We start from the raw sequence: 114,196 nt of genomic DNA on the forward strand, positions 1-114,196 counted from the left end.
GGTATCGACCACGTCGGCGGCCTCCACCGAGTCGGTGGACTTCATGGTGAGTTCCTGCACGCGGCCGGAACGGATCATGCGGTAGCGCACGCGGGTGAAGGCCTGGCCCTTGCCGGGCTTCACGTAATCGGTTTCGGTGATGATGCAGGGCTCGTTGTTGACGAGGATCTTCTGCCCGGACTTGACATCGTTCATGCCGAGGGAGGCCATGGGTACTCCTTGGGGCCACCCGGCGCGGGCGGCTAAACTGTGGGTTTTACGAGGGTTCCGGCTGGGCCGGAACGGTGTGCTTGCAGCCCGACATGATACCCGCAGCCCCCATCCCAATGCAGCAGCCCCCCGCCCCGCGCTGGCAGATGCTGTGGCGCGAGGCCGTGCGCGACCCGCGCGAGCTGCTCACGCTGCTGGGCCTGGATGCGCTCGCCTCCAGCCTGTCCGAAGCGGCAGCCAGGCAGTTCCGCTGCGCGTTCCGCGCGGCTTCGTGGCCCGGATGCGCCCCGGCGACCCGCACGACCCGCTGCTGCGCCAGGTGCTGCCGGTGCTGGACGAGGAGCGCGTGGTGCCCGGCTTCCGACTGGACGCGGTGGGCGATACTGGCGCGCCGCGGCGGCGGCGTCATCCACAAATACAACGGCCGCGCCCTGCTGATCGCCACCGGCAGCTGCGCGGTGCACTGCCGCTACTGCTTCCGCCGCCACTACCCATATGCCGGGGACACCGCCGCCGCGGCCGGCTGGCGCGATGCGGTGGCGCTGGTCGCCGCCGACCCGTCGCTCCACGAGGTCATCCTCTCCGGCGGCGACCCGCTGTCGCTGGCCGACCACAAGCTGATGGCGCTGACCGACGCCCTGCGCGCGATCCCGCATATCCGCCGCCTGCGCCTGCACACCCGGCTGCCGGTGGTGCTGCCGGAGCGGGTGGATGCCGGCCTGCTGGCCTGGCTGGGCGGCCTGCCCTGGCCGGTGGTGGTGGTGCTGCACGCCAACCATGCCAACGAGTTCGACCCGGCGGTGGACGCTGCGCTGGCGCGCCTGCGCGCAGCCGGAGCCAGCCTGCTCAACCAGGCCGTACTGCTGCGCGGGGTGAACGACGACGTGGAGGCGCTGGCCGAGCTGTGCGAACGCGGCTTCGCCGCCGGCGTGCTGCCCTATTACCTGCACCAGCTGGACCGGGTGGCCGGCGCGGCCCATTTCGAGGTGGACGATGCCCACGCACTGGCCCTGCACGCGGCGCTGGCGGCGCGGCTGCCCGGCTACCTGGTGCCGCGCCTGGTGCGCGAAATCGCCGGCCAGCCCGGCAAGACGCCGCTCACCGGGCTTTGACCGGCATCACGTTCGTGGGTACGGTAGCCTGCTATCTATCCCCCGACACGATGGCACCGGAACACCCATGGCGATTGGCAAGGACACCGCACTGCGCTTGATGCTCGTGGCCGACCTGGTGAACGAGGCCGAGGCCATGGTCAGCCGCCTGCGCAACGCCGGCACCGCGGTGCGCCCGCTGCGCCCGGAGTCGCTGGACGAACTGCTGGCGATGCTGGCGCAGCAGCCGGTGGACATGGTGCTGGCCGACTACGCCTCGGCCCTGCTGCCGTTCGAGCAAGTGGCCAAGGCGGTGGCCGGCGGCGGCCGCGACGTGCCGCTGCTGGCGGTGCTGGACGGGATCAACGACGACATCCTCGAACAGGTGCAGACGCTGGGCGCACACGCAGTGGCACTGCGCGACCGCCCGCAGCAGTTCCTGAAAGCGGTGCATGCCGAATGGGAGGCGCTGGAATCTCGCCGGTCGCAGCGCCGGCTGGAAGCGCAGATGCGCGAGACCCAGCGCCGCTGCGACATGCTGATCGACTCCTCGCGCGAGCCGATCGCCTATATCCACGAAGGCATGCACATCCGCGCCAACCAGGCCTATCTGGAAATGTTCGGCTATGACTCCTTCGAGGACATCGAGGGCATGTCGCTGCTGGACCTGGTGGCGCCGCAGGACGTGCCCGAGTTCAAGGCCCTGCTCAAGCGCCTGTCCAAGGGCGAGGAAGCGCCGCCGCGCTACGAGCTGACCGCGCGCGATGCCGAGGGCCAGGACTTCCCGGCGGTGATGGAGTTCAGCCCGGCGCAGTACCAGGGCGAGGCCTGCCTGCAGGTGATCTTCCGCCACCAGGCCAGCGAGGTGGACCCGGAGCTGGCGCGCCAGGTGGAAGAGCTCAAGCAGCGCGACCCGGCCACCGGCCTGCTCAACCGCCCCACCTTCCTCGGCCTGCTGGATGCCGCGGTGGCCGAGGCCGCCGCCAGCGGCGCCGCGCACGGCCTGCTGCTGGTGGAACCCGACCATTACATGCAACTGCTCGACGTGATCGGGCTGGATGCCGCCGACGACCTGATGGCCGCATTGGGCCAGCGCCTGACCCAGGCCGCGCCGGAGGCGCTGGTGGCCCGCTTCGGCGAGCATCAGCTGGCGGTGCTGGCGCGCAACAGCGACTACCACGCCACCAGCGCGCTGGCCGAACGCCTGCGCGCGGGCATCGCGGACGCGGTGCTGGCGGTCGGCAACAATTCGCTCAACGCCACCGCCAGCTTCGGCGGGGTGCAGATCGGCGAGAAGATCGCCAGCACCAGCCAGGTGCTGGCCAAGGCCACCCACCACCTGGCCGCCGCGGTCGGCGTCGGCGGCAACCGGGTGGAACTGTACGACCCCAGCGCGTTGGACCGCGCCGAGCAGGAACGGATCGCCGCGTGGGTGGAGCGCATCCGCGGTGCGCTCGCCGGGGACGGTTTCCAGCTCGGCTTCCAGCCCGTCGTCTCGCTGCAGGGCGAGAACGAGGAGGCCTACGAGATGTTCCTGCGCCTGCTCGGCAGCGACGGCGTGCCGGTGGAGACCGACACCTTCCTGCCGATCGCCGAGGAGCACGGCCTGCTGGGCGAGATCGACCGCTGGGCGGTGGCGCGCGCGATCACCGTGATCGGCGAGCGCCTGCGCGCCGGCAAGCGCACCAGCCTGCTGCTGTCGGTCTCGCAGGAAGCGGTGCTGGACCCGGCGATGCCGGGCTTCATCCACGAGCAGCTGGCGCAGGCCGGGGTGCCGGGCGAGCTGCTGATACTGGCGGTGCCCGAGACCAAGGTGTTCGTGAACCTCAACGGGGCGCAGGCGTTCGCCAAGGCGCTGTCCGCCTCCGGCGTGTACCTGGCGCTGGAGCGTTTCGGCGCCGGCCTCAACTCGCTGCAGATCCTGCAGCACGTCAATCCGGCCCTGCTCAAGATCGACCCGCAGTTCATGGAGGACCTGGCCAGAAATGGCGCCTCCCAGGCCAAGCTGCGCGAGATCGCGCTCAAGGCGCGCGAGCACGGTATCCGCACCATCGCCCCGCAGGTGCAGGACGCCGCCAGCATGACCCTGCTGTTCTCCACCGGGATCAGCTATGTGCAGGGTGATTTCCTGGCCCCGGTCGGGCGCGAGATGAACTACGACTTCAGCGCCTGAGGCCGGGCCACACTCGCCCCGGGCCGCATCGCCCCCGCATGACGCAAACGCGAACGCCCGCCGGAAGGCGGGCGTTCTTGCGTGGGCTGTACGGCGGCGCCGACCGCGCGATCAGGCAGTCAGCCCCTCGCGCAGGGCCTCCGGCGCGGCATTGCGCAGCGCGGCGATGCGCTCCTCCAGCGGCGGGTGGCTCATCAGCAGGCGCTGCAGGCCGCTGCCGACCCCGCCGCTGATGCCGAACGCCGCGACCTGCTTGGGCAGGGTGCTGGCGCCGTGCATCTGCGCCAGCCGCTCCAGCGCGGCGATCATCTTGCCGCGCCCGGCCAGGGCGGCGCCGCCGGCATCGGCGCGGAACTCGCGGTAGCGCGAGAACCACATCGCGATCATCGAGGCGAACAGGCCGAACACCAGCTCCAGCACGAACACGATGATGTAGTAGCCAAAGCCGGGACCGTCGCTACTGCGGTTGCCGCTGATCGCGCCGTCCACCACCCGCCCGACCACGCGTGCCAGCACGATCACGAAGGTGTTCAGCACGCCCTGCAGCAGGGCCATGGTGACCATGTCGCCGTTGGCGACGTGGCGACCTCGTGGCCCAGCACCGCCTCCGCTTCGTCGCGGTTCATCGCCCGCAGCAGGCCGGTGGAGACCGCCACCAGCGCGTTGTTGCGGTTGGCGCCGGTGGCGAAGGCGTTGATCTCGGGAGCGTCGTAGATGGCGACCTCGGGCATGCCGATGCCGGCCTGCTGGGCCTGCCGGCGCACGGTGGCCAGCAGCCACTGCTCGGCCTCGTTGCGGGGTTGCTCGATCACCTGCGCGCCGGTGGCGCGCTTGGCCACCCACTTCGACATCAGCAGCGAGATGATCGAACCGCCGAAGCCGAACAGCGCGGCCATCACCACCAGCCCGCCGAACTGCTGCGGATTCACGCCGAGGATGGACATCACGATGCTGACCAGCAGCAGCACCGCAAGGTTGGTGGCCAGGAACAGGAACATGCGCTTGAACATGGGTCGACTCCTGCGCGCCCGACGCGCGCGTGTTTGCGGTAGTGTGGCCCATCGTCGCGGATTTCAATCCGGCATCCTGAACGCCATGTTCAACTTTCCCGCCCGCGCGCCCATCCGCGGCCGCTTCGCGCCCTCGCCCACCGGCCCGCTGCACGCCGGATCGCTGCTGGCGGCGCTGGGAAGCTGGCTGTTCGCGCGCCACGCCGGCGGGCAATGGCAGGTGCGGATCGAGGACCTCGATCCGCCGCGCGAGCTGCCCGGCGCGGCGCAGGCGCAGCTGGCCACCCTGGCCGCGTTCGGCCTGCATCCCGATGGCGAGGTGGCCTTCCAGAGCCGGCGCGGCGCGCTGTACCAGGCCGCGCTGGAGCGCCTGCTGGCGGCCGGGCTGGCATTCGAATGCCACTGCAGCCGCCGCGCGCTGGCCGCGGCCGGCGGCATCCACCGCCGCTGCGTGGTCGGCCGTCCGCGCCCCGATCCCGCGATCCGGCTGCGGGTGGAAGACGGCTGCACGATCGCCTTCGAGGATGCCGTGCACGGGCACATCGCGCAGCGGGTGGACCGCGACGTCGGCGATTTCGTCCTGCGCCGCAGCGACGGCCTGTGGGCCTACCAGCTGGCGGTGGTGGTGGACGATGCCGCGCAGGGCATCACCCAGGTGGTGCGCGGCGCCGACCTGCTCGACTCCACCCCGCGCCAGATCCTGCTGCAGCGGGCGCTGGGCCTGGCCACCCCGGCCTATGCGCACCTGCCGCTGGTGCTGGATGCGGACGGACGCAAGCTGTCGAAATCGGAGGGCGCCCTGGCGGCGGCCGAAGACGACCCGCTGCCGCTCCTTGCCCGGCTGTGGCGGATGCTCGGGCAGGCCCCGCTGGCGCCGGCCGGGATGCGCGGGCCGGAGGAGTTCCTGCAGGCCGCGCGGCAGGCATTCCGGCCGGAGCGGGTGCCGCGCCGGCTGCCGGCGCTGGCTCCTGCGGCGCACAACGCAAATGCCATCCAACACGCCTAGAATCGACCCCACCCTTCCATCCGCATTCGCACTCGCAAGGAGCACGGCATGACGTCCAGGGTTGCATTGGTCACCGGTGGCACCGGCGGCATCGGCACCGCCATCGTGAAGCGGCTGGCCGCGATGGGGCACCGCGTGGCCACCAACTACCGCAACGAGGAAAAGGCGCGCGCCTGGCAGCAGAAGATGCACGACGCGGGCTGCGAGGTGTTCATCGCCCGCGGCGACGTCACTTCGCCGGAGGAAGCGGCGGCGATGGTGCGCGAAGTCGAGCAGGCGCTGGGGCCGATCGACATCCTGGTCAACAACGCCGGCATCACCCGCGACGGCACCTTCCACCGGATGAAGGCCGACCAGTGGATGGAGGTGATCAACACCAACCTCAATTCCTGTTTCAACGTCACCCGCCCGGTGATCGAGGGCATGCGCGAGCGCAAGTGGGGCCGGATCATCCAGATCAGCTCGATCAACGGCCTGAAGGGCCAGTACGGCCAGGCCAACTACGCGGCGTCCAAGGCCGGCATGCACGGCTTCACCATCTCGCTGGCGCGCGAAAACGCCCGCAACGGCATCACCGTGAACACCATCTCGCCCGGCTACATCGCCACCGACATGGTGATGGCCGTGCCGGAGGAGGTGCGCGCCAAGATCATCGCCGACATCCCCACCGGCCGCCTCGGCACCCCGGAGGAAATCGCCCACGGCGTGGCCTTCCTGGTGGACGAGCAGGCCGGCTGGATCACCGGCTCCAATCTCGACATCAACGGCGGTCACCACATGGGCTGGTAAGGTTCTCGGCGCCCACCGCCCGTTTCCCCATCCTAAGAAGGAGGCTGCATGTCCACTCCCGCTCCCGAGACCCCCGCCCGCAAGTCCAACGCCGGCCGCTATCTGTTCCTGCTGGTGCTGGGTCTGGTGATCGGCGCCGTGGCCACGGTGATGATCCTGCGCGCGATCAACGCCCGCAAGAATCACTTCCCCGAGGCGCTGATGGAAGTCCAGGCCTGGCACATGGGCCAGCTGAAGGCCGCGCTGGAACAGAACCGCTGCACCGCCACCGACGTGCTGCCGCACCTGCAGGCGCTGCGCACGATGGGCACCGACCTCGAGGCCGCCTTCCCCGACCTGCGCGACGACGAGCGCTTCCGCACCGCCGCTGCCGGCATGCGCGCCGCCGCCGACAAGGCCATCTCGGCGCCGCCGCTGAGCTGCGAAAGCCTGGCCGGCACCATGAAGTCGCTGGGCGACGGCTGCCAAACCTGCCACCGCGACTTCAAGAACTGAGCGCATGCCCGGCGCACCGCGGACCGTGATCCGGCCGCCCTATCGCCCGGCCACGCGCCCGACCACGCCAGCGGCATGAGCCTGCCCGTCGCGCTCTATCTGCTGGCGGCCGTGCTGGTGCTGGCGGGCCTGGCCGGCACCCTGCTGCCGGTGCTGCCCGGCGCGCCGCTGGTGTTCGCCGGGCTGCTGCTGGCGGCCTGGGCCGACGGGTTCCGGCATGTCGGGCTGTGGCCGCTGCTGGCGCTGGGCGGACTGACCCTACTGTCATTGCTGGTGGACCTGTGGGCCACCGCGCACGGCGCGCGCCGGGTCGGGGCCAGCCGGCTGGCCATGCTGGGCGCCACCCTCGGCACCGTGGTCGGGCTGTTCTTCGGCCTGCCCGGACTGCTGCTGGGGCCATTCGCTGGGGCGCTGGGCGGCGAATTGCTGCACCGGCGCAGCCTGCACCCGCAGCATCTCGGCGCGGCCGGCAAGGTCGGCGCCGGCACCTGGCTGGGGCTGGCGCTGGGCGCCGCGCTCAAGCTGGCGCTGGCCTTCGCGATGCTGGGCGTGTTCGCGCTGGCGTGGTGGTTCTAGTGGTGGTTCTAGGCCGCCGGCGCGCGCTCAATCTCCGTACAGCAACCAGTTGCGGGCCAGCGCCACGTCGGTGAAGGTGCGTCCGTGGATGCCATGCTCGCGGCACAGGATCTCGCCGTATTCGTTGCCGGGCAGATCGTCCAGCAGCTCGACGAAGGCCAGCCGGATCCCGGCCATTCCCGCCTCCACCATCACCCGGATCACCTGCTCGATCTCGGCCATGTCCACCGACTCGTGCAGTTCTTCCTCCACCAGCAGGCGGTCGATGCCGGCCTCGCGGCAGGCCTGCCCGAGCAAGGCCCAGTAGGCGGACGAGACCTGCAGCGAATCGGTGCCGTCATACACCCGCGCGTGCAGATAGCCGGCTTCGCGGACGAGGCGGAGCTTGAAGCCCTCGCCCTGGATCAGCTGCACCGCATTCAAGCCAGCACATCCAGCGGGATCCTGCCGATCTTCTCGCGCCACTGGCGCGGCCCCGTCTCGTGCACCGAGGTGCCGCGGCTGTCCACCGCCACCGTCACCGGCATGTCCTTGACCTCGAACTCGTAGATCGCCTCCATGCCGAGATCCTCGAATGCCACCACCCGCGCGGCGCGGATGGCCTTCGAGACCAGATAGGCGGCCCCGCCCACCGCCATCAGATAGACGGATTGGTGCTTGCGGATCGCCTCGATCGCCGCCGGCCCGCGCTCGGCCTTGCCGACCATGCCCAGCAGCCCGGTTGCGCTGAGCACCTGCTCGGTGAACTTGTCCATGCGGGTGGCCGTGGTGGGGCCGGCCGGGCCGACCACCTCGTCGCGCACCGGATCGACCGGACCGACGTAGTAGATGAAACGCCCCTTGAAATCGACCGGCAGCGGCTCGCCGCGGTTGAGCATGTCCACGATGCGCTTGTGCGCGGCGTCGCGCCCGGTCAGCAGCTTGCCGCTGAGCAGCAGCACCTCGCCTGGCTGGAAGCGGGCGACTTCCTCGCGGGTGAGGGTGTCCAGGTTCACCCGGCGCGCGCTGGCCGGGCTGTAGGTCAGCGTCGGCCAGTGCTCCAGCGACGGCGAGCCGAGCGCCACCGGGCCGGAACCGTCGAGCGTGAAGTGCGCGTGGCGGGTGGCGGCGCAGTTGGGGATCATCGCCACCGGCAGGTTGGCGGCGTGGGTCGGGTAATCCTTGATCTTCACATCGAGCACCGTGGTGAGCCCGCCCAGGCCCTGGGCGCCTATCCCTAGCGCGTTGACCTTCTCGTACAGCTCGATGCGCAGCTCTTCGATGCGGTTGCTGGGGCCGCGGGCGATCAGCGCCTGGATGTCGATGGGCTCCATCAGCGACTCCTTCGCCAGCAGCATCGCCTTCTCGGCGGTGCCGCCGATGCCGATGCCGAGCATGCCCGGCGGGCACCAGCCGGCGCCCATGGTCGGCACGGTCTTGAGCACCCAGTCCACGATCGAATCGGACGGATTGAGCATCACGAACTTGCTCTTGGCCTCCGAGCCGCCGCCCTTGGCCGCGACGATCACGTCGAGGCGTGTCACCCGGCACGATCGAGACGTTGATCACCGCGGGCGTGTTGTCTTTCGTGTTCAGCCGCTTGCCCGCCGGGTCGGCCAGCACGCTGGCCCGAAGCTTGTTGTCCGGATGGTTGTAGGCGCGGCGCACGCCCTCGTTGACGGCATCCTCCAGCGAGCCGGTGAAGCCCTCCCAGCGCACGTCCATTCCCACCTTCAGGAACACCGTGACGATACCGGTGTCCTGACAGATCGGCCGATGCCCCTCCGCGCACATGCGCGAGTTGATCAGGATCTGCGCCATCGCATCCCTGGCCGCGGGGGATTCCTCGCGCTCCCAGGCGGCGGCGAGGCTCTGGATGTAATCGACCGGATGGTAGTAGCTGATGTACTGCAGCGCGTCGGCTATCGACTGGATGAGATCGTCCTGCTGGATCGTGGTCACGGCGAAGGCAATGCGAGGAAAGCGGCATTATAGCCGCCCCGCCCTTTCGCCCGCGGCGGACGGCGGCGCGCGACTGCGGGATGATGGCCACATCCCCGCCCATCTGGAGGCCGCCATGTTCCGCCGCGCCCCGCCCGCCCTCCTGTGCCTGGCTCTGGCCGCCTGCGCCAGACCGGCCGCGCCGGCTCCCCGCCCTGACCGAGGCCACGCCGGAAGGCCCGCTGCGGATCGAGACCCTGGCCTGCGGCCTCGAGCACCTGGGCGGTGGCCCTGCTGCCCGATGGCACGTTTCTCGTCAGCGAACGCCCCGGCCGTCTGCGCCGGATCGCCGCCACTGGCCAGGTGTCGCCACCGCTGGCAGGGGTACCGTCCGTGCATGCCCGCGGCCAGGGCGGCCTGCTCGACGTGGTGCTCGACCCGGAGTTCGCGCACAACCGCAGGCTCTGGCTCAGCTATGCCGAACCGGGGCCGGACGACACCGCCGGCACCGCGGTCGCAACCGCCCGGCTGGACGGCGAAAGGCTGTCCGGGCTGCGTGTGATCTACCGCCAGCAACCCAAGCTGGGGGGCGACCAGCACTTCGGCGCGCGCATCGCCTTCGACGGGCAGGGCCATGTCTTCATCAGCCAGGGCGAGCGCAACCAGAAAGCGCTGGCCCAGGATCTGTCGGTCCTGCAAGGCAAACTTGTGCGCCTGAACCTGGATGGCAGCCTCCCGCCCGACAATCCGTTCGCAGGCCGCGCCGACCGCGCCCGGAAATCTTCAGCTACGGCCACCGCAACAGCCAGGGGCTGGCGGTCGATCCGCGCACCGGGCGACTGTGGGAAAGCGAGCATGGCCCGCGCGGCGGCGATGAGCTGAACCGCCCCGAGGCCGGCAAGAACTACGGCTGGCCGCTGATCAGCGACGGCGTGGATTATTCGACCGGCCTGCCCTACCCGGAAACCCGCGGACGCAGGCGCCCGGCATGGAGCGCCCGTACCACGTCTGGGCCCAATCGCCGGCGCTTTCGGGGCTGGCGTTCTACACCGGGCACCCGCAGTCCGCCTGGAGCGACAGCCTGCTATTGGGGGCCCTGGCCGGGCAGCGCCTGATCCGGCTGCGCCTGGACGGCGAGCGCATCCTCGGCGAAGAGCGCCTGCTGACCGGCCTGCACCGGCGCATCCGCGACGTACGCGTGGGCGACGACGGCCGGGTCTATGTACTGACCGATGCCGCCGACGGCTGCCTGTTGCGGCTGACGCCGCCGGCCGCGTCAAAATAGCGCAGGCGGCGGGCCCGGGTAGCGCAGCACGCCATCGACCATCACCGCATCGGGATTGAGCAGGTGCGGCTGGACGTTGCCGGGCCCCAGCAGGTGCAGGACGGTCCAGCCGCGGGCGACGAAATCGTCGGAAATCAACCGCCGATGGCACCGCCACCACACCGCCTCGGCGCACATCACGCAGGTCGGCGCCCGCAGCGCGGTCGCCATCAGCGCGTCACGCGCGGCGATGTAATCGGGATCGGCGAGGTGGTCGGCGTAGGCGCGGAACGCCTCGACCCGCCATGCAGTGTTGGGGGAATCCCGCGCAGGTTTGCGCCGCCCGCCCAGCGCCGGCAGCGGCCAGTAACGGATGCCGGCCGCTGCCAGCGCCGGCGGCATGGCATCGCGGGAGAACCGAGGATTGCGGCGCGAGCCGGCGAACCGGCGCACATCCGCCAGCACGGCGATGCCGGCTTCGCCCAGCATGCCCACGAACACGTCCCATGGGCGGGTGGAATGGCCGATGGTCCAGAGCGTGCCGGTGGCGTCCATGCCGGCATCATGCCACCGCTCCCATCCACGCCTGGTTTGCTCCGGATCAAACACCGTGCTGCGCCGCCGCGTAAAATGGGCGGCTACTCGGAACAAACCCCACGCGCATGGCCTCGCCCTTCGGCACCGAGACGGTGCTCGATGTCCGCCACTGGACGGACGCCTACTTCAGCTTCACCACCACCCGCGACGATGGCTTCCGCTTCGACAACGGCCAGTTCGTGATGATCGGCCTGGAGGTGGACGGCAAGCCGCTGATGCGGGCCTATTCCATCGCCAGCGCAAACTGGGAAGAAGAGCTGGAGTTTTTCAGCATCAAGGTGCCCGATGGCCCGCTGACCTCCCGCCTGCAGCACATCAAGCCCGGCGATACCCTGCTGATCGGCCGCAAGCCCACCGGCACGCTGCTGATCAGCGACCTGCATCCCGGGCGCAACCTGTACCTGCTGGGCACCGGCACCGGGCTGGCGCCGTGGTGTCGGTGATCAAGGACCCAGCCACCTACGAACGCTTCGAGAAGGTGATCGTGGCGCATGGCGTGCGCACCGAGCAGGACCTGGCCTACCGCGACTACCTCAGCCGCGGCCTGCAGTGCCATGAATACCTGGGCGAGGAGATCCGCGCCAGGCTGCTGTATTACCCGGCGGTCAGCCGCGAGGACTTCTACTGGCAGGGCCGCCTGCAGCGCGGGCGCATCACCGAGCTGCTCGACAGCGGCCGGATCGCGGCCGATCTCGGCCTGCCCGCGCTCGACCCCGCCTTCGACCGCGCCATGATCTGCGGCAGCCCGCAGATGCTGGCCGACTTCCGCGCCATCCTCGACCGCCGCGGCTTCACGGCCTCGCCGCGGATCGGCAGCCCCGGCGAATACGTGTTCGAACGCGCCTTCGTGGAGAAGTGACCGCCGCGCTGGCGCATCGCCGGCTCAGGCTCCGCCGTAGCGCAGCCACAGCCGCGCCTCCGGCTCGTTGGCGAACGTGCGCACCCGATAGCCGCGCTCCTGCGCCAGCAGCTGTGCGTATTCGATCCGCGCCACCTGGTCCAGACGCGCCTCGACATAGGCGATCTGCACCGCCTCCAGCCCCAGCCCGGCCAGGCTGTCGAAGAAGCGCAGCAGCTCGGCATCGCTCATGACCTCACCCGGCAGCTCGTCCAGCACCAGCAGCTGCCCGGCGCCGACCTCACGCACGGTCCGCGCGATCTGCCGCCAGTATTCGGTCGTCACGGCCAGGTTGGCCTCGGCGATACCATGCCGCGCAGGTGCACCGTCAGCAGCGGCGGCTGGAACTCGAACTCCAGCCGGTAGCCGTTGCCGTCGGTGCGCCAGGTGCTCATCCCAGGGCCGCCTCGATCTCCGCCGCCAGCGATTCCGGCGCATCGGTCGGGGCGTAGCGGCGCAGCACGCGGCCGTCGCGCCCGACCAGGAACTTGGTGAAGTTCCACTTGATCGCATCGATCCCGAGCAGCCCGCCCTTCTCGGCCTTCAGCCATTTCCAGAGCGGGTGGGCATTGCCGCCGTTGACTTCGACCTTGGCGAACATCGGGAAGCTGACATCGTAGGTCAGCGAGCAGAAGCGGCGGATCTCCTCGGCATCGCCCGGCTCCTGGTGACCGAACTGGTCGCACGGAAAGCCCAGCACCACCAGCCCGCGCGGCCCGTACTTCCGCCACAGCGCCTCCAGCCCCTGGTACTGCGGGGTGAAGCCGCACTTGCTGGCGACATTGACGATCAGCAGCACCTTGCCGCGCCATTGCGCCAACGGCTGCGCCTGGCCGTCCAGATCGACGGCCTCGAACTCGAATGCGGTCGGCATGATCCGACTCCGTTGTGACCCCTTCCACCATTGTGCGCGCAATCGCAGGCCGATGCAGCCCCGCGTGCGATCGCTGCCCCAGGCCGGCCATTGCCGCATCGACTAGAATGCGGGTTCACCGATGCCCACGACCAGAAGCCCATGACCCGTCCGATCGCCTGCGCACTCGCGCTCGCAGTGGCCGCCGCGATGGCCACGCCCGCAAGATCCCGCCCTCGCCGCCCAGAAGACCGTCCAGCACAAGAAGAAGCCGGAGGCCCCGATGCCCGCCATCGCCTACAGCGGCCCGTTCGCCGCGCCCAGCCCGCTGCCGATGCACTACCCGCAGTTCGACAAGATCAAGGACAGCGACTTCGCGCCCGCGTTCGACGCCGGCATGGCGATCCAACTGCGCGAAGTGGCGGCGATCGCCGATAACCCGGCGCCGCCCACCTTCGAGAACACCATCGTGGCGATGGAGAAGAGCGGCCAGGTGCTGAACCGGGCCACCAGCGTGTTCTTCAACCTGGTCGCCACCGACAAGAACGATGCGCGCGAGAAGCTCGAGACCGAGTACGCGCCGAAGTTCTCCGCGCACGCCGACGCCATTGCGCTGAACCCCAAGCTGTTCGCGCGGATCAAGACCCTGTACGACGCGCGCGACAGTCTCGGCCTGGACGCGGTGGACCGTCGCCTGCTGGAGAAGCGCTACCAGGACTTCGTGCGCGCCGGCGCCGCGCTGGACGAAACCCAGAAGGCGCGCATCCGCGCGATCAACACCGATCTATCCACCCTGGACACCCGCTTCAACCAGAACGTGCTGGCCGAGGTGAACGCCTCCGCGGTGGTGGTGGACGACCGCGCCCAGCTGGCCGGGATGAGCGAGGAGCAGATCGCGGCCGCCGCCGAAGCCGCCAAGGCGCGCAACCTGCCGGGCAAGTACGTGATCGCCCTGCTCAACACCACCGGCCAGCCGGTGGAGGCGCAACTGCAGGACCGCGCGCTGCGCCAGCGCATCTTTGATGCCTCGGTGGCGCGCGGCAGCCGCGGCAACCAGTGGGACAACACCGGCGTGGTGGCGCAGGTGCTGAAACTGCGCGCCGAGCGCGCGCGCCTGCTGGGCTACGACACCTACGCCAACTACGTGCTGGCCGACGAAACCGCCGGCAACCAGGACAACGTCAACGCGATGCTGCGCCAGCTGGCGCCGAAGGCGGTGGCCAATGCCCGTCGCGAGGGCGCCGACCTGCAGGCGATGATCGACGCCGGGCAGAAGGCCGCCGGCCAGCCCGGCTTCGCCCTGCAGCCGTGGGACTGGGCCTATTACAGCGAGAAGGTGCGCAAGGCCCGCTACAGCTTCGACGAAAGCCAGCTCAAGCCCTATTTCGAAATGCGCAGCGTGCTGGAAAACGGCGTGTTCTACGCCGCCAACAAGCTGTACGGGCTGACGTTCAAGGAACGCACCGACCTGCCCAAGTACCGTGCCGACACCTGGACCTACGAGGTGTTCGACCGCGACGGCAAGCCGCTGGCGATCTTCATCTGGGACCCGTACGCGCGCGCCTCCAAGCGCGGCGGCGCATGGATGAACACCTACGTCGCGCAGTCGAAGCTGCTGGGCGAACAGCCGGTGGTCGCCAACCACCTGAACATCCCCAAGCCGTCGGAAGGCAAGCCCACCCTGCTCACCTGGGACGAGGTCACCACCGCCTTCCACGAGTTCGGCCATGCCCTGCACGGCTTCTTCCAGGATGTGCGCTACCCGTATTTCTCGATGAACGTGCCGCGCGACTTCGTGGAATACCCATCGCAGGTAAACGAGATGTGGGCCGACTGGCCGGAGGTACTGGCGCACTACGCCCGCCACTACCAGACCGGCGCGCCGATGCCGAAGGAACTGCTGGACAAGGTGATCGCCGCGTCCAAGTTCAACCAGGGCTTCGCCACCACCGAGTACCTGGAGGCCGCGATGCTCGACCAGCGCTGGCACCAGCTGCCGCTGGAGCAGATCCCAGACGCCTCCGGGGTGATGGCGTTCGAGGCCAGCGCGCTCAAGGCCGACGGCTTCGACTACGCGCCGGTGCCGCCGCGCTATCGCACGCCCTACTTCAGCCACATCATGGGCGGCTACGCAGCCGGCTACTACGCCTACATCTGGTCGGAAGTGCTGGCGGCCAACACCAGCAAGTGGATCCGCGAGCATGGCGGCCTGACCCGCGAGAACGGCGACCGCGTGCGCGAGAAGGTGCTGGCGCCGGGCGGCGAGATCGCGCCGGATCGTCTGTTCCCGAACCTGGCCGGCCATGAGCCCACGATCGAACCGCTATTGGAACAGCGCGGACTGGATAACAAGTAAGTCACCCGTCAGCACGACACCACGAACGCCGCCTGCGGGCGGCGTTCGCGTATCCGCATCGGCAAAGCACGGCGTGGCGGTGCAAACGTGGCCGCCGGCACCCGCCCGTCAGCGATGCAGGCCGAGCGGATCGGCCTGCGGGCGCGATCCCGGTGCCGGCAACGAGGTGGCGCCCGGCTCCCGCCGCAGCGCGTGGCGCGCCGCATCGAGCGCGTCCGGCGCCAGCGCCTCGCGCGCCGCGAACGCCCCGCCGATCTGGGTGGCGATCACCACGCCATCGCGCAGCAGCAGCCGCGCGCCCGGCTGGCGCGGCACCTTCTCGCCCGGCAGCAACAGCCCGGCGAGGTTCAGCGGGTCGGCCGCGGACACCACCAGCAGCCCGCCGTCGGGCGCACGCGCGCACCGCACGCAGCCCGGCCAGCGCCTCCGGCAGCGCGAACTGCGGCCCGGCCACCCCGGCGATGAAGCGCCCGCCGCGGATCTCGCCGCGCGCCTCCAGCCGCTGATACTCGCGCAGCAACGCGCGCCACGGCGGCGGCGCCACGGCGCCTCGCGCGCCAGCAGCGGCCAGCACACCACGCCCCAGCGCGCGAGCAGGACGCGCGCCAGATGCTCGCAGTCGGCCTGTGCCTGCTGCGGGTCCAGATCCTGCAGCCCGCCCAGCGCCGGCGCGACCCGCGCCCAGCGGCCGGCGTCGGCGATCCCGCGCAGCGCGGCGCGACGGCCGTGGCGGGCGAAGCGCGGCGCGCGCCGGCTGGCCGGCAGCAGCAGCGCGCGCAGGCCGGCGAAGCTGTCGCAGCCCGCCCGCCCGCGCGCTACCAGTTCGCCCAGCGCCTCCTCCAGCTCGGTCTCCAGCAGGCCGCAGGCCTGCCGCAGCTCGTCGAAGAACAGCGCCCCATGCGCCTGCAGCGCCGCCTCCACCCGCTGCGCGCGCGAGGATGGCGGCGATTCCGGCTCCGGCTGGCCCGCGGCCAGCCGGCTCCAGCGCGCCAGCTGCGGGCGCGGCAGCAGCACCAGCGGCGCCGCCCGCACCAGCGCCTCGCCGCCGGCGCGCAGCCGCGCCCAGGCGATCCGCCCGCTGCCGCACAGCGCATCCAGCCAGGCCAGGTCATAGCCCTGCACCCGCGCCGGCAGCAGTTCGGCCTCCCACGCCAACACCGGCGCCTCGAAGCCTTCCAGTTGCCCCAGCACCCGCGCCAGCGCCTCCGGCCCGCGCAGGCGGGTGGCAGGTGTCAGGCACTGCCAGTCGCACAAAAGCGCACGTAGTCGCGCACCGCGACCGGCTCGATCTCGCGCCGCAGCCGCGCCACGGTATGGCGGTGGATGCGCGCCAGCAAAGTGCGCTCGCACCACTGCTCGGCCCGTGCCTGCGGCGCGAAGCGGCCGCGCAGGGCGTAGCCCTCCTGTTCCAGCGCCAGCAGCGCCAGCTCCACCTCGGCCACCGGCACCGCCAGGCCCGCCGCCAGTTCCTGCGCGTCGGTCACCGCCAGCGCCGACAGCCGCGCGCGCACCAGCTCGCGCAGCGCGTCCGCATGCGGCCAGTCGCGCGCCAGCGCGGGCGGCAGCGCCAGCGGCGGCGTGCAGGCGGCCTCCGGATGCAGCGCGCGCAGCAGCGGCAGGCGCTCGGCGGCCACCCAGCGCACGCCGCCCGGGGTCGCCAGTGCGGCCGCCCGCCCCTGCGCGGCCAGCGCCTGCAGCAGCGACGGCCAGCCGCTGGCCTCGGCCTCGTCCGCAGTGAGCACGCCCAGATCGCCCAGCGCCGCATGCAGTTCATCCGCATGCGCGGCCTGCGGCCAGGCGTCCTCGCGCGCAGCGGCGATCGCGCCTTCGTCCAGCCGGCCCAGATCGTCCACTTGCTCGGGCAGGCCGAACCGGCGCACGGCCACCGCGCGGGTGCGGCGCTCCTCCAGCGGGGCATCGTCGAGGAAGGCGTACGGACGCGCGCCCAGCACCTCGGCGGCGAATGGCGACGGGCCGGTGAGGTCACGCGCGGTGACCTGCACCCGGCCTTCCTCCAATGCGCGCAGCAGGGCCAGCCAGCCGTCCACGTCCATCGCCTCACGCAGGCAGTCGTCCAGGGTCTGCGCCACCAGCGGATGGTCGGGCACCTGGCGCTCACCGACGATGTTCTCCAGACACGCCACCTGATCGGGAAAGACCGTGGCCATCAGGTCCTCGGCCTTCATCCGCTGCAGCTGCGGCATCACCCGGCGGCCGCCGGAAACGCGCGGCAACACCAGCGCGGTCGCGGCATTCCAGCGGAAACGCGCGGGGAACAGCGGCGCATCCAGCAGCGCCTGCACCAGCACCTCGCGCGCGCTGGAGGAATGCAGGTAGCCGATCACTTCGATCAGCGGGAAGCTGTGGCTGGTGGACAGCGACAGCAGGATGCAGTCCTCGGTCGCCGCCGCCTGCAGCTCGAAGTTGAACTTGCGGCAGAAGCGCTTGCGCAGGGCCAGGCCCCAGGCCTTGTTGATGCGGCTGCCGTAGGGCGAATGGATGATCAGCTGGGTGCCGCCGGATTCGTCGAAGAAGCGCTCCAGCGCGATATGCCCGCGGGTCGGCAGCATCCCGAACCCGGCCAGCTGCGCCGCCGCGTAATCGGCGATCTGCTGCGCCGCCTCCAATGGCAGGCCGATGTCATCGCGCAGCCAGGCCGCCGCCTCCGCCGCGCCGCCCTGCTCCAGCCGGGCCTGCAGGCCGGCGCGCAGGCGCGACAGCGCGATCGACAGCTCGTCCGTGCGCCCGGGCGCCTCGCCGACCCAAAACGGAATGCTCGGCGGCTGGCCCTGCGCATCCTCCACCCGCAGCACGCCGGCCTCGACCCGCAGCACGCGGTAGCTGGCGTTGCCGAGCTGGAACACGTCGCCGCCGAGGCTCTCGATCGCGAAATCCTCGGTGACACTGCCGATGGTGAGGCCCTGCGGCTCCAGCACCACGCTGTAGTCGCCGAGGTCGGGGATGGTGCCGCCGGACTGGGTGGCGACCAGGCGCGCGCCCTTGCGCGCACGCAGCACGCGCTGCACGGCGTCGCGGTGCAGGTAGCGCGCGCGCGGGCCGTAGCGGCTGGCGAAGCCTTCGTCCAGCATGCGCACGACCGCGTCGAAGCGTTCGCGCGCAAGCTCCGCATACGGATACGCGCTGCGCAGGCAGGCATACAGCGCGTCCTCGTCCCAGTCGCGCGCGGCCACCTCGGCCACGATCTGCTGCGCCAGCACGTCCAGCGGCACCCGCGGCATGCGCAGCGCATCCAGCTCGCCGCGCCGCACCGCGTCCAGCAGCGCCGCGCATTCCAGCAGCTCGTCGCGGCTGGTCGGGAACAGGCGGCCCTTGGGCACGCCGCCGACGTGGTGGCCGGAGCGTCCGACCCGCTGCAGGAAGGCGGCGATGCTGCGCGGCGAGCCGATCTGGCAAACCAGCTCGACCTCGCCGATGTCGATGCCCAGCTCCAGCGAGGCGGTCGCCACCAGCACCTTCAGCTCGCCGCGCTTGAGCCGCTGCTCGGCGTCCAGCCGCAGCTCTTTGCGAGCGAGCCGTGGTGCGCGGCCACCTGCTGCTCGCCCAGCAGTTCCGCCAGATGCCGGGCAGTGCGCTCGGCCATGCGCCGGGTGTTGACGAACACCAGGGTGGTGGCGTGCGCGCTAGCGAAGCGCGGCGATGCGCGCGTACACCTGCGCCCACTGCGGATGCGACATCACCGGCTCCAGCGGCGTGGGCGGCAGCTCCAGCGCCAGATCGCGCGGGCGGTCGTGGCCGATGTCGATGATGGTCGGCAGCGGCGCCGCCCCGGCCAGGAAGCGCGCCACCGCCTGCACCGGCTTCTGGGTGGCCGACAGCCCGATCCGCTGCACGCGGCGGCCGGTGAGCGCGTCCAGCCGCGCCAGCGACAGCGCCAGGTGGCTGCCGCGCTTGCTCTGTACCAGGGCGTGGATTTCGTCCACGATCAGCGTGCGCACCCCGCCCAGCATGGCCCGGCCCGAGGCCGAGTTGAGCAGGATGTACAGCGACTCCGGGGTCGTCACCAGCACGTGCGGCGGATGCCGGCGCAGCGCCGTACGCTCGCCGGCCGGGGTGTCGCCGGTGCGCACCGCGGTGCGGATCGGCACCTCCGGCAGGCCCAGCCGCGCCAGCTCCCCGGCGATCCCGGCCAGCGGCGCCTCCAGGTTGAGGTGGATGTCGTTGGACAGCGCCTTCAGCGGCGAGACGTACAGCACGCAGGTGGCGTCCGGCAGCCCGTGCGCGAGGCCCTCGCGCACCAGGCCGTCCAGCGCCGCGAGGAAGCCGGTCAGGGTCTTGCCGGCGCCGGTCGGGGCCGCCACCAGCACGTCGCCGCCGGCACGGATCGCGGGCCATGCCTGCTGCTGCGCCAGGGTCGGCGCGGGGAAGCGGCGCGCGAACCAGCCGGCCACCGCCGGGTGGAACGCCGCGAGCACGGGGTGAACGGCCATGCGCGGATTATCCGCTGCACCGGCGGCAGGCGCCTGAACGGGATGCACGTAGGCAATGCGCAACTGGGCGGGCATCGGCGCAGCCTGCACGCCGGCCGTCGCAACGCCTGCGACGGCGTGCCGCTCAGCCCGCGCGGAACAGCGGCCGGTAGGCCGGGGCCACCAGCGGCAGCACTATCTTGGCCGGCACGTCCACGGTCTGGGTACCCTCCACGTATGGGGCCACCTGGTAGGGCGGGAACACGAAGCGCAGGGCACGGATGCTGCCATCGGCATTCATCACCGGCTCGAACCGTGCGAAATGCGCGGGCTTGGGTGCGGTGCCCTCGTCGATCATGCCGCCGCGCATCTGCAGCTGCTCGGCGTACACGTCGGACTCCAGATGGTCGTCATCGAGATCGCGCTGCACCCGCGCCTTCAGCTGTGCGCGCACATAGTCGGACACCGGCACCCAGTTGGCCGCTTCCGGGATCAGCTGCTCGGCCGCGAGCATCTGCTGCAGTTGCGGCAAGCCAGACGAAGCGCTGCTCCAGCGGCACGCCGTGGGCCCCGCCGAGGTAGCTGCTGCCGGTCGCGGCCACCGCCACCACCCGCGGCGTCTCCGCGACCATGCTGAACTGCAGGCTGAGGTCGTACGGGACCGCGGGCTTGCGCCCCTTCAGTTCGCCCACCGCCTGCATCAGCTGATCCTGCACCGCCGCGGCGTAATCCTGCAGCGCGCGCGCCAGCGGCGGATAGCGCACCGCCGCCTGCGGATAGCTGATGCCGATGATGTAGGCCGGCGTGGTTTCGGTGACATCCTTCAGCGCGGGCGGCCCGGCCTCGGCAACCGGTTCTGCGGGCGCAGGCGGCACGGAAACAGGGACCTCCGCCTCGCGGCCGCGCTGGCAACCGACCGCCCCCACCAGCGCGAGGCTGGCCACGAGCGCGGTGCGGACGAGATGCAGACAACAGGGACGCATGGGCACGAGGCGATGGACAGGGCGTGGATTTGCGCAGATTCTGGCATGTCGCGCCGAAGAAAAAGCCCGGCTTGCGCCGGGCTTTTCTGCGCGATGCGCGGGCGGCTTACAGCGCCTGCACTTCGTCGGCCTGCAGGCCCTTCTGGCCCTGCACGACCTTGAAGGAGACCTTCTGGCCTTCCTGCAGGGACTTGAAGCCGGTGCCCACGATCGAGCGGAAGTGGACGAAGACGTCCGGGCCGGATTCCGGGGTGATGAAGCCGAAGCCCTTGGCGTCGTTGAACCACTTGACGGTACCGGTCTGACGATCCGACATGTTGCTACTCCTGGATAACAGTTAGAAATGGAAACACGGCAGGCAAGCCAACCGCGACTGTCGAGCAAGGGGTAACGCACACGATGTAGCGGATCGCAACGGATCTACCGCATCGGGTCACGATGTACCGTGATCCCGCTTGAAACAGTGAGCGCACATTAACCTGTTTTTGACGACAAATGTGCAACCCGGGCAAGTTTTTTTCGCGCGCGGGCGCCGCGACTGCCCGGCGCTCACCAGTCGGCATGCCCGGGCAGCAGGCCGCGCAGCTCGGCGTCGGTCAGGTTGCGCCACTGGCCCGGCTTGAGATGGCCCAGCCTGACGTTGCCGATCCGGGCCCGGTGCAGTTGCTTCACGCGGTAGCCGAAATGCGCCGCCATCAGCCGGATCTGCCGGTTCAGGCCCTGCACCAGCACGATCCGGAACCCGAACCGCCCCAGCTTGCCGGTCTTGCAGGGCAGCGTGGGCACCCCGTGCACCGGCACCCCGCCGCGCGCCATCCCGCGCAGGAACTCATCGGTCACCGGGTGGTTCACCGCCACCAGGTATTCCTTCTCCAGCTTGTTCTCGGCACGCAGGATGCGGTTGACGATGTCGCCGTTGCTGGTCAGCAGGATCAACCCTTCCGAGTCCTTGTCCAGCCGCCCGATCGGGAAGATGCGCTGCTCGTGGCCGACGAAATCGACGATGTTGCCCTTCACGTCGGTCTCGGTAGTGCAGGTGATGCCCACCGGCTTGTTCAGCGCGATATAGACGTGCCGGCGCTTGCCCGCGGCGGCGGTGCGCGCGGCCAGCAGGTTGCCGTCGATGCGCACCTCGTCGCCCGCTCCCAGCTCCGCGCCGATGCGGGCGCGCAGGCCATTGACGGTGACGCGCCCCTCGGCGATCAGGCGGTCGGCCTCGCGGCGGGAGCAGAAGCCGGTGTCGGCGATATGACGGTTCAGGCGCATGGGGCGGCATTCTACTGGCAGCGGGCGGCGCGCCCGCCCCTTCCGCGCACCCGCCATCGCCGCTACCCTCGCCGCATCATCGTGCGGGAATCGCTACCGTCACCACCATGAATGCCGCCGCCGACCCACTGGCCGCGCTGTGGCGCCCGCCCGCCCTGATGGGCGTGGTGCTGGGCGGCGAAGCCCTGGCCGCCATCCTCGCACTCGCGCCCACCCACGGTGGCGAGCGCCTGGTCCACTTCGGGCTGGCCTCGCTCGGCATCCAGTGGGTGGCCCTGGGGACGCTGTGCGCGCTTTATTTGCTGCGGCGGCCGTTGGGGCGCCTGCCGCCGCCGCGGCTGGCGTGGGCCTGCCTGGCCCTGTTCCTGCTGATGAGCCTGCTGGTCGCCGCGGCGGCCTGGAGCGTACTTGTGATGACCGCCAACGCCGAAGGCACGCGCACCGGCTTCATCTTGCGCATGCTGGGGCTGGCGCTGGTGGTGGGCCTGATCGGGCTGCTCAGCTACCAGAACTACTGGCGTTCGCGGCAGTGGGCGGTGCGTGCGAAACAGCTGGAACTGGAAGCCCTGCAGGCACGCATCCACCCGCACTTCCTGTTCAACACGCTCAACACCGGCGCGGCGCTGGTGCACGCGCAGCCGGACGCGGCCGAACGCGTGCTGCTGGATCTGGCCGACCTGTTCCGCTGCGCCCTGCGCGGACCGCAAGAGATCCCGCTGGCGGAGGAGCTGGCGCTGACCCGGCGCTACCTGGACATCGAGGCCCTGCGCCTCGGCCCGCGGCTGCAGCTGGATTGGCAGGTACCGGCACCGCTGCCGGCGGTGCAGGTGCCGTCGCTGTCGATCCAGCCGCTGGCCGAGAACGCGATCCGCCACGGCATCGAGCGCCTGCCGCAGGGCGGCCGGGTCGAGGTGCAGGTGCGGATCGACGGCGGCTGGATCGAAATCCGCATCGCCAACGACCGTCCTGACGGCGAAAGCGGCCCGCGCGGACATGCGGTCGGGCTTGCCTCCGCGCGCGAGCGGGTGCAGGCGATGACCGCGGACCGCGGCCGGGTGGACGCCGGGATCGAAGACGGACGCTACGTCGCGCGCATGCGCCTGCCGGCCTGAGCCACCGCCGCAGTGCGGCGGTGGTCGCGAGGACGGCGGCGGATCAGGCCACCACCCTGTAGCAGGGCTGGTAGTCGCCGGCGATCTTCATCCGCCGCTGCTGGACGAAGGCGCGCAGCAGCGCGTCCAGCGCCTGCATGATGTCGGCATCGCCGTGGATTTCGAACGGCCCGTGCGCCTCGATCCGGCGCATGCCGTCCTCCTTCACGTTGCCGGCCACGATCCCGGAGAACGCGCGCCGCAGGTCGGCCGCCAGCGCGTGCGGCTTGCGCCCGTGGTGCAGGTCCAGCCCCGCCATCAGCGCATGGGTCGGGACGAACGGCTGCTGGAACGCCAGCGGCACGTGCAGCCCCCAGTTGAAGAAGAACGAATCCTGCTGGGCGATGCGCTGCTCCTTCACCTTGCGGATGCCCGCCTCCATGCGCCTGGCGACCAGCGCCGGATCGGCGATGATGATCTCGTAGCGCGCCGCCGCGGCATCGCCCAGGGTCAGGCGGATGAATTTGTCGATCTGCTCGAAATACGGCGCCGCGCCGGTGGGGCCGGTGAGGATCAGCGGGAAATGCAGGTTGGCATTTTCCTCGCGCAGCAGGATGCCGAGCAGGTACAGGATTTCCTCGCAGGTGCCGACGCCGCCAGGGAACACGATGATGCCGTGCCCAATCCGAACGAATGCCTCCAGGCGTTTTTCGATGTCCGGCATGATCACCAGGTGGTTGACGATCGGGTTGGGCGATTCGGCCGCGATGATCCCCGGCTCGGTGATGCCGATGTAACGGCTGCGCCGGCGACGCTGCTTGGCATGCGCGATGGTGGCGCCTTTCATCGGCCCCTTCATCGCACCCGGGCCGCACCCGGTGCAGATGTCCAGCCCGCGCAAGCCCAACTCGTAGCCGACCTGCTTGGTGTACTTGTATTCCTCCTGGCCGATCGAGTGGCCGCCCCAGCACACCACCAGATTCGGGTCGCCCGGTTGCAGCACGCGCGCGTTGCGCAGCAGGCGGAACACCGCGTCGGTGATGTCGGCCGACGTCTGCGGCTGGCAGTCGCCATTGAGGTCGATCGCCGTGAAGGCGATGTCGCGCACCACCGCGAACAGCAGCTCGGCCACGCCCGCGATGATCTGGCCGTCCACGAACGCCATCGCCGGGGCGTGGGTCAGCTCGATGCGCACGCCGCGGTCCTGCTGCCGCACCTGGATGTCGAACTCCGGATACAGCTCCTGCGCGGCGCGCGGGTCGTCGGAGGCGCTGCCCGAGGTCAGCACCGCCAGCGCGCAGCGGCGCAGCAGGTCGTGCAGGCCGCCGGAGGATGCATCGCGCAGGCGCGCCACTTCCTCGCGACTGAGGACATCGAGGCCGCCGCGTGGATAGATGTGGGTGGAAACGGTGGGAAGGGTGGACGCCGCTGCAGTGGCGGCATTGCTGGGATCGGAATGGATGTTCATGTAGTGCTTGTCGTTCATGCGGCCACTTTAGCGCAGTTGCCGGCGCCCGGACGCGGGGCGAGGCGCACAAAAAAAGACGCCCGGGAGGCCCCCGGGCGTCTGCATGGCGCACAGTCCAGATCGCGGGATCAGAACTTGTACTTGATGGTCAGCAGGGCCTGCCAGCGCGAGATCACGCGCGCCGGGTTCGAGTAGGTGTCATACACGCCGAAGCTCTGCCAGGCGGGGCTGGTCGGGGTACCAATGTCGTACACGTACTGGCAGTTGGTCGGGCAGGTGCCGGTGACGTCGGTGACATAGGCCAGGCGACGGGTGCCGAAGAAGCCCAGGCCATTCTGCTGGCCCCAGTTCTTGTTGAGCAGGTTCAGGAAGTTGTAGACGTCTAGGCGCACCACGAACTTGTTGCCCTTGAAGAAGCCGGGCAGCTCCTGCTGGAAGCCCACGTCGAGCTGGTTGATCCAGGGCTGGTGCGACTTGTTGCGTTCTGCGATCTGGCCACGACGGGAGTTCAGGTACGGATCGCTGCTGATGAGCGCCTGGAACGCATCGATCTGCGCCTGGGTGGTCCCCGGCTTGTAGGTGACCTTGGGATCGTTCAGGGTCGGGATATACGCCAGGTCGACGTTGCTGATGCCATCGCCGTTCACGTCGTTACCGAAAGTCCAGCTGTACGGCAGGCCGCTGCGACCGTTGTAGTACACCGAGATCGTGGTCTTGTAGTCACCGAAGAAGGCATGGTCCCAGTTCAGCGACGCCTTGACCGACAGCGGAACCTCGAAGCGCGAGGTCGCCTCGACCGAATCGTTCGGGTTCACCCGCGCCACGTAGTTGTAGTTCGAGAACGCCTGCGAGGCGGTGCCCGGCATGACCTCGGTGCTGCGGGTCTGGGTGATGCTGAAGCTGCCGCGGAAGCCGTTGTCCATCACCTTCGACAGGGTCAGGGTCAGCGAGTCGGTATGACCCTTGTCGGTGTTGGTCAGCAGGGTCGAACGGGTGTTGATCTCGGCGTAGGCGCCGTTGTTGGTGCCCGAGCCGATCGACGTGGTGCTGGAGTTCGGATAGGTCTTCCAGTAGGAATCACGCCCATCCGGCAACGCCCCATTGGGCACGCCCACGTTCGGAATCAGGTAATTGATCGCGTCCTTGGCCTGGAGGTGCTGGTAGTCGAGGCTGGCGGTGATGCCCCACAGCCAGGGCAACTCGGCATCGAAGCCCAGGCTGAACTTCCAGGCCGTGGGCAGCTTGAAGTTCGGGTCCACCACGTCGATCTGGCAGACCGCATTGGTCGCGCACACCCCGGAAGCCACCGCGGTCGGGCCCGGCTGGTTGTTCGGGTCCGGGCTGAACGGGTCCGCGCTCGGATTGGTGCCGCTGTACTGCTTGGACGAGACCACGCCGTTGTTGGTGTACGGGTTGGTCATCCACACGTAGGGCGGCACGGTCTGGAACAGGCCGGCGCCACCGCGCAGCTGCATCCTGTTCTCGGTCGGGAAGGTGTAGTTGAACGCGAAGCGCGGCTCGATCACCTTGTTCTTCGATCCGAGCGTGGTGTTGCTGGGATAGCCGAAGCGGCTCTCCCACACCGGCGCGCCCGGGGTGGCGCCCGGCGCGGTGTTGGTGCTGCTCTCCACCGCAACCGGCGGCGCGTGGTCGGCCTTCGGGATGTTGATACGCACGCCGAACACCAGCGACAGGTTGTCGGTCACCTGCCAGGTGTCCTGCAGGAACGGACTGATCTGGGTGTACTTCCAGGTGCCGGCACTGTCGGCCAGGGTCACGCCGGTCGGCAGGTAGTTCTTGACGAACGAGTAGTAGTCCTTGGCCAGGATCTCGTCGACCACCGAGCCGTTGTTGTTCTTGTCGTAGAAGCTGTAGGACCCGTGCAGCAGCTGGCCGAACACGTTGGCCACCTTGTTGCTCAGGAAGTCCACGCCACCCTTGATCACGTGGTCGCCGGCGTAATAGGTGCCGGAGAAGGTACCGCTGATGCGCTTGCTGTCGATCGAGTTCTCGTGGCGGAAACGATCCTCGCCACCGATCACGCGCGGCGCGGAGCCGCTGACCGCGCTGGAATTGGACGCATTGCTGCACTGGCTGGCGGTGGCGGTGAAGCAGGCATAGACCTCGGGCTGGTTGATCGCCGCGCCGTTGTTGGCCTGATAGTGCTGGTAGCCCAGCTTCAACTCGGTGCTGAAGTTCTCGGTCCAGTCGCTGAACAGCTGCACCGAGTAGTTGTCGGTCTTGTTGGCGATGGTGTACCAGTTGCTGGGCAGGATGGCGATGTAGTCGCGCGCATACGAGCTGTACGGGGTGGGCCGCTTCTCGTCGGTGCGCTGGAAGGTGAAGCTGGCGCGGTGGTTGTCGTTGATGTTCCAGTCCAGCTTGGCCAGGGTGCGCTTGTTGTCCAGCGCCGCGGCGACGTCGCCGTAAGTGCCCACCTTGAGGCCGATGGCATCGAACGCCGCGGCCACGTCGGCCACCTGCTGCGTCGTCAGCTTGCCGCTGGTGACGGCATCGGTTCCCACGCCGGCCAGGCCGCTGATCTTCTGCTCCTCGAAAGAAGTGAAGAAGAACAGCTTGTCCTTGATGATCGGGCCGCCGAAAGTGAAGCCGGTGGTCTCGTTCTTGTCGAAGCCCTTGTAGGCAGGGCCGCCGCGACGGCCCACCATGCTGCTGGCATCGGTCAGCGCGTAGTACAGCGAGCCATGGAACTGATTGGTACCGGACTTGGTGACGGCGTTGATGCTGGCACCGACGGAATCGTTGGTGACGTCGAAGCCGGTGATCTTGATGTCATACGCAGCGATCGTATCCGGCGAGATCGGCGAGCCGGTGAAGCCCAGGCCGTTGGCGTTCAGGCCGAACGGGTCGTTCACCGACAGGCCGTCCACACTGATGCTGTTGTAGCGGTTGTTCTGGCCGCTGACCGAGATCGAGCCGTCGTTCTGGTCAGTGACGGTGACGCGCGGATCCAGGCGCGCGATGTCGTCCAGCGAACGGTTGCCGCTGACCGCGGTCTCCAGCTGGCGACCGCTGATCGAGGTGCTGATGCCACGGTTGTTGGGGTCGAACAGGTAGCTGCTCGCATCGCCCACCACGACCACCTTGTCCAGATCCTTCGACACCGGCGCCAGCGAGGCATTGACGGTACTGACCTGGTTCAGCTCCAGATACACCCCATCCTCGGTCTTGGTGCCCTCGCCCGGCTTGCTGATGGTGATCTTGTACGGGCCGCCCACGCGCAGGCCGCGGGCGTTGTAGCGGCCGTTGGCGTCGGTGGTGGCGCGGCTGACCGTGCCGGATTCCACGTGCACGATGGTGACCTCGGCGCCGGCCACGGGCTGGCCGTTGGCGCCGGTCACCTGGCCGGCGAGGCCGGACGAGGTGCTCTGCGCGAACACGGGAGCCGCGGCGAGCGCGACCATCAGGCCCAGCGACAGCTTCGACAGCCGGACGCGGTTCAGGTGGTTCATGGTATGACCTCTAAACGGTTGTAAGAAAAAGACAGCAGACGAATCGGCACAGGCACCGGCGCGCCCGCTCCCTGCGGTCACCGGCCCGTCTTGGTGGGGTTCCCGGGTGCCGTACTGCGGCGTCCGGGATCACCAAAGTTTAACATGCTAAGGGCCCGTTATGACGCCGCCATGACAGGCCCATGCGCCTGTCATCCTTCCCCCATCACCAGCCCCTCAGGCCGCGGCGCGCAGGTAGCTGGAAATCCCGTCCAGGAACATCTGCACCGACAGCGCGACGATCACCATGCCCATCAGGCGCTCCAGCGCGGTCAGCGCGCGGGTGCCCAGCAGCTTCTTCAGCCAGGTGGCGAAAAACAGGATGATGGCGGTGGCCCCCCAGGCCAGGGTCAGGGCCAGCATCCAGTCGCCCATCCGGCCCGGCTCCTGGCTGCCCAGCAGCATGACCGCCGCCATCCCGGAGGGGCCGGCGATCATCGGGATCGCCAGCGGCACGATGAAGGGCTCGCCGCCCGGCACCTCGCCCATCACCCCGTCCGCGGTCGGGAAGATCATCCGCAAGCCGATCAGGAACAGCACGATGCCGCCGGCGATCGACACCGACTCCTGACGCAGGTGCATCAGCTCCAGCGCGTACTGGCCGCCCCACAGGAACAACATCAGCACGATGAGCGCGATCAGCAGCTCGCGCAGCAGGACCCTGCGCTGGCGCTCCGCCGGCACGCCCTTGAACAGGCTGAGCAGGACCGGGATGTTGCCCAGCGGGTCCAGGATGAAGAACAGCAGGACGGCGGCGGAAAGGACGGTCATGCCGCGGCCACCTCGCGCACCCGCCCGCGCCAAGCCGCGCCGGCCGGGGACAGCAGCTCCACGCAGGCGGCGGCGTGACTCGGCGGGCGGACGCGCTTCGCGATCGGCATTGGCCTGGTAGGCGCGCGCCCGCAGACCGGTGCGCAGCGGCCCCGGGCGCAGCCCGCTGATGCGCGGCCCGGCCTCGCCCAGTTCGGCCTGCAGCATGCCGATCAATGCCGCCTGCCCGGCCTGCGCCAGGCCATATCCGCCCCAGAAGGCGCCGCTGGTGCGCGCCGGGTCGTCCAGCACGAAGACCGCCGCCCCGGCATCGGCCTTCGCCAGCAGCGGCAGGCAGGCCTGGGTCAGCCACCAGCGGGCGGTCAGATCGACATGGAGGGCGCGCGCGAAATCGGCCGGATCGGTATGCAGCAGTGGTGTCAGCCCCTTGAACTCGGCGGCGCAGTGCAGCAACCCGTCGAGCCGGCCGAACTCGCGCTCCAGGGTCTGCGCCAGCTGGTCGTAATCGTCGGGCGAGGCGCCTTCCAGATCCAGCGGATACAGCGCGGGCTCCGGCCCGGCCGCCCGCACCGCGTCATACACGCGGTTGAGCGCGGCAATCCGACGCCCGAGCAGGACCACGGTCGCCCCGGCCCCGGCGCAGGCCACGGCCGCGGCGGCGCCCAGCCCGCCGGCGGCGCCACTCACCAGGACGATGCGATCCTGCAGCGCGCCCGGCACGCTCAGGCCTTCCGCGCGTCGGCCACCAGCCGCGCCAGCTCGCCGGATTCGGCCAACTCCACGGTGATGTCGCAACCGCCGATCAGCTCGCCGTTGATGAACAGCTGCGGGAAGGTCGGCCAGTCGGAATAGCGCGGCAGATTGGCGCGAATCTCCGGCTCCTCCAGCACGTTCACGGCATGCAGGTCGGTGGCGCCGGCCGCCTTCAGCGCCTGCACCGCGCGGCTGGAGAACCCGCACATCGGGAACTGCGGGGTGCCCTTCATGAACAGCACGATGGGATGATTTTCGATGATCGCGCGGATGCGCTCTTCCACGGACATGGACGACATGCGGGTGAACTCCTGCAACGGTGCGGCCTGCCGGTTTCACCTCTCGGCAACGGGCGCGGCGGATACAATGTGCCATTGTAAGTCGTTCGCGCGGCCGTGGCCGCGCCCCACCCAACCCCCAGGAGTCCGCCGTGGCCATCGAACTGCCCGCCCTGCCCTACGACCGCACCGCGCTCGGCCGCACATCTCGGCCGAGACCATCGACTACCACTACGGCAAGCACCACCAGGCCTACGTCACCAACCTCAACGGCATGATCGCCGGCACCGAGTTTGCGGACATGCCGCTGGAGGACATCATCCGCAAGTCGCAGGGCGGCATGTTCAACAACGCAGCGCAGGTGTGGAACCACAGCTTCTACTGGAACTGCCTGAAGCCGGCCGGCGGCGGCGAACCCACCGGCAAGCTGGCCGAGGCGATCAACGCCGCGTTCGGCAGCTTCGCCGCGTTCAAGGAGGCCTTTACCAAGACCGCTATCGGCACCTTCGGTTCCGGCTGGGCCTGGCTGGTGCAGCGCCCGGACGGCGCGCTGGCGCTGGTCAGCACCTCCAACGCGGCCACTCCGCTGACCGGCGAGGACACCCCGCTGCTCACCTGCGACGTGTGGGAGCACGCCTATTACATCGACTACCGCAATGCCCGCCCGAAGTACATGGACGCGTTCTGGAACCTGGTGAACTGGGATTTCGTGGCGGCCCAGATGAAGTAAGCCGTCCAGGCATTCCATGTGTAGAAACGGCCGGGGCGACCCGGCCGTTTGCGTTTGCGCGATTCCCTACGGCGTGACGGCCTCACGCCGTCAGCCGTGCGACCACCGGGGCCACCTGCGCCTGCCGGCCCAGCGCCTCACCGACACGCCGCAGCGATGCCGCCAGCGCCGCCGGGTGCTCGGCGCGCAGGGTGGCGTGGCCGACCTTGCGGCCCGCGCGCGGCTGCTTGCCGTAATCGTGCCAGTGGCCGCCCGCCTCGCGCAGCACCGGGCCGGCGTCTGGCATCGCGCCGATCCAGTTGAGCATGCAGGCATGACCGACCATGCGGGTATCGCCCAGCGGCAGGCCCAGCACCGCGCGCAGGTGGTTCTGGAACTGGCTGGTCTCGCTGCCCTCGATGGTCCAGTGCCCGGAGTTGTGCACGCGCGGCGCCATCTCGTTGGCCAGCAGCTCGCCGTCGCGGCAGAACAGCTCCAGCGCGAACACGCCGACGTAGTCCAGCGCCTCGGCCAGCTTGCGCGCATGGGACAAGGCGGTATCGCGCTGCGCGCCGTCCACCGGCGCGGGCGCCAGGCTGGCCGAGAGCACGCCATCGACATGCCAGTTCTCGGTCAGCGGCCAGGCGCGGAACTCGCCGTCGCGGCCGCGCACGGCCACCACCGACAGCTCGCGCTGGAAGGCGACGAAGCCTTCGAGGATCAGCCCCACCTTCGCCGCCTGCGCGCCCAGCGCGTCCCAGGCAGCCTCCACGTCGGCCGGGGTCTTGATGCGGAACTGGCCCTTGCCGTCGTAGCCCAGCCGGCGCGTCTTGAGGATGCAGGGCGTGCCGAGCGCGGCCACCGCGGCGTCCAGCGCGGCGCGGTCGGGCACGTCCGCGAACGGCGGCACCGGGATGCCCAGCTCGCGGAACAGGGTCTTCTCGGCCAGCCGGTCCTGCGCGGTGGCGAGCGCGCGCGGGGTCGGGAACACCGGCACCTTGCCGGTGAGCCACTCCGCGGACTCGGCCGGCACGTTCTCGAAATCGAAGGTCGCCACGTCGATCCGCGAGGCGAACTCCTCCAGCGCGGCGCGGTCGGTGTAATCGCCCACCACCATCGGCGCGAACTGCCCGGCGCAGGCGTCGCTGGCGCTGTCGAGGACGAGGAAGCGCAGGCCCAGCGGCGCGCCGGCCAGGGCCAGCATGCGCGCCAGCTGGCCGCCGCCGAGGATACCGACGGTGGTCATCGCGGCCTCACCGCTCATGCGCGCGGGTCGTCGTTGTTCACGACGTCCTCGGTCTGCTTGGCGCGGAAGGCGGCCAGCGCCGCGCCGATGGCGGGAAACTCGGCGGCCAGCATCGCCGCCGCGAACAGCGCGGCATTGGCGGCGCCGGCATGGCCGATGGCGAAGGTGGCCACGGGAATACCGGCCGGCATCTGCACGATCGACAGCAGCGAATCCATCCCGTTCAGCGCCTTGCTTTGCACCGGCACGCCCAGCACCGGCAGCGCGGTCTTGGCCGCCAACATGCCCGGCAGGTGCGCGGCACCGCCGGCGCCGGCGATGATCGCGCGCAGGCCACGTGCGGCCGCGCCCTCGGCGTAGGAGAACAGCACGTCCGGCGTGCGGTGCGCGGACACCACCTTCACCTCGTGCGGCACGCCCAGCGCCTCCAGCCGCGCGGCGGCGTGCTGCATGGTGTCCCAGTCCGAGCGCGAGCCCATGACGATGCCGACCAGCGGGGCGGCGGTGTTGACGGCAGGCATGACCATTCCCGATCGCGTAAGCGCGTAAAGACGTATTCTAACGGCCCCCGTCCACCATTGCCTTTCGCCGATGGACCGCAAGCTGCTCGATCTCCTCGCCTGCCCGGCCACCCGTCAACCGCTGTCGCTGCTGGAAGCCGACGGGCTGGACGCGCTCAACCGCGCGATCGCCGCCGGCCAGGTGACGCGCAGCGACGGCACGCCCCAGCGCGAGCCGCTGCGCGAGGCGCTGGTGACCCGCGACCGCAAGACCGCCTACCGCATCGACGACGGCATCCCGGTGCTGCTGGTGGAGGAGGCGATCGCCACCGCGCAGGCGGACGGATTCCCCGCGGCATGAGCGCGCCGGTCGCGCCGCCCGATGCGGCCGTGGTGGCGGCCAACGTGGCCGCCGCGCTGGCCGAGGACATCGGCCCCGGCGACGCCACTGCCCTGCTGCTGGACGATGCCGCGGACGAGGCCTACCTGCTGTGCAAGGAGGACTGCGTGGTGGCCGGGCGGCCGTGGTTCGACGCCTGCCACCGCGCGCTGGATCCCGCCGTGCGCATCGACTGGCGCTGCGCGGAAGGCGACCGCATCGCCAAGGGCACCGTCATCGCCACCCTGCAGGGCCACCGCCGCGCGCTGGTCAGCGCCGAGCGCGCCTCGCTCAATTTCCTGCAGACGCTCAGCGGCACCGCCACCACCACCGCGCGCCACGTGGACGCGGTGCGTGGCACCGGCGCGGCCATCCTCGACACCCGCAAGACCCTGCCGGGCCTGCGCGTGGCGCAGAAGTACGCGGTGCGGGTCGGCGGCGGCACGAACCACCGCATGGCGCTGTACGACGCAGTGATGCTCAAGGAGAACCACATCCGCGCCTTCGGCTCGGTGGCCGCGGCCATCGCGCGCGCGCGCGCTGCACCCGGCGCTGCCGCTGATCGTGGAAGTCGAGACGCTGGACGAACTGCGGCAGGCGCTGGGCACCGGCTGCACCCGTATCCTGATCGACGATTTCGACGCCGCAACCCGCCGCGAGGCGGTGCGGATCGCCAAGGGCGCGCCCTACCACGGACGCATCCCGCTGGAGGTCTCGGGCGGGGTGGACATGGCCAGCCTGCGCGCGATCGCCGAGGACGGGGTGGACTGCATCTCGATCGGCGGCCTCACCAAGCACGTCCACGCCATCGATTTCTCGTTGAAACTCGGCCCCCGCCCCCAGCTTGACGCGATGCCCACCCTGCTCGTCCTGATGCTCGTCGGCGCCGCCGGCTTCTTCTTTTCACGGCGTCCCGCGCGGCCGCCGAGCGCGCCGCCGAAATCGGCCGCGACGCCTGCGCGGCGGCCGGGGTGCAATGGCTGGACCAGTCGGTACACGCCGCCGGCATCCGCCTGCGCCGGCGCGAGGACGGCTGGCTGGGGCTGGAACGCAGCTTCCGCTTCGAATACTCCGAAGACGGGCAGGACCGCCACGTGGGGCAGATCGTGCTGCTGGGCGGCAAACTGGTGCGCTTCAGCGGCCCGACCCGCGCCGCGCAGGCGGTGGTGCGCACGCTGCCCTCGGACTGAAGGCGCACCCCACCGGGGCGCCTGCGGCGGCGCAAGCCCGGCCGCGAAGCGCGCGGCGCTTGCCTACTTCACGATGCGCAGGTGGCCACGACGCGGCGGCGGGCGGTCGTCGTCGCCATCGCCCGAAGTCGCCTCCGCATCGGATTCGGACTCATCGACCACTTCGGGATCATAATCGGCGTGCAGGGCGCCCAGACCCTCGTGCTCCGCGTCCGCCTCTTGCGCCGCCGCAGGCGGCAACAGATCCTGCGGCAACGCCATGCCCTGGCCGGTTTCGCGCGCGTAGATGGCGATCACCGCCGGCAGCGGCACCACCACGTTGTGGCTGACGCCGCCGAAGCGCGCCGAGAACCGCAGCGCGTCGTTGTCCATCTGCAGATGTCCCACCGCGCGCGCGGCGATGTTCAGCACCACCTGCCCGTCCTTGACCGTGTGCGGCGGCACCCGCACGCCCGGCACGCGCGCATCCACCAGCACGTGCGGGGTCATGTCGTTGTCGGCGATCCATTCGTACAGCGCGCGCAGCAGATAGGGGCGCTGCGAGCTCATCACCGGCATCGGGGGCTGCTTCTCCATGCTCAGGCAGGAAGCGCGCGCAGCTGCTTTCCTGCGGCGTCAGGCTGCGCTCGAAGCCGGGATTGCGGAAGATGCGGTTGCCGTAGTCCTCGATCGCCTTGCCGTCCTTCGGCAGCGGGATGCCCAGGGCGTCCAGCCGCCAGATGATCGGGGCCATCGCGCAGTCGGCCAGGCTCATCTCGCCGTTGAGGAAGAACTTGCTGGCCTTGAACAGCGGCAGCGCGGCGGTCAGCAGCTCCTTCAGGCGCTTGCGCCCGGCTTCGGCCTGCTGCTTGCTGCCGAGCTGGATGGCCTGCACCTGCGGCACCCAGTCGTGCTCGATGCGCAGCATGGCCAGGCGCAGGCGCGCCCGCGACAGCGGGTCCACCGGCATCAGCGGCGGGTGCGGGTAGCGCTCGTCGAGATATTCGCTGACCACGCTGGCGGCGTACAGCACCAGGTCGCGCTCCACCAGGGTCGGCACCGAGTGGTAGGGATTGAGGTCGATCAGGTCCTCGGGCGGGTTCTGCGGGTCCACCGGGATCAGGTCGTAGGCCACGCCCTTCGCCGCCAGCACCAGGCGCACGCGGTGGCACAGCACGTCATCGACAGCGGAAAACAGGGTCAAGGCGTTTCGCATGCGCGGACTCACAGCCATCATCAGGATCACTCCCACGCCCGGCCGATGCCGGACGCACCTGCGCCACCCGCACGCTGCGGACAGCCGTCAAGCGTCGTTCCCTGCGGCGGGCGTCCCTGCCACTGGCGCCGCGTCAGTGAACGTCCCGCCAGTATTCATGCTTCAACAGCCACGCCATCAGGGCGAAAAACACCAGGAACAGCACCGCCCAGACGCCCACGCTCTGGCGCTTCAGCGCGACCGGCTCGCCGGCGTACTCGAGGAACGCGGTGATGTCGCGCACGGTGCGGTCGAACTGCGCCGGGGTCTGGGTACCGGCCTGGCTGATGGTGAAGCCCTCCACCGGAAGCTCACCGCCTTCAGTCTTCTTGCCGTACACCGGCTGCTGGATGCCCTGCAGCTCCCACAGCGGGTTCGGCATCGAGGCATTCGGGAACAGGGTGTTGTTCCAGCCCACCGGGCGGCTTTCGTCCACGTAGAAGGACTTGAGGTAGGTGTAGATCCAGTCGCTGCCGCGCACGCGCGCGATCAGCGACAGATCCGGCGGGACCTTGCCGAAGGCGGCCTTGGCCAGTTCCGGCGGCATCGCCGACAGCACGTGGTCGCCGATCTTGCCGCCGCTGAAGTTCAGGTTCTGCATCACCTGGTCTTCGGTCAGGCCCAGGTCCTCGCCGATGCGTGCATAGCGCACGTATTTGAGCGAGTGGCAGCCGCTGCAGTAGTTCATGAACAGGGCCGCACCGCGCTGCAGCGATGCCTTGTCGTTGAGGTCGACGCCCGACTGCTGGAGATCGCCGCCTTCGCTGGCGAAGGCAGTGGCGGACAGCAGCAGGCCAGCCGCGAACAGGGCCGCGCGCGCCAGCAGGCCGCGCTTGTTGTCGGAGAAATCAGTCATGCATCGTCACCCGTTCCGGCACCGGCCTGGTCTTGTCCAGCTTGGACCACACCGGCATGGTGATGAAAAAAGCGAAATAGAGGAAGGTCAGCACGCGGCCGATGATGGTCTCCACCGGATCCGTGCCGGGACCCGCGCCGATCTTGGCCAGCCACAGGAAGCAGACCGCAAACATCAGCAGCATGGCCCAGCTGAGCCAACCACGGTAGCGGTAGGACTTGACCGGCGACCTGTCCAGCCACGGCACCAGGAACAGGCACACGATCGCGCCGAACATCACCAGCACGCCCCACAGCTTGATGCCGAAGAACGAGGGCACCACCCGCAGCATCGCGTAGTAGGGGGTGAAGTACCACACCGGCTTGATGTGCGCCGGGGTCACCAGCGGGTTGGCCTCGGTGAAGTTGTCATGCTCCAGGAACCAGCCCCCGAAGGTCGGCGCAAAGAAGATGATGAACGCCGCGATGATGAGGAAGCAACCGACGTAGAACAGGTCCTTGACCGTGTAGTACGGATGGAACGGGATGCCGTCCGCCGGCGCGGTCTCCGACCAGCGGTTGCCCTTGGGGCCCTTCTTGATCTCGACGCCGTCCGGGTTGTTCGAGCCGACCTCGTGCAGCGCGAAGATGTGCAGCACCACCAGCAGCAGCAGGACCAGCGGCAGCGCGATCACGTGCAGCGCGAAGAAGCGGTTCAGGGTGGCATCGCCCGGATTGAAATCGCCCATGATCCACTCGGTCAGCCCGCCGCCGATCACCGGGATCGCGCCGAACAGCGAGATGATCACCTTGGCGCCCCAGTAGGACATCTGGCCCCAGGGCAGCACGTAGCCCATGAAGGCCTCGGCCATCAGCACCAGGTAGATCACCATGCCCAGCAGCCACACCAGTTCGCGCGGTTTGCGGTAGCTGCCGTACATCAGCCCGCGGAACATGTGCAGATAGATGACGATGAAGAACAGCGAGGCGCCGGTGCTGTGCATGTAGCGGATCAGCCAGCCCCACTCCACGTCGCGCATGATGTACTCGACGGAGTCGAACGCCTCGGCGGCGCTGGGCTTGTACTGCATGGTCAGGAAGATGCCGGTCAGGATCTGGTTGGCCAGCACCACGATCGACAGCACGCCGAAGATGTACCAGATGTTGAAGTTCTTCGGCGCGTAGTATTCGCTCATGTGCTTGCGGTACGCCGGCATCAAGCCGGGCGCGCGCGCATTGATCCAGTCCATCAGGCCGTCGGCGGTGCGGGTGAGGATGTTCGCCATGGCTTACGCAGCTCCCTTCGGACCGACGCCGATGACGACGATGTTGTCGCCTTCGAAGTGATAGGGCGGCACCGGCAGGTTCAGCGGCGCCGGCTGCGCCTTGAACACACGCCCGGCCAGGTCATAGCGGGACTTGTGGCAGGGGCAGAAATAGCCGCCCTTCCAGTCCGGATCGAACGGCTCGGGCTTGACCTCGGGCTTGAACTCCGGCGCACAGCCCAGGTGGGTGCAGACGCCCACCAGCACCGCGATCTCGGGCTTGATCGAACGGGTTTCGTTCTTGGCGTAGGCCGGCTGGGTGGACGCATCCGAGTGCGGGTCGGCCACCAGCGGATCCATCTCCGGCAGGGTCGCGAGCATGGCCTTGGAGCGCTTGGCGATATAGATCGGCTGGCCGCGCCAGTTCAGGACCAGCTGCTGGCCGTCCTCCAGCGCGCCGATGTCCTGGCTGACCGGAGCCCCGGCAAAGCGCGCACGCGCGCTGGGGTTCCAGGACTTGATGAACGGCACCGCCGCGAACCCGGCACCCACCGCCCCCACCACCGCGGTCGTCGCGGTGAGGAACCGGCGTCGCCCGGTGTTGACCTCTTCGTTCGCCATCCCGCACTCCGTAAAGAAAACTGGATATGCCCCTGGCTGGCAGCCCAAAGGCCGTCAACCAAAAAAGACACTGAAGTGTATATGAACGCTTAACGCGCCGACAATCCGCCCCGCAACGGCGCTCCCGCGCCCGCCAGGGCCCCGCGGTAGCGCTCCGCCAGCACCCCCACCCGCTGCACGTAGCGCTGGGTTTCGCCGTAGGGCGGCACCCCGCCGTACTTGTCCACCGCGCCCTCGCCGGCGTTGTAGCCGGCCGCGGCCAGGGCCAGGTTGCCGTTGAACCGCTTCAGCAGCCAGGCCAGGTACTGCACCCCGCCGCGGATGTTCTGGCCGGCGTCGAAGGCATCCAGCACCCCGAACCGGCGGGCGGTGGCCGGCATCAGCTGCATCAGGCCCTGGGCCCCGACCCGCGAGATCGCATTGGGATTGAACGCGGATTCGGCATGGATGATGGCGCGCACGACCGCCTCCTCCACTCCCGACTCGCGCGCGGCGGCGGCGATTTCGTCGCTGTAGGCGGTGGTGTTGAGGCGCACCGCGCGGAAGTCCACCCCCGGCAGCGCGCCGCAGGCGTAGCAGCGCTCCATATAAGAGTATTGGATGGTGCGGACGGCGGACATCGGCACCCCGACCGGGCGCGCGCTGGTGTAGGTGCGCACACCGTCCTTGCCGACATAGCTGTACACCTGCCCGCGCACCAGCCGCGGCCCCGGGACCGACGCGGGTGTCGCCGCGGGCGGAGGCGCTGCCGATACCGTGGAAGCCGGGACAGAGGGCCGCGCACCCGGCGGGCGCGCCACCTCGGCCAGCGGCGGCGCGGTTGCAGGCGTTGCGGACGGCGCGCGCGCCGGGGCCCGTGACGCGCCCGGACGGTAGCTGCCGAGCAGGCGGCACTGCGCGCCCGGGGGACGCTTGTTGACGTAGCTCACCGCGCCATCGCCGCCCACGCAGCGATAGACATTCCCCGCCAGCGCCGGCGCCCCCGGCGCCAGCAGCAGCAGCAAGATGGCCGCCCGTCCCCTCATGCGGCGGAGTCTCGCCCCGCGCGCCGCGCTTGGCAAGCGTCCGCGCCCACGACCGGCCCCTGCCGCTAGAATGGCCGCCCCACCCCCATCCGGCCCGGACTCATCGCCGCGCCCCGGAGCCCGCCATGACCGACCTGCCCCCCCTGCCCGCCCCGCCACCTGCCGCACCCGCCGCCGGCACCGGCCCGAAGCTGTTCATCCAGACCCACGGCTGCCAGATGAACGAGTACGACTCGGCGCGGATGGCCGATGTGCTGCGTGCCGAAGAGGGCATGCAGCTGACCACGAACGCCGATGAAGCCGACGTGATCCTGATCAATACCTGCTCGATCCGAGAAAAAGCGCAGGAAAAAGTGTTCAGCCAGCTGGGCCGCTGGAAGCAGCTCAAGCAGGGCGGCCGCCCGGTCATCATCGGCGTCGGCGGCTGCGTGGCCAGCCAGGAGGGCGCCGCGATCCTGGAGCGCGCACCTTTTGTTGACCTGGTGTTCGGCCCGCAGACCCTGCACCGGCTGCCGGAGCTGATCCGCGCCCGCCGCGAGCAGGACGCGCCGCAGGTGGACATCAGCTTTCCCGAAATCGAGAAGTTCGACCGCCTGCCGGAACCGCGCGCGGAAGGCCCCACCGCCTTCGTCTCGATCATGGAGGGCTGCTCCAAGTACTGCACCTACTGCGTGGTGCCCTACACCCGCGGCGAGGAAATCAGCCGCCCGTTCGAGTCGGTGCTGACCGAGGTGGCCGAGCTGGCCGCCCAGGGCGTGCGTGAAGTCAACCTGCTGGGGCAGAACGTGAACGCCTACCGCGGCGCGCTGGGTGAGGATGGCGCCACCGCCGACCTGGCGCTGCTGATCCGCGCGATCGCCGAAATCGACGGCATCGGCCGCATCCGCTTCACCACCTCGCACCCGCTGGAGTTCAGCGACTCGCTGATCGAGGCCTACCGCGACGTGCCCAAGCTGGCCAATTACCTGCACCTGCCGGTGCAATCCGGCAGCGACCGCATCCTGGCCGCGATGAAGCGCGGCTACACCGCGCTGGAGTTCAAGCAGAAGATCCGCAAGCTGCGCGCGGTGCGCCCGGACATCTCGATCAGCTCGGACTTCATCGTCGGCTTCCCCGGCGAGACCGCCGCCGATTTCGAGAAGACCATGAAGCTGATCGAGGACGTGGGCTTCGACCAGAGCTTCTCCTTCATCTATTCGCGCCGCCCCGGCACCCCGGCCGCCGACCTCGAGGACACCACCAGCCGCGAGGAGAAGCACGCCCGGCTGGACCGCCTGCAGAAGCACATCACCGCGCACGCGGCGGGCATCTCGCGGGCGATGGTGGGCCGCGTGCAGACGGTACTGGTGGAAGGCCCATCGAAGAAGAATCCGGACGAGTTGACCGGCAAGACCGAGAACATGCGCTCGGTGAACTTCCCGGCGCCGAAGCGACTGGTCGGCCAGTTCGTGGACGTGCTCATCACCGAGGCGCTGTCCAATTCACTGCGCGGGCGGGTGCTGACCCGCGACGCGGCCTGAGCCGGGCCCGGCCATGCACCATCGCGACTTCGTGCTGGAACCCGACGACGCCGAGCGCCTGGCCAACCTGGCCGGCCCGTTCGACGCCCACCTGCGCCTGGCCGAGCTGCGCCTGGGCGTGCAGATCGCCAACCGCGGCAACGTGTTCCGGGTGAGCGCCGAGGATGCCGCCGCCGCCGGGCGCGCCGAGGCCTTCCTGCGCCGGCTGTATGACGATACCGCCGGCGAAGCCCTGGACGAGCACGCCGTGCACCTGCGCCTGGGCGCGTTCGCGGAGCAGGCCGCGCCCGCCGACGGCCATGCCGGGCAGGAGGTGGCGGTACGCATCAAGCGCGGCACCCTGCGCGGGCGCGGGCCCAACCAGCGCAAGTACCTGCAGGCGATCGCCAGCCACGACATCAATTTCGGCGTCGGCCCGGCCGGCACCGGCAAGACCTACCTCGCCGTGGCGATGGCGGTGGACGCGCTGAACCAGTCGCGGGTGCAGCGGGTGGTGCTGGTGCGCCCGGCGGTGGAGGCCGGCGAGAAGCTCGGCTTCCTGCCCGGCGATCTCACCCAGAAGGTCGACCCCTACCTGCGCCCGCTGTACGACGCGCTGTACGAAATGCTGGGCGTGGAGAAGGTGGCGCGCCTGCTGGAACGCAACGTGATCGAGATCGCACCGCTGGCCTATATGCGCGGGCGCACCCTGAACGATGCGTTCGTGATCCTCGACGAGGCGCAGAACACCAGCATCGAGCAGATGAAGATGTTCCTGACCCGGCTGGGCTTCGGCAGCACCGCCGTCATCACCGGCGACATGACCCAGATCGACCTGCCCAGGCACCAGAAGTCCGGCCTGAAGGACGCGGTGGAGGTGCTGCGCGGGGTCGAGGGCGTGAGCTTCACCTTCTTCGAGGCGCGCGACGTGGTCCGGCACCCGCTGGTGGCGCGCATCGTGAACGCCTACGAGGCGCGCGACGCCGCGGCCGAGGGGTAAGATGCGCGCATGACCCAGGGCCCGGTCCGCCTCGATGTCGCCGTCGGCTACGCGGTGCCGCGCGCCGGCGTGCCGGCCGCCGCCAGTTTCCGCAAGTGGGCGGCCGCCGCGCTGGCCGGGCGCATCCGCGAGGCCGATCTGGCGATCCGCCTGGTCGGCACCCGCGAAGGGCGCGCGCTGAACCGCCATTACCGCGGCCGCGACTACGCCACCAACGTTCTCAGCTTCCCGGCGGAACTGCCGGAAGGGCTGCCCAAGAACGTGCGCCTGCCGCTGCTCGGCGACCTGGTGCTGTGCGCGCCGGTGGTGGCCCGCGAGGCCAAGGAACAGGGCAAGCCGCTGAACGCGCACTACGCCCACCTCACCGTGCACGGCTGCCTGCACCTGCTGGGCTGGAACCACGAGGATGCGCGCGAGGCCGAGGCGATGGAGCAGCTGGAGCGCGGGATCCTGGCCGCGCTGGGACTGCCCGACCCCTATCTGGACGCCTGAACACCCGCCCCGCGGATTCGCTAGACTTTCCCCGTTTTCTTTCCCCCGCCACACGCAAAGGCCCCCACGCCCCATGTCCGAGGACGACAGTCGACGCCCAGCCGACGCCGACGAGAAACCCGCCGAGAAACCCCACCGCTCCTGGCTGGACCGCATCAGCGCCGCCCTGTCCGGCGAGCCGACCAGCCGCGAGGACCTGATCGAACTGCTGCGCGACGTGCAGGCCGACGGGCTGATCGGGCCCGACACCCTGCGCATGATGGAGGGCGCGGTGAACATCGCCGACATGACCGTGGGCGACGTGATGGTGTCGCGCGCGCAGATGGTGGCACTGCCGGCGGACGGCAAACTGCTGGACCTGATGAAGCAGGTGGTGGAATCCGGCCACTCGCGCTTCCCGGTGCACGGCGAGGACAAGGACGAGATCCTCGGCATCCTGCTGGCCAAGGACCTCCTGCGCGGGGTGGTGGCCGACAACGGCCCGGCCAGCATCCACGCGCTGCTGCGCCCGGCGGTGCTGATCCCGGAGTCGAAGAACCTCAACGTGCTGCTGCGCGAGTTCCGGCAGTCGCGCAACCACATGGCGATCGTGATCGACGAATACGGCGGCGTGGCCGGGCTGGTGACGATCGAGGACGTGCTGGAGCAGATCGTCGGCGACATCGACGACGAGCATGACGACGCCGCCGACGAAGGCGTGCTGATCGCGGCCCAGGCCGACGGCCAGTTCGTGGTGGACGCACTCACCCCGATCGCCGATTTCAACGAGCGCTTCGGCGCCGATTTCGACGACGACGAATACGACACCATCGGCGGGCTGGTGACCGCCGCGATCGGCCACCTGCCGGAAGCCGGCGAGGAGCTCTCGCTCGGGCGCTTCACCTTCCGGGTGGCGCGCGCCGACGCGCGCCGGCTGCATGCGCTGCACGTGAGCGTGCATGCCGAGGGCTGAGCGCGCGCGCGCGGCAATCCGGCTGGCGCTGGCCCTGCTGCTGGGCCTGCTGGCGGGGCTGGTCCAGGCCGCGCCGCAGGCAGCGTTCACCGCACCGTCGCCGCCGCGGATCGGGGTGGTGACGATGGGCCCGGGCGAGGTGTTCTGGGAACGCTTCGGGCACGACGCCATCGTGGTGGAAGACCCGGTCACCGGTGCGCGCACCAGCTACAACTTCGGCTTCTTCGACCTCGACGAGCCCGGCTTTCTCGGCCGCTTCGTCAAGGGCGACATGCGCTACCGGCTGGTGGCGCTGCCGCTGGACGAGGACATGGCCTATTACCGCGCGGTCGGGCGCGGCGCACGGGTGCAGTGGCGGACCTGGCGCCGGCGCAGGCGCGGGCGCTGGCAGCGGCGCTGGCCGAGAACGCACGCCCCGAGAACGCGCGCTACCGCTACGACTACTTCACCGACAACTGCGCCACCCGCGTGCGCGACGCGCTCGACCGCGCGCTCGGCGGCCACCTGCGCAAGCAGCTGGAAGGCCGCTCCAGCGGCGATACCTACCGCAGCGAGGCGCTGCGGCTGGCCTCGCCGGAGGCGTGGATGTGGCTGGCCTTCGACATCGGCCTGGGGCCCTACGCCGACCGCCCGCTGAGCCGCTGGCAGGAGGATTTCCTGCCGCGCCGGCTGGCCGACGACCTGCGCCGGGTCAGCGGCACCGGCGGGCGCCCGCTGGTGGCCGCGGAAGTGGAACTGCTACCGCAGCGGCTGCCGCCGGAACCGGCCGAGCAGGAACCGGCGCTGTGGCCCTGGCTGCTGGCCGGGGTGCTGGCCGCGGTCGGCATCCTGTGGCTGCGCACGACCCGGCCGCGGCTGCTGGCTGGGCTGGCGCTGGGCTTCTGGCTGGTGTGCGGCCTGCTCGGGCTGGTGCTGGCGCTGGGCTGGGCGTTCACCGACCATCAGGCGATGTGGGCCAACCGCAACCTGCTGCTGTTCAACCCGCTGTGCCTGCTGCTGGTGCCCGGCGCGGTCGCCCTGCTGCGTAAGCGTGCGCCCTCGCCGCGCTTTTTCGCCCTGCTGGTGGCGGTGGCGGTGCTGGCCCTGCTGGTCTGCCTGCCGCTGTGGCTGCAGCTGTATCCGCAGCGCAACGGCCACTGGATTGCCCTGCTGCTGCCGATCCATGCGGCGCTGGCGCGGGCCTGGCGCGCGTTGCCGGCGGCTTGATGGCCGCCTTCCGCGCGGGCAGGATGCACCCATGAGCCGACTGCCCGACTCCCAGCGCCAGGCGATCATCAACTGCGCGGTGTACGACCGCACAGGCCACCGGCGCGACATCCCGATCGAGCAGATCAGCGAGGAGCTGGCGCAGGACGATGGCCGCTTCGTCTGGATCGGCCTGTACGAGCCGGACGAAGCCGTGCTGGATGTATTGCAGGAGGAATTCGGCCTGCACGACCTGGCGGTGGAGGATGCGCACAAGGCGCACCAGCGACCGAAGATCGAAACCTACGGGCAAAGCCTGTTCATCGCCGTACACACCGCCCAGCGCGTCCACGGCGAGGTGCGCTTCGGCGAAACCCAGGTGTTCGCCGGCCCGCACTACCTGGTGACCGTGCGCCACGGCGCCTCGCTCAGCTACGCCCCGGTGCGCCAGCGGCTGGAGCGCGAGCCGGACCTGCTGGCGCTGGGCCCCAGCATCGCCCTGCACGGGGTGCTGGATTTCGTGGTGGACAACTACCAGCCGATCGTCGCCGACTACGAGGACGAGCTCGATACCCTCGAACAGGACGTGTTCGCGGAAAGCTACCGCCGCGCCACCCTGCAGCGCCTGTACCACCTGCGCAAGGACCTGACCCGGATGCGGCTAGCGGTGCTGCCGATGCAGGACATCCTGGCCCAGCTGAACCGCGCGACGGCGTTCCCGATCCCGGACGCGGTCAAGCCCTATTTCCGCGACGTCCACGACCACGCCGCACGCGAAGGCGACACCATCGACACCCTGCGCGAGATGGCGGCGGCGGCGATGAGCACCAACCTGGCGCTGGTGACGGTGGCGCAGGGCGAGGTGGTGAAGAAGCTGGCCGGCTGGGCCGGGCTGCTGGCCGCGCCGACCCTGATCGCCAGCTGGTACGGCATGAACTTCGCGCACATGCCGGAACTGCAGGGGCGCTACAGCTACGCCATCCTCACCGGTGTGGTGGCACTGGTGTGCATCGCGCTGTACGCCTACCTGCGCCGCATCCGCTGGCTGTAGCGCACCGCACGCGGCACGCCCTCAACGCAGCCAGAACACCACCCACGCCAGCGCGGCCAGGGCCGCGGCCGCCGCCACCCACCACCACAGCGGCATGCGGAAACCCGCCGCGCGTGGCGCCAGTTGCTGCAGTTCGGACCGGGTGGAATCCAGCAGCCGGAAGCGCACCGTGTCGAAGCCGATCTCGTCGCCGGCCACGGCCAGCCCCTGCAGGATGCGGCGACCGTTGAGGAAGGTGCCGTTGGTGGAACCGGCATCCTCGATCTGCACCCCGTCCGCCACCGGCACCAGCCGCGCATGCTGGCGCGACAGGCCCGCGTCCTCGATCTGCAGCGTGCACTCCGGCGCGCGGCCGACGGTGGCGACGCCCACCAGCGGATGGCTGCGCCCCAGCATCGAACCGGACACCCCGCGCAGGACGAAGCGTGGCAGCACCGGACGCACCCGGGTCAGACCGGCATCTTCCACCGACCCCTGCGAATCCACGGCCGGCGCCGCCTCGCGGTTTCTGGCCACCACGGGGGCCGGCATCGCCGCCAGCCGCACCTGCACGCCCGCGATGTCGAGCTGATCGCCCGGGCGCAGCGCGATCAGCCCCTGCACCGGGCGCGCGTTGACGCTGACCGCGGCATCCGGCATGACCTGCAACAACACCCGCCCACCGGTCATCTGCAGCGCGCAGTGCTGTGGCAATACGCCCGGCTGCTCCAGCACGATTCCGGAACCCGGATCGCTGCCAATGGTGGTGACATCGGACTCCAACAAGCACGGTGCGTGCTCGCCACCCGGAAACACCAGCTTCATATCATCAATCTCCCCTCGCTACCTCTTAGGCACTGCCCGGCCAGCTTTCCCGACTGCCGGCATGGAGTTGTCAAAACCTCACTGACCGATATGGCGCCGCAGCCAGGCATTCACTGCCTCGTGCCACTGCACGCTGTTCTGCGGCTTGAGTACCCAGTGGTTCTCGTCCGGGAAGTACAGGAACTGCGACTCCACGCCCTTGCGCTGGGCCGCGGTGAAGGCGGCGATGCCCTGCTCCACCGGAATCCGGAAATCCTGCTGGCCGTGCACGATCAGGATCGGTACCCGCCAGTCCTTGACGTGGTTGGCCGGGTTGAATTTCTGGTAGCCGGCCGGGTTGTCGTAGGGCGTACCGCCATTCTCCCACTCGCTGAACCACAGCTCCTCGGTGGCGTAGCCCATCATGAAATTGTCGAACACGCCGTCGTGGGCGACGATGCACTTCCACGGCGCATTCCACACCCCGGCGATCCAGTAGGCCATGAAGCCGCCGTAGCTGGCGCCCAGTGCGCAGGCCTTGTCGCCATCGAGGAAGGGGTAGGTCTTGAGCGCGTAGTCCCAGCCCTTTTGCAGGTCTTCCAGCGGGCGGTCGCCCCAGTGGCCGGAGATGGAATCGGTGAAGGCCTGGCCGTAGCCGGTGCTGCCGTGGAAGTCGATCATCACCACCGCATAGCCCTGCCCCGCATAGGTCTGCGGGTTCCAGCGGTAGCTCCAGCCGTTGCCGAAGCTGCCCTGCGGGCCGCCGTGGATCAAAAACGCCACCGGGTACTTCTTGCCCGGCTGGTAGTTCCACGGCTTGACCACATAGCCGTACACGGTTTCGTCGTTCCAGCCACGGAACTTGAATTGCTCGTACTGGCCCCAGGCCACGTCCGGCAGCATCTGCGCCGCGCCCGGGGTGATCTGGCGCAGCGGCGCCTTGCCATCGGGGCTGGTGGTGTAGAGCACGTCACCCGTGACCAGCGAATTGCGCGCCAGCGCCAGGGTCGGCCCGGCGAGGTCGAACGCCGACACGCTGCCGTCCTTCACCACCGTCTCCACCTCGCCGTTGGCCAGCGCGACACGGAACAGCGGGTGCTGGCCCAGCTCCTCGGCGGTGGTGTAGAGCCACTTGCCGTCGGCGGACAGGCGGATGCCGTCGGCCGAGGCATCCCAGCGCGATGCGATTTCCCTCGTCTTGCCGGAGGCGAGGTCCATCGCCATCAGCGCGAAGCGGTCGGCCTCGAAGCCGGGGCGCTTCATCGCGCGGTAGTACAGGGTCTTGCCGTCGGCACTGAACACCGGGGTGGCGTCCCAGGCCTTGTTGGCGGCGGTGAGGTTGCGCGCGCCGCTGCCGTCGGCATTCACCAGCCAGATGTCGAAATTGGTGCTCCACGGCTCCTCGCGGTTGGCCTGGCGCACGCTCATCGCCACGGCCTTGCCGTCCGGCGACCACGCGAAGTCGGACAGATCACCGAACGGCTTGGACGGGATGTCGCCGTGGATGCCACCGCTGAGCAGGGTGGCCGAGGCCAGCATGCCTTCGCCGCCGAGCGGGGCGGCGAACACGCGGTTCAGACGGCCGTCGTTCCAGGCATCCCAGTGGCGGATGAACAGGCGGTCGAACACCTTGCCGGTGACTTTCGCCGCCGCGGCCTCGTCCAGCTTCTTCTTCGTGCAATCGAGATCCGCCTTGCAGTCCGGGAACACCGCCAGCGCCAGCGCCACCTGGCCACCGTCGGGTGAGAGCTGGTAGCCGTCCACGTCGATCGGGAAATCGGTCAGGCGCCGCGGCTCGCCGCCGGCCAGCGGCATCGCGTACAGCTGCATGGACCCCGACTTGGCGCTGAGGAAATACAGGGTCTTGCCATCCGGGGAGAACGCCGGCGAATTCACGCTCCAGCCTTGCGGCGATACCTGCTTCGGCGGCGCGATGTCGCGCGTGACCAGGTTGCGCATCCACAGCGTGGTGGTGGACTTGTTGGTGGCCTTGTCCACGGTGCGCCTGGCGAACACCAGCACGCGCCCGTCCGGCGACAGGGTGGGCGCGGAGTAGCGGTCCATATAGGCCAGCTCCTGCACGGTGAAGCCGTGCCTGGCGGCCGGCGGCGCGTCGGCGGCGAGCGCCGGCAGCGACAGGGCGAGGGCGAGCGGAAGCAGGGCGAGGCGAAGGTTCATGGCAGTAGCTCCGTGCTGCGAAAGATGAAGCCGCCCACGCAGGCGCAGGCGGCGAAGAATCAGGCGTTCGGGTTGGCCTTGGCGCCGGTGCGGTACAGCAGCCAGGCCACCACCGCCAGCACCGCCAGGCCCACGTACTTGCCGAACTGCAGCGAGGGCGGCAGCGCGATCACGTCGGCGCGACCGGAGGCCACGATCGGGATCGCGATCAGGATGCCCATCAGCGCCTCGCCGGTGATCAGGCCCGCCGCGAACAGCGTGCCGGGGCGGTGCAGGCGGTCGCGCGCGGCCTCGTCGTGGCTGCCGGCCAGGCCGTGGCGCTTTTCCACCAGGTAGGCCAGCAGGCCGCCGAGGAAGATCGGCACCATCAGTTCCAGCGGCAGGTAGATACCGATCGCCGCGGCCAGCACCGGCACCCGGAAAGTCTTGCCGGCGGCCTTCAGCCATTCGTCGATGACGATGATCACCGCGCCCACGCCGGCGCCGATGGCGATGATCGTCCATGGCAGGTCCTTGCCGCCGAACATGCCGCCCGCGACCGAGGCCATCAGGGTGGCCTGCGGCGCGGCCAGCGAATTGGGATGCTGCGGGGTGGGCGCGCCGATGCCGTAAGCCTGCGCCAGCAGGTTCAGCACCGGCGCCATGATCAGCGCGCAGGAGAACGCGCCGATGCCCAGCATCAGCTGCTGCTTCCACGGGGTCGCGCCGACCAGGTAGCCGGCCTTGAGGTCCTGCAGGTTGTCGCCGCCGACCGCCGCGGCGCAGCACACCACCGCGCCGATCATGATCGCGGCCACCGCGCCCAGCGGCGCGCCGCCCACACCCACCGCGGCCCGCCCCGCCTCGCCCAGCAGCACCATCAGCACCACCGAGGCGAACAGGATGGTGGCGATGGTGATGCCCGACACCGGGTTGTTGGACGAGCCGACCAGGCCGGCGAGGTAGGCCGAGACCGACACGAACAGGAAGCCGGCCACGATCATGATGATGGCCATCGGGATGCTGACGTGCCACATGCCCACGATCGCCTGGTACAGCAGCAGCAGCGGCACCACGAAGGCCACCAGCGCCACCAGCATCCACTTCATCGGCAGGTCGCGCTCGGTCTCGGCCACCACCTCGCCGCTGCCCTTGCGCGCCGCGGCCACGCCGCTACGCACGCCGGACAGCAGCGAGTTGCGCAGCGAGAACAGCGTCCACGCGCCGCCGATCAGCATCGCGCCGACGCCGAGGTAGCGGATCTTGGCCGACCAGATCGCGCCGGCGATGTCTTCCGGGCCGGCGCCCGCGATGCTGCTCGCCAGCGCCGGATCGGAGCCGAGGAAGAACATGTGGTAGATCGGGATGGCGATGTGCCAGGACAGGATCGAGCCGGACACGACCACGATCCCGATATTGAGACCGACGATGTAGCCCACGCCCAGCAGCGCCGGCGACAGGTTGGTGCCCATGTAGCCGAGGTACTTGCCGAAGAATCCGGCACCGGCGGCGGTGTCCGGGATCAGGCGCATGCCGCTGGCGGCGGCGGCCTTGATCACCCCGCCGACCGCGGCCGAGAACGCCAGGATCTTCAGCCCCGGCCCCGGGTTCTCGCCCGCCTTCAGCACTTCGGCGGCGGCCTTGCCTTCGGGGAACGGCAGCGGCTCTTCCACGATCATCGAACGCCGCAGCGGTACCGAGAACAGCACGCCGAGCAGGCCGCCGAGGCCGGCGATCGCCAGCACCCACGAGTATTTGAAGTCCTGCCAGTAGCCCAGGATGATCAGCGCCGGGATGGTGAAGATCACGCCGGCGGCGATCGACGAACCGGCGGAGGCCCCGGTCTGGACGATGTTGTTCTCCAGGATGCTGCCACCGCCCAGCAGGCGCAGCACGCCCATCGACACCACCGCCGCCGGGATCGCGGTGGCGATGGTCAACCCGGCGAACAGCCCAAGGTAGGCGTTGGCGGCGGACAGGATCACCGCCAGGATGATCGCCAGCGCCACCGCGCGGAAGGTCAGCTGCGGAACCGGCTGAATGGGGGTCGACATCGGGTGCCCTCGTCAGGATGCAATCGGCGAAACCTAGCCGCTGCACGGGAGCAAGTCCAGTGCGGAAGGCGCGGCGATGGCGCAGGGACGCGGTGCCGCATCACCCCAGGCCCCCCGATACTCGCTCGGCTGGGGCGATACCGCTCCGCATCCCCCATACTTTCTCCGCCTCTCCGGGGATACACATGCAGACCATCACCCAGGCCGGTCCGGCCGCAGGCGACGACTTCCTCGGCCACCCCAAGGGCGTCTACGTCTGTTTTTTCACCGAGATGTGGGAGCGCTTCTCCTTCTACGGGATGAAGGCGCTGCTGCTGCTCTACCTCACCAAGTACCACCTGTTCGGCGACAAGGCCGGCCTGGACCTGCTCGGCGCCTACGGCGGGCTGGTGTACTGCCTCCCGGTGATCGGCGGGCTGCTGGCCGACCGCTGGCTGGGCATGCGCAAGGCGGTGACCTTCGGCGGCGTGCTGCTGGTGCTGGGTCATGTCGGCATGGCGTTCGAGGGCCATGCGGCGACGCTGCAGGCCGGCACGCCGGTGCGCGACGAGGGCGCGCTGAAGGTGATGTACCTGTCGCTGGCGCTGATCATCATGGGCGTGGGCTTCCTCAAGCCGAACATCTCCACCATCGTCGGCCAGCTGTACGCCGACAACGACCCGCGCCGCGACTCGGGTTTCTCGCTGTTCTACGCCGGCATCAATCTCGGCTCGCTGTTCGCCTCGCTGGTGTGCGGCTACGTGGGCGAGACCTGGGGCTGGAAATACGGCTTCGGCGCGGCCGGCATCGGCATGCTGGCGGGCCTGGCCATGTTCCTGTGGGGGCAGAAGTACCTGCACGGCCATGCCGAACCCGCCGACCCGGCCGCGCTACGCCAGCGCGTCGCCGGCCTGCCGCGCGAATGGCTGATCTACGCGCTGGCGGTGCTCGGCGTGCTGCCGGTGGCCTGGCTGATGTGGGCGGCGGCCAACGGCGCGTTCGCGCTCGGCGGCGAAGTCTCGCTGGCGCTGCTGCTGATGCTGGTGGTGCTGGGCGCGGTGCTGCTGTGGTTCGCCTGGTTCACCGGCACCCGCTGCACGCCCGTCGAGCGCCAGCAGATGATCGCGCTGATGGTGCTGATCTTCATGGCGCTGGTGTTCTTCACCCTGTACGAGCAGACCTACGGCTCGTGGGTGACCTTCACCGACCGCCTGCTGACCAAGGACATCGTGCCGGCGCTGGTGGTGCGCGCGGGCACGCCGTGGCCGTGGTCCGCGCTGTCGCTGCTGCTGGCACCGCTGGCATTCTTCGTGGCCGCGCGGATGTCCGACCGCGACCCCGCCTCCCGTGCGCCGCGCGTGCTGTTCCTCGCGGTGAGTGCGCTGATCCTGGTGCTGCTGGTGCGCGACTGCGTGGCGCTGCCGCAGACCGCCGGCTCCCTGACCTACCTCGGCGCGTTCTTCCTGGTCGCACTGGCGCCGCTGTTCACGGCGCTGTGGGGCTGGCTGGACACACACGGCGCCGATCCGAGCAAGCCGGCGAAATCGGCATTCGGCCTGCTGTTCGCCGGACTCTCGTTCATCCCGCTGGCGCTGGCCGCGCAGCAGGTCGGCGCGACCGGCGCGATGGCCAGCGTGTGGTGGCTGGTGCTGGCCTACCTGATCCTCGAGATCGGCGAGATGTGCCTGTCGCCGGTGGGGCTGTCGGCGGTGACCCAGCTGGCGGTGCCGCGCGTGGTCAGCCTGATGATGGGCACCTGGTTTTTGGCCACCGCGTTCTCGGAGACGCTGGCCGCGCTGCTGGGCAAGCTGGCCGCGATCGAGGTGCCGCAGGGCGAGGCGCTGGACCTCGCCGCGGCGGCCCCGAAATACGCGCACCTGTTCTGGCTGCTGACCTGGATCGGGATCGGCTGCGCGGCGGCCGCTTTCCTCGCCGCGCCATGGCTGCGGCGCATGATGCACGGGGTGAAGTGAACCTGAATCCCGCCCCCGGCCCGCGCGGAAGGCGCTGCTACACTCCCCCGCCTGATCGCAAGGAGACCCGCCGCATGCCGACGCCACGCCCGCTTGCCCTCGCCCTGCTCGCCGCGCTCGCCGCCAGCCTCGCCTCCCCGCAGGGCCTGGCCGCCAGAAAGAAGCCGGTGGTGCACAAGAAGGCGGCTGCCGTGGCCTCCGCGGCCTGCACTGACCTCTACGCCGAGGCCAACAAGGGCTGGCTGGCCTCCAACCCGATGCCGGAAGCGGGCGCCATCTCCGCACTGGGCCAGCTCGGCGTGCGCGCCGAGCAGCAGCAGCGCGACCTGCTGGATACCTTCATGCGCGCTCCACAGAACACGGTGCAGAAGCTGCTGGGCGACTTCTGGGCCAGCGGCCTGGACGAGGCCGCGGTGGAAGCCGACGGCGCCACGCCGGTGGCGCCGCTGCTGCAGCGGATCGACGCCATCCGCAGCAGCAGGGACATCGCGCCGGCGGTGGCGGCGCTGCACCAGGTGGGCATCCCGGTCCTGTTCGGCTTCAGCGCCGACGTGGACCTGCGCGATCTCGACCGTCACCTCGGCTATTTCACCCAGGGCGGCCTCGGCCTGCCCGACCCGGCCTACTACACCCGCCGCGACGCCGACACCCAGGCGCTGCTGGCGCGCTATGCCGATTACATGCGCAAGATCCTGGCCTTGACCGGGGTGCCGGCCAAGGACATCGAGGCCCAGACCGCGCTGGCGCTGGACGTGGAAAAACGCATCGCCGCCGCCGAACGCCCGCTGGCAGACCTGCGCGATCCGCGCAAGAATTTCGCCCCTGTGGCCACCGCCGGCCTCGGCAAGCAGTACCGCAACCTGCAGCTGGACGCCTTCCTGAAGGCGCAGGGCGTGAGCGACGACACCGTATCGCTGGCCGACCCGGCGCTGTTCGCCAGGCTCGATGCGCTGGTGGGTACGCTCAAGCCGGCGCAGTGGCAGGCCTACCTGCGCTGGCGGGTGGGCGATGCGATGGCGCCCTATCTGTCGAAGTCGTGGCGAGATGCTGCATTCGAGTTCCGCGGCAAGGTGCTGCTGGGCCAGGCCGAGCCCGCGCCGCGCTGGAAGCAGGTGTTGGACGCCATCAACCTGGCCGCCGGCCCGATGCTGGGCCGCGAGTACACCGCCGCCTACCTGCCCGACGCCACCCGCCAGCAGGCCGGGCAGATCGCCACCCAGGTGCGCGCGGCGCTCCAGCAGGAGATCGAACGCGGCGACCTTCTGCAGGGCGCGGCCAAGGCCGAGGCGCTGAAGAAGCTGGACGGACTGAAGGTGGAGATCGGCGCGCCGCGGCGCGACCTCGACTACAGCGTGCAGCCGATGGGCCGCGGCAGCTTCGGCAGCAATATGCTGATCGCCTCCACCTGGCGCCACCGCCAGGAGATGCGCCGGATCGGCAAGGGCAATGCCGAGCGCCGCTGGGACGTGCTGCCGCAGCAGCCGGCGCTGGCCTACGACCTCGCCCACAACCGCCTGATCGTGACCGCGGCGATGCTGCAGATTCCGGTGTTGGACCCGGCGATGCCGCTGGGCAACCAGTACGGCGCGTTCGGCGCGCTGGTCGGGCACGAGCTCAGCCATGCGGTGGACGGCCTCGGCCGCCACGTAGACGCCGACGGCAACGTGCGCGACTGGTGGACACCGGAGGATGCCGCGCGCTGGGAGGCGATGGCCAACCGGGTCGGCCGCTTCTACGCCGGGCTGCCCTACCCCGGGCTGGCCGGCACCAAGGTCGATGGCACGCTGACCCGCGACGAGGACGTGGCCGACCTGGCCGGGGTGACGCTGGCGCACGCCGCGCTCGCGGCCGCCAAGCCCGAACTGGACGCGCAGACCGAAAAGGGCTTCTACACCGGCTGGGCGCAGCTGTGGGCGCAGCAGGTGACCCCCGACGAAGCGCGCCTGCGCGCGCGCCAGGACGTGCGCGCACCCGGCCTGTGGCGCGCCAATGCCCCGGCGATGCAGCGGCCGGATTTCGGCAAGGCCTTCGGCTGCAAGGCCGGCGCGCCGATGCTGGTCAAGGACGCCGAGCGCATCCAGCCCTACTGACGGGCCCTCTCCCACTTCCCCGCTACGGCCAGCCCGCCTCTGCGGGCCAGCGGCGCGCGCCGACCTCAGCGCACGATGCGGATGTGCGGGCCGCCGCGCCCCCGCCGAACGGCGGCTGCCCGCGCCAGTAGCGGATCAGCAGCCAGCCGAACAGCATCCCGCCCAGGTGCGCGAAATGGGCCACCCCCGGCTGCAGGCCGGTGACCCCCAGGCCCAGTTCGAACAGGCCGTACACGATCACCAGCGTGCGCGCCCGCATCGGGATCGGCGGAAACAGCAGCATCACGCGCTGGTTGGGGAACAGCATCCCATACGCCAGCAGCAGCCCGAACACGCCGCCGGAGGCGCCGATGGTGGGATATGGATCGGCCCCATGCGCCAGCGCATAGGAGCCCACCGCCAGTTGGCACAGCCCGGCGCCGATCACGCTGACGAAGTAGTACGCCAGGAACCGGCGCTCGCCCCAGACATATTCCAGCGGCGCGCCGAACATCACCAGCGCCAGCATGTTGAACGCGATGTGCAGCAGCCCGCCGTGCAGGAAGGCGTAGGTCACCAGCTGCCAGGGCATGAACGCCGGCGCCAGCAGCTCGGGATCGTAGGCCGCATCGCCCCACGGCCACAGCATGAAATCGAGCATGCGCTGGTCGCCCAGCAGTGACTGCAGGGTGAAGCCCACCAGGTTGGCGATCAGCAGGGCCTTGGTGACCCTGGGGAGGTTGAACGGCATCCGTGCATCATCCGGTTTCGTTGCGGCGCATCATAGCCGCTCAGCGTGGCCGCCAGAGCGCCGCATCGAGGTCGTCTTCAGCCGGCGGCAGGCGCACCCGGCCGCGCTGCACCGGCACCCCCTCGGCCTGCAGGCGCCGGCACTGCTCGCGGAACCCGTCCGAATCCGGCGGGAACGCGATCCGCCCGTCGGCGCGCAGCACCCGGTGCCAGGGCAGACCCGGATCCTCATTACGCGCCAGCAGCCGCGCCACCAGCCGCGCGCGCCCCGGCAACCCGGCGCGGCGGGCAATCGTCCCGTAGCTGGCCACCTGCCCGCGCGGCAGGGCGCGAATGGCCGCCAGAATGCGCTGGTCGGACGCGGCGGCCGAAACGGGCGGATCGAAGCATGGCATGTTCCGCGCTAGCATAGCCGCTGGTCCATCCGCAGTCCCGCTGTCATGCAGAACTTCGAGCAGATCCGCCGCCACCTGATCAACGCCGGCTACCGCCTGAGCGTGCAGGAACCCTTCCTGGCCTGCGTGGAACTGTCGCTGGCGCAGGGCAAGCGGCATCAGGCCATCTTCCTGGCCGAGCTGCAGGACGACGACGGCCGCAACTACCTGCGGGTCAGCACCGCGGTGGCCCCGGTCGTCGGGCTGGATGCGCGGCGCGCGCTGCGCTTCAACTTCGAAAGCCGGGTCGGCTACCTGGCGATCAGCGAACTCGACGGTGTGCCCTTCCTGCACCTGTGCGAGAACCGCCCCTACGAGTGCCTGACCGCGGCCGAGGTCGATCGCCTGGTGCTGGAGATCGGCGGCACCGGCGACGAGATGGAACACCGGATGTCGGCCGGCGGCGACCTGCTGTAGCCCTCTACGCATCGGCCGGGAGGCGCGCCGCCGGATCAAGCCCAGCCCAGCACATCCAGCAGCCGGAACAGGGCGTAGGCGACGCCGCCGGCGGCGGGGATGGTCAGAATCCACGCCCAGACGATGCGTTCGACCACGGTGAGCCTGAGCGCGCGCGGATTCTTGGCGAACCCCACGCCCATGATCGCGGTGGAAATCGAATGCGTGGTGGACACCGGCATGCCGTAATGCGCCGCCAGAGTCAGGATGGTGGCCGAGCTGGTCTCCGCCGCGAACCCGTTGATCGGATGCAGGCGTACCATCTTGTGGCCGAGGGTCTTGATGATTCGCCAGCCGCCGGAGGCGGTGCCGAGCGCCATCACCAGCGCACAGGTGACGATGATCCAGTCCGCAATCCCCTGCGGATCGGTGCTGGACGGATGCAGGAAGGACAGCCAGCCCGGCAGATCGTCCAGCGCGCCGGTGGACTGCGCGCCGAACAGGGTCAGCGCGATGATGCCCATGGTCTTCTGTGCGTCGTTCTGGCCGTGCGCATAGCCCATGTAGGCCGCCGACAGGATCTGCACCTTGCCGAAGAAGCGGTTCACGAAATGCGGCCGCGCCAGCCGGCGCAGGATGCCCCCGCGCGCGCCATCCCGGCGATCAGCGCCCACAGCAGCAGCATCACCAGCACGCCCAGCAGGAACCCGGCCACCGGCGAGCTGACCATCGGCACCAGCACCTTCCACAGCAGGCCCTTGTTCTTGGTCCAGTCGCCCACCGTCTGCGACCAGATCAGTGCATCCATGTCGTTATGGGCCGCGGCCAGCGCGGCGCCGCACAGGCCACCGATCAGGGCATGCGAGGACGAGGACGGCAGGCCCTTCCACCAGGTGATCAGGTTCCAGGTGATGCCGCCCAGCAGCGCGCACAGGATCATCTGCGAGGACACCTGCACCACGTCGGTATCCACCAGGCCGGAGGCGATGGTCTTGGCCACCGCGGTCCCCATCAGCGCGCCCACCAGGTTCATCGCCGCGGCCAGCATTACCGCCTGCCACGGCGAGAGCACCTTGGTGGCGACCACGGTGGCGATCGAGTTTGCAGTGTCGTGAAAGCCGTTGATGAACTCGAACACGAGCGCGGCCACGACCACCACCAGCACGAGGGTCAGCATGGCGCAGCCCCGTCAGCTGTTCTTGAGCACGATCTGGTAGGCCACCACACCCGCCTCGCGGCAGCGGTCGATGGCCTTCTCCAGGATCTCGAAGAACTCCTTGAGCAGGAACATCTGCAGGCTGTCGAGCCGGCCGGAGTAGATCTCGCGGTACAGCTCCAGCATCAGGCGATCGGCCTCGTTCTCGATCGCCCGCAGCTTCTCGTTGAGCGCGCTCATGCGGTCGAGGTTCATCCGGCGCAGGTCGCCCACCATCTCCACCACTACCGCGGCGGCCTGCTCCAGCATCGCCGCGCGCGGCGCGAAATCGATGTGTCCCAGGTGCTGGATGGCCAGCGCATAGCGATCGGCGAACTTCTCGATCTGCTTGGGAATCTTGAACAGCGCCGAGCCCAGCGCCTCGATGTCCTCGCGCTCGATCGGGGTGATGTAGCTGTCCACCAGCGCCCGGCCGATCTTGTCGGCCACCGCGCGCTCGCGCTGGCGCGCCAGCTTGAAGGCGTCCAGCGCCGGCTGGCGATCGGCCGCCTTCATCATCGCGTGCAGCGCCCTGGCGCTGTCGTGGGCGGTGGCCGCGGCATCGTCCAGCAGCGCATAGAACTGCATGCCGGAGCCGAAAATGGTTTGCAGCGAGAACATAGGCGGGACCGCGGGTTCGAATGGCAAAGTGGCGGAATTATGACATTTCCGCGACATCCGAAACACGCCGCCCCGCGCGGCGCCCGCGCCGGCTCAGGCCGGGGTGCCGAACCGCCCCAGGTGCGCCCCCGCCAGCAGGTGCAGATGGATCTGGAACACGGTCTGGCCGGCGTCGTGGTTGCAGTTCATCACGATCCGGTAGCCCGACTCGGCGAACCCCCGGGCCTTGGCGTAGCGCGCCGCGGCGGTGGCCAGCCGGCCGATCACGACCGCGTCCTCCTCCGGCACGTCGTTCAGGGTGGCATAGTCGCGCTTGGGCACGAACAGCACGTGCACCGGCGCCTGCGGCGCGATGTCGCGGAAGGCGATCAGATGCTCGTCCTCGTACACGATGTCGGCGGGGACCTCGCGCCGCAGGATCTTGTGGAAGATGGTGTCGGGCATGGCGGAGCGTGAGTGGAACGGGTCGAGGAACGAGTGTAGGCCAGGCCCGCGCCGCCCTCCACCTTCCAGCCGTTTTCCGTCGCTCACTCCTGCATTTCGCTGCGGCTGCCGAAGGCGTGCGACAGGGTGCCGCGGTCCACGTATTCCAGTTCGCCGCCCAGCGGCACGCCGTGCGCCAACCGGCTGGGACGCACGCCGCGCGCGCGCGCCAGCTGCGCCAGATAGTGCGCGGTGGCCTCGCCTTCCACGGTGGGATTGGTGGCGACGATCAGCTCGCGCACCCCACCTTCCTCCAGCCGCTGCGCGAGCAGGTCCAGCCCCAGTTCCGCCGGGCCGATTCCGTCCAGCGGGCTCAGCCGCCCCTGCAGTACGAAATACAGCCCGCGGTAGCCGGTGGCCTGCTCGATCGCCAGGCGGTCGGCCGGGGTTTCCACCGCGCACAGCAGGTGGGCGTCACGCGCGGGGCTGGCGCAAATCGCGCAGACCTCGGCCTCGCTGAAATCGCGGCAGCGCCGGCAGTGCCCCACCCGCTCCATCGCCGCCGCCAGCGCCGCGGCCAGGCGGCGCCCGCCTTCGCGCTGGCGCTCCAGCAGGTGGTAGGCCATCCGCTGCGCGGATTTGTGGCCCACCCCCGGCAGCACGCGCAGGGCGTCGATCAGTTGTTCGAGCAGGGAGGCTGTCATTGCATTCGGGCGTCCGTCCCGCACCGGCGGGAGAGACGGCGGATGGTTCAGAACGGCAGCTTCATGCCCGGCGGCAGCGGCATGCCGGCGGTGGCGGCGGCCATCTTCTCCTGGCTGGCGGCGTTGATCTTGTTGACGGCGTCGTTGAACGCGGCGGCGATGAGGTCCTCGGCCATCTCCGGGTCGGCCAGCGCGGCCGGGTCGATGCGTACCTTGCGGCAGTCCATGCGGCCGCCCAGGGTCACGCTGACCATGCCGCCGCCGGCATTGCCGGTGACTTCCAGCGCGGCCACCTCCTCCTGCGCGCGCTGCATGTTCTCCTGCATCTTCTGCGCCTGCTGCATCAGCTGTGCGATGTTTCCACGCATATCGTGTTTCCGTGTCTGTGTGGTCGTGGGATGTGAATACCGGAATCAGGTGTCCAGCGGACGGATCGAATCCGGCAGGATCTGCGCGCCGTGTGCCTGCACCAGCCGCTGGATCGCCGGATCGGCGGCGAAGCCGGTCTCCGCGTCGGCCTGGCGGACGTCGCGTTCGCGCGCATTGCGCGCCTGCGCGGTCTCGCCGCGCGCAGCAACGACTTCGAAGCGCACGTGCACCGGGCCGCCCAGCCGCTGGCTGAGCACATCGTCCAACTGCAGCACCAGGCGCGGCGACTTCAGGTGTTCCTGCTCCGGGGCCAGCGCCAGCCGCAGCGGACCGTCGGCATGCCCGAGGAAGGCCGCGTGCTCGGCCAGCACCTTCACCGGCCCCTTCAACTCTCCGCTGGCCACCAGCTCGCGCACCAGCTGCGCCAGTGCTCGGAGTCGGTCACCAGCAGGGCGCTGGCGGCCGCACCGGCAGCCGCCATCGCCATTGGCGGCAGCGGCGTCGACGGCGCGGCAGAGGATTCCGGCGCAGGCGACGACGGCTGCGCGCGGGTCGCCGGCAGCGGACTGGCCGGTACCTGCGATCGCACGGGCGCGGAGGCGGATGCCTCCATCGCCGGCGGAGACACCGGCGCCGGTACACTGGCGGGCACCTGCTCCAGCTGCGCGCGCGCGCGCGCGGCGGCCTCGGCGCGGGCCTGCCCGGCGGGCGCGGGGGCGTCCGCGCGCGGCTGGCCACCAGCCTCGGGGCGGAAGGCCAGCATCCGCAGCAGGGTCATCTCGAAGCCGCTGCGCGGGCTGGGCGCCAGTTCCAGGTCGCGGCGGCCGTGCAGCGCCATCTGGTACCACAGCTGCACCAGCTCCGGGCGCAGGCGCGCGGCCAGGCCTTCGACATCGATGGCATCGCGGCCGACATCGACCGACGGCACCAGCTGCTTGACCTGGATGCGATGCAGCGCGTGGGCGAAGGCATCGAGGAGGCTGCCCCAGTCCGGCGCGAACTCCGCCAGCTGCGCCACTTCGACCAGCAGCCGCGCGCCATCGGCATCCGCCAGCGCCGCCAGCAGCGCCTGCACCCGGGTGCGATCGACCGTGCCCAGCATGCTCGCTACCGTCGCCCCCTCCAGACGACCGCCGGCATAGGCAATCGCCTGATCCAGCAGCGACAGCCCATCGCGCAGGCTGCCATCGGCCGCGCGCGCCAGCTGCCCGATCGCATCGTCGTCGGCCTCGATCCCTTCCGCCGCCAGGATCTTGCGCAGCTGGCCGGCAATCTGCCCCTCGTCCAGCCGCTTGAGGTTGAACTGCAGGCAACGGCTGAGCACCGTCACCAGCAGTTTCTCCGGGTCGGTGGTGGCGAACAGGAACTTGACGTGATCAGGCGGCTCTTCCAGCGTCTTCAGCAGCGCGTTGAAGGCCGGCTTGGACAGCATGTGCACTTCGTCGATCAGGTACACCTTGTACTTGCCGCGGCTGGGCATGTACTGCGCGTTTTCGATCAGCTCGCGGACATTGTCCACGCCGGTGTTGGAAGCGGCGTCGATCTCCAGCAGGTCGATGTAGCGGCCGGCGTCGATGGCCAGGCAGGTCTCGCACTCGCCACAGGGGTCGGCGCTGGTGCCGCGCTCGCAGTTCAGGCTCTTGGCGAAGATGCGCGCGATGGTGGTCTTGCCCACCCCGCGGGTGCCGGTGAACAGGAACGCATGGTGGACGCGGCCGGTCTGAAGCGCATTGGTCAGCGCGCGCACCACGTGTTCCTGGCCGACCAGCTCGGCGAAACGCTTGGGGCGCCACTTGCGGGCGAGCACGAGGTAGGACATGCCGGCATTGTGGCATGGACCGGCGCGCCGTCGGTGACGGCGCCCGCGCGTGTTGTGGAAGCGCCCTGCCGCCGCTAGAATGCGCGATCCCGGAGAGGTGTCCGAGTGGTTGAAGGAGCACGCCTGGAAAGTGTGTAGGCGGCTAAACCCCGCCTCGGGGGTTCGAATCCCCCTCTCTCCGCCAGTTCGATGCATCCTGATCGATGCATGAAGTTCCACGGGCCGCGTCTGTCGCGGCCCGCGTCCATGGTGGCCCCGTCGGCCCCTCGCGACGCTAGGTCGAAAACCCCGCCAGGGCCGGAAGGCAGCAACGGTATCGACTGACGCGGGCGCCGAGGCCAGCCGGCGGGGCCACCGCCTTTCGGGCCTTCCGCGGCTGCCTTCCGCCCTTGGGCCGTTGCCTTTTCGGGCCTGGCCCGTCGCCACCCAGCACGCCATGCCATCCGGGCACGCGCCTGCCCCCGGCACCCCCGACCTCAGTAGCCGCGCTCCCAGGCCGCCGTATAGGCCGCGCGCAGGCGGGCGAAGTCGGCTTCGACGGCCTCCGCGCTGCGCGCGCCACGGCGCTTGTGCAGCGAGCGCAGCAGGCGCTGCAGGTTCGCCTCGCGCCAGCCGGTGGCAGGGATGCGCAGGTGCGAGCGGTCGAAATCGATCATCCAGCCGCGCCCCTGGCCATCGAACAGGAGGTTGTGCGCGTTGAGGTCGGCGTGGTCCAGGCCGGCGCGGTGGAAGCGCGCGATGAGCTGCCCGGCGGCCTCCCACGGTGCCGCTTCATCCGCGGCCAGCGCGGCCAGCGAGCGCACGTCGCGCAATCGCTGCATCAGGATCGCGGCCTGGTAATGCAGGCCCTCGCGCCGGTACCAGGCTGCGAACGGCAGCGGCACCGGCAGCTTCTTCGCGCGCAGCGTGCGCAGCAGGCGGAACTCGGCGAAGCTGCGCACGCGCTGGATGCCGCGCCAGAGATGGCGGTCATGGCTGAATTTCGCCATCAGGCCACCGCGCAGGTAATGCCGCAGCAGCGCATCGCCCTGCCCGGAATCGATGAACCAGGCGCCACCGCGCCCACCCTCTCCCACCGGCTGCGCCGCCATGCCCCAGTGGCCGGGATCGAACCACTCCGGCTCCGGTTGCCGCACCTGGGTGCGGTCGAACAGAATCGCGCCGTAGCCGCGCGCGTCGCGGAACGGCGTCAGGTGCTCGTTGGCGTCGAAACCGGTCATTTTTGCGAGTGTAGCAACCACGTGCCCCAAGTCCCCGCCCCGCGCTCGATCTGCCTACTGCGCCTGTCCGCGCTGGGCGATGTCACCCACGTGCTGCCGCTGGTGCATACCCTGCAAACCGGGCTTCCGAATGTGGCGCTGACCTGGATCATCGGCCGCGGCGAACACCGCCTGCTGGAGGGCCTGCCGGGCGTGCGCTTCGTGGAATACGACAAGAAGACCGGACTGGCCGGCATGCGCGCCCTGCGCCGCGAGTTGGGCCAACGCTTCGACGTGCTGCTGCAGCTGCAGGTCTCGGCGCGCGCCAACCTGCTGTCGGCGTTCGTGCCGGCGCAGCGCAGGATTGGCTACGACAAGTCGCGCAGCAAGGAAGGCCACGGTCTGTTCATCAACGAACGCATTCCCGACTGCGGCAATGTCCACGTGCTGGACGCCATCGGCAGCTTCTGCGAGCCGCTGGGGTTGGTACGCGCCGAGGTGGCCTGGAATCTGCCGGTGCCGGACGCGGCCCATGCCTGGGCGCGCGCGCAGTGGCCCGACGACGGCCGCCGCACGCTGATGATCTCGCCCTGCTCCAGTCACCCCTTGCGCAACTGGCGCGCCGAGCGCTACGCCGCGCTGGCCGACCACGCCGCCGCGCAGGGCTGGCGGATCGTGCTGTGCGGCGGCCGCAGCGAGCTGGAGCGTGGTACCGGTGACGCCATCCTCGCCGCGATGGCCACGCGCGACAGCGTGCTGGATCTGATCGGCAAGGACACCCTCAAGCAGCTGCCGGCCCTGCTCGCGCGTGCGGACCTGTTGGTGACGCCGGACTCGGGCCCGATGCACATCGCCAACGCGATGGGCACCAGGGTGCTGGGCCTGCACGCCGCCACCAACCCGCAGCGCAGCGGCCCGTATTCCGACCGCAGATTCTGCGTGGACCGCTACGACGAGGCCGCGCGGAAATACCGCGGCAAGCCGGCGTCGGAACTCAAATGGGGTACGAAGATCGAGGCCGAGGGCGTGATGGACCTCATCGCCGTCGAGGACGCCGTGGCAGCGTTCGAGCGCTTCCGCGCCAGCCTCGGCTGAGCCTCAAACGCCCTGCCCGCTGCCGTAATCCTGGTAGGACTTCTCCTCGACGTAGGCCGAGCCCAGCGCGAGGTTGATGTCCTTCTTCACCCGCGCGCGGGTATCGTTCTCGAAATACACGCTGCGCGCCAGGCGGATGAACTCCGCGTCGAACGCCTGCGCCTTTTCCTTCAGGCGGATGTCGTCCTCGATCACCCACAGCCGCTCGTTGACGGCCTTCAGCTCGGCGCGCAGGGCGGCGATATCCTGCCGCGAGGCTGGGTGCGCGGCCCAGGTCGCTTCCAGCGCCGCCAGCTCGTTGCGCACATTGGCCAGCTTGGCCGGGTCGCTCATGCGCTCGGACTTGATCTGCAGGATGGCGATCTTGTCGAGCAGCTCGCCGAAGGAAACGGGGACGTGGATCTCGGACATGGACACGGGCAGGGAACGACGGGCGGCCAGTGTACCCGCCTTGCCGCCGGGCCACGCGCCCCGTATCATCCACGGCCCCACTTCCGGAGAGGTGGCAGAGCGGTTGAATGTACCTGACTCGAAATCAGGCGTAGGTTTATAGCCTACCGAGGGTTCGAATCCCTCCCTCTCCGCCAGACATGACAGCGCCCCCACCAGGGGGCGTTTTCATGTCCGGACCTCGACCGCAGGCATCTGCTGGCACTGCCTTCCCCTCCCGCCGCGCGCGGCCCCACTTCCGGCACAGGCAGGCGCCGCGGCCGGCCACCACCATCGGAAACCGGCCCCGCTGTCCGCCTTGCCCTGCAGTCCGGTCCGCGCGCATGATTCCGTTGGCCACCATGAACCCCGGACGCCAGCCGCACGCATGATCGAATTCGGACACCTGACCCATGTCGGCCTGCGGCGCGCGCTGAACGAAGACACCTATTATGGCGACAGTGCACTCGGCCTGTGGCTGGTGGCGGACGGCATGGGCGGACACGAGTACGGCGAGGTCGCCAGCGCACTGGCGCGCGAGGTGATCGTGCGCGAGGTGCGCGCCGGGCGCAGCCTGGCCAGCGCCATCGTCACCGCCGACGAGGAAATCATCCGCTGCTCCAAGCGCCGCGGCGACAGCCTGCCGATGGGCACCACCGTGGTGGCGGCGCGGGTGGACGGCAACCGCTTCGAAGTGGCCTGGGTGGGCGACAGCCGGGTGTACCTGTGGCGGGACGGCAGTCTCACCCAGATCTCGCACGACCACAGCTACGTGCAGGAGCTGATCGCGCAGGGTGCGATCAGCGCCGACCAGGCGCGCAATCACCCGCACCGCAACGTGGTGACCCAGGCGCTGGGCGTCACCGCGCCGGACCAGCTGAACGTGGAAACCCTCTCCGGCGAGCTGCGCCCCGGCATGCAGCTGCTGCTGTGCAGCGACGGGCTGACCGAGGAAGTGGACGACCGCCAGATCGCGCAGGTGCTGGCCCACCGCGAATGCAGCGCGCAGGAATGCGTGGACGGGCTGGTGGCGGCCGCGCTGGACGGTGGCGGCTCCGACAACATCACCGTGGTGCTGGTGCGCCGGCACTGAGCATCCCCCGCCGCTGCCCCGCGAACCGGATCACCGGCAACAACGGTCGCCGCGTCAACCCGCTTCCGCCTCCAGCTCGCGCCACAGGCAACGGCCGGCCTTCTTTTCCAGCGCCGCCAGGCGCGCCGCGTGCGCCTCGGCTTCCTCCGTCTGCACGCGCACCCGCACCCGCGGCGGGGCCTCCAGCGCGTCCAGCAGGACGGTCGCCTCCACCGCGGCTGCCGCGGCCTCCTCGCCGAAGCCGATCTCGCGCTGGCCGGAGGTCATCGCCAGATACACGTCTGCCAGGATCTGGGCGTCGAGCAGGGCGCCGTGCAGCTGGCGCTGCGAGTTGTCCACGCCCAGCCGCTTGCACAGCGCATCCAGCGAATTGCGCTGGCCCGGGAAGCGCTGGCGCGCCATCGCCAGGGTGTCTTCGATGGTGCAGCGGTCCTCGATCCGGCCGGTGCCGGGAATCCGCGCCAGCTCGGCATTGAGGAAGCCGAGGTCGAACGCGGCGTTGTGGATGATGAGCTCCGCGCCGTCGATGAAGGCCAGGAACTCTTCTGCCACCTCGGCGAAGCGCGGCTTGTCGGCGAGGAACTCGAGGGTCAGCCCGGTCACCTCCTGCGCGCCCGGCTCGAACTCGCGGTCCGGGTGCAGGTAGCGGTGGAAGGTGCGCCCGGTCGACCGCCGCTCCAGCAGCTCCACGCAGCCGATTTCGACCACCCGGTTGCCTTTCTGCCATTCCAGGCCGGTGGTTTCGGTATCGAGGACGATCTGTCGCATCAGTTGCCAGACTCCTGGGACGGCCTGAATTTCAATGCCTGCGCGCGCGCCAGCCGATCCACACGCTCGTTCTCGGGATGCCCGGCGTGGCCCTTGACCCAGCGCCAGTCCACCGCGTGCCGGGCCGCCGCGGCGTGCAGGCGTTCCCACAGGTCGCGGTTCTTGACCGGCTCGCCGCCCGCGGTCTTCCAGCCGCGCCGCAGCCAGCCGGGCATCCATTCGGTCATGCCCTGGCGCACGTATTGCGAGTCGGTCGTGAGGACCACGTCGCACGGCTCCTTGAGGGCCTCCAGCGCGGCGATCGCAGCCATCAGCTCCATCCGGTTGTTGGTGGTGGCCGGCTCGCCGCCGGCCAGCTCGCGCTCGACTCCGCGCCAGTGCAGCAGCGCCGCCCAGCCGCCCGGCCCGGGATTGCCCAGGCAGGCGCCATCGGTATGTGCCTGCACCTGCTTGCGGGCGCTCATGCCGACGGCTCCGCCTGCCAGCGCAACGCGCGCCGCCGGCGCAGCGGAGTCAGCGCGCGCACCCGCTTCTCGGCGCGCAGCAGGTAGCCGGCGCGCAGGCCCGCGCCTTCCTGCTCGCCCGCCGCGGCCGCGACCGCCCACACCGGGCCCAGCCCCAGCGTGACCACATCCGGCGCCAGCCCGGCCGCGCGCAGGCGGCGGCGCCAGCCGATCGGTTCGCGCGCCGCCAGCCCCTGCCCGCGCCACTGCCAGCGGTAGGGCGAGAGCGGGTTCAGCGCAAACAGCCATAGCCAGCCGCCGGGCACCAGCACCCGCGCGCACTCCTCCAGCAGCGGCAAGGCGGCATCGGCCGGCTTCGCATCCAGCACATGCTGCACGACCACCACCGCGCAGGCCTCGCTGGCCAGCGGCAGCGGCAGCCCGCAACGCAGGGCCCCATCGAAGCCGCTGCCGCGGCAGCGCAGGCGCAATGCCAGCGCCCCGCCTTCGACATCCAGCAGATCGACCGCCGGCGGCGCCAGCCACAGCGCGGCCTGGCCTGGGCGCTGGCGCAGCGCATCGCCCACCACGGCGGCCTCGCTGGCCAGCAGCGCCAGCCCGGCCGGAGTGGCGTACCAGGCATCGGCACCTGCGGCATTGGGTTGACGCGCTGGAAGCATGAACGGCATGGTGGCGATTCTGCGGGAAAGCCCGCTCCCCGTCACGACTGGACAAATGCTGCTGCAGTGCCTGCCCGCGTTCGACGACAACTACATCTGGCTGCTGCGCAATGCCGGCGCACGCGCGCTGGTGGTCGATCCGGGCGACGCCGCACCGGTTCTCGCGGTGCTGGGCGATGCGCCGCCGCTGGCCATCCTGCTGACCCACCACCACGGCGACCACATCGGCGGCGTCGCCGACCTGCTGGCGCGCTGGCCGGGCACGCCGGTGTTTGCCCCGCACGATGACCGTATCCCGCAGGCCAGCCGACGCGTGGCTGACGGCGAACAACTGGCGATCGGCGACTGGCGCTTCGCGGTGCTGGCCGTGCCGGGACACACCCGCAGCCATGTCGCCTACCACGGCGAGGGCCTGCTGTTCTGTGGCGACACCCTGTTCAGCCTGGGCTGCGGGCGCCTGTTCGAAGGTACGCCCGCGCAGATGCAGGCCTCGCTGGCGCGGCTGGCCACGCTGCCCGGCGATACCCGGGTGTGCTGCGCCCACGAATACACGCTGGGCAACGCCGCGTTTGCGCTCACGGTCGATCCTGACAATCCCGCGCTGCGGGAGCGCGTGGCCGCGGTACGCGCCCAGCGCGCCGCCGGCCGCCCCACCCTGCCGACAACGCTTGCTGGGGAACGCGCCTGCAACCCGTTCCTGCGCTGCGACGCACCCACCGTACGCGCCGCCGCCGAAGCGCATGCCGGCCACGCGCTGCCCGATGCCGTCGCGGTCTTCGGCGCGCTGCGCGCGTGGAAGGACGGCTTCCGCGCCTGAGCCGCCCCCGCTCCGTACGGCTGCGCACACTGGCCGCAGCCGGGCGCGCAAGGCACACTTAGCGCATTCACCTCGGTGCGCCACGCGCGCACACCGGACTATCCAAGGAGACACCATGGGATTCCTGCAAGGCAAGCGTGCGCTGGTGACCGGCATCGCCAGCCAGCGTTCGATCGCCACCGGCATCGCCGACGCCTTTCACCGCGAGGGCGCCGAGCTGGCGCTCACCTATCAGAACGACAAGCTCAAGTCGCGGGTCGAGGACGCCGCCGCCGGGTACGGCAGCAAGATCGTGCTGCCGCTGGACGTGGCCTCGGACGAACAGATCGACGCCTGCTTCGCCGAGCTGGGCCGGCACTGGAGCGACGGCTTCGACATCCTCGTGCACTGCATCGCGTTCGCCCCGCGCGAGGCGATCGAAGGCGATTTCCTCGACGGCATCACCCGCGAGCGCTACCACATCGCGCATGACATCAGCGCCTACTCGCTGGCCGCGCTGGGCAAGGCCGCGCGTCCGCTGATGAAGGGCCGCAACGGCAGCATCCTGACCCTGTCCTACCTCGGCGCCGAGCGTGCGCTGGCCAACTACAACACGATGGGCGTGGCCAAGGCCTCGCTGGAAGCCACCGTGCGCTACATGGCAATGGCGCTGGGTCCGGAGGGCACCCGCGTGAACGCGATCTCGGCCGGCCCGATCCGCACCCTGGCCGCCAGCGGCGTGGCCAACTTCCGCAAGATGCTCAGCCAGTTCGAGGCGGTGGCGCCGCTGCGCCGTGCGGTGACCATCGAGGATGTGGGCAATACCGCCGCCTTCCTGTGCTCCGATCTCGCCCGCGGCATTACCGGCGAAGTGACCTACGTGGATGCCGGCTACAACATCATGGGCATGAGCGGGATCGAGTGACCGCGCCCGCCCCGGCATCCCGCCCATGACGCAGAACGCCCGGCATTGCCGGGCGTTCTGCGTTGGAGTCACCCGTTGCGGATAGCGGGCTTACAGCCGGTCTTCCGCGATCTTGATGACGTAGTGCTTGCGCACGGCCTGGATGAAGGCCTCCTGCGCCTGCACGCCGATCGAGGCGGCCACCTGCGTGCGCAGCTGCGCGCGCTCCTGCGGGGTCACCTGGCCGATGTCGCCATCGCGCGCCGCGCGCACCGCGAACACCACCAGCTGGCCGCCGGCGCGGGTCTTGCCCAGCACCGGTGTGTCCTTCTGCGGGCGCGGCACGTTGAAGAACGCGTCCACCAGCGGCTGCGGCGGCACCGGCGCGGGGCTGCGGCGCGGCAAGTCGTCAAGTCTGGCCACCGCCAGCCCGGCGGCGGCGGCCGCCGCGTCCAGGCCCTGCGCGCGCGCAGCCTTGAGCAGCGCCTCGGCCGCGGCGTCCGCCGCCTTGCGCTCGCGGTCGGCGCGGATCGAGGCCACCACCGCGGCGCGCACCTGCGCCAACGGCTGCACCTGCTCGGGCTGGTGCTCGATCACCCGGATCAGCACCGTGCGCAGCGGTCCGAGTTCGATCGGATCGCTGGCGGTGCCGTCCTGCACCAGCGCATCCGAGAACGCGGCGCGCAGCACTTTGGGCTCGCTGGCGATGCCCGGCGCACCGGCGCGGCTGAACACCGGCGTGGTCTGCACCTGCAACCCCAGTGCCCTGGCCGCCGGCGCCAGCGAGGTCGGGTTCTTGAACACCGCGTCCACCAGCTTGCCGGTCAGCTCGTTGAAGGCCTGCTCGCGACCGCCTTCCTGCAGTTCTTTCTCGAGCTCGGGCCGCACGTCCTCGAACGAGCGCTGCGTGCCCGGCTGGATCTGGTTCAGTTTGATGATGTGCCAGCCGAAGTCGGTCTTGACCGGCCCGCGCACCTCGCCCGCCTGCATCGCGAACGCGGCATCGTCGAACGCACCGGGCATGCCGCTGCCCTTGGTGATCCAGCCAAGATCACCGCCGGCGGCCTTGGAGCCGGTGTCGTCGGAATTGGCCCGCGCCAGCGCTGCGAAATCGGCGCCCGGCGCACGCGCCTCGGCGGCGAGTTTGGCGGCACGCGCCTCGGCGGCCTTCTTCTCGGCCGCGCCGGCGCTCGCCGGCACCTGCACCAGGATGTGCGACACCTCGCGCTTCTCGGGGCTGGAGAACTTGGCGATCTGGTCCTGGTAGCGCTTGCGCAACGCCGCCTCGTCAGCCGCCGGCGCCGGCAGCGTGTTGCCATCCACCTCGACGTATTCCAGACGCACCGTCTCCGGGCTGCGGTACTCGTCCTTGTGGGCCTTGTACCAGGCTTCGATCTCGGCATCCGTCACCGGCGCGGTATCCGCCGCCGGGGCCGGGATGGCGACGAAGGACACGTCGCGGTGTTCGCCCAGCAGGCGCATCAGGCGATCCAGTTCGAGGTCGGTGACGAAGGCCGAACGCGCGATGCGCGCCGGGATCAGGTTGGTGGCCAGGTCCTCGCGCACCTTCTCCTCGAACGCGCGCGGCGTCAGCGGCGGGTTCTGCGCGGCCAGCAGCATCTGGTAGCGGTCGACGTTGAACGCGCCATCGACCTGGAATTCCGGGATCTGGCGGATGTTGCGGGCCACTTCCGCGTCGCTGACGACGATTCCGTCGTTACGCGCCGTCATCCGCATCAGGCGCTCGTCGATCAGCGCATCCAGCACGCGGCGTTTGTTCTCCACCGACTCGAACGCCTTGGCGTCGAAGTTCTCGCCCTGCGCATTGCGCATGTTGAGGCGCGCGTTCTCCAGGCGCTCCTTGAACTCTTGCGCGTCGATGTCCTCGATCTGCCACAGGTAGGTGACCGGCCAGACCTGGGGCGCGGATTTCCACCACGACGGCGGCTGCGCGATCCGGGCGACGTAGGTCTCCACCCGCTGCGACATGTACGACTCCACCCCGAAGAAGGCGAACGGGATGGTCACGATCGTGAGGATGGTGCCGGCAATCCAGCCGGTGGTCTTGTCGCGGAGTTTCTGCAGCATGGGCGGACCAGGGATGAGGCGTAGCCGGCAAGTTTACCCGAGCCGCGCGCGCCCGGCCGTGCGTGGCCCAGGCCGAAAAACAAAAAACCCCGCATCGTTGCGGGGCTTTCGCTTTGACTGGCGGAGTGGACGGGACTCGAACCCGCGACCTCCGGCGTGACAGGCCAGCATTCTAACCGACTGAACTACCACTCCGCTGTGAGCCCGCAAGTATACCGACCTTTCGCGCGGGCGCAACTCTTTTTGCATTCACCTTCGCTTCCGGACCGCATCCTGCGATCGCCCGCGACGGGCGCGGCCGGACTGGTGGGCACTGAGGGGATCGAACCCCCGACCCGCTCCTTGTAAGGGAGCCGCTCTACCGCTGAGCTAAGTGCCCGGGCCGCGCATTATCGCCGCGCGGGTGCCGCAACGGAACACCCGCAACGAAAAAAGCCCGGCACAAGGCCGGGCTTTCCGATCACCGGCGCGAGCCGGCGGGCGATCAGTTGACCGCGTCCTTCAGCGCCTTGCCGGCCTTGAACGCCGGGTTCTTGGAGGCCTTGATCTTGATGGTGTCGCCGGTGCGCGGGTTGCGGCCGGTGCGGGCACCACGCTTGCGCACCGAGAAGGTGCCGAAGCCCACGAGGGTCACGGTGTCGCCCTTCTTCAGGGCCTTGGTGATGGCGGCAACCATCGCATCGACGGCACGGCCGGCGTCGGCCTTGGTGAGTTCGGCATGGTCGGCGACGGCTTCGATGAATTCGGCTTTGTTCATTTGCTTGTTGGCTCCGTTGCGGAAAGTGACGCGGAGAATGCGCTGGCCAGGTCCGGCGGCGCTCCCCTGCCGTGGACCCGGGCTTGCCGCGGCGCCGGCCCAGCCGCCGCGGTTGCCAACCTTATACCAGCGCCATTTCCGGTTCGCAACACGGAAAGCCAATGCTGGCGCGGGTTTCAGCGCTCCGGCGCAAAAATCCGCAACCGCGCCGGCCGTTTCCGCCGCTTTCAGTGCTTGAGCGGGACGCGACCGGCGCCACGGCCGCGTGGCCGCGGCTTGGCCACCGCCGTCGCCGGCGCCTTGCGCGACGGCTTCCTGCCATCGCCCTTGCGCGCCGGCAAGGGGCGCTCCAGGGCCAGGTCCAGTACCTCGTCGATCCACTTCACCGGCACGATCTGCAGGTGGCGGGTGACGGCAGCCGGCAGCTCCGCGATGTCCTTGCGGTTCTCCTCGGGGATGATCACGGTCTTGATCCCGCCGCGCAGCGCGGCCAGCAGCTTCTCCTTCAGCCCGCCGATCGCGGTGACCTTGCCGCGCAGCGTGATCTCGCCGGTCATCGCCACGTCGTGCCGCACCGGCACCTTGGTCAGCATCGACACCAGCGCGGTGGCCATCGCGATGCCGGCGCTGGGGCCGTCCTTGGGCGTGGCGCCGTCGGGCACGTGCACGTGCACGTCGTGCTTCTGCAGGAAGTCCAGCGGGATGCCGAGCTGCTCGGCGCGCGCGCGCACCACGCTCAGCGCGGCCGAGGCGGACTCCTTCATCACGTCGCCCAGCTGGCCGGTGAGCAGCAGCGCACCCTTGCCCGGCACCAGCGTGGATTCGATCTGCAGCAGGTCGCCGCCGACCTCGGTCCACGCCAGCCCGGTCACCAGGCCGACCTCGTTCTCGGCCTCGGCGCGGCCGAAGTCGAAGCGGTGCACGCCGAGGTACTTCTCGAGGTTGCGCGCGTTGACCGCGACCGTCTTCGGCTTCGCGGCCTTGCCCTTCTTCGCCGGCAGCGGCCCCTTCAGCGCGATCTCCTTGACCACCTTGCGCGCGATCTTGGCGATCTCGCGGCTCGAGGTTGCGCACGCCGGATTCGCGCGTGTAGTAGCGGATGATGTCGAGAATGGCCGATTCGGCGATCTCCAGCTCACCCTCGCGCAGGCCGTTGGCCTTGAGCTGCTTCGGCACCAGGTAGCGGGTGGCGATGTTGAGCTTCTCCTCCTCGGTGTAGCCGGGGATGCGGATCACCTCCATGCGGTCCAGCAGCGGGCCGGGGATGTTCAGCGAGTTGGAGGTCGCCACGAACATCACCTCGGACAGGTCGAGATCGACTTCCAGATAATGGTCGTTGAACGTGTGGTTCTGCTCGGGGTCGAGTACCTCCAGCAGCGCCGAGGACGGGTCGCCGCGGAAGTCCATCGACATCTTGTCGATCTCGTCCAGCATGAACAGCGGATTCTTGGTGCCAACCTTGTTCAGGCTCTGCACGATCCGCCCCGGCATCGAGCCGACGTAGGTGCGGCGGTGGCCGCGGATCTCGGCCTCGTCGCGCACGCCGCCCAGCGCCATCCGCACGAACTTGCGGTTGGTGGCCCTGGCGATGCTCTGCCCGAGCGAGGTCTTGCCCACGCCCGGCGGGCCGACCAGGCACAGGATCGGGCCCTTCATCTTGCTCACCCGCGACTGCACGGCGAGATATTCGAGGATGCGGTCCTTGACCTTCTCCAACCCGTAGTGGTCGGCATCCAGGGTTTCCTGGGCCGCCTTCAGGTCCTTGCGCACCCGGCTGCGCGCCGACCACGGCACGCCCAGCAGCCAGTCGAGGTAGTTGCGCACCACCCCGGCCTCGGCCGACATCGGCGACATCTGCTTGAGCTTGGCCAGTTCGGCGCGGGCCTTGGCCTCCACCGCCTTGGGCATGCCGGCCTTGGCGATCTTCTTGGCGATCTCCTCGAGGTCGTTGGGCGCGTCGTCCAGCTCGCCCAGCTCCTTCTGGATCGCCTTCATCTGCTCGTTGAGGTAGTACTCGCGCTGGCTCTTCTCCATCTGCGACTTGACCCGGCCGCGGATGCGCTTCTCCATCTGCTGCACGTCGATCTCGCCATCGACCAGGCCCACCAGCAGCTCCATGCGCTCGCCGGTATCCAGCGTTTCCAGCAGCTTCTGCTTGTCCACCAGGCGCACGCCCAGGTGCGCGGCGACGGTGTCGGCCAGGCGATCCGGCTCGTCGATCCCGGCCAGGGTCTGCAGCAGTTCCGGCGGCAGCTTGCGGTTGGTCTTGATGTACTGCTCGAACAGCGACAGCAGGGTGCGCGCGATCGCCTGCAGCTCGCGCGGCTCGCGGGTGGAGCCGGACTCGGCCTCCACCGCCTCGGCGAACAGCGCGCCGTCGCGGGCATGCACGTTGGCCACCTGCGCGCGCGACAGGCCCTCCACCAGCACCTTGATGGTGCCGTCCGGCAGCTTCAGCAGCTGCAGCACCTGCGCCAGGGTGCCGACCGCGTGCAGATCGCCCGCCCCGGGGTCATCGGTGTCCGGGGTCTTCTGCGCCACCAGCAGGATGTGCCTGTCGCCCTCCATCGCCAGGTCGAGGGCATGGATGGATTTCTCGCGCCCCACGAACAGCGGGATGACCATGTGCGGGAACACCACCACGTCGCGCAGGGGCAGCACGGGCAGCAGGCGGGAGGCGGTCTGGGCGGAATCGGGCGAGGCGGCCATGGGGGGGAGGCTCCGGGAATCTTCATGGGCGGCAACGGCTGCCGCCGTGCTGCGTTTATGGGGCTGGCCGGCGCCGGTTGCAAGCACCGCCGGTCGTCGCCGGGCAGGATGATGGGGCGGCGGCCTGGAAAGCCCGTCCCGCAACGGCGGAGGCCGCCTGGTGGCGGCCTCCGGAAGGCGTGGGCGAGGCTTGGGGCCGTCAGTCGGCCGCGGCCGCCTTGGCCGGCGCCGGCACGTTCTGGTAGATCAGGTACGGCTCGGACTTGTGCTCGATCACCGACTCGTCCACCACCACCTTGCTGACGTTCTGCAGCGACGGCAGCTCGTACATGGTGTCCAGCAGCACCGATTCGACGATGGTGCGCAGGCCGCGCGCGCCGGTCTTGCGCTTGAGCGCCTTGCGCGCGATCGCCGCCAGCGCGTCCGGACGGATCTCCAGCTCCACGCCTTCCATTTCGAACAGGCGCTTGAACTGCTTGGTGATGGCGTTCTTCGGCTCGGTCAGGATCTTGATCAGGGCCGGCTCGTCCAGCTCCTCGAGGGTGGCGACCACCGGCAGGCGGCCGACGAACTCGGGGATCAGGCCGAACTTGATGAGGTCCTCCGGCTCCACCTGGGCCAGCACCTGGCCAACGTCGGCCTTGCGCTCGCTGCTCTTGACCTTGGCGCCGAAGCCGATGCCGCCGGACTCGCTGGAGCGCTGCTGGATCACCTTGTCCAGCCCGGCGAACGCGCCGCCGCAGATGAACAGGATGTTGCGGGTATCGACCTGCAGGAACTCCTGCTGCGGGTGCTTGCGCCCGCCCTGTGGCGGCACGCTGGCGACGGTGCCCTCGATCAGCTTCAGCAGCGCCTGCTGCACGCCTTCGCCGGACACGTCGCGGGTGATCGACGGGTTCTCCGACTTGCGGCTGATCTTGTCGATCTCGTCGATGTAGACGATGCCCTGCTGCGCCTTCTCGACGTCGTAGTCGCACTTCTGCAGCAGCTTCTGGATGATGTTCTCCACGTCCTCGCCGACGTAGCCGGCTTCGGTCAGCGTGGTCGCATCGGCCATGGTGAACGGCACGTTGAGCATGCGCGCCAGCGTCTCTGCCAGCAGCGTCTTGCCCGAGCCGGTCGGGCCCACCAGCAGGATGTTGGACTTCGCCAGCTCGACGTCGTCCGACTTCTGGCGGCTCTCGATCCGCTTGTAGTGGTTGTACACCGCCACCGCCAGCGTCTTCTTGGCGCGCTGCTGGCCGATCACGTACTGGTCGAGGACCTCGAGGATCTCGCGCGGCTTGGGCAGCGCGCTGCGGCCGGCCTGGGCCTTCTCCTCCAGCTCCTCGCGGATGATGTCGTTGCACAGCTCCACGCATTCATCGCAAATGAACACGCTGGGGCCTGCGATCAGCTTGCGCACTTCGTGCTGGCTCTTCCCGCAGAAAGAGCAGTACAGGATCTTGCCGCTGTCGCTGGGACTGCGTCCCTGACGGTCTTCGCTCATTCGCCACTCACTCGCCGCACTGCTGCGGCCTTGGTCCGAGGATAACACAGCGCCCCGCCGGACCAGGCAGGGGGCCACATGGGGGAATCACGACCCGCACGATACCGGTATCGGCCGCGTCGCGCACGGCTGCAGGGGCCCGCGGCGATCGCCGCGGCCCGGCCCGGATCAGGAGGCCTGGATCGACTCGTCCGGCCGGCGCGCCAGCACCTCGTCCACCAGCCCGTAATCGCGGGCGGCGGTGGCGCTCTTGAAGTTGTCGCGGTCGGTGTCGCGGGCGATGGTCTCGATCGGCTGGCCGGTATGGTGGGCCAGGATCTCGTTCAGGCGTTCGCGCATGGCCAGGATCTCGCGCGCCTGGATATCGATGTCGGTGGCCTGGCCCTGGGCGCCGCCCAGCGGCTGGTGGATCATCACCCGCGAGTTCGGCAGCGCATAGCGCTTGCCCTTGGCGCCGGCCGCCAGCAGCACCGCGCCCATCGACGCGGCCTGGCCGACGCAGATGGTGCTCACGTCGGGCTTGATGTACTGCATGGTGTCGTAGATCGCCATGCCGGCCGTCACGATACCGCCCGGGGAGTTGATGTACAGGCTGATGTCCTTCTCGGGGTTCTCGGCCTCGAGGAACAGCATCTGCGCCACCACCACGTTCGCCACGTGATCGTCGATCCCGCCGACCAGGAAGATCACCCGCTCCTTCAGCAGGCGCGAATAGATGTCGTACGCGCGCTCGCCGCGGCTGGTCTGCTCGACCACCATCGGGACGAGGTTGAGGTTCTTGATCGGGTCCATGGCGTCTCGCTCTTCGGGGTCTGGGGGCCCCGCCGCGCGCGGCGGCGGAGTGGATGGCGGCCGATTACTGGCGATCGCGTCCTGGAAGCTGAGCGCCTGCTCGGTGTGCCGGGCGCGCTCGGCGATCCAGTCGATCACCTGCTCCTCCATCACGCGGGTCTGCAGGCCCTGCATCAACTGGGGATCGTTGCGGTACAACGCAATGACCTGCTCCGGCTGCTCGTAGGTGGAGGCGATCAGGCGCAGGGTTTCGTTCAGGCGCGCCGGGTCCAGGCGCAGCTCGTTGCGACGTGCGATCTCGCCCACCAGCAGCCCCACCAGCACGCGCTTGCGGGCGGCTTCCTGGAACGCCTCCGGGGCCGCCTCCAGAACCTGGCCGCGGCGGCGGGCGTCCTCGGTGGCGCTGGCCAGCAGCGCGCGCGCCTCGGTCTCGACCAGACGCGGCGGCAGCTCCACGTCCTTGTACGCGGCCACCAGCTGCTCGCCCACCTCGCGGCGCAGGCGGTTCATCAGCGCGCCCTTCAGCTCGCGGCTCGAGATTGCTGCGGATGTCGGCCTTGAACTGCTCCAGGTCGCCGCTCTTGACCCCGAAACTGCGGATGAAGGCGGCATCCACCTCCGGCAGCACCTGCTCGGCCACGCGCACCAGCTTGAAGGTGGAGGTGACGGTCTTGCCGGCGAACTGCGGCACGTGCCAGTCGGCCGGCAGGGTGACGTCGATCGTCTTTTCCTCGCCGGCGCGCATGCCGACGATGGCCGACTCGACCTCGGGATAGATCGCGGCCGAGCCCAGCACGGTGGAACTCTTCTCGACCCCCTCGGCCGGGGTGCGCACGCCGTCCACCGTACTGCTGATCTCGAGGTCGACCAGATCGCCGGCCTTGGCTTCGCGCTCCACCACCCGCCAGCTGGCGCGCTGCTGGCGCAGGTTCTCGAGCATCCGATCGATATCGGCATCGGTCACCTCGGCGGTGTGCCGGATCACTTCCAGCTTGCTCATGTCGAGCTCGCCGAACTCCGGCACCAGCTCGACCGACGCCACGTACTTCAGCTCGCCCTCGCTGGCGTCCTCGCCCGGGGTCACCTGCGGCAGCCCGGCCACGCGCAGCGCGTGCTCGCGCACCGCCTGGTCCAGGCCCTGGCGCAGCAGGCCGTCGACGACCTCCGCGCGGACCTGCCCGCCGAAGCGCTGCTCGACCACCTTGGCCGGAACCTTGCCGGGACGGAAGCCCTTGATGCGGACGTTCTGCGCGATCTCGCGCAGGCGGCTACCGACCTGGCTCTCGACGTCGCCCGCAGGCAGGCTGAGGATGACGCGGCGCTCGAGGTTGCCGGTGGATTCGACCGAGACTTGCATGATGCGATGGCTCCTGGACGGGTTCGCGCGAACCCGGTTGCGACGATTGGTGATTGGACACTGGCGCGGCTACGGGCCGCGCGGAACGCGCTAGTTTCGCCGATTTCCCGGGCCGGTGCCAGCGACCCGCGGCGGCGGCGGGCGCGCATGCGTTGACATGCGCGCGCCGCCGCCGGACAATGCGCGGCCTTTCGTTGCGCAGGCGCGCCGCGGGAGGCAGGCGACCGCAGCTGTCGGGCGATCGCCGGAGTGCTTGGGTTCTGCCGGCGGGGTATAGCGCAGTCTGGTAGCGCGCCTGCTTTGGGAGCAGGATGTCGGGGGTTCGAATCCCTCTACCCCGACCACCTCCGGCCGCTCCCGCCGTACGATTCCGGAGCGGGCGCCCGTAGCTCAACCGGATAGAGCACCGGCCTTCTAAGCCGGTGGTTGCAGGTTCGATTCCTGCCGGGCGCGCCAAGGTGTCGAAACCGCTTGCATCGAAACCGTTGTCCCCGTGGTGGCTGTAGCTCAGTTGGTTAGAGTCCTGGATTGTGATTCCAGTTGTCGTGGGTTCGAGTCCCATCAGCCACCCCACCCTTTCGCAGGAACGCGCTTCCGCAGGAACGCGCAGGAACGGCATCCGCAGGGCTTGCAGCACGCCGGATGTCTGCTACAATTTTCATCCCGGGGCCGTTAGCTCAGTTGGTAGAGCAGTTGACTCTTAATCAATAGGTCCAAGGTTCGAATCCTTGACGGCCCACCAAACCCGAGACGCCCGGCCCCGCCGGGCGTTTTCTTTGCGAGGATGTGCCGGCGACGACGCGAAAGTGGCGGAATTGGTAGACGCCCTGGATTTAGGTTCCAGTGCCGCAAGGCGTGCGGGTTCGAGTCCCGCCTTTCGCACCACCTGCTTTGCACCACCCGTGCCGGTGGTTGCCGGTGACGGCGCCGGCGCGGCGGGCTATCCTGCGGGTACGGCAACCGGCCGGATCGCAACAGGATGGACGCCATGCGCAGCGGCAACCCCGCCCTTTCCGACAACACTTTCCTCGACCTCGGCAGCGGCACCCTGGTGCAGGGCGACGCCGGGGCGATGACGCTCAACGGCACCGTCAACAAGACCGCGCTGCTGCTGGTGCTGGCGCTGGCCGGCGCGCTGCTGAGCTGGTCGCAGTTCAACACCGCGATGGCGGCCGGCAATCCGGGCGCGATCCTGCCCTACGTCTGGGGCGGCGCGATCGGCGGGTTCGTGGTCGCGCTGGTGACGATCTTCAAAAAGACGTGGGCGCCGTTCACCGCGCCGCTGTACGCGGTGCTGGAGGGCCTGTTCCTGGGCGCCGCCTCGGCGATGTTCGAGCTGCGCTATCCCGGCATCGTGATGCAGGCGGTCGGGCTGACCTTCGGCACCCTCGCCGCGCTGCTGCTGGCCTATCGCAGCGGGCTGGTGAAGGCGACCGAGAACTTCAAGCTCGGCGTGGTCGCCGCCACCGGCGGGATCGCCCTGCTCTACCTCGCGCAGCTGGGCATGAACCTGTTCGGGTTCTCCGGGATGGGCTTCATCAACGGCAGCAGCCCCTCGGCATCGCGTTCAGCCTGGTGGTCGTGGTGGTGGCCGCGCTCAACCTGGTGCTGGATTTCGACTTCATCGAGCAGGGCGTGGAACAGGGCGCGCCCAAGTACATGGAGTGGTACGCCGCGTTCGGCCTGCTGGTGACGCTGGTGTGGCTGTACCTGGAGCTGCTGCGGCTGCTGTCGAAGCTGCAGTCGCGCAACTGAAGGGGCTGGCGCTTCGCAACGAAGGCTCGAAGTCTCCAATGAAGAAGGGCGCCGCAGGGCGCCCTTCTTCGTTCCCACGGCCGTACCGCTCAGAGACGGCTGGCGATGGCCTTGGCGAACGCCAGCGTATTGCCCTCGCCGCCCAGGTCGGGGGTCAGCGAGTCCTTCGCCTCCAGCGTGGCGATGATCGCGCCGCGCAGGCGCTGCGCCTGGTCCGGCTTGCCAAGGTGGTCGAGCATCTGCGCCGCGCCCAGCAGCAGCGCGCACGGGTTGGCGATGCCCTTGCCGGCGATGTCGGGCGCGGAGCCGTGCACCGCCTCGAAGATCGCCGCCTCCGTGCCGATGTTGGCACCCGGGGCCAGCCCCAGGCCGCCGACCAGGCCGGCGCACAGGTCGGAGATGATGTCGCCGAACAGATTGGTGGTGACGATGATGTCGAACTGCTCCGGACGCATCACCAGCTGCATGCAGGCGTTGTCCACGATCATCTCGTTGCACTCGATGTCGGGGTACTGCGCGGCCACTTCGCGCGCGGTCTTCAGGAACAGGCCCGAGGTGGACTTCAGGATGTTCGCCTTGTGCACCACCGTCACCTTCCTGCGGCCGGTGGTCCGCGCCAGCTCGAAGGCGTAGCGCGCGATCCGCTCGGACCCCTTGCGGGTCACCTTCTGGGTCAGCACCGCGGTCTCGCCGTCGGCCGAGACTTCCTGGCCTTCGCCGATGTAGGCGCCCTCGGTGTTCTCGCGCACCGTGATCAGGTCCACCTTGCCGGGGAAGCGCGCCCTGGTGTTGGGGAAGGTGCGCGCCGGGCGCACGTTGGCGTACAGGTCGAAGCGCCTGCGCAGCTCGACGTTGATCGAGGAGAACCCACCGCCGACCGGGGTGGTCAGCGGCGACTTCAGCGCGACCTTGTTCCTGCGGATGGAGTCCAGGGTGGCCTCCGGCAGCAGCGCGCCGTGCTTCTCCAGCGCCACCATGCCGGCATCCTCGAATTCGTAGGCAAGGCCCAGCTGCATCGCGTCCAGCACGTGCAGGGTGGCGTCCATGATTTCCGGGCCGATGCCGTCGCCGCGGATGACCGTGATCGTTGTCATTTTCCAGTGTCCAGACAGGCCGCCGCCACGCGTCGTGCGTGGCGGCGAGTGGGGTTCGATGACTGGACATTATGGCAGATGGCGCGCCGGGGTATGCCGGCGGGTCGGCGCGCGCGCTTTAGCCGTGCTCGTGCGCGCCCGGCGCGGCGGCCTGGCCCTGCTCCAGCTGGTCGAGGAAATCCACCGCCCGACGCAGGTGCGGGATCACGATCGAACCGCCCACCACCAGGCCGACCGAGAACGCCTCGAACAGCTCCTCGCGGCTGACCCCGGCATCCTTGCACTGCGCCACGTGGTAGCTGATGCAGTCGTCGCAACGCAGCACCAGCGAGGCCACCAACCCGCACAGCTCCTTGGTCTTCACGTCCAGCGCGCCGGCCTGGTAGGTCTGGGTATCGAGCGCGAAGAACCGGCGGACGACCTGGTTGGGTTCGTCCAGGATGCGCCTGTTCATGCGCTGGCGGAATTCGGTGAAGGCCCGCACCCGGTCGTCGCCGCCGCTCATGCGCCCTCTCCCTGCAGCAGCGGCTCCAGCTTGCCGGCGCGGTGCAGCGCCATCATGTCGTCGTAGCCGCCGACGTGGACGTCGCCGATGAAGATCTGCGGCACGCTGGTGCGCCGGGTCAGCGCCACCATCTTTTCGCGCGCGGCCGGATTGGTGTCGACCCGCACCTCGTTCCAGCTCAGGCTTTTGCTCTTGAGGAAGTTCTTGGCCGCCACGCAATACGGGCATACCTCGGTGCTGTAGAGGGTGATCGGCGGGGGGCTGGGGTCGCTCACGGGGGTCTCCTGAACCGAAAGGGTGGATTCTGGTCGAATATGGGGCAGCGTGGCCAGTTTCCCAGCCGCTCAAGCCGCATTCACCCGGTTGCCACCACAACGCTGCATTCTGCCCGCATGAATCTCCGCCTGCCCACCGCCGCCCTGCTGTTCGCCCTGACCGCCAGCGCCGGGCTGGCCACCGCGCAGGAGCGCAGCCTGCCCGATATCGGCTCTTCCGCCGGAAGCGTGCTCTCGCCGGCCAAGCAGGCCGAATACGGCGCGATGGTGCTGGCCCAGCTGCGCCACGAGGGCTATGTGCTGGACGATCCGCTGCTGGACGGCTGGCTGAATGATGTCGGCCAGCGCCTGGTCGCCGCCAGCGACCGCCCGCAGCAGCCATTCACCTTCTTCCTGCTGCGCGACCGCCAGATCAACGCCTTCGCCACCCTCGGCGGCTACGTGGCAGTGAACTCCGGGCTGGTGCTGGCCGCCGCGCGCGAGGACGAGCTGGCCGGCGTGCTGGCGCACGAGATCTCGCACGTCACCCAGCAGCACGTGCTGCGCGGCGCCGAAAAGGCCCAGCGCGAGAGCCTGCCGATCCTGCTGGCCACCCTCGGCGCGATCGTGGCCGCGCAGAAGGCCGGCGGCACCTCCAGCGGCGATGCCTCCTCGGCCGCGCTGATCACCGGCATGGGCCTGCTGCAGCAGCGCCAGATCGACTACACCCGCGACAACGAGTCAGAGGCCGACCGCATCGGCATCCGCCTGCTGGCCAACGCCGGCTACGACCCCGAGGCGATGGCCGATTTCTTCCAGACCCTGCAGGGCGTGGTGCGTCTGAACCAGGGCGACGAGCGCTCGGCGCTGCCCGGCTACCTGCAAACCCACCCGCTGACCCTGGCGCGCATCAGCGAGGCGCGCCAGCGCGCCGACAAGCTGGTGGCGTCGCGCTTGCCGCTGCCCACCGCCAGCGGCGGCGGCAACCCGCTACTGCCGGCCAACCTGCAACTGGCCTCCGCCAGCCACCAGGCGCGCGGCGACACCGGTGATTTTCCCTGGGCCCAGGAGCGGCTGCGCGTGCTCAGCGCCCTGACCCCGGCCCAGGCGATCCGCGAATACCAGCAGATGCAAGCCAAGCAGGCGCTCAGCGAGCCCCAGCGCTACGGGCTGGCGCTGGCCCACCTGCTGGCCGGCCAGAACGGGGAGGCCCTGCAGGCGCTGGCGCCGCTGGCGCAGGCGCATCCCGGCAATCTGTGGCTGCAGATCGCCGCCGGCCAGGCCGAGGCGCGCAGCGGCCGCATCGCCGAGGCCGACCGCCGGTTCGACACCCTGCTCGCGCGCATGCCCACCCATCGCGCGCTGGTGCTGGCCTATGCACGGCTGCTGACCGAACGCGGCACCCGCGAGGCCGGCCAGCGCGCGGTGACGGTCCTGCGCCCGCTGCTGGGCACCAGCAACGCCGACCTGCCGCTGCAGCAGATCTACGCGCGCGCCAACGAGATCGCCGGCGACCCGGTGCGCGCGGGCGAGGCCTGGGCCGAGGCGGCCTACCTGTCCGGGCGCCCGGAGCAGGCGCTGGTGCAGCTGGACAACCTCAAGAAGCGCGGCGACCTGGATTACTACGCGCGCGCGCGGATCGACGCGCGCATCGCGGCGATCACCCCCACCGTGCTGGAACTGCGCCGGCAGGGCATCCGCGACGAGGCGGTGGGCGGCCGGCTGGGGCTGTACGCCAGATGACAACGTCACGAAACTGTCACCCAACCGTCGTGTAATGCGACGGCGCCCCCTCCGACGGCGCCACCACCGGACGCCATGCAGAAACACATCCTGATCGTCGAAGACGAGCCCGCGATCCGCGACATGCTGGCCTATGCCCTGCGCAAGGGCGATTACGCGCCGCTGCTGGCGGGGATGCGCGCGAGGCGCAGGAGCGCATCGCCGAGCGCGTGCCCGACCTGATCCTGCTGGACTGGATGCTGCCCGGCACCAGCGGGCTGGAATTGGCGCGGCGCTGGCGGCGCGAGGCCCTGACCCGCGACATCCCGATCATCATGCTGACCGCGCGCGGCGAGGAAAACGACCGCGTCGGCGGGCCGAGGCCGGGGTGGACGACTACGTGGTCAAGCCGTTCTCGGCGCGCGAACTGCTGGCGCGCATCCGCGCCGTGCTGCGGCGCTCGCGCGAGGACGACGACGACGGCAGCGTGCAGGTCGGCGCGCTGCGCATCGACGGCGCCGCTCACCGGGTGTTCGCCGACATCGACGGCACCGCGCACCCGATCCAGATGGGCCCCACCGAATACCGCCTGCTGCACTTCTTCATGACCCACGCCGAGCGCGTGTACACCCGCACCCAGCTGCTGGACCACGTCTGGGGCGGCAGCGTGTACGTGGAGGAACGCACCGTGGACGTGCACATCCGGCGCCTGCGCAAGACCCTGGAGCCGCACGCGCTGGACGCGATGGTGCAGACCGTGCGCGGCGCCGGCTACCGCTTCTCGACCGCGGTGTGAGCGCGCCTACGCCGGTGCGCCCCGGCCCGCCGCGGGCCGCGGGACAAACCCGGATGCAATCCCGGATACTGGCCTGATGCCGTCGATCCCCCGCCACGCCTGGTTGCGTACCCTCTTCCAGCTGCTGCTGGTGCTGGCCGCCGGGCTGCTGGCCGGGCTGGCGCTGGGCCAGCCGTGGCCGGCACTGGCGATCACCGCGCTGGGCGTGGTTGGCTGGCATTACTGGCGACTGCACCGGCTGCTGCGGCGGCTGGCCGCGCGCCAGCGTCTGGTGCCGCACGGCGGCGGGGTCTGGAGCGGGCTGGATGCCCTGCTCTACCGCGGCCAGACCGAGATGCGCGCGCGCAAGCGGCGGTTGCTGGCGATGCTGCGTGCCTACCGCGCGGTGGCCGCGGCGCTGCCGGACGCGGTGGTGCTGGTGGAGCGCAACAGCCAGCGCATCCTGTGGTTCAACGAGGCCGCCACCCCGCTGCTGGGGCTACGCTACCCGCGCCACCACGGCGCGCCGCTGGCGGACGCCCTGCGCCCGCTGCCGATGGCGCAGTGGCTGGCCGCCGGACGCAACGCGGAACCGATGGAGGACGTCGCCTCCCCGGCCGACCCCGGCATGCGCCTGAGCCTGCGCCTGCTGCCCTATTCCGACGACCTGTGGCTGCTGCTGGCGCGCGATGTCAGCAAGCTGCTGCGGCTGGAACACATGCGTCGCGACTTCGTGGCCAATGTCTCGCACGAGTTGCGCACCCCGCTGACCGTGATCCACGGCTATCTGGAGATGCTGGACGCGGACGACAACCCGGAATGGGCCGGGCTGCTGGACGAGATGCGCCGGCAGTCGCAGCGGATGGCGCGACTGGTCGAGGACCTGCTCACCCTGTCGCGACTGGAGGCGCGCGACCAGCTGGCCGAGGAGCACGTGGCGATGGCGCCGATGCTGGCCAACCTGCGGCGCGAGGCGGAGGCGCTCAGCGGCGGCCGCCACCGCATCCGGGTCGAGGACGAGGCCCAGGTGGACCTGCGCGGCGCCAGCAAGGAGCTGCACAGCGCGTTCGGCAACCTGGTCAGCAACGCCGTGCGCTACACCCCGGACGGCGGCGAGATCATGGTGCGCTTCAGCTGCGATGCCGACGGTGGCGCGGTGCTGGCGGTGCATGACACCGGCTACGGCATCCCCGCCGCGCACCTGCCGCGCCTGACCGAACGCTTCTACCGGGTGTCCACCAGCCGCTCGCGCGAGAGCGGCGGCACCGGGCTGGGGCTGGCCATCGTCAAGCACGTGCTGGGCCTGCACGGCGCGCAGCTGAGCATTGCCAGCGACGTGGGGGCCGGGAGTATCTTCAGCTGCCGGTTCGGCCGCGACCGCGTGCTGCCCCGCGCCCCCCACCTTTCCAGCCCGTCCACGCCATGAACGCAGAATCCGACCACGCCCGCCTGCGCGATCCCGCGCTGTACGCCAACCGCGAGCTGTCGCAGCTGGACTTCAACTTCCGGGTGCTGGCGCAGGCGCAGGACCCGGCGGTGCCGCTGCTGGAGCGCCTGCGCTATCTGTGCATTTCCTGCACCAACCTCGACGAGTTCTTCGAGATCCGCGGCGGCGCGGTGCGCCACGCGGTGGAGCTGAACCTGCCGGCCGGGATGGACGGGCTCGACCCCGCCCGACTGCTGGACAAGATCCACGAGCGCGCGGCCGCGCTGGTGGAGGCACAGTACCGCTGCTTCTACGACGAACTGCGCCCGGCGCTGGCCGACGAGGGCATCCGGCTGCTGCAGCGCGAGCAGTGGACGCCGGCCCAGCGCGAGTGGCTGCGCCGGTATTTCGTCGAGGAGATCATGCCAGTGCTGTCGCCGCTGGGGCTGGATCCGGCGCATCCGTTTCCGAAGATCCTCAACAAGTCGCTGAATGTGGTGGTGCTGCTGGAGGGCCGCGATGCGTTCGGGCGCGAGGGCATCTTGCGATCGTGCGCGCGCCGCGCTCGCTGCCGCGCATCATCCGGGTGCCGGGGCTGGAGGACGACACCGATGCCGGCCTCGACTTCGTGTTCCTCAGCTCGGTGCTGTCGGCCTTCGTGGACGAGCTGTTCCCGGGGATGACGGTCAAGGGCGCCTACCAGTTCCGGGTGACCCGCAACTCCGAGCTGATCGTGGACGAGGACGACGTGGACAATCTCGCCCTGGCCCTGCGCGACGAGCTGCTGGGCCGCGGCTACCTGCGCGCGGTGCGGCTGGAGATCGACGAGCGCTGCCCGCAGGACATCGTGGACGACCTGCTGGCCAATTTCGACCTGCCGCCGAACGCGGTGTACAAGATCAACGGCCCGGTCAACCTGAACCGGGTGATCCAGGTCTATGACCTGGTCAAGCGCCCGGATCTGAAGTTTCCATCGTTCTCCCCGCGCCTACCGCGCGAGATCGAGGGGATGTTCGATGCGATCCGCCAGGGCGACCTGCTGCTGCACCACCCATTCGACGCCTTCACCCCGCTGCTGGAGCTGATCCGCCAGGCCGCCGAGGACCCGGACGTGCTGGCGATCAAGCAGACCCTGTACCGCACCGGCAAGGATTCGCCGATCGTCGAGCATCTGATCCAGGCCGCGCGCAACGGCAAGGACGTGACGGTGGTGGTGGAGCTGCGCGCGCGCTTCGACGAGGAGGCCAACCTGGGCCTGGCCGACCGCCTGCAGGATGCCGGCGTGCAGGTGGTGTACGGCGTGGTGGGCTACAAGACCCACGCCAAGATGCTGCTGATCGTGCGCCGCGAGGGCAACGCCCTGCGCCGCTACGTGCACCTGGGCACCGGCAACTACCACAGCGGCACCGCGCGCGCCTACACCGACTTCAGCCTGATGACCGCCGACCCGGACATCGGCCACGACGTCCACCTGATCTTCCAGCAGCTGTCCGGGCTGGCCGCTCCACTGAAACTGAAACGGCTGCTGCAGTCGCCCTTCACCCTGCACCAGGGCGTGCTGGACCGGATCGCGCGCGAGGCCGCGCATGCGCGCGCCGGCAAGCCGGGGGCGGATCGTGGCGAAGATGAACGCGCTCAACGAGGCCCGCGTGGTGCGCGCGCTGTACGAGGCCTCGCAGGCCGGGGTCGAGATCGACCTGATCGTGCGCGGCGCCTGCGCCCTGCGCCCGGGCATCCCCGGCGTGTCCGAGCACATCCGGGTGCGCTCGGTGGTCGGGCGCTTCCTCGAACACCATCGCGTCTGGTGGTTCGGCAATGCCGGCCAGCCCGAGCTGTTCTGTTCTTCGGCCGACTGGCGGAACGCAACCTGCTGCGGCGGGTGGAGATCGCATTCCCGGTGCTGGACCCGCTGCTGGCGCACCGCGTGCATCGCGAGGGCCTGCTGAACTACCTGGCCGACAACCAGAACGCCTGGCAGCTGCATGCCGACGGCCACTACGAGCGCTGCCTGCCGGCCACCGGCGAGGCCGCGTTCTCGGCCCAGCTGTCGCTGCTGGAAGACCTCTACGCGTGACCGCGCGCAGCGGCGCGCGCCGGCGATCGGCCATAATGCCGGACATGGACGATCTCCCCTTCGCCCCGGCATGAGCACGGTCTCGCCCCGGCCGGGCGCTTCCCTCCGCGACGGCGACCTGGTGGCCGCGCTGGACCTCGGCTCCAACAGCTTCCACATCGTGGTGGCGCAGCGCGTGCTGGGCCAGCTGCGGGTGGTGGATCGCCTGCGCGAGACGGTGCGGATGGCCGAGGGCCTGAACGCGCTGGGCGGACTGGCGCCGGAGGTGCGCGAGCGCGCGCTGGCCTGCCTGGCCCGGTTCGGCCAGCGGGTGGCCGACATCCCGCGCCGGCACGTGCGCGCGGTGGCCACCAACACGGTGCGCCAGCTGCGCGACCCGGAAGCCTTCCTGCGCCCGGCCGAAGCCGCGCTGGGACATCCGATCGACGTGATTTCCGGGCGCGAGGAAGCCCGCCTGGTGTACCTGGGCGTGGCCCACGAGCAGCCGCCCGAACCCGACCAGAAGCGGCTGGTGATCGACATCGGCGGCGGCTCCACCGAATGCATCATCGGCCGCGGCTTCACGCCGCTGGAGCGCGAGAGCCTGCAGGTGGGCTGTATTGCCAGTACCCGCCGCTTCTTCGGCAGCGGCAAGCTCGGGCGCAAGCGCTGGCAGGCGGCGCTGACCGAGGTCGAACTGCAGTTCCAGCAGTTCGCCGCGCCTTACCGCAGCCTCGGCTGGGACGAGGCGATCGGCACCTCCGGCACCCACAAGGCGATCGGCAACATCTGCGCGGCGATGAAACTGGGCAAGGGCAGCATCACCCGCGAGGGCCTGGCGCAGGTGCGCGAGCGCCTGCTGCAGGCCGGCCGGATCGAGGACATCGACCTGCCCGGGCTGTCCGACGACCGCCGCCCGATCATCGCCGGCGGCGTGCTGGTGCTGGAGGCCGCGTTCGCGGTGCTCGGGCTGGAGCAGCTGCAGGTGAGCAAGGCCGCGCTGCGCGAGGGCGTGCTGTACGACCTGCTGGGCCGCGGCGGCGCCGACGATCCGCGCGAGCTGTCGGTGGCCGCGCTGATGCAGCGCTACGGGGTGGACGCGGCGCAGGCGCAGCGGGTGGAATCCACCGCCCTGCAGCTGTTCGACCAGGTCGCCGCGGACTGGGGCCTGGGCAGCGAGGACCGCGCCATGCTCTCGCGCGCCGCGCGCCTGCACGAGCTGGGGCTGGCGATCGCGCACAGCGGCTACCACGTGCATGGCGCCTACGTGCTGCAGCACTCCGACATCGCCGGCTTCTCGCAGCAGGGCCAGCGCTTCCTCGCCGCGCTGGTGCGCAGCCATCGCCGCAGCGTGGCGAAGTCCGCGTTCGAATCGATCCCCGACCGCCTGCTCGGCAACGCGCGCCGCTGTGCCGCGCTGCTGCGGCTGGCGGTGCTGCTGCACCGCGCGCGCAAGGACGAGCTGCCGCCCGGGCTGCGCCTGCGCGCGGACGGCGAGCGCCTGGAACTGGCGCTGGACCGGCGTTGGCTGCACGCGCGCCCGCTGCTGCGCGCCGACCTCGAGGCCGAACCCGACGATATGCTCGGTCTGGGCCTGCAGCTGCACATCGCGCAGGACTGAGCGGCGCGCCATCCCGCGCGTCATCCGGCGCACCCCGCCGGCATCGCGCCGGTATCCGCAAACGTGCGGGGCCGACGCGAGGCCGGCCCGTCGCCGGCAGGCGCGGCGCATGATGCCGGTTGCCGGAAGCGGCCCCTCGCGGCCTAGGGAACCTCTGATCAACTCAGAGGTTCCCGCCGGCCATGGAGGGCCGGCCACGCATCCATCATGCAAGTGATCGATGCGTGTGAGCCGAGTCCGGGCCTGTACCGGACTCGGCGTGGGCTGACAACGCCTGGATGGCGTTGTTCAGACCTTCCCTAGCGGCTTTCCGGCGGCAGCGGCTTGCGCGGCAGCGGCTGCGGGCGGGTCGCGGCGTTGTACACGAATGAAGCCACGATCGCGGCGGCCTGCTTGAGGTCGTCGGCCACCGCATGGTCCTGCACGTCCAGGTCGCTGTGATGGACGTGGCTGAAATAGTCCAGCTGGTCCTGCACGAACTGGAAGCCGGGTACGCCGACCGCATCGAAGCTGACGTGGTCGGTGCTGCCGGTGTTGCGCTGGGTGACGATGGTCGCGCCGACGTCGTGCCAGGGCTTGAGCCACTCGGCGAAGATCGGCGCCGCGGCCAGGTTCTCCTGCGCATAGATGCCGCGGATGCGGCCGCTGCCGTTGTCGAGGTTGAAATAAGCCGAAATCTTGGCGTACTCGGGCATCCGCACCAGCTTGCCGCGCTGGCTGCGCATGAACGCCGGCAGCGCCTTCTGGGCCGGATCGGACGGCTCTTCGAACTTGGCGAAATGGCGGGCGACATAGGCCTGCGAGCCCAGCAGGCCCTGCTCCTCGCCGGTCCACAGCGCCACCCGGATGGTGCGGTCCGGGCGCGCGCCCACCGCCTTGAGGATGCGCATCGCCTCCATCATCACCGCCACCCCGGCGGCGTTGTCGTTGGCGCCGGCGCCGGCGTGCCAGGAATCCATGTGCGCGCCCAGCATCACCACCTCGTCCTTGTGCGGGCCGCCCCCGGGGATCTCGGCGAGGGTGTTGTAGCCGGGCTGGTTGGTCTCGTCCAGGAAGCGCGAATCCACGTCCAGCCGCAGCCTGACCGGCTCTTTGCGATCGAGCGCGCGCATCACCGTGTTGTAGTGCTCGGCCATCATCACCAGCGCCGGCACGCCCACCGCCTCGCCGGCCTTGCGCGAGCCGCCGCCCATCACCCGCACGATGCCGTCGTTCCAGCTGCTGATCGAGACCGTGGCCAGCACGCCCTCGTCGGCCAGGTAGCGGTTGAGCAGCGGCATCAACTCCATCCGTGCACGCATGCGCGCCAGGGCGTCGGGATCGAGCGCGCGCGGCTTGGGCAGCGGGAAGGTGAGCAGCTCGTCGAGGTCGGCCGCCTCATAGCGCTGGAAGTCGGGCTTCTCGCTGGGCTTGTACGGGCGCAGCGCATCGAGGAACACGATCTTCCCGCGCAGCTTGCCCTTCCACTGCTCGAGATCAGCCTTGGACTCCAGCCGGGCGTACATCGCCTCGCCCTCGATCGCCCCCGGCGTGCCCGGCGTCCACGCCTTCGGCAGGGCGTGCAGCGGCATCGCGCGCGGGCCGAGCATCTCGACGTTCGCGCGGGTGAACTGCCAGCCGCGGCCGAGGTCCTCGACCGCCTCGTCGTGCACATTCGCCAGGCCCCATTCGCTGAACTTGGCGCGGGTCCAGCGGTTGGCCTCGGCCATCGCCGGGGAATTGGTCAGGCGCGGCCCGATCACGTCGGTGAGGTGGTTGAGGGTGTCCATCACCTGCGAACGCTGGAACGCCTCCTGGCGGATGCGCGCGGTCATGTCCAGATCCACCTGCTCCTGCGCGTACGCGCGCTGGGCGGAGGCGCCCTGCGCGCCCGCCAACCCCGCCGCCAGCAGGGCGCAGGCCCGTATCCATCGTTTCATCGTGTTCCCCGGTTCGTGGCAAAGCCCCGAGTCTGCCAGCGCGCGCCGGCCGCGCTCACGGGCCGATGGTCATGCCCCGGGCGCCTGCTGCAGCCGTGCCCGCCGCAGCCGCGGCTGCCACTGGCCCGGCCAGTCGCGGTCGTTGGCCACCTGCGCCTGCGCGCGGCTGGCCTCGAGCCGCGCGAAATCCAGCGTCGCCAGCGCCCAGGCCTCGGCGTCGCCGGCCTGCGCATCGGCGCCGTCCGCGGTCTGCGCCAGCACGCCGTCGGCCGGCAGCCCTGCGTCCATCGGCGCCAGCAGCGCGGCGCGGCCGGTGTTCACGTCCAGCGCCGGGCTCCAGTCGGCGCGGCCGGCGGTCACCGCCTGCGCCACGTAGATCCGGTTCTCCAGCGCGCGCGCCAGGCAACCGACCCGCACGCGCGTCGCGCCGGCCGCGGTATCGGTGCAGCTGGGCACCAGCAAGAGCTGCATGCCGGCCTCGCGCTGGGCGCGCACCGGCAGCGGGAACTCGCTGTCGTAGCAGACCGCGATCCCCACCCGCACGCCGTCCAGCATCATCACGTGCAGGGCATCGCCAGGCTCGATCACCCGCGCCTGGCGTTCGAAGCCGGTCAGCTGCAGCTTGTCCTGCCACAGATGCGCGCCGTCGGCGCTGAACAGGTCGCTGCGGTTGCGGTAGCGCCCCGGCGCGACTTCCAGCAGGAAGCTGCCAGCGACGATGTGCATCTGCAGGCGCTGCGCAAGCCCCGTGAACAGCGCGATCCAGTCGCCGCGCAGCGCCTGCAGCGCGGCCAGCGAGGCGTGCAGGTCGACGTGGACCGCCGGCGGGAATACCGCCGCCAGCTCCAGCGCCAGATACTCCGGCAGCACCGCCAGCCGCGCGCCCTGCGCCTGCGCCCCGCCCAGCAGCGCCTCGATGCGGGCGGCGAAGGTGGCGAAGTCGGCCGGCCTTCCGACCGCGTAGCGGCAGGCCGCGACCTTCATGCCGCCTCCAGCGGGCGCAGCCAGAAGGTCAGCGCATGCCCGATCTCGCCCGTGCCGACCTCGTTCCAATGCAGGTGCATGGTCATGCCCGGCTGGCGCACGTAACCGCGCTTGGCCCAGAACGCCTCGTTGCCGCGGTGGCCCACTGGCCGGCGCGGATCGTCCGGATCCCGATCGACCGCCGCGAACGCGGTCCAGTCGAACCCGCCGAGCGCGCGCGCATGCGCCTCGCGCGCGTCGAAGAATGCATGCCCGATGCCGCGCCCGCGGTAGGCCGGCAGCAGCACCGACTCGCCGCAGTAGAACACCCGCGCCACGTCCATTCCGCGCGCCTGGAACGGTGCCTGGAACGCGGCGCCATCCTCCGCCAGCGGCAGGCCGGTGCTGGCGCCGACCACGCGCTCGCCGTCCACGGCCAGCACCACCACGCTGCGCGGACAGTCGGCGTAGGCGCGCAGGTACTCGCGCTCGTAGCCGACGTCGCCGTCGTAAAGATAGGGCCAGTCGCGGAACACCGCGATCCGCAGCGCGGCGATGACCTCAAGATGCGGCACGATCGCCGCGCCAGTCAGGGTGTGCAGGGTGATCGCTGCAGGCATCCGCGGATTGTAGCGATGCGCGGTGCGACAATGCCGGCATGAACTACCGCCACGCCTTCCACGCCGGCAACCATGCGGACGTGCTCAAGCACGTCGTATTGCTGGCGCTGTGCGATGCCCTGACCGCCAAGCCGGCGCCCTGCTTCGCGCTGGACACCCACGCCGGGCGCGGCCTGTACAAACTGGACGGCGAGGCCGCGCAGAAGACCGGCGAGGCGCAGGACGGCATCGCCCGGCTGCTGGCGAAAGGCCCGCGCGACCCCGCGGTGCAGCGCTACCTGGCGGCGGTGCGCGCCTGCCGCGCCCGGCACGGCGCGCAGGCCTATCCCGGCTCGCCCTGGCTGCTGGCGCACGCCCTGCGTGCCGACGACCGCCTCGCCGCCTGCGAGCTGCATCCCGAGGAAGCGCACGTGCTGCGCGTGCATTTTGCCGAGGATTCGCGCATCGCCGTGCACGAACGCGACGGCTACGCGGCGCTCAAGGCGCTGCTGCCGCCGAAGCACGGCGCCACCAAGTTCGCGCGCGGGCTGGTGCTGATCGACCCGCCGTTCGAAGCGCAGCTGGCCGAGTTCGACGCCGCCCTGGCCGCGCTGGCCGAAGGCCTGGCGCGCTGGCCGCGGGGCATGTTCGCGCTGTGGTACCCGATCAAGCAGGGCCGCGCGCTGCAGCCATTCCGCCGCGCCGCCGCCAGGCTGCCGGCCAGATCCGCGCTGCTGCTGGAACTGCGGGTGCGGCCGGACGATTCCCCACTGCGGATGAACGGCAGCGGCCTGCTGCTGCTGAACCCGCCGTGGCAGTTCGACGCCGCGATGCGCCCCGCCCTGGACGCCCTGCGCCGCGCGCTGGGCGAGCCCGGCGCCAGCACCCAGGTCACCTGGCTGAAACCACCGCCCTGAGCGCGCGGGCTGCGGGCATGCCAGACTTGTGCATTCACATTTCCCCTTCGCAATCCGCCCATGCCTTCCAGTTTCTTCGCCCTGTTCGACGACATCGCCAGCCTGCTGGACGATATCGCCGCGATGACCAAGGTCGCCGGCGGCAAGACCGCGGGCGTACTGGGCGACGACCTGGCGCTCAACGCGCAGCAGGTGACTGGCCTTCGCGCCGAACGCGAGCTGCCGGTGGTGTGGGCGGTGGCCAAGGGCTCGCTGGCCAACAAGGCGATCCTGGTGCCGGCGGCGCTGGGCATCGCGGCGCTGGAGGGCTGGCTGGCCACGCGCGGGCTGGGCATCCCGCTGATCCTGCCGCTATTGATGCTGGGCGGCGCCTATCTCTGCTACGAAGGCGCCGAGAAACTGGCCCACAAGCTGCTGCACGGGGGCGAAGACGCGCGTCACCACGACGCCCTCATGCACGCGGTCGCGGATACCACCGTAGACCTGGTGGCCCTCGAGCGCGACAAGATCCGCGGCGCCATCCGCACCGATTTCGTGCTCTCGGCCGAGATCATCGTGATCGCGCTCGGCACGGTTGCCGGCAAGCCGTTGAGCGTGCAGATCGGCGTCCTGGTGGCGATCGCGCTGGTGATGACGGTGGGCGTGTATGGACTCGTAGGCGCGATCGTCAAGCTCGACGACGTGGGCCTGCACCTGATCCGGCCCGGCGGCGGGCGGGCGCGCGCGGTACTGGGCCGCGGCATCCTCGCGTTCGCCCCGCGCCTGCTCAAAGCCCTGTCGGTGGCTGGCACCGCGGCGATGTTCCTGGTCGGCGGCGGCATCCTGGTACACGGCATCGGCCCGCTGCACCATGCCCTGCAGGGCCTGGCGACGGTGCCGCCGGGCTGGCTGTGGACGTCCCTGGCCAATGCCGCCTTCGGGGTGGTGGCCGGCGCGGTGGTGCTGGCGGCGGCGACGCTGCTGGCCCGCCTGCGCGGCCCGCGCGCCCCGGCCGGTGCCTGACCCGCCGCGCAGACACGCGCCGTTCATTTTTTAACCCCCTGCACGCGATGATGCCGCCATGGCCCGCCGCAACCGCATGCCCCCCTGGCACGAACATGTCCGTCTCCAGAATGGACGCGAGCTGCTGATCCGCCCGATCCGGCCGGAGGATGCCGGCCCGATGCAGGCCGCCTTCACCCTGCTGGAACCGGACGAGATCCGCCAGCGCTTCCTGCATCCGATGAAGGAGCTGAGCAGCACGCAGGCCGAGCAGCTCACCCGGCCCGACCCGCGCCGCGACTTCGCGCTGGTGGCCGCCGAGCCGCTGCCGCCGGGCGAGGCGCTGGTGGGCGCGGTGGCGCGTATCTCCATCCACGACGACGGCAAGGACGCGGAGTTCGCGATCCTGGTCAGCCACTACATCAACGGCATGGGCCTGGGCCGCCACCTGATGCGGCGGCTGGTGCGCTGGGCCAAGGGCCGCAAGGTGCAGCGGGTGTACGGCCACGTGCTGGAGAGCAACCTGCCGATGCAGGCGCTGGCGGCCTCGCTGGGCTTCCGCCGCGAAGCCACCCCGGAGGCCGGGCTGGTGCGGGTGGTGCTGGACCTGCCGCCGCCCAAGCCCAAGGCCCGCCGGTGCCGTCGATGCCGCAGGCCGCGAACGGCGCCAAGGCCTGACCACCGCAGGCTGCACGCGCCGGCAACGGCGCAGCCGATACAAGCAGCCGATACAATCGGCCGCACAACCCGTTCTTCCTCCGAAGCGCTGGCGCATCGCGTCCGGCGCGTTCGTTTTTTTCGACAGCGTTCCCGACTGCATCCTGAAATGACGTCCCGCATGGCCGATTTCCCCCTGTCCATTCCGGTTCCCCTGCCCCGCCCCGGCCAGCTGCGCGCCTGGTGGCGCGCGCCGGCCAGCGGCACCGCGCTGGCGTTGGCCGCGCTGGCGGCGGCTCGCCAGCATCCCGGCCCGCTGCTGCTGGTGGCGCGCGACAACCACACCGCGCACCAGCTGGAAGCCGACCTGCGCGCCCTGACCGGCGGCGACCCGGCGTTGCCGGTGCTGGGCTTCCCGGACTGGGAAACCCTGCCCTACGACCGCTTCAGCCCGCACCCGGACATCACCAGCCAGCGCCTGGCCACGCTGGCGCGCCTGCCCACGCTGACGCGCGGAATGGTCGTGGTGCCGGCCGCAACCCTGATGCAGCGGCTGGCGCCGCGCAGCCACGTGCTGGGCAACCGCTTCAGCGTCCGCACCGGCCAGCGGCTGGACTTGGACGCCGAGAAGCGCCGGCTGGAATCGGCCGGCTACCGCAACGTGCCGCAGGTGTTCGACCCCGGTGATTTCGCCGTGCGCGGCGGCCTGCTGGACGTGTACCCGATGGGCGCGGAGGCACCGTTCCGGGTGGAGCTGCTGGACGACGAGATCGACAGCATCCGCGCCTTCGACCCGGAATCGCAGCGCTCGCTGGAGCGCATCGCCGCCATTGAGCTGCTGCCCGGCCGCGAGGTGCCGATGGACGCGGCGCACGTGCAGCAGGCGCTGGACGCGCTGCGCGAGCGTTTCGACATCGACACCCGGCGCAGCGCACTGGTGCAGGACCTGAAGGCGGGGTTGGCCCCGGCCGGCATCGAGTACTACCTGCCGCTGTTTTTCGAGGCGCGCGACGGCGACGCCAGCACCGAGACACTGTTCGACTACCTGTCCGGCGCCACCCTGCCCCTGCTTTGCGACGGCGCGCTGGATGCCGCCGAGCAGGCGTGGACGCAGGTGGGGCTGCGCTACGAGCAGCTGCGCCACGACATCGAACGGCCGCTGCTGCCACCGGACGCGCTGTGGCTGCCGCCCGACGCGCTGCGCGAGCGGCTGAACCGCAGCGCGCGCATCGAAGTCTGCGGCGATGCGCATCCGCGCCACGGCGAGGCGCACGTGCTGCCGGTACAGCCGGCCCCGGCGCTGCCGGTGGCGGCGAAGGAGCAGCCCGCAGGACAGGCCCTGCGCGACTTTCTGGCGCACTATCCGGGCCGCGTGCTGGTGGCCGCGGATTCGCCGGGCCGGCGCGAGGCGCTGCTGGAAGTGCTGCAGGCGGCGACACTCACACCGGCAGTGCTGGACGGCTGGCCCGCGTTCGCCGGCGGCAACGCGCGGTTCGGCATCGCAGTGGCACCGTTCGACGACGGCTTTGCGCTCGATGACCCGACGCTGTGCGTCCTGACCGAACGCCAGCTGTTCCCGGAACGCGCCGCCCAGCCGCGCCGCCGCAAGCGGGCCGGACGCGAGCCGGAAGCGATCATCCGCGACCTCGGCGAGCTGACCCTGGGCGCGCCGATCGTCCATGAAGACCACGGCGTGGGCCGCTACCGCGGGCTGGTGGCGATGGACGTGGGCGGCATGCCCGGCGAGTTCCTGGACATCGAATACGCCAAGGGCGACCGCCTGTATGTGCCGGTGGCGCAGCTGGACCGCATCAGCCGCTACTCCGGCGCCAACCCCGACACCGCGCCGCTGCACAACCTGGGCGGCGAGCAGTGGACGAAGGCGAAGAAGAAGGCAGCGGAGAAAGTCCGCGACGTGGCCGCCGAACTGCTGGAGATCCAGGCCAAGCGCCAGGCGCGACAGGGGCTGGCGATCCAGATCGACCGGGCGATGTACGAACCCTTTGCCGCCAGCTTCCCGTTCGAGGAAACCCCGGACCAGCTGGCCGCCATCGAAGCCGTGCTGCGCGACCTGCAATCCAGCCTGCCGATGGACCGCGTGGTCTGCGGCGACGTCGGCTTCGGCAAGACCGAGGTGGCGGTGCGCGCCGCGTTTGCCACCGCCAGCGCCGGCAAGCAGGTGGCGGTGCTGGTACCCACCACGCTGTTGGCCGAGCAGCACTACCGCAACTTCCGCGACCGCTTCGCCGACTGGCCGCTGCGGGTGGAGGTGCTGTCGCGCTTCAAGTCGAAGAAGGAGATCGAGGCGGAGCTGGGCAAGCTGGCCGAAGGCAAGCTGGACGTGATCGTGGGCACCCACCGCCTGCTGCAGCCGGACGTGAAGTTCGCCGACCTGGGCCTGGTGATCGTGGACGAGGAGCAGCGCTTCGGCGTGCGCCAGAAAGAGGCGCTGAAGAAGCTGCGCGCCAACGTGCACCTGCTGACGCTGACCGCTACGCCGATCCCGCGCACGCTGAACATGGCGATGAGCGGCCTGCGCGATCTGTCCATCATCGCCACCCCGCCGGCCAACCGGCTGGCGGTGCAGACCTTCGTGCACGCCTGGGACGAGGCGCTGCTGCGCGAGGCGTTCGCACGCGAGCTGGGCCGCGGCGGCCAGGTGTACTTCCTGCACAACGACGTGGAGAGCATCGGGCGCATGCACGACCAGCTGCAGGCGCTGGTGCCGGAGGCGCGCATCGGCGTCGCCCACGGCCAGATGCCGGAGCGCGAACTGGAACGGGTGATGCTGGATTTCCACAAGCAGCGCTTCAACGTGCTGCTATGCACCACCATCATCGAATCCGGGATCGACATCCCCAACGCCAACACCATCATCATCCACCGCGCCGACAAGTTCGGCCTGGCCCAGCTGCACCAGCTGCGCGGGCGCGTGGGCCGCAGCCACCACCGCGCCTACGCCTACCTGCTGATCCCCGACCGCCGCAGCATCACCGAGGATGCGCGCAAGCGGCTGGACGCGATCAGCGCGATGGACGAGCTGGGCGCCGGCTTCACCCTGGCCACCCACGATCTGGAAATCCGCGGCGCGGGCGAACTGCTGGGCGAGGGCCAGAGCGGGCAGATGGCCGAGGTCGGCTTCAGCCTGTACACCGAGCTGCTGGAGCGCGCGGTGCGCAGCATCAGGCAGGGCAAGCTGCCGGATGTGGACGACGTGGACCGCCACGGTGCCGAGGTCGATCTGCACATCCCCGCCCTGATCCCGGACGACTACCTGCCCGACCCGCACACCCGCCTGACCCTGTACAAGCGCATCAGCGCCGCGCGCGACGAAGCCGCGCTGCGCGAGCTGCAGGTGGAGATGATCGACCGCTTCGGCCTGCTGCCTGACCCCGCCAGGCACCTGTTCGCGGTGGCCGAGCTGAAGCTGGCCGCGACCCGGCTGGGCATTCGCAAGCTCGACCTCGGCGCCAGCGGCGGCCGCCTGCAGTTCGTGGAGAAGCCCAACGTCGACCCGATGGCGGTGATCCGCCTGATCCAGGGCCAGCTCAAAGCACTACCGCATGGACGGCCCCGACAAGCTGCGCATCACCCTCGACCTGGCGGAGCCGGCAGTCCGCCTGCACACCGCACGCGGCTTGCTGACCGCGCTGCATCCGGGTCAGTAGCCGCTCGTGGTGAGCCCCCGCTCGCTCGTGGTGAGCCTGTCGAACCACGGACGGGCGGGCTTGCCCCGTTCATCCTTCGACAGGCTCAGGACGAACGGGGGAAAGTTCCGCATTCGTCGTGAGCCACCATCCCGTTTGTGGCAAGCCCCATCCCCGTTCGTGGTGAGCCTGTCGAACCACGGACGGAACGCGGCGTCCGTGCCCCTCCGCCATCGCCCCACCCCTACAATCCACGCATGAACACCCCCGTGCCCGACTGGACCGGCGACACCACCGCGCTGCGCGCGCAGCAGGAGGCGCTGGCGCGCCAGGTGCGGCTGCGCGATGACTTCCACAAACCGCTGCGCACCGTGGCCGGGTTCGACGTCGGCTTCGAGGACGACGGCGCCACCACCCGCGCCGCCGCGGTACTGCTGGACGCCAGCACGCTCACCGTGCTCGACCGCCAGGTCGCGCGCCTGCCCACGCGCATGCCCTACGTGCCCGGCCTGCTGAGTTTCCGCGAACTGCCGGCGCTGCTGGCCGCGCTGGCGCAGTTGCCGCAGGCGCCAGACCTGGCCTTCATCGACGGCCAGGGCATCGCCCATCCGCGCCGGCTGGGCGTGGCCGCGCATTTCGGCGTCCTCAGCGGCCTGCCCAGCATCGGCGTGGCCAAATCGGTGCTGGTGGGCGAATCCCGCATGGCCCTGCACGACATGCGCGGCGCGTTCACCCCGCTGCGCGATGGCCGTGAGCAAATCGGCTGGCTGCTGCGCAGCAAACCCGGCTGCCTGCCGCTGGTGGTCTCGCCGGGCCATCGGGTGGCGATGGCGTCGGCGCCGGAACTGGTGATGCGCTTCACCACCACGTATCGCCTGCCCGAGCCCACCCGGCTGGCCGATCGCCTGGCCTCGCGCCGCGACGAGACCCGCCTCTGACATACCTGCACCGCGGCATCGCCAAGCGTGCTATACCGTCCCCAGCCCTTCCCGCCGCATCATCAGGAAGCCGCCATGCGCCCGCTTTCGCTCCTGCTTCCGCTGGCCCTGCTGGCCGGCTGTGCCGCCACCCCGGCCGCATCCTCCCATCCCGAGGCGCCCATGCCCCCGCCGACCGCACCCACCCCGCCCGCGCCCCCGCCGGCCCCGGCCGCTCGCACCCTCGTCCTCGGCATCGGCGAAGCGGCCACGCTGGCGGACGGCAGCCGCCTCACCTACCTGCGCCTGGTCAACGACTCGCGCTGCCCGCCCGGGGTGCAGTGCATCTGGGCCGGCGATGCCGAAATCGCGCTGCGCTGGCAGCCGGCGCGCGGCCCCGCGCAGGACGCCAGCCTGCACACCAACCCGCTGCCGAACCGTGGGGCCAGCACGGTCATCTTCGGCCCCTGGCAGGTCCGCCTGGACGCACTGGAACGCGGCATCGCGCCGAACGCCACCCTGCAGGTCACCGCCGCCGGCGGCTGAAGCGGTCACGCGGCATCGAGCGGGCTGCGCACCCCGCGCCCGCCGCGATTCAGCACGTGGGTGTAGATCTGGGTAGTGGTCACGTCCTTGTGGCCCAGCAGCTCCTGCACCGTGCGAATGTCATAGCCGGCTTCCAGCAGATGCGTGGCGAAGGAATGGCGCAGGGTATGCGGGCTGACCGGCTTGGCAAGCCCCGCCCCTGCGCCGCCGCCCGCACCGCGCGCTGCAACACTTTTTCATCCAGATGATGGCGGCGCTCGCTGCCATCGCGCGGGTCCACGCTGCGTCGCGAGGCCGGGAACAGATACTGCCAGGCGAGTTCGCGCGCGGCATTGGGATACTTGCGTGCCAGCGCATGCGGCAGCCACACCGCGCCGAATCCGTCGGCCAGATCGCGCGCATGCAGCACCCGCACATCGTCGCGCTGGCGCCGCAGGGGCTCGCTCAGGGCCGAGGGCAGCACGGTGCGCCGGTCCTTGCCGCCCTTGCCATCGCGCACGGTGATTTCATGACGCTCGAAGTCCACGTCCTTCACCCTCAGGCGCAGACATTCCATCAGCCGCAGGCCACTGCCATACAGCAGGCTCGCCATCAGCCACTCGCGCCCCGACAGGCGCTGCAACAAACGCGCCACCTCGCCGCGCGCCAGTACCACCGGCACCCGCTGCGGCCGCTTGGCGCGCACCACGTTCTCCATCCATGGCAGGTCGATCGCCAGCACCTCGCGGTACAGGAACAGCAGCGCCGAAAGCGCCTGATTCTGGGTGCTGGCCGCCACCTTGTCCTGCGTGGCCAGCCGGGACAGAAACGCCTCGACCACTGCCCCGTTCAAATCCCGCGGATGGCGTCTGCCATTGGCCAGAATGAACCGGCGAATCCAGTACAAATACGCCTGTTCCGTACGCAAACTGTAGTGCTTCAAGCGCAATCGCGCGCGAACTTCGTCGAACAGGCGCGGCGGCGAACCGGCCCCGGCACTGCCATTACGCGGGGTTTCTTTGCCGTGATACACCATCGCAGGGCCTCCTGTGTGCCAAACACCCTCAATGATCCCGGCCTGGGCGCAGCGCACCATCGGCAAGTGCAGCGTTTCGTGGTAGGAGTCTTGCTTGACAGCCCCTCAGAGGCTGGGACGATCCGTGCTACACCCCAGCTTGGGGTCTACTAGTAGTTAGGTCTCTATGAGAACTTTGTCGAATCTCAATGGATGGCAAAGGATCGGAGTTATCCTAGTTGCTGCGTGGATCGTTCTTGTCCTCACATTTGTCGCTCGTGAGAAACAAGAAATCCCGTATCTCCCATTCGAAATAGTTAACATCAAGATTCTCCCACCAAAGAATCAACCAAAGCCGCTGGCAACACCCACGAACCAGCTACGGCACAAAGAACAAAGCAATAATCTAGCCAAGAATCCATTCAGCGCTTCGGCGCTAGGCGAAACGTCGGACTCAACTGATGGGATTGAGGACTTCTTACCGAGGCGTGTTTCTTCAATCAATTGGCTTGAGCTCGCTGCTTGTATCATTCTCCCTCCGCTCGCTGCATGGCTTTTGATTCGCATGTTGCTAGTAGTGTTCAAATGGGTCGCTCGCGGGTTCTCCCGGAGAGAGACCTAACAATTCATTCAAGCCGACGCCGCTTCGCGGCACGGCTTAACTCAGGTGTTAGCCCGCACACAAGCGCTATGGTGATCGTGCACAAGTCCAAGACTGATCTGTGGCTTCTCGCGGTCCTCATCGCCGCGATGGGCGCTTCCGCCTTCGCAAGCGCGATGGTTCTCCTCGCTAGTCCTCCAAGTACTTGGTGGCTGCTTGTGATTACCTTGGGCATCGGCGTTGGTCTGCCTCTGTGGCTTCTCCTGGCCACTGACTACACCTTGGCATCTGGCCAGCTTCTAGTCCGGAGCGGCCCGTTCCGGTGGCAAATCCCGGTCGCCTCTATCAGGTCCATCACCCCCACCAGGAACCCGCTTTCTAGCCCAGCCTTGTCGCTGGATCGGTTGCGGATCGAGTATGGTCACGGTGCCTTCATCATGGTGTCCCCTCGTGACAAGGATCGGTTTCTCCGTGATATTTCGTCCATGCAGTCAGGTGCGGGCTAACAACTCGTTCAAGCCGACGCCGCTTCGCGGCGCGGCTTAACTCAGGTGTTAGGCGCTTGAGTGTGATCGCTACGAATCTGGGGTAAGAAACATGGGTAGCTTTAGCATCTGGCACTGGATCATCGTCCTAATAATCCTCTCGGTGCCAGTCTTCATCGGTGTTGCGTTATGGCTGGTCATTCGAGCGATCTCAAGATCTTCGGCAACCTCAAAGGCCCCTGTTTCGACAGCTGCGCCATTCGCCCAACACTCGTCTGCGGAAGCACGGCTCCAGGAGCTTGCTTTGCTGCACTCCAAGGGATTGCTTACCGATGCGGAGTACGAGCAACAAAGGGCATCAATAATCCGCGGCGTGTAGTATCGCGCCTAACTAATCATTCAAGCCGACGCCTTCGGCGCGGCTTAACTCAAGTGTTAGGTGTCATGGGACAAACCTCATCGCCAAGTACCCTTAAGACAGACTTGGCTGTACTCGGGCTCCTTACGGCTTTCGTTGTAGCTGCGTTCGTCTTTAGAGATGGACTGGGCATTCTCGTATTCGTTGCCCTCGTTCTTGCTCTGCTGACGCAGCTACTTCGGGTTGCAGTTTTGCGCGGACGCACTGAGACCCTCAAGAAGCTTTGGGGCGCGGTCAAGGACGCGTTCTGGGGCATCGGCTGATGCAGCACAGGCCTCAAGGATCATCGCCCATGACACCTAACAATTCGTCCAAGCCGACGCCGCTTCGCGGCGCGGCTTAACTCAGGTGTTAGCCGTCATGCGCAACATCCTCGCAATCGCAGTGCTGAGCTTACTTTCCGGCTGCGCATTCGCACCGCCACCAGGCTCATTCGACGTGCGCTCATCAACCAATGAACGGATCATCGGCCATTGCGTAACCGATCCTGCCTCAGTTGAGGCAACGGCTTACGGTGAGCGTATTCAAGACCTCCCAAAGACACGAGCCGAAAATTCACCAGTTCCGGGATTTCGTGCCCTCATGGTGCAGCAGCCTGACTATCAGTACATTTTGTATGCCCCCGTAACTGCAAGCACCGATCCATATCACATCGTTTGCCCATCCTCAGGAGACAGATCAAGCTGCATACTTGCTGGGTCCTACGCGGATGGACATTTTGAGGCCCACATAGCTTTGAAATCATCATCACAGGTTCGCGCAGCCGCAAATGCCGCACTCGCGGCGTGTAAGCAATGACGGCTAACAATTCATTCAAGCCGACTCCGCTTCGCTGCGCGGCTTAATTCAGGTGTTGGGCCTCATGGAGCACGAAGATCGCGTCTCGGAGATTCTGCAGAGCCGCTGCGGCGAGCTCACTGTTGGCGTGCTGCAAGATGGGCGGCGGCTCCAGATCCACAATGTCGCCTGGGGCCGTGACATGGGGGCAACTTGCGACCACATCACCACCAATATCTCGCCCACGCCATCCGAGGCTTGCCAGGTAGACTACTTCCACACAAGTGAGGTCTTGCGGCTTGAGGACTCATCCGGTGGTGTGCTGTACGAGCATCGCGGGCCATGAGGCCTAACAATTCATTCAAGCCGACGCCGCTTCGCGGCGCGGCTTAATTCAGGCGTTAGGGCGCCAGAAAGATGCTTTCGCAGCTGCGCCACGCAGGTTGCAGGGGCAACTCGCCAACCGGCTCATCCGCTCGGCGCCTGGCGTTCGACGCCCATCTCGTTCACCGACTCGTGCCGGCCCCAGTCTCGGTGTGCGCCCGCAGTTCCTCGCGGCAGCAGGCACGCAAGCACTCTCGCCGGTTGCAGCGTTTCCTCGCGGCAGCATCGCAAGGCGCGCCAGCGGCTCGGCTTCCGGACCGCACCGGCACTTGCGGGCGGCGGTGTGCAGTGCGCTCGCGCGCCCAACCGCCCTCGCTTTCTGCTACCTTGCGCCCTAACTGTTCGTCCAAGCCGACGCCACTTCGTGGCGCGGCTTAACTCAGGTGTTAGGGCGCCAGAAAGCTGTTTTCGCAGCTGCGCCACGCAGGCTGCAGGGGCAACTCGCCAACCGGCTCATCCGCTCGGCGCCTGGCGTTCGACGCCCATCTCGTTCACCGACTCGTGCCGGCCCCAGTCTCGGTGCGCGCCCGCAGTTCCTCGCGGCAGCAGGCACGCAAGCACTCTCGCCGGTTGCAGCGTTTCCTCGCGGCAGCATCGCAAGGCGCGCCAGCGGCTCGGCTTCCGGACCACACCGGCACTTGCGGGCAGCGGTGCAGTGCGCTCGCGCGCCCAACCGCCCTCGCTTTCTGCTACCTTGCGCCCTAACTGTTCGTCCAAGCCGACGCCACTTCGTGGCGCGGCTTAACTCAGGTGTTAGGCCCTACGTGCAACAACTGCCGTCCTTGCGAGAAATGCTCGTCCGCTGCAACGACGCGGTCCAAGAGATGGCGAGCGCCCAGTCTCTGGAAGCGTTCGAGTCGGCGTGGATCGAGTACCTGCACCGCTTGGAACGCTTTTGGAACAAGTCGCTATCGCACTTTGGTAAGAGCCCTAAGTGGGCGGGCTGGTCGGGCCGCTACCAGACCGAGCGGCGTAAAGATCAACTCCTCGCCTACCTCACCAATGCACGCGGGGCGGATGAACACACTGTCGCGCCAATCACCGAGCGGTCCGCCGGCGGCGTGGGCATCAATGCCGCCGAAGGCAACTCGCTGTACATCGAACGCATGGAAGTCCGCAACGGCGAAATCTTCATTCAGTCGCCCCAAGCAATAAAAGTCACCTTCTTTCCCGATCGCGTTCGGCTATTGCCGGTCACAAACCGTGGCCGTACATATCCCGTGCCCGTGTCGCACCTCGGCCAGTCGCTGGACCCAAATGATGTAGTCCAGGTTGCTAGAGTTGGGCTCGGCTACTACGAAAATTTCTTGGCGACCGCGGAAGGCTTCTTGTGTCAGCCGCGGTAGGGCCTAACAATTCGTCCAAGCCGACGCCGCTTCGCGGCGCGGCTTAACTCAGGTGTTCGGCGTCTTGGGAGAGCCCACGTATAGTATTGGAGAAATTGGAAAAGTAGCCCATATGCTAATGACTGTTGCACATCATCACCAAAACCATCTTCCTTCATCGGTTGCTAGGCTAGAAAACCCGCAAACCGATATTCCTCGTATTGCCAAGGACAAAAAACTCCTGGCAGAAATCGAGGCTGCCGTTCAGCAAATTCCAACCGAGCATCGTCTAGTTCAGGGCGATGCTCGCAAATTGTCATTTATTGAAGATGAATCCGTTCATCTGGTAGTTACATCACCACCCTATTGGACGCTGAAGAAATACAGGAATCACGAAAATCAGCTCGGAGAAATAGAAGATTACGAAAGATTCCTTCGCGAGCTAGATAACGTATGGGAGCACTGCTATCGAGTTTTGGTCCCTGGTGGGCGTCTGATCTGCGTGGTTGGCGATGTCTGTCTATCTCGTCGAAAGAACGACGGAAGACATACTGTTGTTCCCCTCCATGCGTCCATACAGGAACATTGCCGAAAAATTGGCTATGACAATCTCGCACCAATTATCTGGTACAAGATAGCCAATGCAGTTTTTGAGGCATCTGGAAACGGAGCCGGGTTCTTGGGCAAGCCCTATGAACCCAACGCGGTAATCAAAAACGACATCGAGTTCATACTTATGGAGCGTAAGCCAGGCGGTTATCGCAAACCGACTGTCGCGACTCGCGTGCTCTCTGTGATATCCGACGAAAACCACAAGCAGTGGTTTCAATCAATCTGGTCTGGTGTCACCGGTGCATCCACTCGCAATCACCCCGCACCTTATCCTGAAGAACTCGCGGAACGGCTCGTTCGCATGTTCTCTTTCGTGGGAGATACTGTGTTAGACCCGTTCATGGGAACGGGCACTACGACCGTAGCAGCCGCAAAATGGGGCCGCAATTCAATTGGGGTTGAAATTGACCCACACTATTTCGAGATGGCTGAGAAACGAATCCGACACGCAACCGCGTCGTTGTTCGCTCACGCCGAAATAAAAACCGAAGTAAAAGGGAAAGGCAATGGATTATAGCGAGCGTGTTGCGAAGGCTGTTCGATATTTCTGGAAGGTAAGAACTCAACAGCACGAAAAACAGGGAACTACCACCGGAAAGAAAGACGCAGGAAATCGAAGCGCAGTTACGGGCGGAAAGCACCTTGATGGTTTCATCAAGCTATTGATGGAGTTGCTTTTTGAGGCCGGGCTGCCGGAGACCTCGGTACACACTGCGGCAACGACCTTACCCGGTTATTTTCGACCAACCAAGAATTGGGACTTGGTTGTGGTCGTCGATGGTGTTCTTTTAGCATCAATTGAGTTTAAGGCACATATCGGTCCGTCATTTGGCAACAACTTCAATAATCGCGTTGAGGAGGCTTTGGGAAATTCCACTGACCTTCTTACCGCGTATCGCGAGGGAAAATTCAAGCCGTCGCAACGGCCTTGGCTCGGTTGGTTGATGTTGTTAGAAGAAACCCCCGAAATCTACTGCGCCGGTTCGCGTAGATGAGCCGCATTTCGAGGTTTTCGAGGAATTCAAGAAAACTTCGTATGCGAAGCGATACGAGCTTTTCTGTGAACGTCTAATGCGAGAGCGTTTGTACGATGGAACGTGTCTCATCCTGTCCGACAAAGCTGGTGGCCTGAAAGGTGACTTCAAAGAGCCAAACCCGGAATTCAGCTTTGCCACGTTTGCGACTTCGTTAAGTGCTCACGCAATGGCTTATGCCAAGTTGCGCAAGAAATAAGACGCCGAACAAGGCGCTCCACCGGACGGCAATTACGCTGCGCTCCATTGCCGCCGGTGAGCTTCGTCGTTAGGCGGCACAGCATGAACTTCCGCACTTCAGGATTTGAACTCCGACTTTTCAGACTGGCTCTACCCATTTCGCTGCTCGCTAGCGGCTGCACTCACCAATCAGTCAAACCTGAGTTGGAGCCAAGGAAGTTCTCGCGAGAGATTGGACTTGCCGGCTGTGAGGTTTCCGTGCCACTGAGCCGCGATGAGACACTAGACTTTGCCCGTAGGCTTGGCGCTCCCGATCTGGCAGCCTCACCTGAATGGACCGAGGCAATTGCACTCACTGGGCCGGGAGATCACGTGCGTCACGTCTATTGCCCCAAGAACACCGACAACTTCTTTGGCGTCTTCCGTGGCAAATCCATCTTGTTCAAGTTCGGTAGCTTTATCTATGACTAACACGCGAGTGCCGCCTAACAATTCATTCAAGCCGAACCCGCTTCGCGGGTCGGCTTAATTCAGGCGTTAGGGCGCCAGAAAGCTGTTTTCGCAGCTGCGCCACGCAGGCTGCAGGGGCAACTCGCCAACCGGCTCATCCGCTCGGCGCCTGGCGTTCGACGCCCATCTCGTTCACCGACTCGTGCCGGCCCCAGTCTCGGTGCGCGCCCGCAGTTCCTCGCGGCAGCAGGCACGCAAGCACTCTCGCCGGTTGCAGCGTTTCCTCGCGGCAGCATCGCAAGGCGCGCCAGCGGCTCGGCTTCCGGACCACACCGGCACTTGCGGGCAGCGGTGCAGTGCGCTCGCGCGCCCAACCGCCCTCGCTTTCTGCTACCTTGCGCCCTAACTGTTCGTCCAAGCCGACGCCACTTCGTGGCGCGGCTTAACTCAGGTGTTAGGGCTCACTGCAAACTATCAGGGGAAACGCCGTGTCTGAAGATCGAAAGCAATCCACGTTCGTCACCGTCGTCGCCTGGATCTTCATTGCCCTCTCGGGCTTCGGCACTGCGATTTCCATTCTGCAAAACATCATGGTTCAAACCGTGTTTCGCAGCCCCGAAGTGTCCCAAGCCATGCAGGCGCCGCCGCCGGGAGCTCCGCCCTTTGCAGCTTTTATGGCCACCCACTTTCAATGGTTCTTCCTAGCGTTCTTGCTGATCTCTGCCTTCATGCTGGCCAGCTCCATCGGCATGCTTAGGCGCCGCAATTGGGCCCGCCTGAGCTTCATCGGCCTCCTCTCGCTCGCGATTCTTTGGCAGGTTGGAGGCCTCGCCCTTCAGTTCTCCATGTTCTCGTCCATGCGGGAGCAGTTTTCGGCGGCGGGCCAAGGCGGGCCGGATATGGGGCCCTTCTTTATTGCCATGGCAGTGGTTAGCGTTCTTTTCGCAGTCGGCTTCTCGGTGCTGTTCGGGTGGATCATCAAGCGACTCCTGTCGCCGGCAGTGGTCGCGGAGTTCATCCGGTGAGCCCTAACAATTCGTCCAAGCCGACGCCGCTTCGCGGCGCGGCTTAACTCAAGTGTTAGGCGGCAGGAACAAGCTATGCGCAATGTGATGTTTTCTCTTCTTACCTTCTTGGCGCTCGCCGTTGCCGCTCCGGCTTTGGCCGCTGAGGAGCGCCCGCCTCCGCTAAATTGCGAAGCCGGCCCGGCCAAGAAAACATACGGCGGCAATCCTTGGCTGGTGTACGCCTGCGACGACGGTCGCTCCGCCGTCGTGGTCGCGGATCAGGGCAACCCGGCCATGCCCTTATATTTCATCTTTTACGTGAAGCCAGACGGCGCCGTGCGGCTTTACGGCGAAGGCACCGGGGCCAAGTCGGCCACGCAGCCAGCCTTCGATGATCTGAGTAAGCTTGATCAGGCCGCCGTCGCCGCTCTCGTGGCCGAAGCTCGCGCAGCCAAGGCGGGGCCATGAGTGGCCAGCCGCCTAACAATTCGTCCAAGCCGACGCCACTTCGTGGCGCGGCTTAACTCAAGTGTTAGCGCCCTTGGGACTGATCTCTCGCTTCCGGCAAGCTTTCTCACACCAGTCGCAAGGCTGGTGGGATTCGTTCGCTGTCTCGCTTGGGGAAGATGAGTTCACTGTCACCGAGTGCAAGCGCGGCAAGCCCGCAGCCGTCACTAAGGTGTCCTGGCTGCAAATCGCTAGCGTCTGCTTCGTGGATGGCGGCCAAGGCAGCGATTGCTTTTATGTGTTTTCCGCCAACGGGGAAGAACTGGCGATGGTCCCCGCTCAGGGACCGGGTGGCCAAGCGTTCTGGGATGAGCTCAAGTGGCGTAACCTGTTCCCCGAAGACATCTCTGGGCTGGCTGTCCGGTCCGCCAATCAAGGTGCCCAGCTGTGGTGGCCACCACGGCACGGGCGCTAACAATTCGTCCAAGCCGACGCCGCTTCGCGGCGCGGCTTAACTCAGATGTTAGGCGGCAGGAACAAGCTATGCGCAATGTGATGTTTTCTCTTCTTACCTTCTTGGCGCTCGCCGTTGCCGCTCCGGCTTTGGCCGCTGAGGAGCGCCCGCCTCCGCTAAATTGCGAAGCCGGCCCGGCCAAGAAAACATACGGCGGCAATCCTTGGCCGGTGTACGCCTGCGACGACGGTCGCTCCGCCGTCGTGGTCGCGGATCAGGGCAACCCGGCCATGCCCTTATATTTCATCTTTTACGTGAAGCCAGACGGCGCCGTGCGGCTTTACGGCGAAGGCACCGGGGCCAAGTCGGCCACGCAGCCAGCCTTCGATGATCTGAGTAAGCTTGATCAGGCCGCCGTCGCCGCTCTCGTGGCCGAAGCTCGCGCAGCCAAGGCGGGGCCATGAGTGGCCAGCCGCCTAACAATTCGTCAAGCCGACGCCACTTCGTGGCGCGGCTTAACTCAAGTGTTAGGGCGCCAGAAAGCTGTTTTCGCAGCTGCGCCACGCAGGCTGCAGGGGCAACTCGCCAACCGGCTCATCCGCTCGGCGCCTGGCGTTCGACGCCCATCTCGTTCACCGACTCGTGCCGGCCCCAGTCTCGGTGCGCGCCCGTAGTTCCTCGCGGCAGCAGGCACGCAAGCACTCTCGCCGGTTGCAGCGTTTCCTCGCGGCAGCATCGCAAGGCGCGCCAGCGGCTCGGCTTCCGGACCGCACCGGCACTTGCGGGCGGCGGTGTGCAGTGCGCTCGCGCGCCCAACCGCCTTTGCTTTCTGCTACCTTGCGCCCTAACTGTTCGTCCAAGCCGACGCCACTTCGTGGCGCGGCTTAACTCAGGTGTTAGGTTGCTCAACCCATGGTGCCGATGCCTGATTTCTGGCGAGAACACAAGACTCGATTACGCGGCTACATTGCCAAACGCGTGCGAGAGCGCGATGCTGTGGACGACATCCTCCAGGATGTGCTCCTCAAAGCACATACGAGCCTGCATACCGTTAAATCTCACGGTAGTATCGCAGCCTGGTTGTTCCGTATTGCCGCCAACGCCATAACCGACCACTACCGGTCGCAGAAACCGTGGGATGAGCTTCCTGATGAACTCGCGGCGCCCGAGCCAGAACGTGATTTTGTCGCAGAGTTAGCGAGCTGCCTTCGGCCATTGATCGCAGACCTGCCAGAGACTTACCAATCAGCCCTTGTACTATCGGAACTCGAGGGACTGCCCCAGAAAGAGGTGGCCAATCGTCTGGGCATTTCCCTCTCTGGGGCAAAATCCAGAATACAACGCGGCAGGGAGAAGTTGCGCCAGCGTTTGCTCGACTGCTGCGACATCGAAACCGGACGAGGCAGCATCATCGGCTACGAGCCGCGCGGCAAGCACTGTGATGGCGGTTGCGACTGACATGAATGGTTGCGTCTTTTTCGCCAGGTCTCCGTCTATAGGGGTACGACGCAACGAGCGTCGCAACCTTGAACGATAGGAGAGATTTATGGATGTTTTGAAAAATGACGAGATCCGTCAGGCAGTACGTCAACGATACGGCCGTGTGGCTGAGAGTGGCGGTGCAAGCTGCGGATGCGGGCCGACATGCTGCGGCACACCCACAGCAAGTGCGGAGACCCTGTCCCAAGGGCTCGGGTACACGGCGGATGATGTCAGTACTGTGCCTGAGGGCGCGAACATGGGGCTGGGTTGCGGAAACCCGCAGGCCATCGCCGCGCTGAGAACGGGCGAGGTTGTTCTCGACCTTGGCAGCGGCGGTGGTTTCGACTGTTTCCTCGCCGCGCGGCGGGTCGGCGAGACCGGCCAGGTCATCGGCGTGGATATGACCCCAGAAATGATTTCCAAGGCCCGTGCCAACGCGGAGAAGGGTGGCTACCGGAACGTCGAATTCCGCCTGGGTGAAATCGAGAATTTGCCGATCGCGGATGGGGCTGTGGATGTCATCATCTCGAACTGCGTCATCAACCTGTCGCCGGATAAGCCCCGCGTGTTCGCGGAAGCGAATCGCGCCCTGAAGCCGGGCGGCCGGCTGGCCATTTCGGATGTTGTTGCCTTCGCTGAGTTGCCGGAAGAGGTCAAACGCGATATGGCGCTCTACACCGGTTGCATGGCGGGCGCTTCACTGGTGTCGGAAGTTGAAGCAATGCTAGAGGCAAGTGGATTCACGGATATTCGTGTAGCCCCCAAAGATGAGAGTAAGTCGTCCACCCTGAAATATTCATAACCATCTGATTTATCGTGACATTTCCTTGATTTTGGGGTACAATTTCCCGCGCTCTATCGACGTTTGGCGCTGATTTTCTGGGAGTTCGAGATGGCTTACTGTCCTGCCACCGAGGATTTTTTCCGGCTGCGCCTGGACCAGATGATCGACCTGCGCCACCCGCTGGCGGTGCTGGCCTCGCGCATGCCGTGGCAGGAGATTGAAGCGGCGGTTGCCCACCGTTTCGCACGAAAGGCGCGCGCGGGAGCGGCTCTGCCCGAGCTGGATTTGTTCGGGCAGACGCTGGTGCGCACCCCAAGGCCGTCCAACGCCGGTCGCCCGCGCGTGCCGCTGCGCATCATGGTGAGCCTGTTGTACCCTCAAACACGCCTTCAACGAGTCTGATGAGGGGGTGGTGGAGCGCTGGGCCGAGACCCCCCACCTGGCAGTATTTCTCTGGGCAGGCGTACTTTGAGCACCGGCTGCCCTGCGATGCGACGACCTTGGTCAAGTTTCGCCAACTCCTGGGCGAAGAAGGGGTGGAGGAACTTTTAGCGCAGACCATCAACGTGGCGGCGGCGCTTGGGCTCATCGAGCGCAAGGACTTGAGGTGCGTGGCGGTGGACAGCACCGTGCAAGAGAAGGCCATCACCTACCCCACCGACAGCCGGCTGCTGGAGACGGCGCGCACCAAGCTCGTGCAGGCGGCCAAGGACCTGGGGATCAAACTCAAGCAGACTTTTCAGCGTGAAGGCCAAGCCCTGGCGCGCCAGGCGGGGCGCTATGCGCACGCACGGCAGTTCAAACGCCTGCGCCGGGCGATTGCGCGGCAGCGCACGATCGTGGCGCGCTTGGCGCGCGAGATCGAGCGCAAGGTTGCGCACGCCGGGCAGGCCCTGTGGCAGTCGCTGCGCGAGGCGCTCGACAAGGCGCGACGCATCGTGGCGCAGAGCGCCCAGCGTGGCCGTGTCGATGGCGAGCCCAAGCTCTACAGCTGGCACGCCCCGGAGGTCGAATGCATCAACAAAGGCAAGGCGCGCAGGCCATACGAGTTCGGGGTCAAAGTGGGCGTGGCCAGCACCCTCGAGGGTAACCTCATCGTCGGTGCCCGCGCCTTCCACGGCAACCCCTACGACGGTCACACCCTTGCCGAGCAGATCGAGCAGGCCACGATCCTGATGCAGGACACGGGCGTCAAGCCGGAGACGGCCTTCGTCGATCTGGGCTACCGCGGGGTGGATGCCGACAACCCCGAGGTGTGCCTCGTGCATCGGGGCAAGATGCGGCGCCTGAGCGCCAAAGCGCGCCGGCAGCTCAAACGCCGCCAGGCGATCGAGCCCATCATCGGGCATCTGAAACAAGACCACCGCATGGGGCGCTGTCACCTCAAGGGTGAGATGGGCGATCGGCTGCATGCGGTGCTGTGTGCTGCAGGCTACAACATCCGGTGGCTGCTGCGCATGATCGTCAAGAAGGGCATCACCTTCTTGGCCCAGCTTTTGTTGCGCCTGCGCATGGCGTGGGCTTTGCGTGCCGTTGGGGCTGGATGGTCGCCAAGATCCCGGCCGATGGGAACGCAACCCTCTTCAATCCAGCTGGGCGTGGCTTGAAATGAATTTTTCAGGGGCGACTAAGTCTTTTATCCGAGACTGGGCACCGGGAACCGACATCACTGAATATGTTGTTTCAGCAACTATTGAAGGCGTCAAACCCGCAACCTAACAATTGCATCAACTCGGACTGCCCAAATCTGCGCCGCTTCGCTACGCAGCTTTGGGCAGCCGGTTATGCAAAACGTTAGGGCGCCAGAAAGATGCTTTCGCAGCTGCGCCACGCAGGTTGCAGGGGCAACTCGCCAACCGGCCCATCCGCTCGGCGCCTGGCGTTCGGTGCCAGCCTCGCTCACCTCTTGGTGCCGGCCTCAGCCTCGGCGTGCGCCCGCAGTTCCTCGCGGCAGCAGGCACGCAAGCACTCTCGCCGGTTGCAGCGTTTCCTCGCGGCAGCATCGCGGTGCGCGCCAGCGGCTCGGCTTCCGGACCGCACCGGCACTTGCGGGCGGCGGTGTGCAGTGCGCTCGCGCGCCCAACCGCCCTCGCTTTCTGCTACCTTGCGCCCTAACTGTTCGTCAAGCCGACGCCACTTCGTGGCGCGGCTTAACTCAGGTGTTAGCGCCCTTGGGACTGATCTCTCGCTTCCGGCAAGCTTTCTCACACCAGTCGCAAGGCTGGTGGGATTCGTTCGCTGTCTCGCTTGGGGAAGATGAGTTCACTGTCACCGAGTGCAAGCGCGGCAAGCCCGCAGCCGTCACTAAGGTGTCCTGGCTGTAAATCGCTAGCGTCTGCTTCGTGGATGGCGGCCAAGGCAGCGATTGCTTTTATGTGTTTTCCGCCAACGGGGAAGAACTGGCGATGGTCCCCGCTCAGGGACCGGGTGGCCAAGCGTTCTGGGATGAGCTCAAGCGGCGTAACCTGTTCCCCGAAGACATCTCTGGGCTGGCTGTCCGGTCCGCCAATCAAGGTGCCCAGCTGTGGTGGCCACCACGGCACGGGCGCTAACAATTCGTCCAAGCCGACGCCGCTTCGCGGCGCGGCTTAACTCAGGTGTTAGGGCGCCAGAAAGATGCTTTCGCAGCTGCGCCACGCAGGTTGCAGGGGCAACTCGCCAACCGGCTCATCCGCTCGGCGCCTGGCGTTCGACGCCCATCTCGCTCACCTCTTGGTGCCGGCCTCAGCCTCGGCGTGCGCCCGCAGTTCCTCGCGGCAGCAGACACGCAAGCACTCTCGCCGGTTGCAGCGTTTCCTCGCGGCAGCATCGCAAGGCGCGCCAGCGGCTCGGCTTCCGGACCGCACCGGCACCTGCGGGCGGCGGTGTGCAGTGCGCTCGCGCGCCCAACCGCCCTCGCTTTCTGCTACCTTGCGCCCTAACTGTTCGTCCAAGCCGACGCCACTTCGTGGCGCGGCTTAACTCAGGTGTTAGGGCTCACTGCAAACTATCAGGGGAAACGCCGTGTCTGAAGATCGAAAGCAATCCACGTTCGTCACCGTCGTCGCCTGGATCTTCATTGCCCTCTCGGGCTTCGGCACTGCGATTTCCATTCTGCAAAACATCATGGTTCAAACC

83 protein-coding genes, 9 tRNA genes, 1 other RNA gene and 23 pseudogenes (2 of these 116 running past the window's edge) are annotated in these 114,196 nt (G+C 68.8%); 60 read left to right on the forward strand and 56 right to left on the reverse strand.

Features of this window, described 5'->3' with window-relative positions; translation table 11 throughout:
• Window positions 1–210, reverse strand: partial view of an elongation factor P gene (gene efp, locus LJB71_RS10335; protein WP_259304126.1) — the 5' end (the start) only. Its footprint begins 357 nt before the window's first position; the window shows 210 of its 567 coding nt (coding positions 1–210); its start codon is at window positions 208–210; the stop codon falls past the left edge of the window.
• A 92-nt stretch (window positions 211–302) separates the two neighbouring features.
• Here efp and epmB point away from each other — a divergent pair.
• Together epmB and LJB71_RS10345 are read left to right on the forward strand one after the other, a co-directional pair.
• Window positions 303–1,322, forward strand: a pseudogene (gene epmB / locus LJB71_RS10340) (EF-P beta-lysylation protein EpmB).
• 67 nt (window positions 1,323–1,389) lie between these two features.
• Window positions 1,390–3,474: a bifunctional diguanylate cyclase/phosphodiesterase gene (locus LJB71_RS10345; protein WP_259304127.1), complete on the forward strand. Its 2,085-nt coding sequence runs from the start codon at window positions 1,390–1,392 to the stop codon at window positions 3,472–3,474.
• A 111-nt stretch (window positions 3,475–3,585) separates the two neighbouring features.
• Here the strand turns inward: LJB71_RS10345 and htpX are convergent.
• A pseudogene (gene htpX / locus LJB71_RS10350) lies at window positions 3,586–4,484 on the reverse strand (protease HtpX).
• A gap of 85 nt (window positions 4,485–4,569) precedes the next feature.
• On the opposite strand from htpX, the gene gluQRS reads away from it, so the two are divergent.
• The 4 genes from gluQRS to LJB71_RS10370 all read left to right on the forward strand — a co-directional run bounded on the left by gluQRS (window position 4,570) and on the right by LJB71_RS10370 (window position 7,350).
• Window positions 4,570–5,490 carry a tRNA glutamyl-Q(34) synthetase GluQRS gene (gluQRS, locus tag LJB71_RS10355; RefSeq protein WP_259304128.1) on the forward strand — a complete coding sequence of 307 codons (921 nt, stop codon included), beginning with the start codon at window positions 4,570–4,572 and terminating at the stop codon, window positions 5,488–5,490.
• A gap of 48 nt (window positions 5,491–5,538) precedes the next feature.
• The gene (phbB, locus tag LJB71_RS10360; RefSeq protein ID WP_259304129.1) at window positions 5,539–6,279 is read left to right on the forward strand and encodes an acetoacetyl-CoA reductase; all 741 of its coding nucleotides are present in this window, start codon (window positions 5,539–5,541) and stop codon (window positions 6,277–6,279) included.
• Between the two features lie 48 nt (window positions 6,280–6,327).
• Entirely contained in the window at window positions 6,328–6,774 is a 447-nt protein-coding gene (locus tag LJB71_RS10365; protein WP_259304130.1) for a hypothetical protein, read from the forward strand.
• Between the two features lie 75 nt (window positions 6,775–6,849).
• Window positions 6,850–7,350, forward strand: coding sequence for a DUF456 domain-containing protein (locus LJB71_RS10370; RefSeq protein WP_259304131.1), 501 nt, complete (start codon window positions 6,850–6,852; stop codon window positions 7,348–7,350).
• 27 nt (window positions 7,351–7,377) lie between these two features.
• On the opposite strand, the gene LJB71_RS10375 is transcribed toward LJB71_RS10370, so the two are convergent.
• Together LJB71_RS10375 and LJB71_RS10380 are read right to left on the reverse strand one after the other, a co-directional pair.
• Entirely contained in the window at window positions 7,378–7,773 is a 396-nt protein-coding gene (locus LJB71_RS10375) for a hypothetical protein (RefSeq protein WP_259304132.1), read from the reverse strand.
• A pseudogene (locus LJB71_RS10380) lies at window positions 7,770–9,291 on the reverse strand (fumarate hydratase). Before LJB71_RS10380 ends, LJB71_RS10375 begins: the two are co-directional and overlap by 4 nt.
• 264 nt (window positions 9,292–9,555) lie before the next feature.
• Here LJB71_RS10380 and LJB71_RS10385 point away from each other — a divergent pair.
• Window positions 9,556–10,152: a PQQ-dependent sugar dehydrogenase gene (locus LJB71_RS10385; RefSeq protein ID WP_259304133.1), complete on the forward strand. Its 597-nt coding sequence runs from the start codon at window positions 9,556–9,558 to the stop codon at window positions 10,150–10,152.
• Between the two features lie 106 nt (window positions 10,153–10,258).
• Entirely contained in the window at window positions 10,259–10,555 is a 297-nt protein-coding gene (locus LJB71_RS10390; RefSeq protein ID WP_259304134.1) for a PQQ-dependent sugar dehydrogenase, read from the forward strand.
• Here LJB71_RS10390 and LJB71_RS10395 read toward each other — a convergent pair.
• Window positions 10,547–11,089, reverse strand: coding sequence for a DUF488 domain-containing protein (locus LJB71_RS10395; RefSeq protein ID WP_259304135.1), 543 nt, complete (start codon window positions 11,087–11,089; stop codon window positions 10,547–10,549). The two genes, LJB71_RS10390 and LJB71_RS10395, sit on opposite strands and share 9 nt — an antisense overlap.
• Before the next feature lie 107 nt (window positions 11,090–11,196).
• Between LJB71_RS10395 and LJB71_RS10400 the strand changes: the two are divergent.
• Window positions 11,197–11,990, forward strand: a pseudogene (locus LJB71_RS10400) (ferredoxin--NADP reductase).
• 24 nt (window positions 11,991–12,014) lie between these two features.
• Here the strand turns inward: LJB71_RS10400 and LJB71_RS10405 are convergent.
• Together LJB71_RS10405 and LJB71_RS10410 are read right to left on the reverse strand one after the other, a co-directional pair.
• Window positions 12,015–12,314 carry a hypothetical protein gene (locus LJB71_RS10405; RefSeq protein WP_259304136.1) on the reverse strand — a complete coding sequence of 100 codons (300 nt, stop codon included), beginning with the start codon at window positions 12,312–12,314 and terminating at the stop codon, window positions 12,015–12,017.
• Between the two features lie 106 nt (window positions 12,315–12,420).
• Window positions 12,421–12,903, reverse strand: a complete 483-nt coding sequence (locus LJB71_RS10410) for a glutathione peroxidase (RefSeq protein WP_259304137.1) — start codon at window positions 12,901–12,903, stop codon at window positions 12,421–12,423.
• A 141-nt stretch (window positions 12,904–13,044) separates the two neighbouring features.
• Between LJB71_RS10410 and LJB71_RS10415 the strand changes: the two are divergent.
• Window positions 13,045–15,238, forward strand: a pseudogene (locus LJB71_RS10415) (M3 family metallopeptidase).
• A gap of 261 nt (window positions 15,239–15,499) precedes the next feature.
• Here the strand turns inward: LJB71_RS10415 and LJB71_RS10420 are convergent.
• The 5 genes and pseudogenes from LJB71_RS10420 to LJB71_RS10440 all read right to left on the reverse strand — a co-directional run.
• Window positions 15,500–19,686 (reverse strand): annotated as a pseudogene (locus tag LJB71_RS10420) (DEAD/DEAH box helicase); the annotation flags it as partial.
• A 124-nt stretch (window positions 19,687–19,810) separates the two neighbouring features.
• The gene (locus LJB71_RS10425; RefSeq protein WP_259304138.1) at window positions 19,811–20,119 is read right to left on the reverse strand and encodes an RsiV family protein; all 309 of its coding nucleotides are present in this window, start codon (window positions 20,117–20,119) and stop codon (window positions 19,811–19,813) included.
• A complete protein-coding gene (locus LJB71_RS10430; RefSeq protein WP_259304139.1) occupies window positions 20,076–20,648 on the reverse strand; it encodes a DUF4163 domain-containing protein in 573 nt (190 codons plus the stop codon). The genes LJB71_RS10425 and LJB71_RS10430 overlap by 44 nt, the downstream gene beginning before the upstream one ends.
• Window positions 20,649–20,754: 106 nt before the next feature.
• The gene (locus tag LJB71_RS10435) at window positions 20,755–20,964 is read right to left on the reverse strand and encodes a cold-shock protein (RefSeq protein ID WP_072755265.1); all 210 of its coding nucleotides are present in this window, start codon (window positions 20,962–20,964) and stop codon (window positions 20,755–20,757) included.
• Window positions 20,965–21,197: 233 nt separating this feature from the next.
• Entirely contained in the window at window positions 21,198–21,914 is a 717-nt protein-coding gene (locus LJB71_RS10440) for a pseudouridine synthase (protein WP_259304140.1), read from the reverse strand.
• A gap of 107 nt (window positions 21,915–22,021) precedes the next feature.
• Between LJB71_RS10440 and LJB71_RS10445 the strand changes: the two genes are divergently transcribed.
• Entirely contained in the window at window positions 22,022–23,026 is a 1,005-nt protein-coding gene (locus LJB71_RS10445; RefSeq protein ID WP_259304141.1) for a histidine kinase, read from the forward strand.
• Between the two features lie 43 nt (window positions 23,027–23,069).
• On the opposite strand, the gene ppnN is transcribed toward LJB71_RS10445, so the two are convergent.
• The 5 genes and pseudogenes from ppnN to grxD all read right to left on the reverse strand — a co-directional run bounded on the left by ppnN (window position 23,070) and on the right by grxD (window position 29,799).
• Complete coding sequence (gene ppnN / locus LJB71_RS10450; protein ID WP_259304795.1) at window positions 23,070–24,473, reverse strand: nucleotide 5'-monophosphate nucleosidase PpnN; 1,404 nt, start codon at window positions 24,471–24,473, stop codon at window positions 23,070–23,072.
• A gap of 128 nt (window positions 24,474–24,601) precedes the next feature.
• Window positions 24,602–27,946, reverse strand: coding sequence for a TonB-dependent receptor (locus tag LJB71_RS10455; protein WP_259304142.1), 3,345 nt, complete (start codon window positions 27,944–27,946; stop codon window positions 24,602–24,604).
• Window positions 27,947–28,162: 216 nt separating this feature from the next.
• Window positions 28,163–28,756 carry a YhgN family NAAT transporter gene (locus LJB71_RS10460; protein ID WP_259304143.1) on the reverse strand — a complete coding sequence of 198 codons (594 nt, stop codon included), beginning with the start codon at window positions 28,754–28,756 and terminating at the stop codon, window positions 28,163–28,165.
• A 171-nt stretch (window positions 28,757–28,927) separates the two neighbouring features.
• Window positions 28,928–29,476, reverse strand: a pseudogene (locus LJB71_RS10465) (SDR family NAD(P)-dependent oxidoreductase); the annotation flags it as partial.
• 2 nt (window positions 29,477–29,478) lie between these two features.
• Entirely contained in the window at window positions 29,479–29,799 is a 321-nt protein-coding gene (gene grxD / locus LJB71_RS10470; protein ID WP_259304796.1) for a Grx4 family monothiol glutaredoxin, read from the reverse strand.
• A 140-nt stretch (window positions 29,800–29,939) separates the two neighbouring features.
• Here grxD and LJB71_RS10475 point away from each other — a divergent pair.
• Window positions 29,940–30,517 (forward strand): annotated as a pseudogene (locus LJB71_RS10475) (Fe-Mn family superoxide dismutase).
• A gap of 82 nt (window positions 30,518–30,599) precedes the next feature.
• Here the strand turns inward: LJB71_RS10475 and LJB71_RS10480 are convergent.
• Together LJB71_RS10480 and purE are read right to left on the reverse strand one after the other, a co-directional pair.
• The gene (locus LJB71_RS10480; protein ID WP_259304797.1) at window positions 30,600–31,742 is read right to left on the reverse strand and encodes a 5-(carboxyamino)imidazole ribonucleotide synthase; all 1,143 of its coding nucleotides are present in this window, start codon (window positions 31,740–31,742) and stop codon (window positions 30,600–30,602) included.
• Between the two features lie 14 nt (window positions 31,743–31,756).
• The gene (purE, locus tag LJB71_RS10485; protein WP_259304144.1) at window positions 31,757–32,263 is read right to left on the reverse strand and encodes a 5-(carboxyamino)imidazole ribonucleotide mutase; all 507 of its coding nucleotides are present in this window, start codon (window positions 32,261–32,263) and stop codon (window positions 31,757–31,759) included.
• A gap of 70 nt (window positions 32,264–32,333) precedes the next feature.
• On the opposite strand from purE, the gene LJB71_RS10490 reads away from it, so the two are divergent.
• From LJB71_RS10490 to LJB71_RS10500, 3 genes and pseudogenes are all read left to right on the forward strand, one after another.
• Window positions 32,334–32,603: a Trm112 family protein gene (locus tag LJB71_RS10490; RefSeq protein WP_259304145.1), complete on the forward strand. Its 270-nt coding sequence runs from the start codon at window positions 32,334–32,336 to the stop codon at window positions 32,601–32,603.
• Window positions 32,600–33,461 (forward strand): annotated as a pseudogene (nadC, locus tag LJB71_RS10495) (carboxylating nicotinate-nucleotide diphosphorylase); the annotation flags it as partial. The gene LJB71_RS10490 and the pseudogene nadC, both read left to right, overlap by 4 nt.
• 12 nt (window positions 33,462–33,473) lie before the next feature.
• A pseudogene (locus LJB71_RS10500) lies at window positions 33,474–33,811 on the forward strand (DUF3301 domain-containing protein).
• Window positions 33,812–33,874: 63 nt separating this feature from the next.
• Here LJB71_RS10500 and LJB71_RS10505 read toward each other — a convergent pair.
• The 6 genes and pseudogenes from LJB71_RS10505 to LJB71_RS10530 all read right to left on the reverse strand — a co-directional run bounded on the left by LJB71_RS10505 (window position 33,875) and on the right by LJB71_RS10530 (window position 38,790).
• Window positions 33,875–34,387: a ClpXP protease specificity-enhancing factor gene (locus LJB71_RS10505; protein ID WP_310649446.1), complete on the reverse strand. Its 513-nt coding sequence runs from the start codon at window positions 34,385–34,387 to the stop codon at window positions 33,875–33,877.
• 28 nt (window positions 34,388–34,415) lie between these two features.
• Window positions 34,416–35,024: pseudogene (locus LJB71_RS10510) on the reverse strand (glutathione S-transferase N-terminal domain-containing protein); the annotation flags it as partial.
• 115 nt (window positions 35,025–35,139) lie between these two features.
• Complete coding sequence (locus LJB71_RS10515; RefSeq protein WP_259304146.1) at window positions 35,140–35,901, reverse strand: cytochrome c1; 762 nt, start codon at window positions 35,899–35,901, stop codon at window positions 35,140–35,142.
• Window positions 35,894–37,165, reverse strand: a complete 1,272-nt coding sequence (locus tag LJB71_RS10520; RefSeq protein ID WP_259304147.1) for a cytochrome bc complex cytochrome b subunit — start codon at window positions 37,163–37,165, stop codon at window positions 35,894–35,896. Before LJB71_RS10520 ends, LJB71_RS10515 begins: the two co-directional genes overlap by 8 nt.
• A gap of 3 nt (window positions 37,166–37,168) precedes the next feature.
• Window positions 37,169–37,765 (reverse strand): ubiquinol-cytochrome c reductase iron-sulfur subunit, encoded by a 597-nt coding sequence (gene petA, locus LJB71_RS10525; RefSeq protein ID WP_259304148.1) that lies wholly within the window; start codon window positions 37,763–37,765, stop codon window positions 37,169–37,171.
• Between the two features lie 89 nt (window positions 37,766–37,854).
• Window positions 37,855–38,790, reverse strand: a complete 936-nt coding sequence (locus tag LJB71_RS10530; RefSeq protein WP_259304149.1) for a transglycosylase SLT domain-containing protein — start codon at window positions 38,788–38,790, stop codon at window positions 37,855–37,857.
• 125 nt (window positions 38,791–38,915) lie between these two features.
• Between LJB71_RS10530 and miaB the strand changes: the two genes are divergently transcribed.
• The 6 genes and pseudogenes from miaB to LJB71_RS10560 all read left to right on the forward strand — a co-directional run bounded on the left by miaB (window position 38,916) and on the right by LJB71_RS10560 (window position 44,969).
• Window positions 38,916–40,310, forward strand: a complete 1,395-nt coding sequence (gene miaB, locus LJB71_RS10535) for a tRNA (N6-isopentenyl adenosine(37)-C2)-methylthiotransferase MiaB (protein WP_259304150.1) — start codon at window positions 38,916–38,918, stop codon at window positions 40,308–40,310.
• 13 nt (window positions 40,311–40,323) lie between these two features.
• The gene (locus tag LJB71_RS10540; RefSeq protein WP_259304151.1) at window positions 40,324–41,289 is read left to right on the forward strand and encodes a PhoH family protein; all 966 of its coding nucleotides are present in this window, start codon (window positions 40,324–40,326) and stop codon (window positions 41,287–41,289) included.
• A gap of 9 nt (window positions 41,290–41,298) precedes the next feature.
• Window positions 41,299–41,781: an rRNA maturation RNase YbeY gene (gene ybeY / locus LJB71_RS10545; RefSeq protein WP_259304152.1), complete on the forward strand. Its 483-nt coding sequence runs from the start codon at window positions 41,299–41,301 to the stop codon at window positions 41,779–41,781.
• Between the two features lie 73 nt (window positions 41,782–41,854).
• A complete protein-coding gene (locus LJB71_RS10550; RefSeq protein WP_259304153.1) occupies window positions 41,855–42,733 on the forward strand; it encodes a transporter associated domain-containing protein in 879 nt (292 codons plus the stop codon).
• Window positions 42,720–43,939 (forward strand): annotated as a pseudogene (locus tag LJB71_RS10555) (DUF4105 domain-containing protein). The gene LJB71_RS10550 and the pseudogene LJB71_RS10555 overlap by 14 nt, the downstream one beginning before the upstream one ends.
• A 31-nt stretch (window positions 43,940–43,970) precedes the next feature.
• A complete protein-coding gene (locus LJB71_RS10560) occupies window positions 43,971–44,969 on the forward strand; it encodes a magnesium and cobalt transport protein CorA (protein WP_259304154.1) in 999 nt (332 codons plus the stop codon).
• Window positions 44,970–44,990: 21 nt separating this feature from the next.
• On the opposite strand, the gene LJB71_RS10565 is transcribed toward LJB71_RS10560, so the two are convergent.
• The 3 genes from LJB71_RS10565 to LJB71_RS10575 all read right to left on the reverse strand — a co-directional run bounded on the left by LJB71_RS10565 (window position 44,991) and on the right by LJB71_RS10575 (window position 49,963).
• Window positions 44,991–45,773 carry an FHA domain-containing protein gene (locus tag LJB71_RS10565; protein WP_259304155.1) on the reverse strand — a complete coding sequence of 261 codons (783 nt, stop codon included), beginning with the start codon at window positions 45,771–45,773 and terminating at the stop codon, window positions 44,991–44,993.
• Between the two features lie 78 nt (window positions 45,774–45,851).
• Window positions 45,852–47,930, reverse strand: a complete 2,079-nt coding sequence (locus LJB71_RS10570; RefSeq protein ID WP_259304156.1) for a S9 family peptidase — start codon at window positions 47,928–47,930, stop codon at window positions 45,852–45,854.
• A 59-nt stretch (window positions 47,931–47,989) separates the two neighbouring features.
• A complete protein-coding gene (locus tag LJB71_RS10575; RefSeq protein WP_259304157.1) occupies window positions 47,990–49,963 on the reverse strand; it encodes an oligopeptide transporter, OPT family in 1,974 nt (657 codons plus the stop codon).
• A gap of 185 nt (window positions 49,964–50,148) precedes the next feature.
• Here LJB71_RS10575 and LJB71_RS10580 point away from each other — a divergent pair, with 185 nt between their 5' ends.
• Together LJB71_RS10580 and LJB71_RS10585 are read left to right on the forward strand one after the other, a co-directional pair.
• Window positions 50,149–51,915, forward strand: coding sequence for an oligopeptide:H+ symporter (locus LJB71_RS10580; protein ID WP_259304158.1), 1,767 nt, complete (start codon window positions 50,149–50,151; stop codon window positions 51,913–51,915).
• Window positions 51,916–51,989: 74 nt separating this feature from the next.
• Window positions 51,990–54,005: a M13 family metallopeptidase gene (locus tag LJB71_RS10585; RefSeq protein ID WP_259304159.1), complete on the forward strand. Its 2,016-nt coding sequence runs from the start codon at window positions 51,990–51,992 to the stop codon at window positions 54,003–54,005.
• Window positions 54,006–54,027: 22 nt separating this feature from the next.
• Here LJB71_RS10585 and LJB71_RS10590 read toward each other — a convergent pair whose 3' ends face one another.
• Together LJB71_RS10590 and LJB71_RS10595 are read right to left on the reverse strand one after the other, a co-directional pair.
• Window positions 54,028–54,735 (reverse strand): rhomboid family intramembrane serine protease, encoded by a 708-nt coding sequence (locus tag LJB71_RS10590; protein WP_259304160.1) that lies wholly within the window; start codon window positions 54,733–54,735, stop codon window positions 54,028–54,030.
• 40 nt (window positions 54,736–54,775) lie between these two features.
• Window positions 54,776–55,129, reverse strand: a complete 354-nt coding sequence (locus LJB71_RS10595; protein WP_259304161.1) for an MGMT family protein — start codon at window positions 55,127–55,129, stop codon at window positions 54,776–54,778.
• A 45-nt stretch (window positions 55,130–55,174) separates the two neighbouring features.
• On the opposite strand from LJB71_RS10595, the gene LJB71_RS10600 reads away from it, so the two are divergent.
• A complete protein-coding gene (locus LJB71_RS10600; RefSeq protein ID WP_259304162.1) occupies window positions 55,175–55,585 on the forward strand; it encodes a hypothetical protein in 411 nt (136 codons plus the stop codon).
• A gap of 35 nt (window positions 55,586–55,620) precedes the next feature.
• Here the strand turns inward: LJB71_RS10600 and LJB71_RS10605 are convergent.
• From LJB71_RS10605 to dnaX, 6 genes and pseudogenes are all read right to left on the reverse strand, one after another.
• Window positions 55,621–56,741, reverse strand: a pseudogene (locus LJB71_RS10605) (inorganic phosphate transporter).
• 12 nt (window positions 56,742–56,753) lie between these two features.
• On the reverse strand, window positions 56,754–57,380 hold the full coding sequence (locus LJB71_RS10610; protein WP_259304163.1) for a pit accessory protein: 627 nt from the start codon (window positions 57,378–57,380) through the stop codon (window positions 56,754–56,756).
• Between the two features lie 93 nt (window positions 57,381–57,473).
• Complete coding sequence (locus tag LJB71_RS10615; protein WP_259304164.1) at window positions 57,474–57,824, reverse strand: histidine triad nucleotide-binding protein; 351 nt, start codon at window positions 57,822–57,824, stop codon at window positions 57,474–57,476.
• A gap of 83 nt (window positions 57,825–57,907) precedes the next feature.
• The gene (recR, locus tag LJB71_RS10620; protein WP_259304165.1) at window positions 57,908–58,507 is read right to left on the reverse strand and encodes a recombination mediator RecR; all 600 of its coding nucleotides are present in this window, start codon (window positions 58,505–58,507) and stop codon (window positions 57,908–57,910) included.
• Window positions 58,508–58,554: 47 nt separating this feature from the next.
• Window positions 58,555–58,875, reverse strand: coding sequence for a YbaB/EbfC family nucleoid-associated protein (locus LJB71_RS10625; RefSeq protein ID WP_114960285.1), 321 nt, complete (start codon window positions 58,873–58,875; stop codon window positions 58,555–58,557).
• 45 nt (window positions 58,876–58,920) lie between these two features.
• Window positions 58,921–60,695, reverse strand: a pseudogene (gene dnaX, locus LJB71_RS10630) (DNA polymerase III subunit gamma/tau).
• Between the two features lie 91 nt (window positions 60,696–60,786).
• Here dnaX and LJB71_RS10635 point away from each other — a divergent pair.
• Both LJB71_RS10635 and ffs read left to right on the forward strand, forming a co-directional pair.
• Window positions 60,787–60,879: transfer RNA gene (locus LJB71_RS10635), tRNA-Ser, on the forward strand.
• 71 nt (window positions 60,880–60,950) lie between these two features.
• Window positions 60,951–61,041: signal recognition particle sRNA small type (gene ffs / locus LJB71_RS10640), an RNA gene on the forward strand.
• A 130-nt stretch (window positions 61,042–61,171) separates the two neighbouring features.
• Here the strand turns inward: ffs and LJB71_RS10645 are convergent.
• Window positions 61,172–61,915 carry a 3-deoxy-D-manno-octulosonic acid kinase gene (locus LJB71_RS10645; RefSeq protein ID WP_259304166.1) on the reverse strand — a complete coding sequence of 248 codons (744 nt, stop codon included), beginning with the start codon at window positions 61,913–61,915 and terminating at the stop codon, window positions 61,172–61,174.
• A 21-nt stretch (window positions 61,916–61,936) separates the two neighbouring features.
• Here LJB71_RS10645 and LJB71_RS10650 point away from each other — a divergent pair, with 21 nt between their 5' ends.
• Window positions 61,937–62,989, forward strand: coding sequence for a glycosyltransferase family 9 protein (locus LJB71_RS10650; RefSeq protein WP_259304167.1), 1,053 nt, complete (start codon window positions 61,937–61,939; stop codon window positions 62,987–62,989).
• 3 nt (window positions 62,990–62,992) lie between these two features.
• Here LJB71_RS10650 and LJB71_RS10655 read toward each other — a convergent pair whose 3' ends face one another.
• Window positions 62,993–63,400, reverse strand: coding sequence for a DUF6165 family protein (locus LJB71_RS10655; protein ID WP_259304168.1), 408 nt, complete (start codon window positions 63,398–63,400; stop codon window positions 62,993–62,995).
• Window positions 63,401–63,485: 85 nt separating this feature from the next.
• Here LJB71_RS10655 and LJB71_RS10660 point away from each other — a divergent pair.
• Together LJB71_RS10660 and LJB71_RS10665 are read left to right on the forward strand one after the other, a co-directional pair.
• Window positions 63,486–63,576: transfer RNA gene (locus LJB71_RS10660), tRNA-Ser, on the forward strand.
• Window positions 63,577–63,806: 230 nt separating this feature from the next.
• Window positions 63,807–64,511: a PP2C family serine/threonine-protein phosphatase gene (locus LJB71_RS10665; RefSeq protein ID WP_259304169.1), complete on the forward strand. Its 705-nt coding sequence runs from the start codon at window positions 63,807–63,809 to the stop codon at window positions 64,509–64,511.
• Between the two features lie 54 nt (window positions 64,512–64,565).
• On the opposite strand, the gene dnaQ is transcribed toward LJB71_RS10665, so the two are convergent.
• From dnaQ to LJB71_RS10680, 3 genes are read right to left on the reverse strand one after another with little or no spacing between them, the layout of a single operon-like run.
• Entirely contained in the window at window positions 64,566–65,279 is a 714-nt protein-coding gene (gene dnaQ / locus LJB71_RS10670) for a DNA polymerase III subunit epsilon (RefSeq protein WP_259304170.1), read from the reverse strand.
• Window positions 65,279–65,743 carry a ribonuclease HI gene (gene rnhA / locus LJB71_RS10675; RefSeq protein WP_259304171.1) on the reverse strand — a complete coding sequence of 155 codons (465 nt, stop codon included), beginning with the start codon at window positions 65,741–65,743 and terminating at the stop codon, window positions 65,279–65,281. The genes dnaQ and rnhA overlap by 1 nt, the downstream gene beginning before the upstream one ends.
• Window positions 65,740–66,411, reverse strand: coding sequence for a class I SAM-dependent methyltransferase (locus LJB71_RS10680; protein WP_259304172.1), 672 nt, complete (start codon window positions 66,409–66,411; stop codon window positions 65,740–65,742). Before LJB71_RS10680 ends, rnhA begins: the two co-directional genes overlap by 4 nt.
• Before the next feature lie 46 nt (window positions 66,412–66,457).
• Here LJB71_RS10680 and gloB point away from each other — a divergent pair, with 46 nt between their 5' ends.
• Both gloB and LJB71_RS10690 read left to right on the forward strand, forming a co-directional pair.
• On the forward strand, window positions 66,458–67,219 hold the full coding sequence (gloB, locus tag LJB71_RS10685) for a hydroxyacylglutathione hydrolase (protein WP_259304173.1): 762 nt from the start codon (window positions 66,458–66,460) through the stop codon (window positions 67,217–67,219).
• A 115-nt stretch (window positions 67,220–67,334) separates the two neighbouring features.
• Window positions 67,335–68,123 carry an enoyl-ACP reductase gene (locus LJB71_RS10690; RefSeq protein WP_259304174.1) on the forward strand — a complete coding sequence of 263 codons (789 nt, stop codon included), beginning with the start codon at window positions 67,335–67,337 and terminating at the stop codon, window positions 68,121–68,123.
• Between the two features lie 90 nt (window positions 68,124–68,213).
• On the opposite strand, the gene LJB71_RS10695 is transcribed toward LJB71_RS10690, so the two are convergent.
• From LJB71_RS10695 to tig, 8 genes and pseudogenes are all read right to left on the reverse strand, one after another.
• Window positions 68,214–70,190 carry a peptidyl-prolyl cis-trans isomerase gene (locus LJB71_RS10695; RefSeq protein WP_259304175.1) on the reverse strand — a complete coding sequence of 659 codons (1,977 nt, stop codon included), beginning with the start codon at window positions 70,188–70,190 and terminating at the stop codon, window positions 68,214–68,216.
• A gap of 118 nt (window positions 70,191–70,308) precedes the next feature.
• Window positions 70,309–70,385: transfer RNA gene (locus LJB71_RS10700), tRNA-Asp, on the reverse strand.
• Window positions 70,386–70,494: 109 nt separating this feature from the next.
• Window positions 70,495–70,569, reverse strand: a tRNA-Val gene (locus LJB71_RS10705).
• 105 nt (window positions 70,570–70,674) lie between these two features.
• Window positions 70,675–70,947 (reverse strand): HU family DNA-binding protein, encoded by a 273-nt coding sequence (locus LJB71_RS10710; RefSeq protein WP_114960298.1) that lies wholly within the window; start codon window positions 70,945–70,947, stop codon window positions 70,675–70,677.
• Between the two features lie 227 nt (window positions 70,948–71,174).
• Window positions 71,175–73,656 (reverse strand): annotated as a pseudogene (gene lon, locus LJB71_RS10715) (endopeptidase La).
• Between the two features lie 199 nt (window positions 73,657–73,855).
• A complete protein-coding gene (clpX, locus tag LJB71_RS10720; RefSeq protein ID WP_259304176.1) occupies window positions 73,856–75,145 on the reverse strand; it encodes an ATP-dependent Clp protease ATP-binding subunit ClpX in 1,290 nt (429 codons plus the stop codon).
• Window positions 75,146–75,313: 168 nt separating this feature from the next.
• Window positions 75,314–75,937, reverse strand: a complete 624-nt coding sequence (gene clpP, locus LJB71_RS10725) for an ATP-dependent Clp endopeptidase proteolytic subunit ClpP (RefSeq protein WP_259304799.1) — start codon at window positions 75,935–75,937, stop codon at window positions 75,314–75,316.
• Between the two features lie 72 nt (window positions 75,938–76,009).
• A pseudogene (tig, locus tag LJB71_RS10730) lies at window positions 76,010–77,294 on the reverse strand (trigger factor); the annotation flags it as partial.
• A gap of 267 nt (window positions 77,295–77,561) precedes the next feature.
• On the opposite strand from tig, the gene LJB71_RS10735 reads away from it, so the two are divergent.
• The 6 genes and pseudogenes from LJB71_RS10735 (at window position 77,562) to LJB71_RS10760 (ending at window position 79,049) form a co-directional block, all read left to right on the forward strand.
• A tRNA-Pro gene (locus tag LJB71_RS10735) sits at window positions 77,562–77,638 on the forward strand.
• 35 nt (window positions 77,639–77,673) lie between these two features.
• A tRNA-Arg gene (locus LJB71_RS10740) sits at window positions 77,674–77,750 on the forward strand.
• Between the two features lie 40 nt (window positions 77,751–77,790).
• A tRNA-His gene (locus LJB71_RS10745) sits at window positions 77,791–77,867 on the forward strand.
• Between the two features lie 93 nt (window positions 77,868–77,960).
• Window positions 77,961–78,036, forward strand: a tRNA-Lys gene (locus LJB71_RS10750).
• Between the two features lie 58 nt (window positions 78,037–78,094).
• Window positions 78,095–78,179 (forward strand) — tRNA-Leu (locus tag LJB71_RS10755).
• Window positions 78,180–78,282: 103 nt separating this feature from the next.
• A pseudogene (locus tag LJB71_RS10760) lies at window positions 78,283–79,049 on the forward strand (Bax inhibitor-1/YccA family protein).
• An 89-nt stretch (window positions 79,050–79,138) separates the two neighbouring features.
• On the opposite strand, the gene LJB71_RS10765 reads toward LJB71_RS10760, so the two are convergent.
• The 3 genes from LJB71_RS10765 to grxC form a co-directional block, all read right to left on the reverse strand.
• Entirely contained in the window at window positions 79,139–80,143 is a 1,005-nt protein-coding gene (locus tag LJB71_RS10765; RefSeq protein ID WP_259304177.1) for an isocitrate dehydrogenase, read from the reverse strand.
• 118 nt (window positions 80,144–80,261) lie between these two features.
• Complete coding sequence (locus LJB71_RS10770; protein WP_259304178.1) at window positions 80,262–80,648, reverse strand: carboxymuconolactone decarboxylase family protein; 387 nt, start codon at window positions 80,646–80,648, stop codon at window positions 80,262–80,264.
• Complete coding sequence (gene grxC / locus LJB71_RS10775; protein ID WP_259304179.1) at window positions 80,645–80,923, reverse strand: glutaredoxin 3; 279 nt, start codon at window positions 80,921–80,923, stop codon at window positions 80,645–80,647. Before grxC ends, LJB71_RS10770 begins: the two co-directional genes overlap by 4 nt.
• Window positions 80,924–81,040: 117 nt before the next feature.
• Between grxC and LJB71_RS10780 the strand changes: the two genes are divergently transcribed.
• The 5 genes and pseudogenes from LJB71_RS10780 (at window position 81,041) to ppx (ending at window position 88,499) form a co-directional block, all read left to right on the forward strand.
• The gene (locus LJB71_RS10780) at window positions 81,041–82,645 is read left to right on the forward strand and encodes a M48 family metalloprotease (protein ID WP_259304180.1); all 1,605 of its coding nucleotides are present in this window, start codon (window positions 81,041–81,043) and stop codon (window positions 82,643–82,645) included.
• Window positions 82,646–82,720: 75 nt separating this feature from the next.
• Window positions 82,721–83,420 (forward strand): annotated as a pseudogene (gene phoB, locus LJB71_RS10785) (phosphate regulon transcriptional regulator PhoB).
• A 76-nt stretch (window positions 83,421–83,496) separates the two neighbouring features.
• Complete coding sequence (phoR, locus tag LJB71_RS10790) at window positions 83,497–84,825, forward strand: phosphate regulon sensor histidine kinase PhoR (protein ID WP_259304181.1); 1,329 nt, start codon at window positions 83,497–83,499, stop codon at window positions 84,823–84,825.
• Window positions 84,822–86,899, forward strand: a pseudogene (gene ppk1, locus LJB71_RS10795) (polyphosphate kinase 1). Before phoR ends, ppk1 begins: the two are co-directional and overlap by 4 nt.
• 70 nt (window positions 86,900–86,969) lie before the next feature.
• Complete coding sequence (gene ppx / locus LJB71_RS10800; protein WP_259304182.1) at window positions 86,970–88,499, forward strand: exopolyphosphatase; 1,530 nt, start codon at window positions 86,970–86,972, stop codon at window positions 88,497–88,499.
• A 299-nt stretch (window positions 88,500–88,798) separates the two neighbouring features.
• Here ppx and LJB71_RS10805 read toward each other — a convergent pair whose 3' ends face one another.
• The 3 genes from LJB71_RS10805 to LJB71_RS10815 form a co-directional block, all read right to left on the reverse strand.
• Window positions 88,799–90,418, reverse strand: a complete 1,620-nt coding sequence (locus LJB71_RS10805) for a M20/M25/M40 family metallo-hydrolase (protein ID WP_259304183.1) — start codon at window positions 90,416–90,418, stop codon at window positions 88,799–88,801.
• A 69-nt stretch (window positions 90,419–90,487) separates the two neighbouring features.
• Window positions 90,488–91,402 carry a carbon-nitrogen hydrolase family protein gene (locus LJB71_RS10810; protein WP_259304184.1) on the reverse strand — a complete coding sequence of 305 codons (915 nt, stop codon included), beginning with the start codon at window positions 91,400–91,402 and terminating at the stop codon, window positions 90,488–90,490.
• The gene (locus LJB71_RS10815) at window positions 91,399–92,001 is read right to left on the reverse strand and encodes a GNAT family N-acetyltransferase (RefSeq protein WP_259304185.1); all 603 of its coding nucleotides are present in this window, start codon (window positions 91,999–92,001) and stop codon (window positions 91,399–91,401) included. Before LJB71_RS10815 ends, LJB71_RS10810 begins: the two co-directional genes overlap by 4 nt.
• A 38-nt stretch (window positions 92,002–92,039) precedes the next feature.
• Between LJB71_RS10815 and rlmJ the strand changes: the two genes are divergently transcribed.
• From rlmJ to LJB71_RS10845, 6 genes and pseudogenes are all read left to right on the forward strand, one after another.
• On the forward strand, window positions 92,040–92,897 hold the full coding sequence (gene rlmJ / locus LJB71_RS10820) for a 23S rRNA (adenine(2030)-N(6))-methyltransferase RlmJ (RefSeq protein WP_259304186.1): 858 nt from the start codon (window positions 92,040–92,042) through the stop codon (window positions 92,895–92,897).
• A gap of 60 nt (window positions 92,898–92,957) precedes the next feature.
• Window positions 92,958–93,899 carry a DUF808 domain-containing protein gene (locus LJB71_RS10825; RefSeq protein ID WP_259304187.1) on the forward strand — a complete coding sequence of 314 codons (942 nt, stop codon included), beginning with the start codon at window positions 92,958–92,960 and terminating at the stop codon, window positions 93,897–93,899.
• 76 nt (window positions 93,900–93,975) lie between these two features.
• Window positions 93,976–94,428, forward strand: a pseudogene (locus LJB71_RS10830) (GNAT family N-acetyltransferase); the annotation flags it as partial.
• Window positions 94,429–94,716: 288 nt separating this feature from the next.
• Window positions 94,717–98,203: pseudogene (gene mfd, locus LJB71_RS10835) on the forward strand (transcription-repair coupling factor).
• Window positions 98,204–98,439: 236 nt separating this feature from the next.
• Window positions 98,440–99,120, forward strand: a complete 681-nt coding sequence (nfi, locus tag LJB71_RS10840) for a deoxyribonuclease V (RefSeq protein WP_259304188.1) — start codon at window positions 98,440–98,442, stop codon at window positions 99,118–99,120.
• 75 nt (window positions 99,121–99,195) lie between these two features.
• The gene (locus LJB71_RS10845) at window positions 99,196–99,645 is read left to right on the forward strand and encodes a hypothetical protein (RefSeq protein ID WP_259304189.1); all 450 of its coding nucleotides are present in this window, start codon (window positions 99,196–99,198) and stop codon (window positions 99,643–99,645) included.
• A 5-nt stretch (window positions 99,646–99,650) separates the two neighbouring features.
• Here the strand turns inward: LJB71_RS10845 and LJB71_RS10850 are convergent.
• Window positions 99,651–100,660: pseudogene (locus LJB71_RS10850) on the reverse strand (integron integrase).
• A 2,345-nt stretch (window positions 100,661–103,005) separates the two neighbouring features.
• On the opposite strand from LJB71_RS10850, the gene LJB71_RS10855 reads away from it, so the two are divergent.
• The 12 genes and pseudogenes from LJB71_RS10855 to LJB71_RS10910 all read left to right on the forward strand — a co-directional run.
• Window positions 103,006–103,266 carry a hypothetical protein gene (locus LJB71_RS10855; RefSeq protein WP_259304190.1) on the forward strand — a complete coding sequence of 87 codons (261 nt, stop codon included), beginning with the start codon at window positions 103,006–103,008 and terminating at the stop codon, window positions 103,264–103,266.
• Window positions 103,267–104,068: 802 nt separating this feature from the next.
• Window positions 104,069–104,650 (forward strand): hypothetical protein, encoded by a 582-nt coding sequence (locus LJB71_RS10860; protein WP_259304191.1) that lies wholly within the window; start codon window positions 104,069–104,071, stop codon window positions 104,648–104,650.
• Window positions 104,651–104,702: 52 nt separating this feature from the next.
• A complete protein-coding gene (locus tag LJB71_RS10865) occupies window positions 104,703–105,758 on the forward strand; it encodes a site-specific DNA-methyltransferase (protein ID WP_259304192.1) in 1,056 nt (351 codons plus the stop codon).
• A complete protein-coding gene (locus LJB71_RS10870) occupies window positions 105,748–106,236 on the forward strand; it encodes a PaeR7I family type II restriction endonuclease (protein ID WP_259304193.1) in 489 nt (162 codons plus the stop codon). The genes LJB71_RS10865 and LJB71_RS10870 overlap by 11 nt, the downstream gene beginning before the upstream one ends.
• Window positions 106,237–107,393: 1,157 nt before the next feature.
• Entirely contained in the window at window positions 107,394–107,930 is a 537-nt protein-coding gene (locus tag LJB71_RS10875) for a hypothetical protein (RefSeq protein WP_259304194.1), read from the forward strand.
• A gap of 75 nt (window positions 107,931–108,005) precedes the next feature.
• Window positions 108,006–108,380: a hypothetical protein gene (locus tag LJB71_RS10880; protein ID WP_259304195.1), complete on the forward strand. Its 375-nt coding sequence runs from the start codon at window positions 108,006–108,008 to the stop codon at window positions 108,378–108,380.
• 73 nt (window positions 108,381–108,453) lie between these two features.
• A complete protein-coding gene (locus LJB71_RS10885; RefSeq protein WP_259304196.1) occupies window positions 108,454–108,834 on the forward strand; it encodes a hypothetical protein in 381 nt (126 codons plus the stop codon).
• 68 nt (window positions 108,835–108,902) lie between these two features.
• Window positions 108,903–109,277: a hypothetical protein gene (locus tag LJB71_RS10890; RefSeq protein ID WP_259304197.1), complete on the forward strand. Its 375-nt coding sequence runs from the start codon at window positions 108,903–108,905 to the stop codon at window positions 109,275–109,277.
• A 448-nt stretch (window positions 109,278–109,725) separates the two neighbouring features.
• Window positions 109,726–110,271 carry an RNA polymerase sigma factor SigZ gene (sigZ, locus tag LJB71_RS10895; RefSeq protein WP_259304198.1) on the forward strand — a complete coding sequence of 182 codons (546 nt, stop codon included), beginning with the start codon at window positions 109,726–109,728 and terminating at the stop codon, window positions 110,269–110,271.
• A gap of 88 nt (window positions 110,272–110,359) precedes the next feature.
• A complete protein-coding gene (locus tag LJB71_RS10900) occupies window positions 110,360–111,097 on the forward strand; it encodes an arsenite methyltransferase (RefSeq protein WP_259304199.1) in 738 nt (245 codons plus the stop codon).
• A 90-nt stretch (window positions 111,098–111,187) separates the two neighbouring features.
• Window positions 111,188–112,587 (forward strand): annotated as a pseudogene (locus LJB71_RS10905) (IS5 family transposase); the annotation flags it as partial.
• Window positions 112,588–114,082: 1,495 nt separating this feature from the next.
• Window positions 114,083–114,196, forward strand: the beginning of a protein-coding gene (locus LJB71_RS10910; protein WP_259304194.1) for a hypothetical protein. The gene runs 423 nt beyond the window's last position; 114 of the gene's 537 nt are visible here — the first part of the coding sequence; it begins with the start codon at window positions 114,083–114,085; its stop codon lies beyond the right edge, outside the window.

Source organism: Thermomonas sp. S9 (assembly GCF_024704365.1).
GTDB lineage: Bacteria > Pseudomonadota > Gammaproteobacteria > Xanthomonadales > Xanthomonadaceae > Thermomonas.

Bases quoted from the DNA above. Each gene is read 5' to 3' on its own strand.
- LJB71_RS10345 (WP_259304127.1), top strand. From the start codon at position 1,390: ATGGCGATTGGCAAGGACACCGCACTGCGCTTGATGCTCGTGGCCGAC.
- gluQRS (WP_259304128.1), top strand. From the start codon at position 4,570: ATGTTCAACTTTCCCGCCCGCGCGCCCATCCGCGGCCGCTTCGCGCCC.
- phbB (WP_259304129.1), top strand. From the start codon at position 5,539: ATGACGTCCAGGGTTGCATTGGTCACCGGTGGCACCGGCGGCATCGGC.
- LJB71_RS10365 (WP_259304130.1), top strand. From the start codon at position 6,328: ATGTCCACTCCCGCTCCCGAGACCCCCGCCCGCAAGTCCAACGCCGGC.
- LJB71_RS10370 (WP_259304131.1), top strand. From the start codon at position 6,850: ATGAGCCTGCCCGTCGCGCTCTATCTGCTGGCGGCCGTGCTGGTGCTG.
- LJB71_RS10390 (WP_259304134.1), top strand. From the start codon at position 10,259: ATGGAGCGCCCGTACCACGTCTGGGCCCAATCGCCGGCGCTTTCGGGG.
- LJB71_RS10395 (WP_259304135.1), bottom strand. From the start codon at position 11,089: ATGGACGCCACCGGCACGCTCTGGACCATCGGCCATTCCACCCGCCCA.
- LJB71_RS10410 (WP_259304137.1), bottom strand. From the start codon at position 12,903: ATGCCGACCGCATTCGAGTTCGAGGCCGTCGATCTGGACGGCCAGGCG.
- LJB71_RS10430 (WP_259304139.1), bottom strand. From the start codon at position 20,648: ATGCGTCCCTGTTGTCTGCATCTCGTCCGCACCGCGCTCGTGGCCAGC.
- LJB71_RS10435 (WP_072755265.1), bottom strand. From the start codon at position 20,964: ATGTCGGATCGTCAGACCGGTACCGTCAAGTGGTTCAACGACGCCAAG.
- LJB71_RS10440 (WP_259304140.1), bottom strand. From the start codon at position 21,914: ATGCGCCTGAACCGTCATATCGCCGACACCGGCTTCTGCTCCCGCCGC.
- LJB71_RS10445 (WP_259304141.1), top strand. From the start codon at position 22,022: ATGAATGCCGCCGCCGACCCACTGGCCGCGCTGTGGCGCCCGCCCGCC.
- ppnN (WP_259304795.1), bottom strand. From the start codon at position 24,473: ATGAACATCCATTCCGATCCCAGCAATGCCGCCACTGCAGCGGCGTCC.
- LJB71_RS10455 (WP_259304142.1), bottom strand. From the start codon at position 27,946: ATGAACCACCTGAACCGCGTCCGGCTGTCGAAGCTGTCGCTGGGCCTG.
- LJB71_RS10460 (WP_259304143.1), bottom strand. From the start codon at position 28,756: ATGACCGTCCTTTCCGCCGCCGTCCTGCTGTTCTTCATCCTGGACCCG.
- grxD (WP_259304796.1), bottom strand. From the start codon at position 29,799: ATGTCCGTGGAAGAGCGCATCCGCGCGATCATCGAAAATCATCCCATC.
- LJB71_RS10480 (WP_259304797.1), bottom strand. From the start codon at position 31,742: ATGACCACCGTCGGTATCCTCGGCGGCGGCCAGCTGGCGCGCATGCTG.
- purE (WP_259304144.1), bottom strand. From the start codon at position 32,263: ATGCCTGCCGTCAACACCGCCGCCCCGCTGGTCGGCATCGTCATGGGC.
- LJB71_RS10490 (WP_259304145.1), top strand. From the start codon at position 32,334: ATGGACCGCAAGCTGCTCGATCTCCTCGCCTGCCCGGCCACCCGTCAA.
- LJB71_RS10505 (WP_310649446.1), bottom strand. From the start codon at position 34,387: ATGGAGAAGCAGCCCCCGATGCCGGTGATGAGCTCGCAGCGCCCCTAT.
- LJB71_RS10515 (WP_259304146.1), bottom strand. From the start codon at position 35,901: ATGACTGATTTCTCCGACAACAAGCGCGGCCTGCTGGCGCGCGCGGCC.
- LJB71_RS10520 (WP_259304147.1), bottom strand. From the start codon at position 37,165: ATGGCGAACATCCTCACCCGCACCGCCGACGGCCTGATGGACTGGATC.
- petA (WP_259304148.1), bottom strand. From the start codon at position 37,765: ATGGCGAACGAAGAGGTCAACACCGGGCGACGCCGGTTCCTCACCGCG.
- LJB71_RS10530 (WP_259304149.1), bottom strand. From the start codon at position 38,790: ATGAGGGGACGGGCGGCCATCTTGCTGCTGCTGCTGGCGCCGGGGGCG.
- miaB (WP_259304150.1), top strand. From the start codon at position 38,916: ATGACCGACCTGCCCCCCCTGCCCGCCCCGCCACCTGCCGCACCCGCC.
- LJB71_RS10540 (WP_259304151.1), top strand. From the start codon at position 40,324: ATGCACCATCGCGACTTCGTGCTGGAACCCGACGACGCCGAGCGCCTG.
- ybeY (WP_259304152.1), top strand. From the start codon at position 41,299: ATGACCCAGGGCCCGGTCCGCCTCGATGTCGCCGTCGGCTACGCGGTG.
- LJB71_RS10550 (WP_259304153.1), top strand. From the start codon at position 41,855: ATGTCCGAGGACGACAGTCGACGCCCAGCCGACGCCGACGAGAAACCC.
- LJB71_RS10560 (WP_259304154.1), top strand. From the start codon at position 43,971: ATGAGCCGACTGCCCGACTCCCAGCGCCAGGCGATCATCAACTGCGCG.
- LJB71_RS10565 (WP_259304155.1), bottom strand. From the start codon at position 45,773: ATGAAGCTGGTGTTTCCGGGTGGCGAGCACGCACCGTGCTTGTTGGAG.
- LJB71_RS10570 (WP_259304156.1), bottom strand. From the start codon at position 47,930: ATGAACCTTCGCCTCGCCCTGCTTCCGCTCGCCCTCGCCCTGTCGCTG.
- LJB71_RS10575 (WP_259304157.1), bottom strand. From the start codon at position 49,963: ATGTCGACCCCCATTCAGCCGGTTCCGCAGCTGACCTTCCGCGCGGTG.
- LJB71_RS10580 (WP_259304158.1), top strand. From the start codon at position 50,149: ATGCAGACCATCACCCAGGCCGGTCCGGCCGCAGGCGACGACTTCCTC.
- LJB71_RS10585 (WP_259304159.1), top strand. From the start codon at position 51,990: ATGCCGACGCCACGCCCGCTTGCCCTCGCCCTGCTCGCCGCGCTCGCC.
- LJB71_RS10590 (WP_259304160.1), bottom strand. From the start codon at position 54,735: ATGCCGTTCAACCTCCCCAGGGTCACCAAGGCCCTGCTGATCGCCAAC.
- LJB71_RS10595 (WP_259304161.1), bottom strand. From the start codon at position 55,129: ATGCCATGCTTCGATCCGCCCGTTTCGGCCGCCGCGTCCGACCAGCGC.
- LJB71_RS10600 (WP_259304162.1), top strand. From the start codon at position 55,175: ATGCAGAACTTCGAGCAGATCCGCCGCCACCTGATCAACGCCGGCTAC.
- LJB71_RS10610 (WP_259304163.1), bottom strand. From the start codon at position 57,380: ATGTTCTCGCTGCAAACCATTTTCGGCTCCGGCATGCAGTTCTATGCG.
- LJB71_RS10615 (WP_259304164.1), bottom strand. From the start codon at position 57,824: ATGCCCGACACCATCTTCCACAAGATCCTGCGGCGCGAGGTCCCCGCC.
- recR (WP_259304165.1), bottom strand. From the start codon at position 58,507: ATGACAGCCTCCCTGCTCGAACAACTGATCGACGCCCTGCGCGTGCTG.
- LJB71_RS10625 (WP_114960285.1), bottom strand. From the start codon at position 58,875: ATGCGTGGAAACATCGCACAGCTGATGCAGCAGGCGCAGAAGATGCAG.
- LJB71_RS10645 (WP_259304166.1), bottom strand. From the start codon at position 61,915: ATGACCGGTTTCGACGCCAACGAGCACCTGACGCCGTTCCGCGACGCG.
- LJB71_RS10655 (WP_259304168.1), bottom strand. From the start codon at position 63,400: ATGTCCGAGATCCACGTCCCCGTTTCCTTCGGCGAGCTGCTCGACAAG.
- LJB71_RS10665 (WP_259304169.1), top strand. From the start codon at position 63,807: ATGATCGAATTCGGACACCTGACCCATGTCGGCCTGCGGCGCGCGCTG.
- dnaQ (WP_259304170.1), bottom strand. From the start codon at position 65,279: ATGCGACAGATCGTCCTCGATACCGAAACCACCGGCCTGGAATGGCAG.
- rnhA (WP_259304171.1), bottom strand. From the start codon at position 65,743: ATGAGCGCCCGCAAGCAGGTGCAGGCACATACCGATGGCGCCTGCCTG.
- LJB71_RS10680 (WP_259304172.1), bottom strand. From the start codon at position 66,411: ATGCCGTTCATGCTTCCAGCGCGTCAACCCAATGCCGCAGGTGCCGAT.
- gloB (WP_259304173.1), top strand. From the start codon at position 66,458: ATGCTGCTGCAGTGCCTGCCCGCGTTCGACGACAACTACATCTGGCTG.
- LJB71_RS10690 (WP_259304174.1), top strand. From the start codon at position 67,335: ATGGGATTCCTGCAAGGCAAGCGTGCGCTGGTGACCGGCATCGCCAGC.
- LJB71_RS10695 (WP_259304175.1), bottom strand. From the start codon at position 70,190: ATGCTGCAGAAACTCCGCGACAAGACCACCGGCTGGATTGCCGGCACC.
- LJB71_RS10710 (WP_114960298.1), bottom strand. From the start codon at position 70,947: ATGAACAAAGCCGAATTCATCGAAGCCGTCGCCGACCATGCCGAACTC.
- clpX (WP_259304176.1), bottom strand. From the start codon at position 75,145: ATGAGCGAAGACCGTCAGGGACGCAGTCCCAGCGACAGCGGCAAGATC.
- clpP (WP_259304799.1), bottom strand. From the start codon at position 75,937: ATGGACCCGATCAAGAACCTCAACCTCGTCCCGATGGTGGTCGAGCAG.
- LJB71_RS10765 (WP_259304177.1), bottom strand. From the start codon at position 80,143: ATGACAACGATCACGGTCATCCGCGGCGACGGCATCGGCCCGGAAATC.
- LJB71_RS10770 (WP_259304178.1), bottom strand. From the start codon at position 80,648: ATGAGCGGCGGCGACGACCGGGTGCGGGCCTTCACCGAATTCCGCCAG.
- LJB71_RS10780 (WP_259304180.1), top strand. From the start codon at position 81,041: ATGAATCTCCGCCTGCCCACCGCCGCCCTGCTGTTCGCCCTGACCGCC.
- phoR (WP_259304181.1), top strand. From the start codon at position 83,497: ATGCCGTCGATCCCCCGCCACGCCTGGTTGCGTACCCTCTTCCAGCTG.
- ppx (WP_259304182.1), top strand. From the start codon at position 86,970: ATGAGCACGGTCTCGCCCCGGCCGGGCGCTTCCCTCCGCGACGGCGAC.
- LJB71_RS10805 (WP_259304183.1), bottom strand. From the start codon at position 90,418: ATGAAACGATGGATACGGGCCTGCGCCCTGCTGGCGGCGGGGTTGGCG.
- LJB71_RS10810 (WP_259304184.1), bottom strand. From the start codon at position 91,402: ATGAAGGTCGCGGCCTGCCGCTACGCGGTCGGAAGGCCGGCCGACTTC.
- LJB71_RS10815 (WP_259304185.1), bottom strand. From the start codon at position 92,001: ATGCCTGCAGCGATCACCCTGCACACCCTGACTGGCGCGGCGATCGTG.
- rlmJ (WP_259304186.1), top strand. From the start codon at position 92,040: ATGAACTACCGCCACGCCTTCCACGCCGGCAACCATGCGGACGTGCTC.
- LJB71_RS10825 (WP_259304187.1), top strand. From the start codon at position 92,958: ATGCCTTCCAGTTTCTTCGCCCTGTTCGACGACATCGCCAGCCTGCTG.
- nfi (WP_259304188.1), top strand. From the start codon at position 98,440: ATGAACACCCCCGTGCCCGACTGGACCGGCGACACCACCGCGCTGCGC.
- LJB71_RS10845 (WP_259304189.1), top strand. From the start codon at position 99,196: ATGCGCCCGCTTTCGCTCCTGCTTCCGCTGGCCCTGCTGGCCGGCTGT.
- LJB71_RS10855 (WP_259304190.1), top strand. From the start codon at position 103,006: ATGGAGCACGAAGATCGCGTCTCGGAGATTCTGCAGAGCCGCTGCGGC.
- LJB71_RS10870 (WP_259304193.1), top strand. From the start codon at position 105,748: ATGGATTATAGCGAGCGTGTTGCGAAGGCTGTTCGATATTTCTGGAAG.
- LJB71_RS10880 (WP_259304195.1), top strand. From the start codon at position 108,006: ATGCGCAATGTGATGTTTTCTCTTCTTACCTTCTTGGCGCTCGCCGTT.
- LJB71_RS10890 (WP_259304197.1), top strand. From the start codon at position 108,903: ATGCGCAATGTGATGTTTTCTCTTCTTACCTTCTTGGCGCTCGCCGTT.
- sigZ (WP_259304198.1), top strand. From the start codon at position 109,726: ATGGTGCCGATGCCTGATTTCTGGCGAGAACACAAGACTCGATTACGC.
- LJB71_RS10900 (WP_259304199.1), top strand. From the start codon at position 110,360: ATGGATGTTTTGAAAAATGACGAGATCCGTCAGGCAGTACGTCAACGA.